This is a genomic window from Streptomyces rubellus, from assembly GCF_036323805.1.
In the GTDB taxonomy this organism is placed as follows: domain Bacteria; phylum Actinomycetota; class Actinomycetes; order Streptomycetales; family Streptomycetaceae; genus Streptomyces.
This window is the reverse complement of sequence record NZ_JAZDCX010000002.1, coordinates 57,672-171,503: the sequence shown is the minus strand read 5'-3', so window position 1 is coordinate 171,503 and position 113,832 is coordinate 57,672. Positions and strand designations below refer to the sequence as shown.

99 protein-coding genes and 1 pseudogene (2 of these 100 running past the window's edge) are annotated in these 113,832 nt (G+C 73.2%); 52 read left to right on the top strand and 48 right to left on the bottom strand.

All coding sequences use genetic code 11. From position 1 onward, the window contains the following. Together V1L54_RS03120 and V1L54_RS03115 are read left to right on the top strand one after the other, a co-directional pair. Positions 1-1,048 carry the 3' portion of an NsdA family TPR-like regulatory protein gene (locus tag V1L54_RS03120; RefSeq protein WP_330116268.1) on the top strand. 221 nt of this gene lie to the left of the window's left edge, so the window shows 1,048 of its 1,269 coding nt (coding positions 222-1,269); the start codon falls outside the window, past its left edge; the stop codon is at positions 1,046-1,048. 14 nt (positions 1,049-1,062) lie between these two features. Beyond that, entirely contained in the window at positions 1,063-1,377 is a 315-nt protein-coding gene (locus tag V1L54_RS03115; RefSeq protein ID WP_330116267.1) for a 4a-hydroxytetrahydrobiopterin dehydratase, read from the top strand. A gap of 144 nt (positions 1,378-1,521) precedes the next feature. Here V1L54_RS03115 and V1L54_RS03110 read toward each other — a convergent pair whose 3' ends face one another. From V1L54_RS03110 to V1L54_RS03075, 8 genes are all read right to left on the bottom strand, one after another. Further along, the gene (locus tag V1L54_RS03110) at positions 1,522-4,461 is read right to left on the bottom strand and encodes a type I restriction endonuclease subunit R (protein ID WP_330116266.1); all 2,940 of its coding nucleotides are present in this window, start codon (positions 4,459-4,461) and stop codon (positions 1,522-1,524) included. Beyond that, positions 4,458-5,636: a restriction endonuclease subunit S gene (locus V1L54_RS03105; protein ID WP_330116265.1), complete on the bottom strand. Its 1,179-nt coding sequence runs from the start codon at positions 5,634-5,636 to the stop codon at positions 4,458-4,460. The genes V1L54_RS03110 and V1L54_RS03105 overlap by 4 nt, the downstream gene beginning before the upstream one ends. Continuing rightward, positions 5,633-7,138: a type I restriction-modification system subunit M gene (locus tag V1L54_RS03100; protein ID WP_330116264.1), complete on the bottom strand. Its 1,506-nt coding sequence runs from the start codon at positions 7,136-7,138 to the stop codon at positions 5,633-5,635. The genes V1L54_RS03105 and V1L54_RS03100 overlap by 4 nt, the downstream gene beginning before the upstream one ends. After that, positions 7,135-8,628, bottom strand: a complete 1,494-nt coding sequence (locus V1L54_RS03095) for a type I restriction-modification system subunit M (RefSeq protein WP_330116263.1) — start codon at positions 8,626-8,628, stop codon at positions 7,135-7,137. The genes V1L54_RS03100 and V1L54_RS03095 overlap by 4 nt, the downstream gene beginning before the upstream one ends. 363 nt (positions 8,629-8,991) lie before the next feature. Next, a complete protein-coding gene (locus V1L54_RS03090) occupies positions 8,992-10,170 on the bottom strand; it encodes an XdhC family protein (protein ID WP_330116262.1) in 1,179 nt (392 codons plus the stop codon). Positions 10,171-10,224: 54 nt separating this feature from the next. After that, complete coding sequence (locus V1L54_RS03085) at positions 10,225-12,444, bottom strand: xanthine dehydrogenase family protein molybdopterin-binding subunit (protein WP_330116261.1); 2,220 nt, start codon at positions 12,442-12,444, stop codon at positions 10,225-10,227. Further along, the gene (locus V1L54_RS03080) at positions 12,441-13,424 is read right to left on the bottom strand and encodes an FAD binding domain-containing protein (protein ID WP_330116260.1); all 984 of its coding nucleotides are present in this window, start codon (positions 13,422-13,424) and stop codon (positions 12,441-12,443) included. Before V1L54_RS03080 ends, V1L54_RS03085 begins: the two co-directional genes overlap by 4 nt. Positions 13,425-13,436: 12 nt before the next feature. Further along, positions 13,437-14,060, bottom strand: coding sequence for a (2Fe-2S)-binding protein (locus V1L54_RS03075; protein ID WP_330116259.1), 624 nt, complete (start codon positions 14,058-14,060; stop codon positions 13,437-13,439). Between the two features lie 465 nt (positions 14,061-14,525). On the opposite strand from V1L54_RS03075, the gene V1L54_RS03070 reads away from it, so the two are divergent. From V1L54_RS03070 to V1L54_RS03050, 5 genes are all read left to right on the top strand, one after another. Beyond that, the gene (locus tag V1L54_RS03070; RefSeq protein WP_330116258.1) at positions 14,526-16,445 is read left to right on the top strand and encodes a pentapeptide repeat-containing protein; all 1,920 of its coding nucleotides are present in this window, start codon (positions 14,526-14,528) and stop codon (positions 16,443-16,445) included. A gap of 197 nt (positions 16,446-16,642) precedes the next feature. Next, positions 16,643-17,311 (top strand): methyltransferase domain-containing protein, encoded by a 669-nt coding sequence (locus V1L54_RS03065; protein ID WP_330116257.1) that lies wholly within the window; start codon positions 16,643-16,645, stop codon positions 17,309-17,311. A 256-nt stretch (positions 17,312-17,567) separates the two neighbouring features. Next, complete coding sequence (locus V1L54_RS03060; RefSeq protein ID WP_330116256.1) at positions 17,568-17,978, top strand: hypothetical protein; 411 nt, start codon at positions 17,568-17,570, stop codon at positions 17,976-17,978. A gap of 98 nt (positions 17,979-18,076) precedes the next feature. Then, positions 18,077-18,856: a CBS domain-containing protein gene (locus V1L54_RS03055; RefSeq protein ID WP_330116255.1), complete on the top strand. Its 780-nt coding sequence runs from the start codon at positions 18,077-18,079 to the stop codon at positions 18,854-18,856. Positions 18,857-19,228: 372 nt separating this feature from the next. After that, complete coding sequence (locus tag V1L54_RS03050) at positions 19,229-19,657, top strand: LAETG motif-containing sortase-dependent surface protein (RefSeq protein ID WP_330116254.1); 429 nt, start codon at positions 19,229-19,231, stop codon at positions 19,655-19,657. A 97-nt stretch (positions 19,658-19,754) separates the two neighbouring features. On the opposite strand, the gene V1L54_RS03045 is transcribed toward V1L54_RS03050, so the two are convergent. Further along, the gene (locus V1L54_RS03045) at positions 19,755-20,393 is read right to left on the bottom strand and encodes an HAD family hydrolase (protein WP_330116253.1); all 639 of its coding nucleotides are present in this window, start codon (positions 20,391-20,393) and stop codon (positions 19,755-19,757) included. A gap of 110 nt (positions 20,394-20,503) precedes the next feature. Here V1L54_RS03045 and V1L54_RS03040 point away from each other — a divergent pair, with 110 nt between their 5' ends. After that, positions 20,504-20,857 carry a hypothetical protein gene (locus V1L54_RS03040; RefSeq protein ID WP_330116252.1) on the top strand — a complete coding sequence of 118 codons (354 nt, stop codon included), beginning with the start codon at positions 20,504-20,506 and terminating at the stop codon, positions 20,855-20,857. 22 nt (positions 20,858-20,879) lie between these two features. On the opposite strand, the gene V1L54_RS03035 is transcribed toward V1L54_RS03040, so the two are convergent. Both V1L54_RS03035 and V1L54_RS03030 read right to left on the bottom strand, forming a co-directional pair. After that, the gene (locus tag V1L54_RS03035) at positions 20,880-21,755 is read right to left on the bottom strand and encodes an NAD(P)/FAD-dependent oxidoreductase (protein ID WP_330116251.1); all 876 of its coding nucleotides are present in this window, start codon (positions 21,753-21,755) and stop codon (positions 20,880-20,882) included. Positions 21,756-21,797: 42 nt separating this feature from the next. Further along, positions 21,798-23,780 (bottom strand): DNRLRE domain-containing protein, encoded by a 1,983-nt coding sequence (locus tag V1L54_RS03030; protein ID WP_330116250.1) that lies wholly within the window; start codon positions 23,778-23,780, stop codon positions 21,798-21,800. Between the two features lie 504 nt (positions 23,781-24,284). Here V1L54_RS03030 and V1L54_RS03025 point away from each other — a divergent pair. Together V1L54_RS03025 and V1L54_RS03020 are read left to right on the top strand one after the other, a co-directional pair. Further along, the gene (locus V1L54_RS03025; protein WP_330116249.1) at positions 24,285-24,707 is read left to right on the top strand and encodes a phage holin family protein; all 423 of its coding nucleotides are present in this window, start codon (positions 24,285-24,287) and stop codon (positions 24,705-24,707) included. Beyond that, positions 24,704-25,072: a DUF3618 domain-containing protein gene (locus tag V1L54_RS03020; RefSeq protein ID WP_330116248.1), complete on the top strand. Its 369-nt coding sequence runs from the start codon at positions 24,704-24,706 to the stop codon at positions 25,070-25,072. The genes V1L54_RS03025 and V1L54_RS03020 overlap by 4 nt, the downstream gene beginning before the upstream one ends. Here V1L54_RS03020 and V1L54_RS03015 read toward each other — a convergent pair. The 3 genes from V1L54_RS03015 to V1L54_RS03005 form a co-directional block, all read right to left on the bottom strand. Next, entirely contained in the window at positions 25,034-26,101 is a 1,068-nt protein-coding gene (locus tag V1L54_RS03015; RefSeq protein WP_443076456.1) for a YihY/virulence factor BrkB family protein, read from the bottom strand. The genes V1L54_RS03020 and V1L54_RS03015 overlap by 39 nt on opposite strands. Positions 26,102-26,140: 39 nt before the next feature. After that, on the bottom strand, positions 26,141-27,982 hold the full coding sequence (locus V1L54_RS03010) for a DUF8823 domain-containing protein (RefSeq protein WP_443076469.1): 1,842 nt from the start codon (positions 27,980-27,982) through the stop codon (positions 26,141-26,143). Between the two features lie 137 nt (positions 27,983-28,119). Further along, positions 28,120-30,348, bottom strand: coding sequence for a D-alanyl-D-alanine carboxypeptidase (locus V1L54_RS03005; RefSeq protein WP_330116246.1), 2,229 nt, complete (start codon positions 30,346-30,348; stop codon positions 28,120-28,122). A gap of 196 nt (positions 30,349-30,544) precedes the next feature. Between V1L54_RS03005 and V1L54_RS03000 the strand changes: the two genes are divergently transcribed. The 3 genes from V1L54_RS03000 (at position 30,545) to V1L54_RS02990 (ending at position 32,849) form a co-directional block, all read left to right on the top strand. Then, positions 30,545-31,324 (top strand): GOLPH3/VPS74 family protein, encoded by a 780-nt coding sequence (locus V1L54_RS03000; protein ID WP_330116245.1) that lies wholly within the window; start codon positions 30,545-30,547, stop codon positions 31,322-31,324. A 235-nt stretch (positions 31,325-31,559) separates the two neighbouring features. Next, complete coding sequence (locus tag V1L54_RS02995; RefSeq protein ID WP_330116244.1) at positions 31,560-32,420, top strand: helix-turn-helix domain-containing protein; 861 nt, start codon at positions 31,560-31,562, stop codon at positions 32,418-32,420. A gap of 219 nt (positions 32,421-32,639) precedes the next feature. Beyond that, positions 32,640-32,849 carry a DUF397 domain-containing protein gene (locus V1L54_RS02990; RefSeq protein ID WP_330116243.1) on the top strand — a complete coding sequence of 70 codons (210 nt, stop codon included), beginning with the start codon at positions 32,640-32,642 and terminating at the stop codon, positions 32,847-32,849. A 137-nt stretch (positions 32,850-32,986) separates the two neighbouring features. Here the strand turns inward: V1L54_RS02990 and V1L54_RS02985 are convergent, their stop codons facing one another. Together V1L54_RS02985 and V1L54_RS02980 are read right to left on the bottom strand one after the other, a co-directional pair. After that, entirely contained in the window at positions 32,987-34,108 is a 1,122-nt protein-coding gene (locus V1L54_RS02985; protein ID WP_330116242.1) for an ADP-ribosylglycohydrolase family protein, read from the bottom strand. Positions 34,109-34,321: 213 nt separating this feature from the next. After that, complete coding sequence (locus V1L54_RS02980) at positions 34,322-36,925, bottom strand: bifunctional FO biosynthesis protein CofGH (protein ID WP_330116241.1); 2,604 nt, start codon at positions 36,923-36,925, stop codon at positions 34,322-34,324. An 880-nt stretch (positions 36,926-37,805) separates the two neighbouring features. Here V1L54_RS02980 and afsR point away from each other — a divergent pair. The 3 genes from afsR (at position 37,806) to V1L54_RS02965 (ending at position 41,522) form a co-directional block, all read left to right on the top strand. Further along, complete coding sequence (gene afsR, locus V1L54_RS02975) at positions 37,806-40,751, top strand: SARP-family global regulator AfsR (protein WP_330116240.1); 2,946 nt, start codon at positions 37,806-37,808, stop codon at positions 40,749-40,751. Positions 40,752-41,004: 253 nt separating this feature from the next. Then, on the top strand, positions 41,005-41,163 hold the full coding sequence (locus tag V1L54_RS02970) for a hypothetical protein (protein WP_330116239.1): 159 nt from the start codon (positions 41,005-41,007) through the stop codon (positions 41,161-41,163). 233 nt (positions 41,164-41,396) lie between these two features. Further along, the gene (locus V1L54_RS02965; protein WP_330116238.1) at positions 41,397-41,522 is read left to right on the top strand and encodes a hypothetical protein; all 126 of its coding nucleotides are present in this window, start codon (positions 41,397-41,399) and stop codon (positions 41,520-41,522) included. A 101-nt stretch (positions 41,523-41,623) separates the two neighbouring features. Here the strand turns inward: V1L54_RS02965 and V1L54_RS02960 are convergent, their stop codons facing one another. The 4 genes from V1L54_RS02960 to V1L54_RS02945 form a co-directional block, all read right to left on the bottom strand. Further along, positions 41,624-42,097 carry a hypothetical protein gene (locus V1L54_RS02960; RefSeq protein ID WP_330116237.1) on the bottom strand — a complete coding sequence of 158 codons (474 nt, stop codon included), beginning with the start codon at positions 42,095-42,097 and terminating at the stop codon, positions 41,624-41,626. Positions 42,098-42,253: 156 nt separating this feature from the next. Further along, a complete protein-coding gene (locus V1L54_RS02955) occupies positions 42,254-42,751 on the bottom strand; it encodes a hypothetical protein (protein WP_330116236.1) in 498 nt (165 codons plus the stop codon). A 121-nt stretch (positions 42,752-42,872) separates the two neighbouring features. Then, positions 42,873-45,413, bottom strand: coding sequence for a protein serine/threonine kinase AfsK (afsK, locus tag V1L54_RS02950; RefSeq protein WP_330116235.1), 2,541 nt, complete (start codon positions 45,411-45,413; stop codon positions 42,873-42,875). A gap of 172 nt (positions 45,414-45,585) precedes the next feature. Then, positions 45,586-46,581, bottom strand: coding sequence for a VOC family protein (locus tag V1L54_RS02945; protein WP_330116234.1), 996 nt, complete (start codon positions 46,579-46,581; stop codon positions 45,586-45,588). 130 nt (positions 46,582-46,711) lie between these two features. Here V1L54_RS02945 and V1L54_RS02940 point away from each other — a divergent pair, with 130 nt between their 5' ends. Beyond that, positions 46,712-47,359, top strand: coding sequence for a TetR family transcriptional regulator (locus tag V1L54_RS02940; protein ID WP_330116233.1), 648 nt, complete (start codon positions 46,712-46,714; stop codon positions 47,357-47,359). 108 nt (positions 47,360-47,467) lie between these two features. On the opposite strand, the gene V1L54_RS02935 is transcribed toward V1L54_RS02940, so the two are convergent. Then, positions 47,468-48,700, bottom strand: a complete 1,233-nt coding sequence (locus tag V1L54_RS02935) for a S8 family peptidase (protein WP_330116232.1) — start codon at positions 48,698-48,700, stop codon at positions 47,468-47,470. A gap of 164 nt (positions 48,701-48,864) precedes the next feature. Next, entirely contained in the window at positions 48,865-49,899 is a 1,035-nt protein-coding gene (locus tag V1L54_RS02930; RefSeq protein ID WP_330116231.1) for a LuxR family transcriptional regulator, read from the bottom strand. Between the two features lie 608 nt (positions 49,900-50,507). Here V1L54_RS02930 and V1L54_RS02925 point away from each other — a divergent pair. After that, on the top strand, positions 50,508-51,650 hold the full coding sequence (locus V1L54_RS02925) for a flavin-containing monooxygenase (RefSeq protein WP_330116446.1): 1,143 nt from the start codon (positions 50,508-50,510) through the stop codon (positions 51,648-51,650). Between the two features lie 28 nt (positions 51,651-51,678). Here the strand turns inward: V1L54_RS02925 and V1L54_RS02920 are convergent, their stop codons facing one another. Further along, entirely contained in the window at positions 51,679-52,200 is a 522-nt protein-coding gene (locus V1L54_RS02920) for an ATP-binding protein (RefSeq protein WP_330116230.1), read from the bottom strand. Positions 52,201-52,427: 227 nt separating this feature from the next. On the opposite strand from V1L54_RS02920, the gene kilB (V1L54_RS02915) reads away from it, so the two are divergent. Then, entirely contained in the window at positions 52,428-52,670 is a 243-nt protein-coding gene (gene kilB, locus V1L54_RS02915; protein WP_330116229.1) for a plasmid transfer protein KilB, read from the top strand. Positions 52,671-52,682: 12 nt separating this feature from the next. On the opposite strand, the gene V1L54_RS02910 is transcribed toward kilB (V1L54_RS02915), so the two are convergent. Both V1L54_RS02910 and V1L54_RS02905 read right to left on the bottom strand, forming a co-directional pair. After that, on the bottom strand, positions 52,683-53,600 hold the full coding sequence (locus tag V1L54_RS02910; protein WP_330116228.1) for a recombinase family protein: 918 nt from the start codon (positions 53,598-53,600) through the stop codon (positions 52,683-52,685). 181 nt (positions 53,601-53,781) lie between these two features. After that, positions 53,782-54,156, bottom strand: coding sequence for a MerR family transcriptional regulator (locus V1L54_RS02905; protein ID WP_330116227.1), 375 nt, complete (start codon positions 54,154-54,156; stop codon positions 53,782-53,784). Positions 54,157-54,336: 180 nt separating this feature from the next. Here V1L54_RS02905 and V1L54_RS02900 point away from each other — a divergent pair, with 180 nt between their 5' ends. From V1L54_RS02900 to V1L54_RS02890, 3 genes are all read left to right on the top strand, one after another. Continuing rightward, a complete protein-coding gene (locus V1L54_RS02900; protein ID WP_330116226.1) occupies positions 54,337-54,873 on the top strand; it encodes an amidohydrolase family protein in 537 nt (178 codons plus the stop codon). Then, positions 54,870-55,265 (top strand): amidohydrolase family protein, encoded by a 396-nt coding sequence (locus tag V1L54_RS02895; protein WP_330116225.1) that lies wholly within the window; start codon positions 54,870-54,872, stop codon positions 55,263-55,265. The genes V1L54_RS02900 and V1L54_RS02895 overlap by 4 nt, the downstream gene beginning before the upstream one ends. Before the next feature lie 139 nt (positions 55,266-55,404). Next, a complete protein-coding gene (locus tag V1L54_RS02890; protein ID WP_330116224.1) occupies positions 55,405-56,343 on the top strand; it encodes an alpha/beta hydrolase family protein in 939 nt (312 codons plus the stop codon). A gap of 58 nt (positions 56,344-56,401) precedes the next feature. Here the strand turns inward: V1L54_RS02890 and V1L54_RS02885 are convergent, their stop codons facing one another. Both V1L54_RS02885 and V1L54_RS02880 read right to left on the bottom strand, forming a co-directional pair. Beyond that, the gene (locus V1L54_RS02885; RefSeq protein WP_443076468.1) at positions 56,402-56,815 is read right to left on the bottom strand and encodes a Tn3 family transposase; all 414 of its coding nucleotides are present in this window, start codon (positions 56,813-56,815) and stop codon (positions 56,402-56,404) included. After that, positions 56,815-57,489, bottom strand: a pseudogene (locus tag V1L54_RS02880) (DUF4158 domain-containing protein); the annotation flags it as partial. The pseudogene V1L54_RS02880 and the gene V1L54_RS02885, both read right to left, overlap by 1 nt. Positions 57,490-57,633: 144 nt before the next feature. Here V1L54_RS02880 and kilB (V1L54_RS02875) point away from each other — a divergent pair. Then, a complete protein-coding gene (gene kilB, locus V1L54_RS02875) occupies positions 57,634-57,927 on the top strand; it encodes a plasmid transfer protein KilB (protein WP_330116222.1) in 294 nt (97 codons plus the stop codon). A 40-nt stretch (positions 57,928-57,967) separates the two neighbouring features. On the opposite strand, the gene V1L54_RS02870 is transcribed toward kilB (V1L54_RS02875), so the two are convergent. After that, complete coding sequence (locus V1L54_RS02870; protein ID WP_330116221.1) at positions 57,968-58,342, bottom strand: STAS domain-containing protein; 375 nt, start codon at positions 58,340-58,342, stop codon at positions 57,968-57,970. Positions 58,343-58,692: 350 nt separating this feature from the next. Between V1L54_RS02870 and V1L54_RS02865 the strand changes: the two genes are divergently transcribed. Next, the gene (locus tag V1L54_RS02865; RefSeq protein WP_330116220.1) at positions 58,693-59,253 is read left to right on the top strand and encodes a sigma-70 family RNA polymerase sigma factor; all 561 of its coding nucleotides are present in this window, start codon (positions 58,693-58,695) and stop codon (positions 59,251-59,253) included. After that, complete coding sequence (locus V1L54_RS02860; RefSeq protein WP_330116219.1) at positions 59,250-60,482, top strand: zf-HC2 domain-containing protein; 1,233 nt, start codon at positions 59,250-59,252, stop codon at positions 60,480-60,482. The genes V1L54_RS02865 and V1L54_RS02860 overlap by 4 nt, the downstream gene beginning before the upstream one ends. A gap of 196 nt (positions 60,483-60,678) precedes the next feature. On the opposite strand, the gene purU is transcribed toward V1L54_RS02860, so the two are convergent. Together purU and V1L54_RS02850 are read right to left on the bottom strand one after the other, a co-directional pair. Beyond that, positions 60,679-61,581 carry a formyltetrahydrofolate deformylase gene (gene purU, locus V1L54_RS02855; protein ID WP_330116218.1) on the bottom strand — a complete coding sequence of 301 codons (903 nt, stop codon included), beginning with the start codon at positions 61,579-61,581 and terminating at the stop codon, positions 60,679-60,681. Between the two features lie 30 nt (positions 61,582-61,611). After that, positions 61,612-62,058: an SCO4402 family protein gene (locus V1L54_RS02850; RefSeq protein ID WP_330116445.1), complete on the bottom strand. Its 447-nt coding sequence runs from the start codon at positions 62,056-62,058 to the stop codon at positions 61,612-61,614. A gap of 172 nt (positions 62,059-62,230) precedes the next feature. Here V1L54_RS02850 and V1L54_RS02845 point away from each other — a divergent pair, with 172 nt between their 5' ends. Then, on the top strand, positions 62,231-63,523 hold the full coding sequence (locus tag V1L54_RS02845) for an ABC transporter substrate-binding protein (protein ID WP_443076455.1): 1,293 nt from the start codon (positions 62,231-62,233) through the stop codon (positions 63,521-63,523). Positions 63,524-63,532: 9 nt separating this feature from the next. Here the strand turns inward: V1L54_RS02845 and V1L54_RS02840 are convergent, their stop codons facing one another. Together V1L54_RS02840 and V1L54_RS02835 are read right to left on the bottom strand one after the other, a co-directional pair. Further along, on the bottom strand, positions 63,533-64,825 hold the full coding sequence (locus V1L54_RS02840) for a hypothetical protein (RefSeq protein WP_330116217.1): 1,293 nt from the start codon (positions 64,823-64,825) through the stop codon (positions 63,533-63,535). Positions 64,826-65,121: 296 nt separating this feature from the next. Next, positions 65,122-66,507, bottom strand: coding sequence for an NsdA family TPR-like regulatory protein (locus V1L54_RS02835; RefSeq protein ID WP_330116216.1), 1,386 nt, complete (start codon positions 66,505-66,507; stop codon positions 65,122-65,124). Between the two features lie 352 nt (positions 66,508-66,859). Between V1L54_RS02835 and V1L54_RS02830 the strand changes: the two genes are divergently transcribed. Next, positions 66,860-67,531: a bifunctional DNA primase/polymerase gene (locus V1L54_RS02830; protein WP_330116443.1), complete on the top strand. Its 672-nt coding sequence runs from the start codon at positions 66,860-66,862 to the stop codon at positions 67,529-67,531. Positions 67,532-67,672: 141 nt separating this feature from the next. On the opposite strand, the gene V1L54_RS02825 is transcribed toward V1L54_RS02830, so the two are convergent. Together V1L54_RS02825 and V1L54_RS02820 are read right to left on the bottom strand one after the other, a co-directional pair. After that, positions 67,673-68,542, bottom strand: coding sequence for an alpha/beta fold hydrolase (locus V1L54_RS02825; protein ID WP_330116215.1), 870 nt, complete (start codon positions 68,540-68,542; stop codon positions 67,673-67,675). A 547-nt stretch (positions 68,543-69,089) separates the two neighbouring features. Then, positions 69,090-69,785: an iron-dependent transcriptional repressor DtxR gene (locus V1L54_RS02820; RefSeq protein WP_330116214.1), complete on the bottom strand. Its 696-nt coding sequence runs from the start codon at positions 69,783-69,785 to the stop codon at positions 69,090-69,092. Between the two features lie 235 nt (positions 69,786-70,020). Here V1L54_RS02820 and V1L54_RS02815 point away from each other — a divergent pair, with 235 nt between their 5' ends. After that, positions 70,021-70,776 (top strand): SIS domain-containing protein, encoded by a 756-nt coding sequence (locus V1L54_RS02815; protein ID WP_330116213.1) that lies wholly within the window; start codon positions 70,021-70,023, stop codon positions 70,774-70,776. A gap of 46 nt (positions 70,777-70,822) precedes the next feature. Here V1L54_RS02815 and V1L54_RS02810 read toward each other — a convergent pair whose 3' ends face one another. Beyond that, complete coding sequence (locus tag V1L54_RS02810) at positions 70,823-72,295, bottom strand: PAS domain-containing protein (RefSeq protein ID WP_443076454.1); 1,473 nt, start codon at positions 72,293-72,295, stop codon at positions 70,823-70,825. 991 nt (positions 72,296-73,286) lie between these two features. Further along, on the bottom strand, positions 73,287-73,913 hold the full coding sequence (gene pdxH, locus V1L54_RS02805) for a pyridoxamine 5'-phosphate oxidase (protein ID WP_330116441.1): 627 nt from the start codon (positions 73,911-73,913) through the stop codon (positions 73,287-73,289). 433 nt (positions 73,914-74,346) lie between these two features. Here pdxH and V1L54_RS02800 point away from each other — a divergent pair, with 433 nt between their 5' ends. Further along, complete coding sequence (locus tag V1L54_RS02800) at positions 74,347-75,447, top strand: citrate synthase 2 (protein WP_330116212.1); 1,101 nt, start codon at positions 74,347-74,349, stop codon at positions 75,445-75,447. Positions 75,448-75,738: 291 nt separating this feature from the next. Here the strand turns inward: V1L54_RS02800 and V1L54_RS02795 are convergent, their stop codons facing one another. Continuing rightward, positions 75,739-78,675 (bottom strand): FAD-binding and (Fe-S)-binding domain-containing protein, encoded by a 2,937-nt coding sequence (locus tag V1L54_RS02795; RefSeq protein ID WP_443076453.1) that lies wholly within the window; start codon positions 78,673-78,675, stop codon positions 75,739-75,741. A gap of 120 nt (positions 78,676-78,795) precedes the next feature. On the opposite strand from V1L54_RS02795, the gene serC reads away from it, so the two are divergent. Both serC and V1L54_RS02785 read left to right on the top strand, forming a co-directional pair. Continuing rightward, positions 78,796-79,914, top strand: a complete 1,119-nt coding sequence (serC, locus tag V1L54_RS02790) for a phosphoserine transaminase (RefSeq protein ID WP_330116211.1) — start codon at positions 78,796-78,798, stop codon at positions 79,912-79,914. 104 nt (positions 79,915-80,018) lie between these two features. Continuing rightward, complete coding sequence (locus V1L54_RS02785) at positions 80,019-80,405, top strand: PNPOx family protein (protein ID WP_330116210.1); 387 nt, start codon at positions 80,019-80,021, stop codon at positions 80,403-80,405. 50 nt (positions 80,406-80,455) lie between these two features. Here V1L54_RS02785 and V1L54_RS02780 read toward each other — a convergent pair whose 3' ends face one another. The 3 genes from V1L54_RS02780 to V1L54_RS02770 form a co-directional block, all read right to left on the bottom strand. Then, entirely contained in the window at positions 80,456-81,472 is a 1,017-nt protein-coding gene (locus V1L54_RS02780; protein WP_330116209.1) for an SDR family oxidoreductase, read from the bottom strand. A 318-nt stretch (positions 81,473-81,790) separates the two neighbouring features. After that, positions 81,791-82,624, bottom strand: coding sequence for an ABC transporter permease (locus tag V1L54_RS02775; RefSeq protein WP_330116208.1), 834 nt, complete (start codon positions 82,622-82,624; stop codon positions 81,791-81,793). Then, entirely contained in the window at positions 82,621-83,658 is a 1,038-nt protein-coding gene (locus V1L54_RS02770; protein WP_330116207.1) for an ATP-binding cassette domain-containing protein, read from the bottom strand. Before V1L54_RS02770 ends, V1L54_RS02775 begins: the two co-directional genes overlap by 4 nt. 109 nt (positions 83,659-83,767) lie before the next feature. Here V1L54_RS02770 and V1L54_RS02765 point away from each other — a divergent pair, with 109 nt between their 5' ends. Continuing rightward, positions 83,768-84,613, top strand: a complete 846-nt coding sequence (locus V1L54_RS02765) for a TetR/AcrR family transcriptional regulator (protein ID WP_330116206.1) — start codon at positions 83,768-83,770, stop codon at positions 84,611-84,613. A gap of 108 nt (positions 84,614-84,721) precedes the next feature. Here the strand turns inward: V1L54_RS02765 and V1L54_RS02760 are convergent, their stop codons facing one another. The 3 genes from V1L54_RS02760 to V1L54_RS02750 all read right to left on the bottom strand — a co-directional run bounded on the left by V1L54_RS02760 (position 84,722) and on the right by V1L54_RS02750 (position 87,540). Then, complete coding sequence (locus V1L54_RS02760) at positions 84,722-85,759, bottom strand: hypothetical protein (RefSeq protein ID WP_330116205.1); 1,038 nt, start codon at positions 85,757-85,759, stop codon at positions 84,722-84,724. A gap of 66 nt (positions 85,760-85,825) precedes the next feature. Further along, on the bottom strand, positions 85,826-86,590 hold the full coding sequence (locus V1L54_RS02755; RefSeq protein ID WP_330116204.1) for an ABC transporter permease: 765 nt from the start codon (positions 86,588-86,590) through the stop codon (positions 85,826-85,828). Continuing rightward, positions 86,587-87,540 carry an ABC transporter ATP-binding protein gene (locus V1L54_RS02750; protein WP_330116203.1) on the bottom strand — a complete coding sequence of 318 codons (954 nt, stop codon included), beginning with the start codon at positions 87,538-87,540 and terminating at the stop codon, positions 86,587-86,589. Before V1L54_RS02750 ends, V1L54_RS02755 begins: the two co-directional genes overlap by 4 nt. 411 nt (positions 87,541-87,951) lie before the next feature. On the opposite strand from V1L54_RS02750, the gene V1L54_RS02745 reads away from it, so the two are divergent. From V1L54_RS02745 to V1L54_RS02680, 14 genes are all read left to right on the top strand, one after another. Further along, positions 87,952-88,419, top strand: a complete 468-nt coding sequence (locus V1L54_RS02745) for an RNA polymerase sigma factor (RefSeq protein WP_330116202.1) — start codon at positions 87,952-87,954, stop codon at positions 88,417-88,419. Positions 88,420-88,847: 428 nt separating this feature from the next. Beyond that, positions 88,848-89,048, top strand: a complete 201-nt coding sequence (locus V1L54_RS02740) for a hypothetical protein (RefSeq protein ID WP_330116201.1) — start codon at positions 88,848-88,850, stop codon at positions 89,046-89,048. A 174-nt stretch (positions 89,049-89,222) separates the two neighbouring features. After that, positions 89,223-89,405: a hypothetical protein gene (locus tag V1L54_RS02735; protein WP_330116200.1), complete on the top strand. Its 183-nt coding sequence runs from the start codon at positions 89,223-89,225 to the stop codon at positions 89,403-89,405. A 147-nt stretch (positions 89,406-89,552) separates the two neighbouring features. Continuing rightward, positions 89,553-90,389: an HTTM domain-containing protein gene (locus V1L54_RS02730; protein WP_330116199.1), complete on the top strand. Its 837-nt coding sequence runs from the start codon at positions 89,553-89,555 to the stop codon at positions 90,387-90,389. Then, positions 90,386-91,432, top strand: coding sequence for an alpha/beta fold hydrolase (locus V1L54_RS02725; RefSeq protein ID WP_330116198.1), 1,047 nt, complete (start codon positions 90,386-90,388; stop codon positions 91,430-91,432). Before V1L54_RS02730 ends, V1L54_RS02725 begins: the two co-directional genes overlap by 4 nt. Further along, the gene (locus V1L54_RS02720; RefSeq protein ID WP_330116197.1) at positions 91,429-91,971 is read left to right on the top strand and encodes a hypothetical protein; all 543 of its coding nucleotides are present in this window, start codon (positions 91,429-91,431) and stop codon (positions 91,969-91,971) included. Before V1L54_RS02725 ends, V1L54_RS02720 begins: the two co-directional genes overlap by 4 nt. Beyond that, positions 91,968-92,747 carry a class I SAM-dependent methyltransferase gene (locus V1L54_RS02715; protein WP_330116196.1) on the top strand — a complete coding sequence of 260 codons (780 nt, stop codon included), beginning with the start codon at positions 91,968-91,970 and terminating at the stop codon, positions 92,745-92,747. Before V1L54_RS02720 ends, V1L54_RS02715 begins: the two co-directional genes overlap by 4 nt. 37 nt (positions 92,748-92,784) lie before the next feature. Then, positions 92,785-92,961, top strand: coding sequence for a hypothetical protein (locus tag V1L54_RS02710; protein ID WP_330116195.1), 177 nt, complete (start codon positions 92,785-92,787; stop codon positions 92,959-92,961). 89 nt (positions 92,962-93,050) lie between these two features. After that, the gene (locus V1L54_RS02705; RefSeq protein ID WP_330116194.1) at positions 93,051-94,892 is read left to right on the top strand and encodes an ABC transporter ATP-binding protein; all 1,842 of its coding nucleotides are present in this window, start codon (positions 93,051-93,053) and stop codon (positions 94,890-94,892) included. Continuing rightward, positions 94,889-96,412: a phytoene desaturase family protein gene (locus V1L54_RS02700; RefSeq protein ID WP_330116193.1), complete on the top strand. Its 1,524-nt coding sequence runs from the start codon at positions 94,889-94,891 to the stop codon at positions 96,410-96,412. Before V1L54_RS02705 ends, V1L54_RS02700 begins: the two co-directional genes overlap by 4 nt. After that, positions 96,412-96,858 (top strand): hypothetical protein, encoded by a 447-nt coding sequence (locus tag V1L54_RS02695; protein WP_330116192.1) that lies wholly within the window; start codon positions 96,412-96,414, stop codon positions 96,856-96,858. The genes V1L54_RS02700 and V1L54_RS02695 overlap by 1 nt, the downstream gene beginning before the upstream one ends. A gap of 76 nt (positions 96,859-96,934) precedes the next feature. Beyond that, a complete protein-coding gene (locus V1L54_RS02690) occupies positions 96,935-97,102 on the top strand; it encodes a hypothetical protein (protein WP_330116191.1) in 168 nt (55 codons plus the stop codon). A 99-nt stretch (positions 97,103-97,201) separates the two neighbouring features. Then, positions 97,202-97,909, top strand: a complete 708-nt coding sequence (locus V1L54_RS02685; RefSeq protein ID WP_330116190.1) for a GDSL-type esterase/lipase family protein — start codon at positions 97,202-97,204, stop codon at positions 97,907-97,909. A gap of 86 nt (positions 97,910-97,995) precedes the next feature. Next, the gene (locus tag V1L54_RS02680) at positions 97,996-98,982 is read left to right on the top strand and encodes an aldo/keto reductase (protein WP_330116189.1); all 987 of its coding nucleotides are present in this window, start codon (positions 97,996-97,998) and stop codon (positions 98,980-98,982) included. 501 nt (positions 98,983-99,483) lie between these two features. On the opposite strand, the gene thpR is transcribed toward V1L54_RS02680, so the two are convergent. The 4 genes from thpR to V1L54_RS02660 all read right to left on the bottom strand — a co-directional run bounded on the left by thpR (position 99,484) and on the right by V1L54_RS02660 (position 103,918). Continuing rightward, on the bottom strand, positions 99,484-100,050 hold the full coding sequence (thpR, locus tag V1L54_RS02675) for an RNA 2',3'-cyclic phosphodiesterase (protein ID WP_330116188.1): 567 nt from the start codon (positions 100,048-100,050) through the stop codon (positions 99,484-99,486). Continuing rightward, on the bottom strand, positions 100,047-101,576 hold the full coding sequence (locus V1L54_RS02670; protein ID WP_330116187.1) for an MFS transporter: 1,530 nt from the start codon (positions 101,574-101,576) through the stop codon (positions 100,047-100,049). Before V1L54_RS02670 ends, thpR begins: the two co-directional genes overlap by 4 nt. A gap of 51 nt (positions 101,577-101,627) precedes the next feature. Further along, positions 101,628-102,065: a MarR family winged helix-turn-helix transcriptional regulator gene (locus V1L54_RS02665; protein WP_330116186.1), complete on the bottom strand. Its 438-nt coding sequence runs from the start codon at positions 102,063-102,065 to the stop codon at positions 101,628-101,630. A 371-nt stretch (positions 102,066-102,436) separates the two neighbouring features. Beyond that, positions 102,437-103,918: an NCS2 family permease gene (locus V1L54_RS02660; RefSeq protein ID WP_330116185.1), complete on the bottom strand. Its 1,482-nt coding sequence runs from the start codon at positions 103,916-103,918 to the stop codon at positions 102,437-102,439. A gap of 316 nt (positions 103,919-104,234) precedes the next feature. On the opposite strand from V1L54_RS02660, the gene V1L54_RS02655 reads away from it, so the two are divergent. The 6 genes from V1L54_RS02655 to V1L54_RS02630 all read left to right on the top strand — a co-directional run bounded on the left by V1L54_RS02655 (position 104,235) and on the right by V1L54_RS02630 (position 112,683). After that, positions 104,235-104,564 (top strand): DUF2530 domain-containing protein, encoded by a 330-nt coding sequence (locus V1L54_RS02655; protein WP_330116184.1) that lies wholly within the window; start codon positions 104,235-104,237, stop codon positions 104,562-104,564. Positions 104,565-104,737: 173 nt separating this feature from the next. Beyond that, positions 104,738-105,070: a hypothetical protein gene (locus tag V1L54_RS02650; RefSeq protein WP_330116183.1), complete on the top strand. Its 333-nt coding sequence runs from the start codon at positions 104,738-104,740 to the stop codon at positions 105,068-105,070. Positions 105,071-105,213: 143 nt separating this feature from the next. Then, complete coding sequence (locus V1L54_RS02645; RefSeq protein WP_330116182.1) at positions 105,214-107,718, top strand: HAD-IC family P-type ATPase; 2,505 nt, start codon at positions 105,214-105,216, stop codon at positions 107,716-107,718. A 254-nt stretch (positions 107,719-107,972) separates the two neighbouring features. Then, positions 107,973-108,512, top strand: a complete 540-nt coding sequence (locus tag V1L54_RS02640; protein ID WP_330116181.1) for an NUDIX domain-containing protein — start codon at positions 107,973-107,975, stop codon at positions 108,510-108,512. Positions 108,513-109,121: 609 nt separating this feature from the next. Then, entirely contained in the window at positions 109,122-110,765 is a 1,644-nt protein-coding gene (locus V1L54_RS02635; RefSeq protein ID WP_330116180.1) for a pyranose oxidase, read from the top strand. Between the two features lie 37 nt (positions 110,766-110,802). Continuing rightward, positions 110,803-112,683: a glycoside hydrolase family 15 protein gene (locus V1L54_RS02630; RefSeq protein WP_330116179.1), complete on the top strand. Its 1,881-nt coding sequence runs from the start codon at positions 110,803-110,805 to the stop codon at positions 112,681-112,683. Between the two features lie 220 nt (positions 112,684-112,903). Here the strand turns inward: V1L54_RS02630 and V1L54_RS02625 are convergent, their stop codons facing one another. Beyond that, a protein-coding gene (locus V1L54_RS02625; protein WP_330116178.1) for a sacsin N-terminal ATP-binding-like domain-containing protein crosses the window boundary here: on the bottom strand, positions 112,904-113,832 show its final stretch. Its footprint extends 2,227 nt past the window's final position; the window shows 929 of its 3,156 coding nt (coding positions 2,228-3,156); its start codon lies beyond the right edge, outside the window; the stop codon is at positions 112,904-112,906.

The window sequence follows — 113,832 nt, the reverse complement described above, 5'->3', positions numbered from 1 at the left end:
CGCGTTCGGACTGTGGCCCGAAGACCTCGGCTTCGAGGTGCCGCCGGGGTGGGTACGCCCCGAGTGCAACGAGAATACGACACCGGAGGCAGAGGTGAAACGGCGCGCTTTCGTATCGGCGACCACCGCCGCCCTGACCCTCGGTCCTGTCCCACCACGCCATGTCGACCCCGCCCTCGTCCCCTACTTCCAGAAGCAGTTGGAGGAGCACTACCGGGCGGACATGCTGCTGGGACCGCACGACCTGATCGGCACTGTCTCCGCCCAATACCAGTTGATCGACCGGCTTGTACGAGCCGCAAAGGGAGAGACCCGTCGAGGTCTGCTCCGGGTGGGAGCCGCCTATGCCGCGATGATCGGCTGGCTCTACCAGGACGCCGGAGACCTCAGTGCCGCCACGTTCTGGCGAGGCGTGGCACAGGAGATCGCCGTGCGATCCCGCGATCCCCATCTGATCGGCTACTCACTGGTGAACCAGGCACAGGTCCGCACCGACCTCGGTGACGGGCACGGTGTCATCGACCTGTGTAAGGCTGCCTTGGAGAACGCCGGGAAGCTGGCGCCGAAGGTGCGCGTGATGGCCATGCAACAGCAGGCTCACGGAGCCTCACTGACAGCGGACCGGCGGGAAGTGGACCTGCTCATCGACCAGGCAACTGACCTGCTCGCCCAGGTGGACGACGACCTACCGTGGGGAAACGCCTGCCGACGGACACCGAACTACCTGGAAGTACAGCGCGCCACCTGCTACGGACGGCTCGGCATGGGAGCAGAGGCCGGCAGGCTGTGGGAACAGGTCCTGGCGGACATGCCCACGACCGCACGACGCGACCGAGGTGTCTACCTGGCACGGCACGCAACCGCAGCCGCGACAGCGGGAGAGCCGGAACAGGCAGTGGAGATCGCCCGTCAAGCCGCGCAGATCACGGTGGAAACCGGCTCGATGCGTGCGCGACGGGAGTTGAAGACTCTGGAGCAGGCAATGCAGCCATGGCACGATGCCTCGGCAGGCCAAGCCCTGACCGACGTACTGGCATCAGTGGCATAGGAAAGGACGACGGCGTGACGCAGGCTCCCACACCCCTGACCGATGAGGAGATCACCGCCCGGCTGCACGACCTGCCCGGCTGGACCCGCGAGGGGAACGAAATCACCCGGAGCTTCGGCATCCGCTATCACGGCGGGGTGGCGATGATCGTGCACGTCGCAGACGTGGAACGGCTGATCGGCCACCACGCCGACATCGATCTGCGCTGGGACAGGCTACGTTTCGCGATCACCACACACGACGCCGGTCACCGCCTGTCCGACGCGGACTTCGACCTCGCCCGCCGTATCGACCAGATCGCCGCCGCCCACGGCGCCCAGCCCATCTGAGGCCCAGCCCGCCAACCGGCCTTCGGAGCCGTACGGTGAAGACGACGTACGCTGCAGCCCGATCCTCTGACGAGCTATCTGCCCCCAGACCTTAGCCCGACCGATCGGGAGAGATCCCTCCACCCTGATCAGAGCTAGAAATAGCTAGTAGTATTCCCGGATGTACCCCAGTGCCTTCCCAAAAACTTCCTGGTCGCGGATCTTGAACTTGATATAGAGCGCCTTGCGGAGCGCCTGCTGGACGAGACGATCGCCCTCGCTGGTGCCCTGCCAGCCGTCAAAGCGGACGGCACGGACGACGGAGTCGACCTCGTCGACGACCTTCTCGGCGATGATCGGGGTCTCCTCGCTCTTGAGCGACTCGAAGAGGTCGCTCAGGGCGGCCTTGCCGCGCTCCTCGCGGGGGACTTCGGCGGCGGCCTTCTCCGCCGCGACTGTGTCTCGCGCCAGCTCGAAGAGCTCCTTGAGGAACTCCAGTGACGCCTGCTGAGAGTGGGCATACTTCTCCCGCAGAGCATTCAGTCGCCGGCCGAGCTCGATGAAGGCCGGGTTGCCGACGTGCTTGGCGATGCGGGCGGTAATCCACTTCTCTACCTCGACGGGGTCGATGTCCTTGCGTTTGCCGGTCATCAGGTCCTCAATGACCGACGCGTCGAGGACGATGGTTTCCAGGTCGGCGCGGGGGACCTCGACGGTGACGTGCTCGTTTATGAGCTCAAGGGTCTTGGCGCCCAGCGTGTGCCAGACCAGCCGACCGGTGACGTCAGCGGGTTGCACGGACTGGTAGACGTCGGTCAGCCAGCGGTAATCCGACTCATAATCGGACAACACCGGGTCCGGGGAGAGGGTCTCCCACAGTTGAGCGACGACGCTATACGCCGCTCCGAAGGCGTCGCGAGACTCGTCGGAGTCAATCGCGGTCTGCGCCTGGACCAGACCCTCATAACCGCCGACGGTGCGGTCGACACCCGGGAAGAACGCCAGAGCAGACTCGATCGCGGGACCGATTTGCTCGCGGAGCACGGCGATGTTGGAGATGACCTGCTGGACGGACTTGTCGTCGAACTCGAACGCCTTGGAGACGTCGTCGAAGATGCCGAGGTAGTCCACTATCAGGCCGTGGGTCTTCGCGGGCGGGTAGACCCGATTGGTGCGGCAGATTGCCTGGAGCAGGGTGTGCTCGCGCAGGGGCTTGTCGATGTACTGGGCGTAGAGGATCGGGGCGTCGAAGCCCGTGAGCAGCTTCGCCGTCACAATGATGATCTTCAATGGGTCGGCTGGGTCGTTGAAGCGGGCGGTGATCCGCTCCAGCTCCCCCCGGCCGGGCGTCCACTGCTTCCACGCTTGCTTGTCACCGCGGCCGGTAGACATCACGATCGTGGACACATCCGGGCCGAGTAGCCGGTCGAGCTCTTCCTTGTACGCCACGCAGGTGGCCTTGTCGTAGACTACGACCTGCGCCTTGAAGCCCTGCGGCTCCACCTTGGCCGCAAAGTGCTCGGCAATGTCGGCGGCAATCTTACGGACCCGGACGGGGGCCTTGATCAGCGCCTCCAGAGAGGCGGCTCGCTTCGACAGGGTACTGCGCTCCTCCTCGCTGAGCCTGTGACGGTCGGCGAGCTCGGAGAAAGCCACGTCGATCGACTCTTCGTCCAGATGAATCTCCGAAAGGCGTGGCTCGAAGTGCAGCGGCAGGGTGGCGCCGTCGCGGATGGAGTCAGAGAAGGAGTAGCGCGAGAGATACCCGTGCTCGTCGTCCTCGGAACCGAACCACATGAATGTGTTGCGGTCACGCTTGTTGATCGGCGTCCCGGTTAGCCCGAACAGGAACGCGTTGGGCAGCGCCTCGCGCATCCTGCGGCCGTAGTCGCCCTCCTGAGAACGGTGGGCCTCGTCGACCATCACAATGATGTTGTCGCGCGCGTCCAGCACACCAGACGCCTCGCCGAACTTGTGGATCGTAGTGATGATGACCTTCCGCGCCTCCGCAGTCAGGAGATCCCGCAGCTCCTGGCGGGACTCGGTGGAGACCATGTTCGGCACGTCAGAGGCGTTGAAAGTCGCGGTGACCTGGGTGTCCAGGTCGATCCGGTCAACCACGATGATCACCGTCGGCGAGGCCAGCTTCGCCATCGCGCGCAGCTTCTGCGCGGTGAACACCATCAGCAGCGACTTCCCCGACCCCTGAAAGTGCCAGATCAGCCCCTGCTTGATCCGCCCGTGCAGTACCCGCTCCACGACCAGGTTGGTCGCCTGGAACTGTTGGAATCGCGCAATCACCTTGATCTTGCGGTGCTTCTTGTCAGTCGCGAACAGCGTGAAGAACCGCAGGAAGTCCAAGATCGCATCCGGATCCAGGCACCCCTCGACCGCCTCCTTGACCGCCGCGAGGCCCACCTTCACCGGCGTGTGATCGTCACCGGACTCCTCCACCCGCCACGGACCCCACAGCTCCACCGGCATCCCGACCGATCCGTAGCGAAAGTCCTTGCCCTCGGTCGCGAAGTTGAGCACGTTGGGCACGAAGAATGCCGGAACGTTGACCTCATAGTCCTCCTTGACCTGCGCGGCCGCATCGATCCAGGAGTACGCTGGCCGCACCGGCGACTTCGCCTCCCCCACCACCAGCGGGAAGCCATTGCACCAGATCACCAGGTCGAAGCGCCGCTCCAACCGTCCGACCCCGTAGGTCACCTCGGTGGAGACGATCCAGTTGTTCGCACCGTGTGCACCGGAGTGGTCGAAGTCGATCAACCGCACGGTCACATGCTCGCCATCGGGACCGAACGGCATCGTTTTCTGCCCAGTGAGCCATGCCGCGAACTCCTCGTTCGCCACCACAGGGTTCGGCGTGTTCCGAGCCGATATCAGGATCGCCCGGAGTTGGTAGAGCACCTCATCGGCCAGCCTCGGATCCGCCGCGATGGCCGGGTTGAGGCGGATTAAAGCCTCCCGCACCTGCTGCTCCAGCAGGACTTCGTCCGTACGCCGCGGCAGACGGCTCCCCAGTACGAACCGCACATCGACCGACTCCACCAGATCTCGGACGAAGTCGCGGACCGTGTTCGCCTCATTAAAGGTCACACGGCACCTCCAAAGACATTATTGAGCATCGCACCCCGCATGACTCGCAGACTGTCCAGCTCGTCTGCGAAACGGTCCGAGACTGACTGGATCTCCGCCGTCGCTCTCACGATCACCCGCTGCTCATCCAGAGGGAGATCCGGAATCTGGACCTTCTTGAGGGCGCCTACATTGAAGTGCTGCTGCGCAGTTCCAGCCGACCTGCGCGCGATTTGAGCACGCCCGTAGCTAGAGTTCAGGAACAACTCGACGAACTTCGAATCGACGCGTTGACCAGGTCTGACAATGATCAGATCGATGCAGTTGTACCCTGCAACCTCTGCCGGAACGACAGCCGCATCCCCGGGGCGGCCCGTTCGGATTACGACGATATCGCCTTCCCGCAGCGTAGACTTCTGAAGATCCGCAGCGCTTTCCGGGCGGAAGTATACGAGATCCGTCAGATCGAAGCCGCCAGGTAGGACGTTGAGACCTCGAAGGGCAGGAACGCCTGTGACATGATCATCGGTGTAATACTGGGCTGGCTTCACAACAATGCCCACTGTCATTTCATCAATGAGGTTCGGCGCAGGAACCAACTCGACAGCATGTCTGGACAGCATCTCGGAGAAGTACGCGTCCGCTGCGGCAGCAGCGCTTGCCTTCGACTCCACAACAGTCAGACGATGGCGCTCGACGGACCAGAGGAGGTCTGCTAGGCGCTGCTGTTCATCGAAGGGTGGGAGGTCGAATTCATAACGCGCGATGTCGGACCAGTTAACGTAAGGATTGACCGAACCCTTAGACTCTGAAATTGCGAAGGCGTGGAACGGCTCGGAAGACATGATGAAGGGTAGGAATTCCTGCAAGAGTACGTTCTCATCCTTGGTCTCCACGACGAACGTGGTGTTCGCGCAGACGCCTTCAAAATCCGCGACAGCGACCTTTCGTAGGTAGGTGCGTCGCGACCCGTAGAGCACTTGACCGGGGCGGAATCTGCGGTGGAATGCGGGACCCAGGTCAGCTTGGGAGACGTTGCCCCAGCGACGGATTCTAAGGTTGTCGGTGTCCATATGCTCACCGGCGACGTATCGCTCAACCTCACCGCTAGTGGGGTCAGTCTTCTCCTTCGAGGCCGCGGCTACCTGCCCTAGGGAGACGCGCTTCCAGGTGGCCTTGTCAAGGTTCAAGATCATGTCGAGGTCTCCGCTCGCATCAGGGACAGGACATCGACGACGGTCGTGTCAGAGCTCTGCGCAGCAGTACGCCAGGTAGCAAGGGCCTCGACGAGGTCGGTCTGTTCTCCCTCGCCGCCGTCCATGGCGCCCTCAACATACGTCGAAATGGCTAGGCTGAAGCCCTTAGCAGCAATCTCGTCGAGAGTAGCGACCGTCGCGAACTGCTTGACAACTGCGAAGCTGCGGTACGCATCGAGGATTTTCTGCTGATGAGTCTCGCGCAGGAATGCCTGTCCCTGTTCGCGAGAGACCTCATTGAGGGCGTTGATGAAGAGAACCTTGCCCTGACGCTCGGCGGGCTTGCGCGCCCGCAGGATAATGACGACGGCTGGCATCGGGGAGTTGTAAAACAGACCCTCACCGAGACCGAGCACACACTCGACTAGGTCGGACTTGACCAGACACTCGCGCATAGTGGCCTCGTCACGGCGGAACAGGACTCCGTGGGGAAACAGAATTGCGGAACGCCCAGTGTCAGGATTCAGACTTTTGGCGATGTGCTGGAAGAAGGCGTAATCGGCGCGCCCCTGAGGCGGTACACCCCACATGTTGCGGCCGTAGGGGTCCTTGGTGAAGGCGGCCCGGTTCCAGGTCTTGATGGAGTAGGGCGGGTTGGCCAGCACGACGTCGAAGGTCTGCAGCCGACCGTGGGCGTCAAGGAAGGCAGGACGGGCGAGGGTGTCGCCGTGGGTGATGTGGCCGCCGGTGATGCCGTGGAGGAAGAGGTTCATCTTCGCGATCGCCGAGGTGCCATAGTTGAGCTCCTGGCCGTACAGGCGCAGGTTGCGGCACTCCTTGCCCTGGCGTCTTAGCTCAGCGACGGTGGAGATGAGCATGCCACCGGTGCCGCAGGTGGGGTCGTATACCGACTCCCCCGGCTCGGGCTGGAGCATCATCGTCATCAGGTGCACCAGAGTGCGGTTGGTGTAGAACTCCTGAGCAGTGTGGCCGGAGTCATCGGCGAACTTCTTGATCAGATACTCGTAGCCCTGCCCGAGCTCGTCTTCGGGTAGATTCGCCACCGACAGTGTCTTGGTGGAGAAGTGTTCGATAAGGTCCGAGAGGGTCGCGTCGGGGAGCAGGTCCTTGTTGGTCCACTCCCCATCACCGAAAACGCCAGTGAGGGTGTCGGGGTTGGCGGACTCGATGGCCCGCATCGCGGCCTTGAGCGCGGTGCCGACGTTGCTGGTGACCTTGCGCAGGTCGCCCCAGTGGGCGCCGTCGGGGATGGCGAAGCGGTGGTTCTCCGGGAGGTCGGCGAGCTTCTCGTCGCTGTACACCTCCAGAGCAGCGGCGTGCTCCTCGTCGTAGACATCGGAGAGGCGCTTGAGGAAGACCAGCGGGAAGATGTACTGCTTGTAGTCGCCGGCGTCGATCAGGCCGCGCAGCAACACTGCAGCACCCCACAGGTAGGACTCTAGCTCCCGCTGGGTGATCCGCTTCGGGCTCATCGTGGTCATGCGCCCAGCCCCCACTTCGCCAGCTCCGCCTCCAGCGCTGAGCGGGTCTTGCGGGCCTTCGCGTACGCGGTCTCCAGGTCGGCCACTGCCTGCTCCAGGGTGATTTGCTCGTCGGCTTCGGCCGGCTCGACATACAGCGAGATGCTCAGACTCCAGCCATTTGCCTTGATGTCGTCCAGGGTCGCGATCGCGGCCAGGCCGGACTGGTCGGCGTACTGCCGATACGCCTTCAGGAGGGTCTCAACATGATCGAGCTCAAGGGAGTTCTGGTTGCGGCCGCGTTTGAAGAGCGACTCCCCATTGATGAAGAGCACCTTGTCCTGCTGCTCGGCGGGGCGCTGACGGCGCAAGATCAGCAAGCAGGCGGCCAGGGTAGTGCCGTAGAACAGGTTGGGGGCCAGGCCGATGACGGCCTCCACAAAGCCAGCTTTGAGGATGTGTTCGCGAACGCGGCGCTCGGCGCCCTGGCGGAACAGGGCGCCCCGTGGGAGGACGACCGCGACCCTTCCTCCGACGGGTGCAGCGGAGGTGAGCATGTGCTGGACCCAGGCCCAGTCGGCGTACTTTTTCGGCGGCACCCCGCCCAGCTCATTACGTCCCCACGGATCGGAGGCCCACTGTTCGTGACCCCACTTCTCCAACGAGAACGGCGGGTTGGCTATCACGCAGTCAAACCTGGCCAGTCGGCCGTGGTCGAAGTAGGCCGGGTCTCGCAGCGTGTCGCCGCGCTCGATGTGGAAGTCCTCCATGCCGTGCAGCAGCAGGTTCATCCGGGCGATCGCGGATGTGGTGAGCACCTTCTCTTGGCCGTACAGCTTGCCCAGCACGGTCTTCGGGTCACCACCGCGGGCCTTGATGTGCTGGATGACCTCGATCAGCATGCCGCCGGTGCCGCAGGCCGGGTCGTAGACCGTCTCGCCCTCTTGGGGGTCGAGGATGTTGACCAGCAGCGCGACCACCTCGCGCGGGGTGTAGTACTCACCGGCCTTCTTGTTGGACTGGTCGGCGAACCGCTTGATCAGGTACTCGTATGCCTGCCCCAGCACGTCGGGAGCGGCATGAGAGTTTGAAAGGGTCTTGGCTGAGAAGTGCTCGATCAGGTCAATCAGCTTGCGGTCGGGAAGCTTGTCCTTGTTGGTCCAGGTCGCGCCGCCGAAGATACCGTACAGCGTGCCCTGATTGGCCTGTTCGATCCCGCGAAAGGCGGCCTTGAGTGCCTCACCGACGTTCTCGGTGCGTTCGCGCACGTTTGCCCAGTGGCATCCTTCGGGGATGGTGAACCGGTGGTTCTCCTCGAACGCCGCATACGTGTGGTCGCCATCGGACTCGTCCAATGCGCGGGCGTACTCCTCGTCGTACACATCGCTGATTCGCTTGAAGAACATCAACGGGAAGATGTACGCCTTGAAGTCCGCCTGATCGATGCTGCCCCGCAGCAGATCAGCTGCCTTCGCCAGATACGACTCCAACTCCCCCAGCGTCAACGGCATCGGAAGCTCCTGCTCCCCCACACCGACCGCACTCGACCCCACTCGATCACTGCTCGTTTCCGCACTCGGTTTGCTCGGCTCGCCGTCCCGGCGAGCACGTGTCGGAGCCTAGCGAAACCCGCCAGGGTTGTATCAACACATGCCAAATTTTCAACATCGCATTCCAGAGCTACAGCTCTGTCGCAGGTCAGTGGCATGCGATGCCCAGGTGCACCGGGTGTCTTCTCTAAGCGTTCGGTCAATCGTAGCGAGCGGAGCGAAGGCTGGCTGACCTCACGACCTATTCGTAGGCGGAGCCGTCCCCTTCAGCCGCTCACCTCCTCTGAACAGCATTTTTACATAAGATGCAGGCTGGAGCGGTGGTCATGTGGGCTGCCGGATCGGACGTGGCTCCTCGGGCGTCGGGTGAGCGGCCGGGGCGGGCCGGTGGATCGGGCCGGAGGTGTGGGTGAGGGGACGGGCGGGGGCGTGGTGGGTGTGGGCGATGATCTCGGCGGTAATGGAGATCGCCGTCTCCTCGGGGGTGTGGGCGCCGAGGTCGAGGCCGATGGGTGAGTGCAGCAGGATGAGTTGGTCGTCCGGGACGCCGGCCTCCCGCAGCAGTTCCAGGCGGCGGGCGTGGGTACGGCGGGAGCCCATTGCGCCCACGTAGCCGACGGGCAGGCCCAGGGCCAGGCGCAGCAGGGGTACGTCGAACTTCGCGTCGTGGGTGAGGACGCAGATCGCGGTACGGGCGTCCACCTCGGTGGCGGCCAGGTAGCGGTGCGGCCAGTCGGTGACGACCTCGTCCGCCGCCGGGAAGCGGGCCGGGGTGGCGAAGACGGGACGGGCATCGCAGACGGTGACGCGGTAGCCGAGGAAGCGCCCGGCCCGGCTGAGGGCGGCGGTGAAGTCGACCGCGCCGAAGATCAGCAGGCGGGGCGGCGGGGCGTGGGTGTGGACCAGGAGCGTGAGGTTGTCGGGGCAGGGGGCGGTGGGCTCGGTGGTGTTGGTGATGTCGGTGCGGGCGGTGCTGCCGGCTCGTAGGAGGGCGCGGGTGCGGGCGGCTGCCGCCCGGTCCTGGCGTTCGTCGCCGCCCAGGGTTCCGTGGTGGGTGTCGTCGTCGCCGAGGACGGACAGGGTGCGGCCGAGGAGTTCCGGCGGTCCGTCCACGACCCGGGCCACGGCGGCGGGCCGGTCCGCTGCCACCGCGGCGAGGGCCGTGGTGAGGTGGGGTTCGGTGGTCGGGTTGATCCGCTGTACCAGGATCTCGAGTTCGCCGCCGCAGGTCAGGCCCATGGCGAAGGCGTCCTCGTCGGAGTAGCCGAACCGCTCCCGTACCGCCGGAGGCCCGTCCGCCTCCAGGGTGTGGCGGCACAGCTCGTAGACGGCGCCCTCCACGCAGCCGCCCGAGACGCTGCCGACCGCGTTCCCCTCCCCGTCCACGGCCAGCGAGGTGCCGACCGGCAGCGGCGCGCTGCCGCTGACCTGGACGACGGTGGCCAGGGCGAAGGGGCGCGCCGCGCGGCACCAGGCGTGCAGCTCGTCCGCGATGTTCAGCATGTGGGGTCTCCGGGAAGGGGGCGGCCCGGTGACGGGCCGCCCGGGTCAGAGGGGTCAGAGCAGGGCCTCGACGGTGATGGGCAGGTCGCGGACGCGGCGGCCGGTGGCGTGAAAGACGGCGTTGGCGATGGCGGGTGCCACGCCGACGGCGACGACCTCGCCCAGTCCCTTGACGCCGATGGGGTCGGCGTCGAAGTCCGCGCCGTTGTCGAGGTAGACCGCCCGCAGGTCGGGGACGTCGGCGTTGACGGGGACGAGGTAGTCGGCCAGGTTCGCGTTGACGATCCGGCCGTCGCGGTGGTCGGTGACCGTGTGCTCCAGCAGCGCCTGACCGATGCCGCCCACCATGGCCCCGAGCGCCTGGCTCTCGGCGAGCTTGGGGCTGATGATGCGGCCCGCGTCGTAGACGCCGAGCATCCGCCGCACCCGCACCATGCCCAGCCGGGCGTCGACGGCGACCTCGGCGAACGTCGCGCCGAAGGCGTACATCGACGACCGTGCCGGTCCCGAGGGCGGGGTGAAGGAGCCGAGCACTTCGAGGTGGGTGCGGTCGTGGCGGGCCAGCAGCCGCCGGTAGGTGTCCGCGCGCGCCGGGTCGCCGGGCAAGTGCAGCCGGCCGGCGCGGACGACGACCTCGTCGGCGTCAGCGCCGTACAGGGGCGAATCCTCGTCCCCGACGGCCAGTTCGACCGCCTGCCGCCGCAGCCCGTCGCAGCCGTCCTGGACGGCGGAGCCGACGCTGGCCATGGTGAGGGAGCCGGAGTGGGGCGGGGCCGACGGCATGTGGGAGTCGCCGAGCCGGAAGGTCACCTTGCGCAGGGGCAGGCCGAGGGCGTCCGCGGCGAGCTGCGTCATCGAGGTGTACGTGCCGGGCCCCATGTCGCTGGACGCGCACTCGACCAGGGCCGTGCCGTCGGCGTCCAGCCGGACGCGGGCCTGCGCCCCGAACCGCAGGGTGTGGTAGCAACCGGCGGCCACACCGGTGCCGACGAGCCGGTCGCCGTCACGGGTGGCGCGCGGCCGGGGGGCGCGCCGGTCCCAGCCGAAGGCGTCGGCGCCCACGCGGAGGCATTCGCGCAGCCGCCGGGTGGAGAACGGCAGCCCGGTGGAGGGGTCCTCGGCCGGTTCGTTGCGCAGCCGCAGCTCGATGGGGTCGACGCCCAGTTCGTGGGCGAGTTCGTCCAGGGCCGACTCGACGGCGAACGCGGCGGTCGCGTAGCCGGGGCCGCGCATGTAGGTGGGGGTGTTCACGTCCAGCGGCACGGTCCGGTACGTCTGGCGGACGTGGGGGGTGGCGTAGAGCATCTGGCCGGGGCTGAGGGCGCTCTCCAGGAAGTTCTCGTACGCGGAGGTCTCGGCCCGCAGCTCGTGGACCATCGCGGTCAGCCGTCCGCCGCGGCTGCTGCCCAGGCGCAGCGTGTACGCGTAGGCGGGCCGGTAGCCGACGCCGTGGTAGAGCTGTTCGCGGGTCAGGACGAGTTTCACCGGGCGCCCGGTGACGCGGGCGGCGAGGGCCGCGACGGCGGAGTGCGGCCAGACCCGCGCGGCGTTGCCGAACGCGCCGCCGACGAAGGGCGAGACGACGCGCACCGACTCCGGCGGGATGCCGAAGACGGCGGCGAGTTCGTGCTGCGTCCCCTGCACCCACTGGGTCTTGTCCCAGACGGTGAGCTCGTCGCCGTCCCAGCGGGCGAGGGTGGCGTGCGGCTCCATGGCGTTGTGGTGCATGCGGGCGAGCCGGTAGGTGGGCTCCAGGCGTACCGGCGCGGCGGCCAGCGCCTCGTCCGGGGTGCCGCGGACGTAGTCCTGCGGGGGCAGGGGGTCGTTGACGGGGCGGCCGGGGGCGGCCAGGTCGGTGGCGGGCCGCTCCGCCCGGTACGAGACGCGTACCAGTTCGGCGGCGTGCCGTGCGGCCTCCAGGGTCCGGGCCACGACCACGGCGACGGGCTGGCCGAAGAAGCGGACCCGGTCGTCCTGGAAGACGTGCAGCCGCTCGCCGACCGGCGGGTCCGTGATCGCCCGGGGGTTGTCGCGGTACGCCAGCTTCGGTGCGTTCAGGTGGCCGATCACGGCGAGGACGCCGGGTTGGGCGAGGGCGGCGCGGGTGTCGACGGCAGTGACGCGGCCGAGGGCGATGCTGCTGCCGACGAGGACCGCGTGCGCCGCGCCCCTGACGTCGTGGTCGGCAGCGTACTCGGCCCGGCCGGTGACCTTCAGCCGCCCGTCCACCCGGGAGAGCGGCGCCCCGACGGCTGCCTGCGGCTGGGGGCTCACCTGGTACCTCCCACGGTGCGGAGTTGGCGTTCGACGGTGCGCTGGAGCAGGGCGGTCTTGAAGCGGTTGTGTTTCAGCGGGCGGGCGCCCTCGGCGGCGTGTTCGGCGGCCTCGGCCCACAGGGCGTCGGAGGGGCGCCGGCCGACGAGGTGCCGTTCGACGGCGGCCAGCCGCCACGGGACGGTGCCGACGCCGCCGGCGGCGACCCGCGCCTCGCGGATCGTCCCGCCGCTCAGGTGCAGGGCGACGGCGGCGGAGGTGAGGGCGAACTCGTACGACTGCCGGTCACGCACCTTCAGGTAGCCGGAGCGGAGCGGGCGCGGGTGGGGCGGTATCTCCACTGCCGTGATCAACTCGCCTGGTCGGAGGGCCTGTTCGCGGTGGGGGGTGCTGCCGGGGCGGAGGAGGAAGTCGGTGAGGGGGACGGCGCGTTCGCCGCCGTCCGGGGCCAGGAGGTGGACGGTCGCGTCCAGCGCCGTGAGGGCCACGGCGGCGTCGGAGGGGTGGGTGGCCACGCAGTGGGCGGAGGTGCCGAGGATGGCGTGGGTGCGGTTGTAGCCGTCGCGGGCCGCGCAGCCCGAGCCGGGGTCGCGTTTGTTGCAGTCGGCGGTCACGTCGCGGAAGTACGTGCAGCGGGTGCGCTGCATGAGGTTGCCGCCGATGGTGGCCATGTTGCGGAGCTGCGGGGAGGCGCTGAGCTCCAGGGCCTGGGAGAGCACGGGGTAGGCGGTGCGTACGGCGGGGTGGGCGGCGGTGTCGGCCATCCGTGCCAGGGCGCCGATGCGCAGGCCGCCGCGTGCGGTGGCGGTGATCCGGCGCAGTGGCAGGGCGGTGATGTCGACCAGGGTGCGGGGGCGTTCGACGGTCTCGCGCATCAGGTCGACCAGGGTGGTGCCGCCGGCGAGGTACCGGCCGCCGCGCCGCCCGGCGGCCAGCGCGGCCCGGGTGTCGGAGGGCTTGGTGTAGGTGAAGGGGTACATGGTGGCCGCGCCTCATTTCCGGTGCGCGGCGGCCTGGTCGACCGCCTTGACGATGTTGGTGTAGCAGCCGCAGCGGCAGAGGTTGCCGCTCATCCATTCGCGGATCTCGGCCGCGGAGCCGGTGTGGCCCTCCCGGATGCAGGCGGCGGCGGACATGAGCTGGCCGGGGGTGCAGAAGCCGCACTGGAAGGCGTCGTGCTCGATGAACGCGCGCTGGAGTGGGTGCAGTTCGCCGTCGTCGGCGTCGTGCCCGTCCGGGGCCAGGCCCTCGATGGTGGTGACCTCGGTGCCTTCCAGGCGTATGGCGAGAGTGAGGCACGTGTTGACGCGGCGGCCGTCGAGCAGGACGGTGCAGGCCCCGCAGGCACCGGCGTCGCAGCCCTTCTTGGTGCCGGTCAGGGCGAGGTGCTCGCGCAGCAGGTCCAGGAGCGAGGTGCGGTTGTCGACGGTGAGGGTGTGCCGCTCGCCGTTGACGGTCAGCGAGACGCGGCCGGCGGGCGGACGGGCGCCGGCGGCCGGTGCGGCGGAGGCCGCGGGTGTGCCGCCGACGGCGACGGCACCGCCGATCGCGGCGGTCGTCGCCACGAACGCGCGCCGGGAGGGCGCGGGAGGGGGCTCGGCGGGTTCAGGGGGCATGTGTGCACCTTCGGCTCGGTGGCGAGTTGGCGGACGGTCGTACGCGTCGGCAGTGCCTTGCGGCCGGTCCTGGCGGAGTCGGGCACGGGTGCCGTCTCGGCGGCGCTCTCCCGGCGCGGCCGTTCCTGGCCCGCTTGACGGAAGGGGCCGAGGGCGGCGGACCGGCGGACGAATCCGGTGCCGGGGCCCATGCCGACTCCGGTGACCGGCGTGGTCCGTCCCCGGTGGTCGACGGCTGCCACGGCGCTCCTCTTTCAGTCGCTGCCTGAGTGACAGTTAATGACAGCTAGGCATCTGCTGTCCAGTGCTGGCGGCCTGACATTCTTGACGGCCCTGCGGGATCGCTCACGGCAGACCGCCACCCGGGTGATCCGGAATACGGCGGTCCGCCTGTTCGCCGAGCGAAGTTGGAGCGGTCGCGGCCCGGCTCGGCAACTGTCGGCCGGATTCGGGCGTCCACCGGGCATGACCCAACCGCCCCTTCAGCCGTTCCCGGAGCCACCGGGCCGGCCGCACTGCGGCCACGGCGCCACCCCGGCCGATCCGGTTGGCTGCCGCGGCGTCCACGTCGGTGAGCACACCGCCTGCCTGGCCCACTTGGACGAGCCCGACCGCGTCGCCTACATCGCCACCCTGACCCCCGGTGCCGACATCGACCACTGCGGCACCCCCTTCACTCCCGAGCTGCTGGACCAGTTACTCAACGCCCTACGCGACCCCACCACCGGGTGCCCCCACTTCGGCGACGCCTGGTTCGACGAGGCGTCCTTCTCCGGCGACGCCCAATTCGACGAGGCGTCCTTCTCCGGCAACGCTCGGTTCGGCGGGACGTCCTTCTCCGGCAACGCTCGGTTCGACGGGGCATCCTTCTCCGGCAACGCCCAGTTCAGCGAGGCATCCTTCTCCGACGGCGCTTGGTTCGTCGGAACGTCCTTCTCCAGCGGCACCCGGTTCGACGGGGCGTCCTTCTCCGACAACGCCCGGTTCCTCGGGGCGTCCTTCTCCGGCAGCGTCCGGTTCGACAGGGCGTCCTTCTCCCGCGACGCCCAATTCGACAGGGCATCCTTCTCCAGCGGCGCTTGGTTCCTCGAGACGTCCTTCTCCAGCGACGCCCGGTTCGACGGGGTGTCCTTCTCCGGCAACGCCCGGTTCGACAGGGCGTCCTTCTCCCGCGACGCCCAATTCGACGAGGCATCCTTCTCCAGCGGCGCTTGGTTCCTCGGGACATCCTTCTTCGGCAACGCCCGGTTCGGCAGGGCGCGCTTCGAAAGGGCGCCGCACCTGGGGCCGCTGGTGTGCAACGGGTGGGTGGTGCTGGACCGCGCGGTGTTCGAGGCGCCGGTGACGCTGGAGATCGCCGCCCGTCAGGTGAGCTGCGCACGCACCCGGTGGGCGTCGACCGCCACCCTGCATCTGCGCTACGCCGAGCTGAACCTGCGAGACGCGGTTCTGGAGTATCCGGTGCTGGTCGCCGCCCGCCCCGACCTCTTCTCCCGCCCCTGGCCGGACAGTCCGCTGCCGGAGACGCTGCTGTCCGGCCAGGACCCCGGCGTGCGCCTGACGTCGCTGGGCGGGGTGGACTCCGCGCACCTGGCGCTGCACGACGTCGACCTGAGCGGGTGCCGGTTCGCCGGCGCGATCCACCTCGACCAGTTGCGGGTGGACGGCTGGTGCACCTTCGCCACCACCCCCACCGGCTGGAACCGGCGCTTCCCCTGGCGGTGGAGCCGCCGCAACACCCTGGCCGAGGAACACCACTGGCGGTCGCGCACCGCCCGCCGCCCCGCCCTCGCCCGCGGCTGGACCGCCCCACCGCAGGACGCCCCCAAGCTGAAGCCGGCCGCGGTGGCCGCGCTGTACCGGCAGTTGCGCAAGTCGCTGGAGGACGGCAAGAACGAGCCGGACGCCGCCGACTTCTACTACGGCGAGTGCGAGATGCGCCGCCACGACACCGGCCGGCCCTGGGGCGAGCGGGTACTGCTGACCGCCTACTGGGCCCTGTCCGGGTACGGGCTGCGCGCCGCCCGTGCACTGGCCTGGCTGGGGGCGGCGATGGCCGCCACGATCGCGGTGATGGTGCTGTGGGGTCTGCCCGCCGAGGATCCGAGGCCGACCACCACCGGCCGCCAGGTCGCCGCCGGGCAGCAGGTCACGCTGACCACCGACACCCCCAAACCGGCCAACCCGACCGGGCCGTGGTCCGAACGCGTCACCGCCGAGCGAGGGGAGAAGGCCCTGCGGGTGGTGATCAACTCGGTGGTCTTCCGTTCCTCCGGCCAGGACCTGACCACCACCGGCACCTACACCGAGATGGCCTCCCGCTTCGCCGAACCCGTCCTCCTCGGCCTGGCGGTCCTGGCCGTCCGCAGCCGCGTCAAACGCTGACGCACCGCCTCGGCGGCCGGGGCCGCTCGTGGCATGCCGCAGCCACCGGGCACCGGAGCACCCGGTGCGCTCGCGCGGTCACGAGCCACCACACGGAAGGCTCCGGTACGGAGGTCACGGCCCCGCCTACCGAAATCCCCTGTCTGGCCCGGCAGTCGGGCCTACGCTCTCCAGGGCCACCGCCCTATTGTTGGCCGATGCCCACACCCCGCATCGACCGCCCGGCCGATCTCGACGTGGTCCGTGAGTCCTATGACCGGGTGGCTGACAACTACGCCCACATGGTGGTGACGACGGGAGTCGGCGACATCCGCCGCCATCCGTGGCTCAAGGCGTCGATCGACGCCTTCGCCGACACGGTGAGCGGGCTCGGTCCTGTCCTCGACGTCGGCTGCGGGCCCGGAACGGTGACCGCCTACCTCGCCGAACGCGGACTCGACGTGTCCGGGGTCGATCTCTCGCCCCGCATGATCGAGAACGCGCGCCGTCTTCATCCGCAGTGCCGCTTCAGCGTCGCCTCCGCCACCGACCTCGACCTGGCGGAAGCGTCCCTCGGGGGCGTACTCGGGTGGTGGTCGCTGTTCAACCTCCCCCGCGACGTCCTTCCCCAGGTCCTCGCCCTGTTCGCGCGCGCCCTGAAGCCGGGCGGCCACTTCATCACCGGGACACACGTCGGCGACGAGGACGCGGTGCGCACCGAGGCCTACGGAGGTGTGCGCGTTCGCTGGACGACGCACAAGTGGCGGCCGGAACAGTTCGTGGACCTGATCGAGCAGGCCGGACTGCGTCCGGTCGCCGAACTCCGGCTCCCCGCGGACGAGCACAGCGGGCCGAGCGTGGTCGTCATGGCCGAGTGCCCCACCTGAGGGCCAGGTGCCGGAGGCCGCACAGGGGCTCGGTACCGAGCCCCTGTGCCTGGCGCCTACCGCTGTTTTCCCTTCGGACGCTCCAAGGGATCGCCCCTGGGAGGGCCGGGGGAAGGAAACGGCCGCGGCCGCCGCGGTCACCGACCAGGCCCCGACGCGGCACGCCGGAGGACGCGCCCTTCCGGCCACGGCACCCCCTGTTCCGTTTCCGGCATTCCGGGAGCAATATGGGCGTAATAGATGCAAGGAGCAGAGAATGAGCAGGCTCCGCCCCTCCCGGCACAACCAGTCGTCCTCACAGTCCCGGCCTCCGGCCGGTTCCGGCGCTTCCGTCCCGCCCGCTCAGCCGCCCCCGTGGAACGGACCGCCTCCCGGATACGCGCCGACGCGCCCGGCACGGAAGCGGCACCGCGTCTTCTTCTGGTTCTTCCTGGCCGTCCAGGCGCTGTTCCTGATCTGGGTCATCACGGGGATCGCCGGGAACAGCGGCATCCCGGCCGAATGTGCCGGGCTCACCGGCGACGAACTGGAGCTCTGCGAGAGCGCCGGGGACGTCGGCACCGCGATCGGCGTCGGGCTGATCATCGGCTTGTGGGTGGCCGTGGACGTCATCCTCGGCCTGACGTACCTCGTCTACCGGCTCGCCCGCAGGCAGCCCGCCGCATAGCGCGGGCCACCCCCCTGCCGCTCACCGTGAGTGAGCTGGTGAGCTGGTGGTCTGAGTGCGGCTGCGCGACCACACTCAGGCAGGAGAGCGAGGACAGCATGACGAAGCCACCCACGGACACCCGCGCCGCCGAGGCGGCCCGGACCGGCGACGGCGGTGAGCCCAGAGCGAGGCTCACCGTGGACAGTCTCCCTGCCGCGCTCTCCGGAGTCGTCAGCGTGACGCCGAACGCCACGTACGAGCAGGCCATCACCATCATGGCCATCAACGGCTACTCGCAGCTTCCCGTGCTCAGCGGGCGGTCCCAGTACGGCGCCGTCACTTGGAGGTCCATCGCCCGCGCCCGGCATGCCAGGCCGGAGGCCCCCTTCTCCGACGCGATCACCCAGGCGCAGGAGGTCTCCTGCGGCGACGACCTCATCGATGTCCTCCCGAAGCTGGTGGAGTCCGATTTCGTCCTCGTCAGGAACCGGCGACAGGAGATCAGCGGAATCCTCACGGTCAGCGATCTCGCCATGGCCTACGGCTCACTGGCCGGTCCGTTCCTGCTGATCGGTGAACTCGACCAGCGGCTGCGCCGGATCATCACACGGCACTTCGATCTCGCCGACGTCACGTCCCTGTGCGATCCGGAAGGGTCGAGGAAGGTCGTGTCGTTCCATGATCTGTCCATGGGCGACTACCAACGCGTCCTGGAGAAGCAGGAGCTGTGGGACCGGCTGGGCTGGCCGCTGGACAGGAAGGTGTTCGTCAAGCACCTGGACGAAATCAGGAGGGTCAGGAACGACGTCATGCACTTCAATCCCGATCCGCTCCCGGCGGACGCGGTCCAGAAGGTCCGAAACATGATCGTCCTACTGCGCGAGTACGGAGGCTGACCGCGAAGCGGGCCGTCCTGCCGTCGACTGCCCGGGCCGGCCGGCCCGGGCCTCGGTGACGCGGAGCCGGCGCACACGACTTCACCGCCCGGGCGGTGAAGTCCACGTCCCGTGCCGCCCACACGGTCTCGGTGGCGGTACGTCCGCGGCTGCGGTCAACCCGGCATCCGTTCCGTCGTTCACCCGGTGTGGTTCCGTCACTGCGCCAGGGAGCGACGCCGACACCGTCGCCTTTCCCGCGCGTGGCCTGTTCGGCGCGCCTGACGGATGGTCACGTTCTCATCACCGTGCGCAAGTTCTCCTGACGGAGAGAGATGGAGTGGATACGTTCGGCGACGCAAGTTCGTTTCCGGTTCAACAAGGGGCACCATCGTGAAGCTCATCAAGCCCGCCGCCGTCGCCGTCAGCGCCGTGGCGCTGGCCGTCCTGCCGTCCGTCACCGCCGCCGCCCACGGCGGGGGAAACCCGTTCAAGAACTGCACCGCGGCCTACGACGCCGGTCACTCCAACATCCCGGCGAGCAGCCCGCACTACGGCACCCACCTGGACCGCGACGGGGACGGCATCGGCTGCGACAAGCCGCCGGCCGACTTCGTCCCGGCCCCGGAGGAGGAGAAGAGCAAGGGCGGCGAGGAGTCCTCCGGCGCCGAGGAGAGCACCGGCCAGGAGCAGGGCGGCACGGAGTTGGCCGAGACCGGCGGCGACGACACCACGCCCTACATCGCCGGGGCAGGTGTGGCCGTGCTGCTGGCCGGGGTCGGGCTGGTCGCGGCCCGCAGGCGCCGCGCCACCACCGACTGACCGGCCGCGGCAACGGCCTGCGGAGGCACGCGGAGGCGGCCTCCCGGGACATCCCGGGAGGCCGCCTCCGTGTGTGGTGGGCGGTGGCGGGTGCGGGTCAGGGCGTGAGGAGGTCCCGCAGTTCGTGCAGGGAGTCGATGTGCCAGTCGGCCGGTTCCGCCTCGGGGGTGCCCGCCCACAGGTGGCCCCAGGGCCCGCGCCGCAGATGGGCGACGCGCAGGCCGTACGCCTTGGCCGGGGCCACGTCGTTGACCGGGTGGTCGCCGACGTACACGATCTCGTGCGGGGCCGCGCCGGCGAGTTCGGTGACACGGGCGTAGAAGCCGGCCGACGGCTTGGCCACGCCCCACTCGTCCGAGGTGGCGACGGCGTCGGCCGGGAGGTCGAGGGCGCGCAGGAGCTGTCCGGCACGGGCGGTCTGGTTCCCGGCGACGACGACGCGGTACCCGGCCTCGCGCAGCGCCGCCAGGGCGGGGCGGACGTCGGGGTGGAGGTCGCCCTCGTCCAGGTGCTCACCGCGCCCGGCGGCCTCCCGGGCGCGGTACTCGGCGCCGATGTCGATTCCCGGCCGCAGCAGCCGCAGGGCGTCGCCGCTGTCCCGGCCCTGCCCGACGACGGCGCCGACCAGGGCGGCCATGGTGTGCCGGGGCACACCGAGCCAGTCGGCCCAGCCTCCCCAGTACCGGTCGTCGCGGACGAGGGTCTCGCCGATGTCGAAGGCGACGGCTCTGATCACCCGCACCAGCCTACGGCGGAACGGCGCCCGGGGCAGGGGTGCGGCGGGGCCCGGCGAGAAACACGCAGGTGGGCAGGAACTTCCGGGCCGGGAGCCCGCGTCCTTTCCGTGTGGAGAGACGGACCGTACTACCGGCCGAGGCCGGATACCTGATGGGACTCGGCGCGGGCACGGGGCTGGTCGCGTGGACGATCGGCGCCGAGCGCCATCTCAAGGGCGGCTTCGAGGGCGAGGGCCGGGATCTGAGCGTGCTCTACGTCGAGTTGCCGCTGCTGGTGCTCGGCGTGCCCGCCGCCGCGGTCGCCGCCCTGCTGCTGATGCACGGCGTGCTGGACGGCCGGGTGGAACGCGCCGCGGTGCGGCGGGCGCTGTCGGCCGGTACGGCGCTGGCCGTGGCGGCGGCGCTGGTGTGGGGCGGGCTGGCCTGGCTGGGGGCCACCGAGCCGCCGGTGTACCAGGAGTAGTGCGGGGGCGAGCCGGGAGCGGTCAGCCTCCGGCCGTCCCGGGGGCGGCGGCCCGGCGCGCGGCGCGCAGCGCCCGCAGCATCCGGCCGGGGGCCGGGAGCGCGGTGGGCGGCTCGACCATGTGGACGACCCGCAGGACGACCGCGAAGCGGTCTCCCTCCACCGTGATCACGGCTCCGCTGCGCGGCTGCCCGGGGCAGCCCACGATCGCCGCGGCCTTCCGGCCGTCGAGGTGGTGGGGCTCGCGCCGGAAGTGGCGGGTGACGTAGACGATGTCGGCGCGCACCTCCGTCTTCGCGGGCAGCGGGTGCCCCAGCTCGGCCAGCCGGTGCAGGGCGCGGGAACCGCGGCCGGAGGCGTCGACGACGAGGCCGGCGTCGGTGCCGCCGGTGCGCGGGCGCGTCCGCACGCCCGTGATCCGGGCGCGGTCGGGTGTGGTGACCGGGCCGAGCACCTCGGTCGACGGCAGGAGCGTGACGTTGCCGAGGTCGGCGACGCGTTCGCGCACCCGGTGCTCCAGCAGGGGGCGGCTGACGCCGTACGACATCAGTCCGGAGGGCGCCCGGCGGACGCGGTGGCCGTCGAGGTACCAGTGGGCGTCGCCCTGGGTGTCGGCGCGTACGGCCCCGGCCTCGGCCAGCTCGGCCAGGAAGCCGGGGAACAGTTCGTCGAGGGCCTGGGCGCCGCGCGCGAGCAGCACGTGCAGGTGGCGGCTCTGCGGGGTGCCCCGGCGGGGTGCCGGGACGGCGGGCAGGACATCGCGGTCGAGCACGGTGACCCGGTCGCAGGTGTCGGCGAGCGCGCGGGCCGCCGTCAGGCCCGCGATGCCGGCGCCGATCACCACGGCGTGCGGCAGGGCCGGAGCGGAGTCCCCGGCACCGGGGCGGCGGGCGGCCACGGCTCCGCCCCGGCCCGCCCCGGTGCCGGGGAGGTCACCGGTTCACCGGTCCCCGTCCGGCGGGTCGCCGCCGTCACCGGGCGGCGGTTCGCAGCCGTCGTCCGGGGGCGGGTCCTCGCCGTCGTCCGGGGGCGGTTCGCAGTCGTCCGGGGGCTCCTCGGACGGCAGGACGACGGTGAACGGCACCTCGGCGGACCAGTCGGGGTGGTAGTGCGTCCCGTCGTGGCTCTGGGTCCGGAACGTGTACGTGCCGCCGTCCGCCAGCCGTCCCGGCGGCACCACGACGTCGACGGTCTGCCCGGACTCCCGCGGTCCGGTCTCCAGGACGGCGATCAGCCGGCCGGTCCGGGTGTCGTAGACCTCGAAGGCCGTGTCCACCCGGTCGCCGTCGGCGTCGAAGACGGTGGCCCGCAGGGTCGGGGTCAGGGTGTCCACCGGCCACACCCCGTCGCCGTCCTGCGTGAACGGCGGCCCGGCCATCCGGCCGAAGGCGGTCGCCGGCGGGGTGTTGTAGGTGACGGTCAGTCTGGGCTGGTTCTCGGGGTGCTCGGAGGAGTTGACGCGCTTCCAGCCCCCGACGTCGTCGGTGTTGGACTGGATGCCCAGGTAACCGCGGCTGGTCCGCCGGTAGGCCCAGGACTGCACCAGGTCGGTGGCGTCGGCGGTGATCCAGCCGGGCTCGCCGCAGGCCGGGTTGCCCCTGGTCGCGGCGGAGGAGGCGTACAGCTCCGTCCAGTCGGGCTGCCGGTCCCACCGCGAGGAGCGGGACGGGGCGCCGGTGGACCACAGGCTCCAGTGGTACGGCTCGCAGTCGGTGTTGCCGGAGTGGAAGTTCCACAGCGCCAGTTCGGCCGAGAAGACGTTGGCGCCCGCGAGGCCGCCGGAGTCCCACTGGATGAACGACCGGGCGGTCCGGGGGGTGCCGTCGGCGTTGACCGTGCCCGGGTTGCCGAAGTCGAGTTCGGTGTCGCCGGACCAGTCGGCCGTCTCGCCCTGCTGCACGTAGGTGTCGAAGGCCGCGCCCAGCTCCGCGGCGCCGGGGTCGACGGTGACGGGGTAGCGGGTGGCGGGGTCGGCGAGGAAGTCCGCGTCGGGGGTGAGGACCAGGTCGACCGCGCCCGGGCCGCGCTCGATCACCGCCATGTCCACCGGCGCGCGGCGGGTGTGCTCGCCGGAGACCGGGTCCACGGCCGCGTCCCACATCACCGGCGCGGGCAGCACCGCCCGCTGCCGTCCGGTGACGGCGTCGGTGAACAGCACCGAGCCGTCCGCCTGCGCCGCGGCCCGCAGGCCCTCGGTCCGGACGGGCAGGGTGTAGGAGTAGCGGCCGGTGTCCGGGCGGCGCCTGATCTCCACGAACTGCTCGAAGCCGGTGCGGGTGGCCTCCACCAGCACGTCCGCGCCGGGTACGGCGTCCGGGTAGCGGGCGGTGGTGCCCGCCAGCACCGGCACGGGCAGGCCGCCCCGCCACTGGAGGGTGATCTCGTCCTCGCCCGTGCCGAGGGTGACCAGGTCGCGCGGGGCGGCCTCGCCGGCCGCCGCGAGGGAGCGGGGGCGCTCGCCGCCGCCCGCGTCCAGGGTGAGGTTCCCGGGGTGGCTGCGGGCCTCGACGCGTCCGCCGCGCCGGACGAGGGTCGCGTCCACCGGCCGCCACCGCCCGTCGCGCCGGACGCGTTCGGGCCCGGGCGTCAGGGTGGTGGTGTGGGTGCCGTCGGGGTTGACGACGGTGCGGGCGGTCTCCGTGGTGCGCGAGGGCAGCTCGACGGGCTTCCCGGTGCGGCGGGCCTCGGCCCGCGCCCGGGCCGTCTCGGCGGCCTGGGCGGACCCGTCGGCCGCCGGTGCGGAGGCCGCGGCGGTGGGCGGCGGGCCCGGCGGTCCGGCGGTGCGGGCGTCCGCCGGGACGGCGAGGGTGCCCGGCACCGCCACGGCCAGGGCCGCCCCCACGGCCAGCCGGGGCAGCGCGCGTCTTCGCGGCCGCTTCCGCCGCCGGTCCCGTAATCGGTCCCGCCCCCACAGTCCTGACATGTCTCAGCTCCTCTCCGCCCGCTCGCCCGCCGGGGGGAGCGGAGCCGGTCGCACGGCCGGAGGACACGTCCGGCGGCACCTGCGCCCGCCCGCGTCGCCAGTCTTCCTAGGGGGGCCGGTGCCCCCGGGCAAGAGGACCTGCGGGGGCGACCGGCGCCAACCGGCCATCGCCGTACCGCCCCGGGTACCGCGCTCGCCCCGGTATGGGCCGTCTCGTACCGCGCCCGCACCGCCGGTTGGCGGTACGGACGGGACCGGCGGGACGGCCGGGACGGCCCGCGGGTACGGGGAAACACGGGGAAGCGCGGGGAGGCGCGGGGAGGCGCGCCATTCCCGTTCCCGCCCGGCCGGGCGGGAACGGGAATGGCCTGTTGCGCACGCCCCCGGACCGCCGGTCCGGCCGCGCCCGCACGGCGGCCCGGACTGACGATCGGGTGACACATGATTAGCCGACCGTGAGCGGAGGTACTCGCAGCGGTGACCCACGAGGGGAGCGCAACGACGATGAGCACGATGCATCGGATGGACGGACACCGGAACGGGAGCGAACACTCCGTCGGTGAGCTGGTGGCACGCGCCACCGCGCAGATGTCGCAGCTCGTACGGGAGGAGATGCAGCTCGCCCGGACGGAGATGACCGAGAAGGGCAAACGGGCCGGACTGGGCGGCGGGATGCTGGGCGCCGCCGCGGTGGTCGCCTTCCTCGGGGTGCAGGCGGGGATCGCGTGCGCGATCGCCGGGCTGTCCGTGGTGTGGCCGGTGTGGCTGTCGGCCCTGGTCGTGATGGTGGTGCTGTTCCTGGTCGCCGGGCTGCTGGCGCTGCTGGGCAGGCAGGAGGTGCGCAAGGCCGCGCCGGTGAAGCCGGAGGGCGCGATCCGGGGCATGCACGAGGACTTCGACGAGATCAGGGGGAGGGTGCGGCGATGAGCGCTCCGAGCGATCCCGGTGCTTCCGGCGTCCCCGGCATCCCCGCCGACCCGGACACCCCGGCGGAGCTGCGCGCCCGTATCGAGCGGACCCGCCGGGAGCTCGGCGACACCCTCGAGGAGCTGGCCGCCCGGACCGACGTCAAGAAGCACGCGCGGCGCAAGGCCGCGCAGGCGGCGCAGGCCGGGCGGCGCGGGGCCCGGCCGCTGGCCGCGGGCGGCGGTCTCGTGCTGGCCCTCGCCCTGGCGGCCCTGGCGCTGCGCCACCGGCACCGGTGGCAGCGGCCCCGGCCGTATCTGGCGCGGCACAACGGGGAGGTGCCGGGCTCAGTCCGCCGGCTGGTCGCGTTTCTTCCCCACCGCTGAGCCGACGGGCGACCCGTCGTCCCCGCCGCCCCCGGCGCCGTCCGCGGTCTTGTCCGCGGCGTGGCGCCGCTCCCGGCGGCGGCGCTTGAATTCCAGCCGGAGCGCGCGCGGCCACTTGGCGGTGTCGCGCGGCTCCACGTACGGCTCCTCCCCGCGCGGCAGCCCGTTGGCGTACGCCCGCCGACGGGCCAGCTCCGCGTCCAGCTCCAGACCGAGCAGGATGGCCAGGTTCGACAGCCACAGCCACACCAGGAAGATGACGGCCCCGGCGAGCGTGCCGTAGGTCTTGTTGTACGAGCCGAAGTTCGCGGTGTAGAGCGCGAAGCCCGCCGAGGCGACCAGCCACAGCAGCACGGCGAGCACGCTGCCGGGCGCCATCCGCAGCCCCCGCAGCCGGGCGTTGGGCGCCGACCAGTACAGCGTGCTGATGATCGCCGCCACCAGCAGCACCAGCACCGGCCACTTGGCGATCGACCACACCAGCAGCGCCTGGTCGCCCAGGCCGACGACCTTCCCGACCTTCTCCGCGATCCCGCCCGTGAACACCACGATCACCGCGCTCAGCGCGAGCAGCACCATCAGCACCAGCGTGACGCCGATCCGCAGCGGGGTGAGCTTCCACACCGGGCGGCCCTCGGGGATGTCGTAGACGTGGTTGGCGGTGCGGATGAACGCGGCCACGTAGCTGGAGGCCGCCCAGATCGCGGTCAGCAGGCTGATGATCGCCAGGACGCCGCCGCCGGTGCCGCGCTGCAGCTCGTCCACGGCGTCGAACAGGATCTCGCGGGCCGGGCCGGGGGCGAGCTGCTCCAGGTTCTCCAGGATGGTCTCGGTCGCCCGCTCGCCGACCGTGCCCAGCAGCGAGACCAGCAGCAGCAGTGCCGGGAAGATCGACAGCACACCGTAGTAGGTGAGCGTCGCCGCCCGGTCGGGGATCTCGTCGTCCAGGAACTCCTTGACCGTGCCGCGCAGCAGGGCCCACCACGTGTTCGCCATGGACTTACGGATTACCGGTGCGGGCCGGGTCATGTGCGGTCCCGCGCCGCGCCGGGCCTCACCGGGCCGGGCTCAGTCCGCCCCGCGCTCCTCCGCCGCCGGGCACGGGGTGCCGCGCGGCAGCCGGTAGGGGGCGGCGATCCGGTAGGTGCCGGGGGCGGGCGCCTCCAGCACCGTCCACTCGTCGGCCGGCGGCTCGTCCTCGCCGTCGCCGACGTTGCCGCCGTCCTGCCGGCCCTCGGTCACCGGCTCGGCCGCCCGCAGGCAGCCCGCCGTGTTCGGTTCGCCCTCCCCCGGCGGCGCGACCGGCTTCCCCTCCTCGTCCACCAGCCCCAGCCACGGTGACCAGGGGATGCGGACCCGCACCTCCCCCGGCTCGGGCACGGACACCTCCACCCCCTCCGCGGCGGCCCGTACGACCTCGGCGGGCGGATCGGCCATCGGCACCGGGTCGACGACCTGGTACAGCCGCCAGTTGGCGTCCGACCAGATCTCCTCCAGGTACGGCAGCCCGCCGCGCACCAGCTCGGCCTCCGCCTCGCCCGCGCCGTCCGGGTCGTCGCTGGGCAGCACCACGTAGCGCACCGCCCAGCGGTCCAGCCAGCGGCGGTAGGAGTCCGCGGTGAGCGGGACGTCGTCGTCGTAGAAGAGGGGGTTGCGCTCGGTGTCGGCCTGCCGGTTCCAGCCGCGGGCGAGGTTGACGTACGGCACCAGGGCGGACGCCTCGCGGTGGCTGCGCACGGGGACGACCTCGACCCGGCCGCGCTCGGCGTCCACCCGCTGGAGCCGGTCCACCAGCGGGGCCAGCTCGCGCGCCCAGGCGGCGTCCGGGGTGGTGCGCACCACGTCCCACACCGGTTTGAAGAGCTGCCAGCCCAGGATCGTGGTGAAGACCAGCAGCAGCGCGGTGCAGCGGCGCGTGTGCCACCAGGGGCGCCCGGCCGCGGGGGCGACCACCCGCTCGGTCAGCAGCGCCAGCAGCACCACGTTGCCGAAGATCAGCGCCAGCCGCTCCACGTTGGAGCCGACCTGCGAGGGGATCGCCCAGGTGGCGACCACGCCCAGCCCGTACACCGCCGCCCCGAGCCGGGCCGTGCGCCAGTCGCGCGGCGCCAGCGCCCACACCGCCGCCGAGCAGAGCACCGGGAAGATCAGCGAGGCCGGCGGCATCGGCTGCTCGCCGTGGAAGGGGAAGAGGAGCGCGGAGGTGACGACCACCACGGGCGGCGGGAGCGCCAGCGCGACCGTCACCCGCCACCGGCCCTGGAGCAGCAGCCCGGCGGCCACCACCATCAGGAACAGCCCGGCCACCGGACTGCCCGCCGTCGCCAGGCCGGACAGCACCGCGGCCGTCACCACCCGGGCCCAGCGGCGGTGCCGCCACCGCGGCGGCCAGGCCCAGATCGCCGCCACCGCGCCCAGCGCGAACAGCGTTCCCAGCCCGAAGGTGACCCGCCCCGAGACGGCGTTGCAGGTCAGGGCGAAGGCGCCGAACAGCGCGACCGGCAGCGGCCGGCGCAGCGGGGAGCGGACCAGGATCAGCGCCAGCAGCCCCGCGGAGAGCGTCCCGGCGACGATCATGGTGGCCCGCACCCCGAGGACCGCCATCAGATACGGCGAGAGGACGCTGTAGGAGACCGGGTGCATCCCCCCGTACCAGGCCAGGTTGTACGCGGAGCGCGGATACCGGCCGACGAACTCCGCCCAGGCGTCCTGCGCGGCCAGGTCGCCGCCGCTGTTGGCGAACAGCAGGAACCACAGCAGATGCAGTACGGCGGCGAACAGCAGCGTGCCGACGACCGTCGCCGTACCGGCCGGGCCCGCGACGCGCGCGGTACGGAGGGCCCGGCCGGCGGCCTCGGCGAGGAACCGCCGAAGGGTGCGGTACGGGCGCAGGGGCCCCGCTTCGCTCACCACGTCCCGTAACTCCTGTCTCGGTCTCCCCCCGCCGGCGGCGGCCGGCCGGGATCCGGGGCCGGACCCGGCCCCGGACCACAGCGTCCCTCTCGCCCCGGGCGCACCGTGCGCGCCGGGCGCATCGCGTACGCGCCCTACAGGACGCGGGTGAGGCGCGCCCCGGTGCCCGGTTCGGCCAGCTCCTCCCGGAGCGCCACCGGCACCTTCACCTGGCCCGGCCCGCTGCCCACGGTCAGGACGCCGACGGTCTCGCCCGGTGCCGCCTCGCCCGGCACGGCCTTGCCGCCGTCGGTCAGGCCGAGCTCGACCTCCAGACCGGGCCAGCCGACCGCCGTGACGTCCTCGGTGGCGACCACCTCGGTACGGCCGCCGAGGCCGTCGTCCACGTAGCCGACCACATCGCCCTTCGCGACGATCTTCTCCGCCTCCAGGACCCCCTGCACGGAGACCAGCAGCTCCCGGCTCTCGCTGACGACGGTGTCGATGATCGGCGGCTTGTGCTGCCCGAAGACGGCGCCGATGATCAGCTGGGTGGTGCCGCCGATCTCCTTCTCACCGGCGAAGAGCAGGTTGCCGCCGGCCGCGGTGGTGGTGCCGGTCTTGATGCCCACGGCGTTGTTGTACGGGACGAGGCGGTTCCAGTTGCTGTGCGCGGTGCCGTTGCGGTCGGTGTAGGACGGCTGCTTGACGACCTCCCGGAAGAGCTCGAAGTCCATCACCTTCTTGCCCAGCTTCACCTGGTCGGCGGCCGTGCTGACGGTGTCCTTGCGCAGCCCGCTGGCGTCGGTGTAGGTGGTGTTGGTCATCCCGAGTTCCTTCGCGGTGTCGTTCATCTTCTCGACGAACGCCTTCTCGGAACCCGCGTCCCAGCGGGCCACCAGCCGCGCCACGTTGTTGGCGGAGGCCAGCATCAGGGCGTTGAGCGCCTCCTTGGCGGAGATCTCCTCGCCCGCCTCGACCTCCACGGTGGACTCGCCCTCGGCGCTGAGCCCCGCCTCCTCCTCGGCCTTCTCGTCCACGGGGATCATGGGGCCCTCCGTCCCCTCCTCGAAGGGGTGGTCGCGCAGGAGGATGTACGCGGTCATCACCTTCGCCACGCTCGCTATCGGCACCGGCTTCTCCTCGCCGTAGGAGCCGAGCGAGCCGAGCCCCTCGACCTCCACCACGGCCTGCCCCTCCGGGGGCCAGGCCAGGGAGGGCTCGTCGCCCTCGAAGGAGTAGGTGGGGTCGGCGGTGAGGACCAGTTCCGGCGCGGGCAGCGGACGCAGCAGCTGCGCCACGCAGAAGGCGATCGCCAGCAGCACGGCGAGCGGCGACCAGATCTTGAGGCGCCGCAGGGCGGTACGGAGCGGGGTCGGCGGCGGGGCGGGCTTGTTCGTCAGCTCGGCCAGCAGTTCCAGGGGGCGGTGCGGGGGCAGCGGCTGCTGCCTCGTCCGCTCGGCCTCCGGCAGCCCGGTGTCCGAGGGCTCCCCGGACTTCCCGGGTTCCCCGGATGTCACCGCGGCGGGCCCGGACGTCCGGGGTCCGTCGGCGGACTTCAGCGGTACGAACCGGCTCGTCCGCTCCGCCCCGGTCTCCGCCTTCCCCTCCTTATCCGGTTCCGCGGACGGTCCGGCGTCGGTTGCGGTGCCGGTTGCGGGAGGCACTGCCCGGAAGACCGCGGTGGGCTGGTCGACCGTTCCGGTGTCCGCGGGGGCGGCCTCCGGCACGTCCTCGGTCCCGCCGGTGTCCCCGGCGGCACCGTCCTCGGTGGCGGCGCCCCCGTCCGGGTCCTCGCCGTCCACCTCCGAACGGTCCCGCGGCACCCGGAAGACCGCCGTCCTCTGGTCCACCACCGGTTCCGAACCCTCCGGACCGGACTCTTCGTCCCCGGTCCCGCCGGTGTCCCCGGCGACGCCCTCTGCACCCTCGGACGCGTCGCGGTCCGCGGCATCCGCCGCCCCCACGTCCTCACCGGCTCCGTCGGAGACGGCACCGTCGTCGGTGCCGCTCCCGCTCCCGGTGTCCCCGGCCCCCTCGCCGGGAGTCTCCTCGGGCGCCTCTCCCCCGGCGGCCTCCTCAGCCGTCTCCCCGGCCGTCTCCTCGTCCGGCCCGCCGGCGGTCCTCGTGGACACCGCGCCGTTCGGCGCCGGCCTCTCGCCCTCGTCGTCACCGGCACCGGCACCGGCGCTCCCGGCTCTTCCGGCGTCCGGGCCGGTCTCCCCCGCGTCCGGAGAGGGCTGACTCAACGCGATGCGAGGATCACGCGCCGGTTTGGGAACCGTTCCCACCCTCTCCGTCGTCTTCTCCCCCGACGACATCTGCTGCTCCGACCTGTCGGGGGACTTGCCCGCCACCGAGACCTCCTGCTTGCCGTTGGCCACTCGTCATATCAGTAAACAGTGTCCTGAGCGCCGTTCCTCCCCCGGCACTCGGGCACCGTTTCGCGGCTCCGGAGGGCCGCTAAATTGCCAGACGGTAACGACATACCTACCGGTTCCATGACAAACCACTCAGGCACTCTCGACAGACCTCTGTGAGAGGGGTCACCCTGTCATGCATCCACGCGGGGAGGCATGGATGGGCAGGAGCCGCAGAACACTTCCGGAGGAGCTTCTGCTGCTGGCCTTGGACCCGACCACGGGTACCACGGCGCAGCCGCAGTCGCTCGACCTCGGCCTGGCCGGGGCCCAGCTCGTCGAGCTGGCTCTCGCAGGACGGATAGCCCCTGACGGGGATCGCATCGCCGTGGTGCTGCCACGGCCGACCGGAGATCCGACACTGGACTCCGCGCTGGAGTTGCTGCGCAGGCGCGGCAGCCCCGTACGCGCGGTCCACTGGATCGGCGGGCCCAGGCTCGGGCTGCGCCAAACCTATCTCACACACCTGGAGCGCTGCGGCATGGTGCATGCCGTTTCGAGCCAGATGTGCGGGGTGTTGCCCACGACTCGTTACCAGGCGACGGACAACGTGGTCAGCCGGGAGATAAAGGCCCGGCTCGACAGCGCGATCCGCACCGGCGTTCCGCCGGACCCGCGGACCGCGGCGCTCGCCGCCCTGGCTCACGCGGTCGGTCTCGGCAAGCACCTGTATCCCGGCAACGAGGGGCGGTCCTCCCGTTCCAGGCTGCGGGATCTGATCAGGCACGACCCGATGGGCGGCCTTGTCGCGCACGCCGTGATGGACGTGCAGAACGGAGTGGCGGCGCAGCCGCGCCGCACCGCTCCGGGCAGGGCCGGCGCGGGTGCTCCGGGCGGCGCGGGTGGTCCGGGCGGCCGGTCGGTCGCGAGGGCGTCCGCGCCACCGCAGCTGCCCGGGCAGGCACGTCGTGGCGGAATGGCCCGCGCGGGCGTCCGCTGACCCGACGTCCGTCACCGGTGCGACGCGCCGGATTCCCTCCGTGGATTCCGGCCGGGCCCGATGGCGGGAGCGACGAGCGCGGGGTGGCGGTCCACGGCCGTTTCCGGCCGGTGGACCGCCACCCCGCGCTCGTGTGCACGTACCCTCTGTGGCCATTTCCCGGCGGAACCGTCATCGTTGGTGGCAACCTGCTTGAGAAACAGTCCTGTTGAGGATCAGCGGAGGTGCGCGCACTGTGGCGTCCAACGTCAACCCCACCGTCAGACGTCGCCGGCTCGGCCAGGAGCTGCGCCGGCTCCGCGAGCTCAAGGGCATGACGGCGGAGGAGGTCGCCGAGCGGCTGCTGGTCTCCCAGTCCAAGATCAGCAGGCTGGAGAACGGCCGCCGCAGCATCAGCCAGCGGGACGTCCGGGATCTGTGCGGGGTCTACGAGGTCGAGGACCGGCGCATAGTCGAGTCGCTGATGCAGATGGCCAAGGAGTCCAGACAGCAGGGCTGGTGGCATGCGTTCGGCGACATCCCGTACAGCGTCTACATCGGTCTGGAGACCGACGCGGCCTCCCTGCGGGTGTACGAACCGCAGGTGGTGCCGGGCCTGCTGCAGACCCGGGCGTACGCGGAGGCCGTCGTCGCGGGCGCGCTGCCGGAGGCCTCGGCGGCGGACGTCGAGAAGCGGGTGAAGGTGCGGATACGCCGCCAGGAGCGCATCCACGACACCAGGAACCCGCTGCGGCTGTGGGCGGTGATCGACGAGGCCGCGCTCCGCCGGCGGGTCGGCGGACGGCAGATCATGCGGGAACAGCTGGAGCAGCTGATCGACTTCTCCCGACTGCCGCATGTGACGGTGCAGGTGATGCCCTTCGACGTGGGGGCGCACCCGGGGGTCAACGGCCAGTACGCGATCCTGGAGTTCCCGGACGCGGCGGACTCCACGGTGGTCTATCTGGAAGGGGTCACCAGCGACCTCTATCTGGAGAAGGCCGGGGACGTGCACAGTTACAGCGTGATGTACGAACACCTGCGGGCGCAGGCGCTCAGCGCCGACCGGACACGGGAGTTCGTCGAGGGCATCGCCAAGGAGTACACCCGGGGCTGAGCCCGGGGTCCCGTACGGCCGCACGACGGTACACGGCGAGCGCGGCGCGTAAACGTACACCGCGCCACAGCCGGTGTGAAGAGCCCTCTGGAATATGCCATTCGGACGAGTGAACAGCGCGCTGGACAGGCGTGGTTGACGGGTAGCGTCAGCCGCACGTCGGGGGTTTGCCCGACACTTTCCACCGTTTTCACCTTCTGGCAGAGATCCGGAGCAGAAATGGCGATCCGACAGGGCATGACCGACCGCTGGACCAAGTCCAGCCACTCGACGGGGAACGGCGCGTGCGTGGAGGTGAGGTCCCCGGCACCGCTGGCGGTCGCCGTACGCGACTCCAAGGCGCCGCAGGGGCCGTCGCTGGCCTTCGTCCCGCGGTCGTGGACGGCGTTCGTGGGAGCCGTCGGCCGGGGCGCGTTCACCCGGGACTGAGCCTTCCGCCCACCGCGTGGCCGCGCGGCACGGCGCACCGCCGCCCGCCGATCGGAGCCCTCTCGTCTGGTCCGCCGTCCCGGCCGAGGGGGCTCGGCCCTGTCCGGGACCGCGTCCGTGCCCGGGTGCGTGAGACGTCAGGCCCGCGGGTAGCGGGTCAGCCAGCCCGGTGAGCCGGCCGGGACCGAGGGGTTGTGGAGGGCGGGCCCCTGGGTCATCTCCATGGCGAAGTCGTCGGCCAGCTCCAGGATCGTGGCCCGGCCCTCCAGCTCGGCCACCCAGTTCGGCGGCAGGGCGGTCTCCCCGTGCATGGCGCCCAGCAGGTTGCCGCAGACCGAGCCGGTGGAGTCGGAGTCGCCGCCGTGGTTCACGGCGAGCAGCAGACCGTGCCGCACGTCCTCGGCGACCAGCGCGCAGTACACCCCGATGGCCAGTGCCTCCTCCGCCGTCCAGCCCTCCCCCAGCGACTCGACGCGCTCCGCGGTCGGCAGCCCCTGGCGTACGGTGCCGAGCGCCTTCTTGAGGGCGTCGGTGGTCTCCTCGTGGCCGGGCCTGGTGGCCAGGTGGACCAGCGCGCGCTGCACCCCGGCGTCCAGGCTGTCGCCCCGGGCGACGGTGTGGACGATGACGGCGAAGGCGCCCGCCGCGAGGCAGCCGGTGGGATGGCCGTGGGTCTGGGCGGCGCACTCGACGGCGAGCTGGAAGACCAGTTGCGGCTCCCAGCCGACCAGCAGCCCGAAGGGCGCGGAGCGCATCACGGTGCCGCAGCCCTTGGAGTCGGGGTTCTTCGGCGCCGCCGGCGTGCCCATCCGGTCGTCGGCGAGCCCCATCAGACAGGCGCGGCCGGGGGCGCGCCGGGAGTACAGCCACTCCTGGCGGGCCAGCCAGCCGTCCTCCTTGCGGCGCTCGTCCGGCCCCCAGTCGCGCTGGGTGGCGGCCCAGCGGCGGTACGCGGCGTGCACGTCGGTCGGCGGGTGCCAGGCGCCGGTGTCGCGCCGCACATGGGCGCGGATGAGCCCGTCGACGGTGAACAGGGTCAGCTGGGTGTCGTCGGTGACGGCGCCGCGCCGCCCGTAGGCGGGCACGTAGTCGGTCACCCCGTCGGGGCCGTGCGCGCCGCGGATGGCCTCCAGCGAGTCGAACTCGATGCCCGCGCCGAGCGCGTCGCCGATGGCCCCGCCCAGCAGGCAGCCCCGTACCCGGCTGCGGAAGTCCTGCTGCTCGGCGCGGCCCCACACACCGCCCGCCGTCGCGGTCACTGTCCTGCCCCCTCCCGTACCGCCGGGTGTCCGCCGGTGCGCCCGCGCCGTCCCCGTCCGCACCGTCCGGCACTGTAATCGACCGCCCGCGGGACGGGGGAACGTCGTCCGACGGGAGCCGGGAGATCCCGTGGAGACGGCCGAAAGACATCGGTGTCCGGCCGGGACCGGGTACGGTTCCCGGTTTCCCGTCCCCGGCAGGTCATCGGTCTGTCATCGGTCGCCGAGCACCGGCAGCAGCTCCGGGAGGCGGCCGTCGTGGGCCAGGGCGGTCCGGGTCCGCTCCTCGGGCACCGTGCCGTAGGTGGTGGTGCGGGGCCGGGCGGGACGGCCGGCGGCCTCGGCGATGGCGGTGAGCTCCCGCACCGAGCGGTGGGAGCCGTAAGAGGAGCCCGCCATCCGGGAGATGGTCTCCTCCATCAGGGTGCCGCCCAGGTCGTTGGCGCCCGAGCGCAGCATCTCGGCGGCCCCCTCGGCACCCAGTTTCACCCAGCTCGTCTGGATGTTGGTGATGTGCGGGTGCAGCAGGAGGCGGGCCATGGCCGTCACCGCGCGGTTGTCGCGTGCCGTCGGCCCGGGGCGGGCGATGCCCGCGAGGTAGACCGGGGCGTTGGTGTGGACGAACGGCAGGGTGACGAACTCGGTGAAGCCGCCGGTCTCCTGCTGGATCCGTGCCAGCAGCCGCAGATGGCCGAGCCAGTGGCGCGGCTGGTCCACATGCCCGTACATCATCGTGGACGAGGAGCGGATGCCCAGTTCGTGGGCGGTGGTTACCACCTCGGCCCAGGTGGCGGCGGGCAGTTTGCCCTTGGTGAGGACCCAGCGCACCTCGTCGTCGAGGATCTCGGCGGCCGTCCCCGGAATGGTGTCGAGCCCGGCCTCCTTCGCGGCCGTCAGCCAGTCGCGGATCGACAGGCCGGTGCGGGTGGCGCCGTTGACGACCTCCATCGGGGAGAAGGCGTGCACGTGGATGCCCGGCACGCGCTCCTTCACCGCGCGGACGAGGTCGAAGTAGGCGGTGCCCGGCAGGTCCGGGTGAATGCCGCCCTGCATGCACACCTCGACCGCGCCGACCTCCCAGGCCTGCCGCGCGCGGTCGGCGACCTGCTCCAGGGAGAGGGTGTAGGCGTCGGCGTCGGTGCGGCGCTGGGCGAAGGCGCAGAAGCGGCAGCCGGTGTAGCAGACGTTGGTGAAGTTGATGTTGCGCGTGACGATGTACGTCACCTCGTCGCCGACGACCTCGCGGCGCAGGTCGTCGGCGACGCGGCACAGGGCGTCCAGCGCCGGGCCGTCGGCGTGCAGCAGGGCGAGGGCCTGCTCGTCGGAGAGGCGGGTGGGGTCGTCGGCGGCGGTGCCGAGCGCGGCGCGCACGTCGCCCGCCAGGCGTTCGGGACCGGGGCGCATGCCGGGCGCGGCACTCTCGCGCAGCGCCTCCCAGTCGCCGTACACCTCGTCGAAGTCGGCGCGGCGGTCGCCGGTGCGGCCGTCGGTGTCGACGGTGCGGTGCAACTCGGTGCGGCCGGTGGCGGTCAGCGGCTCGTCGGGCTCCTGCCAGGGCAGGCCCCGGGGGACGGCGTCCGCGCGGGCCAGGCCGGTGTCCGGGTCGGCCAGCGCGGTGACGTGCGGCAGCACCCGGGGGTCGAGCCAGGGCTCGCCGCGCCGGACGAACTCCGGGTAGACGCAGAGACGTTCCGCCAGCCGGAAGCCGGCCTCGGCGGACCGCTCGGCGAGCACGTCGATCTGCGGCCAGGGGCGTTCGGGGTTGACGTGGTCGATGGTCAGCGGCGAGACGCCGCCCCAGTCGTCGATCCCGGCGCCGATGAGCCGCCCGTACTCCCCGTCCACCAGGTTCGGCGGCGCCTGGAGGCAGGCGGTGGGCCCCATGACCAGCCGGGCGACGGCGACGGCGGCCACCAGGTCGTCGAGCTCGGCGTCCGGCATGCCGCGCATCGCCGTGTCCGGCTTGGCGCGGAAGTTCTGGATGATCAGCTCCTGGATTCCGTGGTAGGCGCGGGCGACGCGGCGCAGCGCGAACAGCGACTCGGCGCGCTCGGTGTACGTCTCCCCGATCCCGACGAGCAGCCCGCTGGTGAACGGCACCGAGGAGCGGCCCGCGTCCTCCAGGACGCGCAGCCGTACGGCCGGCTCCTTGTCGGGGGAGCCGTGGTGGGGGCCGCCGGGCTCGCTCCACAGCCGGGTGGCGGTGGTCTCCAGCATCATCCCCATGGACGGGGCGACGGGCTTGAGGCGCTGGAAGTCCGTCCAGGACAGCACCCCGGGATTGAGGTGCGGCAGCAGCCCGGTCTCCTCCAGAATCCGGATCGCCACGGCCCGCACGTACGCGAGGGTGTCGTCGTAGCCGTGCGCGTCCAGCCACTCGCGGGCCTCGGGCCAGCGGTCCTCGGGCTTGTCGCCGAGGGTGATCAGGGCCTCCTTGCAGCCCAGTTCGGCGCCGCGCCGCGCGATGTCCAGCACCTCGTCCGGGGACAGGAAGGCGCCGTGCCCCGCCCGGCGCAGCTTTCCGGGCACGGTGGCGAAGGTGCAGTAGTGGCACCTGTCGCGGCACAGCCGGGTCAGCGGGACGAACACGCTCTTCGAGTAGGTGATGGTCCCGGGGCGGCCCGCCGCGGCCAGTCCGGCGTCCCGCACCCGGGCGGCCGAGGCCGTCAGATCGGCGAGGTCCGCGCCGCGCGCCTGGAGCAGCACGGCGGCCTCGGCCACGTCCAGCGCGACCCCGTCGCGGGCCCTGCGCAGGGCCCGTCGCATGGCGTTGGGGGTGGGGGCTGCCTGCCGGGCCGGGGTGTCGGACGAAGTCATGGAGCGAGCATACGAGCGGCCCCCGGCGGGTGCCGGGACCGCCGCCGGAGAGCGTTCTCACACCGTCCGGCGCCCATGGGCGCCGGACGGGCGGAGTCCGGGGGCCGCACCGCTCCGTTTCCGGTCCGGGTGGCCGGAACAGGCGGTCCCGCCGGTTCCCCCGGTTTCCCCGGCGCCCTCGCCCGGCATCCCGCGTCCCGCGTGTCCCCGAGCCGGGTCTCCGCACCCCGGTGACCGTGTTCCGCCGTCGTGTTACGCCGTCGTGTTCCGGACTTTCCCCGGGCGTGATTCGGCCTTTCCCCGGGCGTTCCGTTCCGGTGCCGCCGCCCTTCCGCTCATGCCGGGCCGGCCGACCGCCGGAGCGGAGCCGCGCGGATCGCGGCCGTTCCCGCCCTGCCGCGTCCGGCGCACCGGCGGGCGGCCGGGCCGGGCGGTGGGCGGGCCGTGGCCCCGCACCGGTCCTCCGGCGGCCCGGGCATGCGCGGGAGCAGCGGCGGAAGCCGCGGCCCCGGCAGCGGGTCCCCGGCGGGGCGGCACCGTTCCTCCGGCAGCGGCACGGCGGGAACCCCGGCGGTCCAGACGGCTCCTCCGGCAAGGAGGGCCGAGTACACCGTTCCCAGCCCACGAGGACCGGTGCCCCGCCCCACCGCTCCCGGTGCGGAGGACGGGCGGGGACTGGCACCATCGGCGGGCAACACCGGTACCGTGGCCGGTGCATGTCGAAGCATCAGATGGCGGGGCGCCCTCCGCGGGCGCCGGTCATCGGGGTTGTGTCGCGGCTTTGCGGTGACCGTGGGGAGAGGACGGGTGCACGGCTGACGTACCCGCCCTCCCCGGGGCACACTGGCCGCTGCGGGTCGAACACTTCGCAGGGGGCACCATGGACGCCGAGGGGCACACTGCACGCGCGGGACTGCAGCCGGACGGCCGCCGGCACCGGCTGCGTTTCGCCGTGCTCGGGCCGGTGCGTGCCTGGCGCGACGGTGAGCAGACCGGCGCCGGCTCCCCCCAGCAGCGGGCCCTGCTCGCCGCCCTGCTGCTGCGCCGCGGGCAGACCGCCACCGCGCAGGAGCTGGTGGACGCGCTGTGGGGCGAGGAGCCGCCGCAGCGGGCGCTGGCCGCGCTGCGCACCTACGCCTCCCGGCTGCGCAAGGCCCTGGGCGCCGAGGCCCTGATCAGCGAGTCCGGCGGCTACGCGATCCGGCTGGGCCCGGGCACCGAACTGGACGCGGACACCGCCGCCGCCCGCGCCGCCGAGGCGGAGAAGGCCACCGCGGCCGGGGACCGCGCCCGGGCCCGGGAGCTGTACGACGCGGCGCTGGCCTGCTGGGACGGCGAGACGCTCGCCTCGGTGCCGGGCCCGTACGCGGAGAACCAGCGCACCCGGCTGGAGGAGTGGCGGCTGTCCCTGCTGGAACACCGCCTCGGCCTCGACCTCCAACTGGGCTCCCACGCCGAGGCGGTCAGCGAGCTGACCGCGCTGACCGCCGCGCACCCGCTGCGCGAACGGCTGCGCGAGCTGCTGATGCTGGCGCTGTACCGCGCCGGCCGGCAGGCCGAGGCGCTGGCCGTCTACGCCGACACCCGCCGGCTGCTGGCCGAGGAACTGGGCGTGGACCCCCGCCCGGAACTGGCCGAACTCCAGCAGCGCATCCTGCGGGCCGACGAGGAACTGGCCCGGCCCGCCGAGGAGACCGCCCCGGCGCACGCGGCCGCCTTCGTACGGCCCGCCCAGCTCCCGGCCACCGTGCCGGACTTCACCGGCCGGGCCGCCTTCGTCGCCGAGCTGAGCGCCCAGCTCCTCACCGCCGAGAGCCGGATCATGGCCGTCTCGGCGGTCGCGGGCATCGGCGGGGTGGGCAAGACCACCCTGGCCATCCACGTGGCCCACACCGCCCGCGACCGGTTCCCCGACGGCCAGCTCTACGCCGACCTGCAGGGCGCGGGCCACCGCCCGGCCGAGCCGAAGGCCGTGCTGGGCGCGTTCCTGCGGGCACTGGGCACCCCGGACCCGGCGATCCCCGACGGGGTGGAGGAGCGGGCCGCGCTGTACCGTTCGCTGCTGGCCGGCCGCCGGGTCCTGCTCCTGCTGGACAACGCCCGCGACGCCGCCCAGATCCGCCCCCTGCTCCCGGGTACCGAGGGCTGCGCCGCGCTGATCACCAGCCGGGTGCGGATGGTGGACCTGGCCGGCGCGCACCTGGTGGACCTGGACGTCATGAGCCCGGAGGAGGCCATGACGCTGTTCACCAGGATCGTCGGCGCCGAACGGGTCGGGGTGGAGCGCGAGGCCGCGATGGACGTGGTGGCCGCCTGCGGCTTCCTGCCGCTGGCCATCCGCATCGCCGCCGCCCGGCTGGCCGCCCGCCGCACCTGGACGGTCTCCACCCTGGCCCGCAAGCTCGCCGACGAACGCCGCCGCCTGGACGAACTCCAGGCCGGGGACCTGGCCGTCAAGGCCACCTTCGAACTCGGCTACAGCCAGCTGGAGGACGGGCAGGCCCGCGCCTTCCGGCTGCTGGGCCTGGCCGACGGCCCCGACGTCTCCGTCCACGCCGCCGCCGCGCTGCTGGACCGGGACCCGGAACAGACCGAGGACCTGCTGGAGTCCCTGGTGGACATCTCCCTGCTGGAGTCCGCCGCCCCGGGCCGCTACCGCTTCCACGACCTGGTAAGGCTCTACGCGCGTGCCTGCGCCGAACGCGACGAGCCCGCCGCCGAACGGACTGCGGCGCTGTCGAGGCTGCTGGACTTCTACCTGGCCACCGCGGCCGGGGTGTTCGCCCTGGCCCGTCCCGGCGACCGGACCGTGGCCCATCTGGCCGCCACCGAGTACCCCGGGCTGGCCTTCGAGGACCGCGCCGCCGCGCTGGACTGGCTGTTCTCCGAGGCCGACTGCCTGCTGGCCGGTGTGGAGCAGTCCGCGAAGGGCGACGGCCTGCGCCGCGCGGCCGATCTGCTGATCACCGCCAAGGACCTGGCCGACTCCGGCATCCACTCGCTGCGCTACGAGCGGGCCGCCACCGCCGTCCGGAAAGCCGCGCAGGCCGCCGGGGACGCCCGGGCCGAGAGCCGCGCCCGGATCATGCTCACTCATGCGCAGAGCGTGAGCGGCGACCTGGAGGCGGCGGAGAGGAACGCGGAGCGCGCGCTTGAGCTGACCCGGTCCACCGAAGACCCGATGGTGCGCGGCTACGCTCTCAACGACCGCAGTATCATCGCGCTCTTCCGCCAGCATTACGCGGAGGGCGAGCGGTACTGCAAACAAGCCCTGGAGGCGTTCCGCGCGGACGGCAACCGTCCCTGTGAGGCCAGTGTGCTGTGCAACCTCTCCCGGGCCCGGCTGGCCCTGGGACAGACCGAGGACGCGATCCGGCTCGCCGAACAGGGAGTAGCCATCTACGAGGAGATGGGCCGGACCATGCGACTGGCCAACGCCCGCTACGCCCTGGCGATGGCCCTCACCGGGGCCGGGCGCACCGACGAGGCACTGGACCAGCTCACCCAGGCCCTCGCCATCTTCCACGACAGCCGCCAGCCGATGTGGGAGGGGGCCACCCATCTGCGGATGGCCGAGGCCCATCTGACCGCGCACCGTCCCGCGCAGGCCGCCACCCATGCCGAACACGCCCTCACCCTGCGGGTGACCGGTGGGGACTGGCGGCGCGGAAACGTGCTCATGGTGCTGGGTCGCGCGCTGGACGCGCTGGACCAGACGGACCGGGCCCGAGCCTGCTGGCAGGACGCGCTGAGGATCTTCGAGGCCCGGAAATCGCCCGAGGCCGCCGAGGCGCGCAGCCTGCTGGCACCCCCCACCGCCGCGTAAGGCCCCTTCCGGGCTGGTCAGAGCCCGATGGGGAGGGAACCTCGCCCCCCGGCAGCGGACGTTCATCGATTGTTTATCGCTCTCCGGGATGCTTATGCATGTCGATCCGTCGCGTCGGGGGGCAGGCGGATCGGCGGGCCCCGCATCCCGCGACCCGGGATGAGCGGCCCAAGGCGCGTCCGGCGGTGTTCGGGGGAGCCGCCGGGCGTGCCGGGACCACCCCGGCCACCAGTGGTATTTAGGAGTTGGCCCGATGAGCGAGATTTCCAGGAACATTCACAAGGACGGCCCGCAGCTGGAGAACCACCTGCCGGCTCCCGGTGAGGACAAGCCGAAGCCGAAGACCGACGGTACTCAAGGTGCCGAGCTCCCTGCCCAGGAGCCCCGGCTCCCCGAGGGCGACAGGCAGTGAGCGCCAGGCAGTGAGCGTCAGACCGTGAGTGACGAACCGTGACTTACGGGGGACACACCGGGGACCGGTCTCGGCGGCGAGGAGGGGGAGTCGCCGCGACCGGTCCCTGGTACGTACACCGAAGCGATTACCGGACGGTCACCTGCGGAAGAACACAGACACCCAGGAGTATCGCTTCTTCGCTTCCGCGAAGCTCCGAACACTTCCCTTCCGGTTCTCGACGAGGAGTTGGCATGACCCGCGTGAAGAAGTTCCTCACCGTCCTGGCGGTGGCGGTGGCGGTGGTGGGCGCCGGTACGGCCCCAGCGCTGGCCGACAGTCATCTGCCCGGCCCGCTTCCGGTGCACCTCGGAGACTGACGCGGACCACCGGGAAGTCCGTACGACCCGCCGGGGGCGGGACCGGGAGACCGGTCCCGCCCCCGTTCGCGTGTTCGCGTACGGAGTGCCGTGCCGTGCCGTCAGAGGGTGGTCCGGCTCGCCCCGGTGACCGAGCAGCGCGGCCGCTCCGTGCCGTCCACGGTGTCCGAGTGCGTCCCCGTCGCCTCGGTGGTGAAGCTCTCCCCGGCGGGCACCTCGACGCCGGAGACCGTGGCCGTGCCGTGGTCCCGGGTCCCTGTCCGGAAGGCGACGGTGGCGTCGTAGGCGGCGTCCAGGCCCTTGCGGTTGGTGATCCGCAGCCGGGCCGTCATCCGCCCGCCGGAGTCCACCTCGCAGCTCAGGACGGTGATGTCCTTCCTGACGCCCTTGCCGCCGCTGCTGCCGGTGGCGGAGCCGCCGGACGAGCCCCCGCCGTCGGTACCGCCCGAGACGGACGAGGAGCGGTCGTTGTCGTCGTCACCGGAGCAGCCGCCGCCATCGGACTTCCGGGCGCCCGTCAGCGCGACCAGGACGGCAGCGGTGACGGCGACCGTCCGGACATGGCGAAGCTTCACGTCTCATCCCCCCGTGAGAAGAGTGCCGTCGGGCACGGAACCGGGTGTGTCACGCCCCTGCCCGCCCGGCGGCCGGACGGCCGCCGGGCGGCAGCGGGACACACCCCGCAATCACGCGCCGGACCCCGGCGCGGTTCCCTGTCCGGCCCGGCAGTCTCAGAAGACGGACCTGAGGTCGCACTCCTCCGCCCGGCCCGTCGCCGCCGGGTCCTCCGGCCGCAGCTCGACGCGCTTGGTCTGCCCGGCCTTCAGCCTCGTCTGCGTCCGCACGCTCTCGACGAGGCCGCCGGTCCCGTCGCGGAAGTCGACGTAGACGATGAACGTGTCGGTGCGGCCCCTGGACCTCAGCTCGACCACGGTCTTCCCGTCCTTGCCGAGGCAGCTGACGACCCGGGCGTCCGGCTTGCGGGAGGACGACGCCGACGAGGAGCCGCCGCTGCCGCCGCTCGACGAGGACCCGCCGTCGCTGTCGTAGCCGCCCCGGTAGCGCGAGGAGGAGTTGGAGCTGCTGCTGTCCTTGCCGCAGCCTCCCCCGCCGCCACCGCTGCTGCGGCTGCCGCCGCCCTTGCCCCCCGAACTGCGGGCCTGGCTGAAGCCGGACAGGGCCAGCACCACGACGGTGACGACCGCTGTCAGTCTCAGATGGCGTCTCATCCCACTCTCCCCCGGTACGCATGGTGTGCGCCCGCAACTCCCTGCGGGCGCGCGCCATTTCTACCAGGGGCCGGGGTGCCCCCGCACCGCCGGGTGCGCCGGGGCGCCCGCCGGCGCACCTTCAGGAGCGCGCCTGGCCGGTGCCCTTGGCCGCGTCCAGCGCGTAGACGCAGCGGTCCCGGCTGCACGCGAAGACCACACCGTCGGCCACCACCGGCGAACCGGTGATCTCGCCCTCCGTGGCGAGCTTCCAGCGCAGCTGCCCGCCGACCGCGTCCAGCGTGTACAGGCAGTGGTCGGCCGAACCGAAGTGCACCCGGCCGTCCGCCACCACCGGGGCTCCGGTGATCTCGCCGCCGGTCGCGAAGCGCCAGCGCGGGGTGCCGCTGACCGCGTCCAGGGTGTAGAGCGCCCCGCCGCTGCCCAGGTGGACCAGTCCGTCGGCCACCACCGGCGGTTCGGCGGACTGGCGGGACTCCGTGGCGATCCGCCAGCGGTCGTGACCGTTGACCGCGTCCAGCGCGTACACCGTGCCCAGGTAGTCCGCCAGATAGACGCCACCGCCCGCGATCGCCGCGCCCGGCACGAACACCGGCGGGCACAGGAACGCGGCGGGCGCGTCGAAGCGCCAGCGCTCCGCGCCGCTCGCCGCGTCGAGCGCGAAGACCCGCGAGCCCGCGCTCACGTACACCGCGCCGTCGCCGGCGGGCAGCGGCCGCACCGGGACGCCGCCGGTCACCGAGGTGTCCCCGACCGGGTACGACCACCGCTCGGCGCCGGTGCGCGCGTCCATCGCGTACAGCCGCCCGTCGGCCCACACGTACACCGTGCCCGCCGCGAGCACCGGGGCCGCGTCGGAGGTCTCGAAGTCGCTCTGCGCGCCGGTCAGCTCCCACAGCCGTTCCCCGGTCGCCGCCTCCCAGGACTGGACGCCGCCGCCCCGGGTGGCCGTGACGACGGTGCCCCGGTCGGCCCGGAGGGCGTACACCCAGCCGTCCGTCCCCGCCCGCCAGTGCTCGGTGCCGTCCCGGGCGCCCAGGGCGTACAGGCCGGGGCCGTCGGAGGCGTGCACCCGGCCGCCGTCGACGGCCATCGACCACGCCACCTCGCGGGTCTTGAACTGCCGCCGCCCGGTCGCCACGTCCAGCGCGTGGACCTCGAAGGAGGTGACGTACAGCAGGCCGTCGGCGACGACCGGGGTGCCCCACACGTCGTTGGACATCCGGAAGCGCCAGGGCCGCCAGCGCGGCGGCGCGGCGCCGTCCTCCCGGGCCGGGGCGGGAGAGGCGGCGGTGGACGGCGTGGGAGAGGGCGTGTGGGCCACCGTGGCGGCGGCCGTACCGCCCGCGCCGCCCGCGCCGGCCGGCGGGCGCAGCACCCAGGAGGTGCCGCCGCCGATCTCCGGATCGCGGCCCCGGGCGCGCCGCGGCCCCGGCCCGATCGGCAGCTGGGCGCCCGGCAGCCGGACGGCCCCGTCCTGGCCGGCCCGCGGCGGAGCCGGCGGGGGCGGCGGTACGGACGGCGGGGGCGGGACCACCGGCGCGTTCCGGGGCGCCGCCCCGGGCGCGGCGGGCACGCCCCCGCCGCGCGGATCGGCGGCCGGGGGCCGCCAGTCGGCGCCGGGACCGCCGCCCGCCGCGGCCGCGGCGGGCTCCGGCGCCCGGTGCCGGGCCGCGGAGCGGTGCCCGGGCCCCGGCGGTTCGGGCACGGGGGCCTGCCCCGGCTCGGGCCGCGGCTCGCGCTCGGGCGGCCGTACGGGGCGCGACCGGCCGCCCCGGTGCCGCTCGATCAGCGCCACCGCGCCGGCCGGCAGCCAGGCCGAGGCCGTGCCGCTGTCGTCCCCGCCGGAGGCGAACAGGTGGGGGGCGAGCTGCGCCTGGAGGTCGGCCGGAGTGGGCCGCTGCTCGGGCTCCGGCCGCATGCAGGACTCGATGAGCGGTCTCAGCTCGCCGGGCAGCCCCTCCAGGTCCGGGCTCTCGCGCAGCAGCATGAAGACCGTCTCGACCGGGTTCGCGCCGTGGAAGGGCGGGTGGCCGGTGGCGGCGAAGACCAGGGTGGAGCCGAGGGAGAAGACGTCGCTGGCGCCCGTGACGCTGCGTGAGTCGCGGGCCTGCTCGGGCGACATGTAGGAGGGGGTGCCGACGGCCACGTTGGTCATGGTCAGCCGGGTGTTGGACACCCCGGAGGCGATACCGAAGTCGATCACCCGCGGCCCGTCCTCCACCACCAGCACGTTGGACGGCTTCAGGTCCCGGTGGACCAGGCCCGCCCCGTGGATGGACTGGAGGGCCTCGGCGACCCCGGCGGCCAGCCAGCGCACGGCCTGCGCCGGGAGCGGCCCGCACTCCTTGACTATCTCCTCCAGGGACGGCGCGGGCACGTACGCGGTGGCCAGCCACGGCACCGCGGCACGCGGGTCGGCGTCCACGACGGCGGCCGTGTAGAAGCCGCTGACCGCGCGGGCCGCCTCGACCTCGCGGGTGAAGCGGACGCGGAACAGCTGGTCCTCGGCGAGCTCGGTGCGCACCGTCTTGATCGCCACCCGCCGCCCGGAGGCCGAGCGGGCCAGGTAGACCAGCCCCATGCCTCCGGCGCCGAGCCGGCCGAGCACCTCGAACGGGCCGATGCGTCTCGGATCGTGCTGCGTCAGCTGCTCCACCACTTGCCTGCCACCTCCCCGTAGGGCCCACAACGAATGCGGCCCCGTGCAGCTTCCCACCGCCGTACCGGTCCCGCGGTCCGACTGCGATTCTTCCTGGCGAAGCCCGCGGTTGCGAACCCGGGGCCGGTGAGTCGCCCGATCCGGGTGCGGGCCCGCGCCGCCGACCGCCCCGTCAGGCGGCCGGTTCCGCCGCCGCGGGCTCCGTAGCGGCATCGGTCACGGCATCGGTCACGGCATCGGCGGCGGGCTCCGCGACGGGTTCCGCAGGAGCGAGGACGCCGAAGCGCGCGCCCTGGTTGTCCACGAGAACGGCATGGCGCCCGAAGGGGGTGTCCCGGGGCTCCTCCACCACCCGGCCGCCCAGCCGGACGGTCGTACGGGCCGCGGCGTCGCAGTCGGCGACCGCGAAGTAGACGAGGAAGTGGGCGGGCATCTCCACCGGATACGTGTCGTCGATCATCGTGCGGTCGCCGACGGCGTGTTCGTCGTCGGCCGGTTCCCCGGCCGGGACCCAGACCATGAGCTCCGGGGCCTCTCCGCCGGTCTCCGCGCCGGTCTCCGGGCCACCGTCGCCGGACCCGCCGTCAGCGGCCCCGTCGCCGTTCCCGGCCGTCCCCTCACCGGCGGTCCGGGTGGTCCCGGCGCCGCCGGCCGGGTACATCCCGTATCCGAAGACCGCCGTGTAGAAGGCGTCCACCGTCTCCCTCTCCCGGGTGAACAGCTCGGTCCACACGTACGCGCCCGGCCTGCGCGTCGCCAGGAAGCCGGTCAGGGCACCGGCCTGCCACAGTCCGAAGGCCGCGCCACCCGGGTCGACGGCCGTGGCCATCGTCCCGGCCCGGCCGACCGGCACCGGCTCGGTGACCAGCTGTCCGCCCGCCGCGCGGACCCGTCCGGCGGCCGCCGCGGCGTCGGACGTGGCGAAGTAGACCGTCCAGGCCGTCGGCAGCCGGCCGTCCGGCTTGTGCGCGAGCGCGGCGACCCGTTCGCCGTCCAGGTACGCCACGGTGTAGGAGTCCCGCGCGGGCGGTGCCGGATCGCCGTACGTCCAGCCGAACAGCGCGCCGTAGAAGCGCTTGCCGGCCTCCAGGTCGGGGAGCATCGCATCGGTCCAGCAGGGCACTCCCTCGGCGAAGGCCGTTCGGGGAATCGCTTCGGCAGAGCCCATCATCCGGTTCCTTCCGCGGTGTCCTGTCCCGATACGGGAACGCTATCCGCGGATCACCTCGTGTGCAGGGGATCACCCCATTTGGGGTCGGTCGAATCGCGGGCCGATCATCCCTCGGTAAGCTGACGACATGACAGGACAAGTACGAACTGTTGACGGTCGGGTGGCCGGGCACCGCGGCCAGGCGACACGGCAGAAACTGCTCACCTGCCTGGACGAGATGCTCAGCTCCTCGCCGTACCGCGACGTCCGGGTGATCGATGTCGCACGGCGCGCGGGGACCTCTCCCGCCACCTTCTACCAGTACTTCCCGGACGTGGAGGGCGCCGTCCTGGAGCTCGCCGAGACGATGGCGAAGGAGGGCTCGGACCTCGCCGACCTGGCCACCGGCCGCACCTGGACCGGGAAGGCCGGCTGGCAGACGGCCGAGGAGCTGGTGGACGGCTTCCTCTCCTTCTGGCAGCGCAACGACGCGATCCTGCGGGTGGTGGACCTGGGCGCCGCCGAGGGGGACAAACGTTTCTCCAAGATCCGCACGAGGGTCCTGAGCAATGTCATCGGCCCGCTGGCCGAGTCCATCGAGAAGCTCCAGGCCAAGGGCCGGGCCGACCAGGGCGTCAGTCCGGCCGCCGTCGCCGGCTCCCTGGTGTCGATGCTCGCCTCGGTGGCCGGGCAGCAGAAGAGCGTCCAGAGCTGGGGCGCCAAGCGGGCCGAGCTGAAGCCGAACCTCGCCTTCCTCCTGTATCTGGGCGTGACGGGCCGCAAACCCAGCCGGTAGCCCGCCGCCCCGCGCCCGGACGGCCGGCTCCTGTCACCGGCCGTCCGGGCGATCGGGTCCGCCGGACGGCGCCGTCCGGACCAGTGCTTCCGGATCAGTGCTTCCGGATCACTCGCCGCTGTGCAGCAGCAGGTTCGGCGAGCCCGCGCCGGCCCCCGTCACCCGGTCACCGGTCGCCCCGGTCAGCAGCGCCCGGCTCACCTGGTCGGGGGTGGCCCCCGGGTTCTCCGCGACGTACAGCGCCGCGACACCCGTCGCGTACGGCGCCGACATCGACGTGCCGCTCATCGTCCTCACCGCCGTGTCCGAGTCGATCCCCAGGGACGGGACGGACGCGCCCGGCGCGAAGACGTCCACGCAGGAGCCGTGGTTCGACCAGCTCGGCTTCGAGTCGTCCCGGGCCGTCGCGGCGACCGTGATCACGGACTCCTCCAGGGCGGGCGACTGCGCGCACGCGTCCGTGCCCTTGTTGCCCGCCGAGGCCGTGATGGTGAGCCCCGCGTCGACCAGCTTCCGGATCATCGCGCTCTTGGCGTCGCTCGGGCTGCCGCCGATGCTGACGTTGACGACGGCGGGCTTGACGGCGTTCTCGGCCACCCAGTCGTAGCCGGCCAGCAGGGCCGCCGTGGTGCCCAAGTTGTTGCAGTTGAGCACCTTCACCGCGACCAGCTTCACCCCCTTGGCCACCCCGTACGTCCCGCTGCCCAGGATGCCCGCCACATGGGTGCCGTGCCCGTGGCAGTCCTCGGCCGTCCGGTTGCCGTCCACGAAGTTGTAGCCGTACGAGGCCCGGCCGCCGAAGTCCTCGTGGGAGATGTTGATGCCGGAGTCCACCACGTACGCGGTGACGTTCGACGCCGTGCCGCGGTAGGTGTAGCTCGCGTCCAGCGGCAGGTCGCGCTGGTCGATCCGGTCCAGGCCCCAGGACGGGTCGGTCTGGACGTCGTCGCCCCGCTCGACGCGGTTGGCCTCGACGTACGCGACCGCGGGGTCGGCCGCCAGCCGCCGCGCCTGCTTCTCGGTGGCCTTCAGCGAGAAGCCCTTGAGCGCCGAGTCGAACGTGCGGTCCGGCCGGCCGCCGAAGGTGTCGGTCAGCTCCTCCGCCTTGTCCCGCACGCCCTCGGCCGCCCGGAGCTGCCGGGCCCGGGAGCCGGAGTCCTTCAGCACCACGATGTACTCGCCGTCCACCGTGTCCGGGGCCTCGGCGCCCCGGACCGTGCCCAGCGGCGCGGAGCCGGGATCGGGAGCGGCGGCTCCCGCGGTGGCGGCGGTGGCACCCGTGAGGACGAGCGCCGCCACGGCGGCGCCCAGGGCTATGCGGGGTCTCTTCGGTTTCTTCACGCGTGAGTCTTTCTGCTGTCTCTTACTGCCCGGTCGGTTCCGCATGGAGAGTACTCAGGGATCGGGGCGGCGGCGGCCCTCCCGTCGCATCCGTCCGCACCCGGAAAACCACTGCCCGGCGGGCCGCCTGACCGTCCGTCACCGGCGCGGCACCGGCGGTGCCGTCACAGCCAGCCCCGCCGCTGCGCCTGCAGGGCGAGCTGGAAGCGGCTGGCCGCACCGGCCTGTGCCATCAACAGCTCCATGCGGCGGAAGAACGTGCGGCGGCTGATGCCCAGTTCGCGGATGATCTGGCTGTCCGGCACTCCCGCGACGAGCATCGCCAGGATGCGGCGCTCGGCCGGTCCCGGCCGCCCCCCGCCCGTCACCGCGGTGTTCCCGTTGCGGGAGTGGATGGGCAGCGCCCGGTCCCAGTAGGCCTCGAACAGCGCCCGCAGCGCGGCCAGCAGCGCGCCCGGCCGCACCACCAGCGTGCCGCGGTTCATGTCGACGTCCACGATGGACATGGACACGAAGCCGATCCGGTCGTCCACCAGCATCAGCTTCACCGGCAGCTCCGGTACGACGCGCGCCTCCTCGCCCGCGTCCAGACACGGCTGGACGTTCTCGGTGATGTAGCGGGGATGGGCGAGGGAGGCCCGGGTGTACACCGCCCGGTAGCGCAGGCCCCGGCGCAGCTGCGCCACCTCCTCCTTGGCGCCGCGCTCGCTGTCCCAGAAGTACGGCGGCGAGTCGAACCGCAGCACCTCCCGCCGCGCCCCGCCCACCGCCTCGCCCAGCACCCGCTCCATCTCGCCGCCGGCCAGTTCCTCGGCGACCCGGTCGCCCACGGCCGACGGCGTACGGCGCCGGTACCGCTCGTACGCCCGGCTGACCGCCGAGCGGGCCTCCTCCAGCCGGAGCGCCTCCCGCCGGGCGAGCAGCTCCAGCGCGGACGCGGGCGGTACGGCCACCAGGGAGGCGCCGTCCGCGCCCACCGCCCCGTCCGGCACCTCGGCCGCCAGCCCGAGGCCGAGCAGCGTCCGCCGCGCCTCCCCCGCCCGCGGGGACCCGGGCGGCCGCCGGGCCGCCTCGTCGCCCGACAGCAGCGCCACGTACAGGGCGACGGCCTGCTCGTCCACTCCCAGTGCCGTCAGATGGGCCGCTAAGTCACCGGGACCCGGCTCCTGCGAGGCCCCCTCACCTCCGTCACGCCTCATGCCCTGGCACCTTAGTGCCGCTGTCCTCCGGGTGCCACCGGCCGCCCCGGGCCTCGGGTAGAACTGAGGTCATGCGCGTTCGCCGGGCGGTTCGCAACCCCGGCCGGTGAACAGCACGTCGTCCTTCCCCGTGGTGCGACCACGGCCCGGCATTCGGCCGGTCTCACCGAATGCCGCGTACCGCCGGGGCCCGGGCGACGACGATCCCGGTGCTCGGGCCCCAGAGCGCAGGTCCCGCGCTCAGGGCACCGAGCGTCCGGGGGAGGAAGATGCGAAAAGGCACAAGGGGTGTGAAACAAGCGAGCGGCGATGCCTCCCCGCACAACGGATGAGGGCCACCGGGGTTCCCGTACCCGGCGGCCCTCATCCGCGCCGCTCGCTTCCCCACCCGGGCCTCTCCCCCTCCCAGGCCCCGGCCCCGCCCGGCTCCGGTCCTGACTCCCCGTGTGATCTGTGACCCCGGACGTGGTTCCCGGCGTGAATCCGGGGTAGCGGAAGGACGCCCGGCCGTCCCGCCGACCGCCCCCGACGAGGCGGGTCCCCGGGATCCCCGGGGGGAACCGGACGCCACGGGGGAGGAAGCGGGGCATACACTCATCGGCATGCACATGTCCGACGACAGCAGACCCGTGCACATCATCGGAGCGGGGCCCGGAGGGCTGGCCGTCGCCGCCGCCCTGCGCGAACGCGGCATCCGCTCCGTCGTGCTGGAGCGGTCCGAGGCGGTCGGCGCCTCCTGGCGCGGCCACTACGACCGGCTCCGGCTGCACACCACCCGCCGCCGCTCGGCGCTCCCCGGCCTGCGCATCCCGCGCTCGTACGGCCGCTGGGTGCGCCGGGACGACCTGGTGCGCTACCTGGAGGAGTACGCCCGGCACCACCGGCTGGAACTGGCCACCGGGGTGCAGGTCAACCGGATCGACCGGGCCGACGACGGGAGCTGGGTACTGCGCGCCAACGGCGGCCGGGTGCTGAACGCCCCGGTGGTCGTGGTGGCCACCGGCTACAGCCACACCCCGTACGTCCCCGACTGGCCGGGCCGCGACTCCTTCGCGGGCGAGCTGCTCCACGCCCGCGACTACCGCGCCCCCGGGCCGTACGCGGGCAAGGACGTCCTGGTCGTCGGCACCGGCAACACCGGCGCCGAGATAGCCCTGGACCTCGCCGAGGGCGGCGCGTCCCGGGTGCGGCTCGCCGTCCGCACCCCGCCGCACATCGTGCGCCGCTCCACCCTGGGCTGGCCCGCCCAGGCCACCGGCATCGCGGTACGGCACCTGCCGGTGCGGCTGGTGGACGTCATGGCCCGGGGGCTGGCGAAGGTGTCCCTGCCGGACCTGTCGAAGCACGGCCTGCCGCGCCCGGAGACCGGCCTCTACACCCGGGTGCGCCAGGGCGCGATCCCCGTCCAGGACACCGGTTTCGTCAAGGCGGTCCGCCGGGGCCGGATAGAGCCGGTGGCGGCCGTGGAGTCCCTCGACGGACCCAAGGTCGTCCTGGCCGACGGCAGCACCATCGCCCCGGACACCGTCATAGCCGCCACCGGCTACCGCCGCGGGCTGGAGGAGCTGGTCGGCCACCTCGGCGTGCTGGACGAGCGCGGCCGGCCCCGCGCGCGGGGCCACCGCACCCTGCCCACCGCCGCGGGCCTGTACTTCACCGGCTACACCAATCCCATCAGCGGCATGCTCCGCGAACTGGGCATCGAGGCACGGAAGACGGCCCGGGCCGTCGCCCGCACGACGAGCGACTGACGCCCGGCGGCCGGGAAGTGGCCGGGCGTCAGCCGCCGGGTGTCCGGACGCCCGGCCGGCTCCGCGTCCTCGCCAGAACCGTTTCACCGGATACGGTCCCCGCCGGGGCGCCGCCATCGCCCGCCGGGTCCGTGCCCGGCGCCGCGGCGTCCCGGTCCAGCTCGCACCAGATGCGCTTGCCGGTGTCCTCCGGCCGCCAGCCCCAGCGGTCGGCGAGCGCGCCGACCAGTTCCAGACCGCGGCCGCCGGTGTCGTCGTCCCCGGCCCGGCGCCGCAGCGGCGGACAGGCGCAGGTGTCGGCGACCTCGATCCGCACGGTGCCCCGGCCCGCGGCGAGGCGGCCGGAGAGCAGCATGCGGAGCCGGGCGGGGCGGCCGGTGTGGACCACGGCGTTGGTGACCAGTTCGGAGACCAGCAGGACCAGTGTCTCCACCAGGGGCTCGTCCGCCGCGAGCCCCGACCGGGCCAGCCGCGACCGGGCCCAGCCGCGGGCTCTGCCCACCTCCCTGGGATCGGTTCCGACCTCCAGCTGCATCTGACGCATCCGCACCCTTCACCATCCCTGACCGGGAGCATCCGGTCGCGTGCCCGTACGGGCACGCGACCGCTGTCCTTTCCCCCGGTGCGGCACAGCCTGCTGGACGCCGGGGCCCGGCAACAAGCGCTTCAGGCATATTCCGGCGCAAAGGAGTAGGCGTAGCGCATACTGTGCGATGCCCGGCCCCGGGAGTCGAACACCCGCCCCGGAAAGGCGACTTGTGTGATCGACTGGATGCCGTGGAAGCAGTAGCCGCGCTCATCGCCGTCCTCGGCACCTGCTGGGTTCCGGGATCACCCATGTCCTCCAGCGCCGCACCACCGCCTACGGCGAGGAACCGGCCCGCCGCGTACTGCACGTACGCGGGGGCGCTGCACGACTACCGGCGCATGCTGGTGCACCGGTGGTTCGCGGAGCACGAGCGGCCCGGCGAGGAGGACATGCCCGGCCTCGGGGAACATCGGTACAGCGGTTGGCGCTGAGAACGATCATGGTCAGGGCGTGAGAACGCTGACCCGGTTCTCGTACTCACGGCGGGCCTTGCGCTGGGCCGGGACTGCGGGGACGCTTTGGCCACCGTCGAGCGGCTGGCAGCGGGCGAGGAGCTGGCGGTGCACGGCGGGGACGGTGCTGACGCGCAGGGTGTAGCCCTGGCCGCGCCGTACGGTCGCCCCTTGATCGAGCGCGGCGCGCTCGGCGGGCTCCAGCTCGGTGGTGCGGAGGAAGTCGGCGACCTTGCCCGGCATGTCGAGGGTGACCGGCAGCTCCGGGGCGGCGGCGTCCTCCTCGATGGCGGTGTGGTCGGGCAGGAGGTCGGCGACGGCCGTGCGGATGGCGCCGCGGCTGACGCCGTGGTCGCGTGCGAGAGCGGCGATGGAGCGGCCCTCCAGGTACGCGGCGCGCACGGCGTCGGTCTTCGAGGCTGCCACGGCCGGGCGGCGCCCGCCCTTGCTGCCCTTGGCCTCGGCGGCGCGCAGTCCGTCGTAGGTCAGCTCGCGCTGGAGGTCGCGTTGGAGTTCGCCGGCAGCGGCGAGGGTCTGCACCGTGAACTTCCCGGTGGACAGCAGCTCGCCGGTGCGCGGGTGGCGGGCGGTGAGGTCCATCGCGGAGAACGCGCCGTCGTGGATGCGCAAGGCGAGGCGGTCGCGGTGCAGGACGTCGAGCGCGTCGAGGATGTGCTGGTTGCCGCGAACGAGGCGGAACATCTCGGAGATGTGGACGGTGTCGCCCGGCCGCGCGTAGGTGAGCAGTTCGCGGAACTTCGCGCGCTGGAGGGGGTGGAGGCGGCTGGAGGTGCCCGGGTCCTCCTCGAAGGCGACCGGGTCTTCGATCCCGGCCTCGTCCAGGACGAGGTCCTGCCGGGCGGTGGACTGCTGATCGGTCGGGACCCGCTTGTAGACCAGGTTCGCCACCGAGGGCCCCTTCCGTACGGAGGATCGGCCCCTGTCTGCCGTCAAACCCTGTCAGCAATCACCATCGGATCTGATTGGATTCGGACCGCCGCGAACCCCCGGATTGCACGGGTTCATTGGACGCGCCGCCTGCCTGTCGTCAAACGATCCTTTTCCGACAGGAGTCGATGCAGCTCTATGCTTACGCGTCCCGCTGGCAGGGGGCACCGGTGTGCATGTTGGACGAGGCACCGTCGATGACGGAGCTGAGTCGGTCGCGGGCGTGGGCGAGGTCTGCGATGCGCCGGTCGAGGTGCTCGCGTTCCGCGGCTAGGCGTTGGAGGAGCTCGGGGGTGGCCTTGCCGTCGATGACGCAGGGCGTCAGTTCGGCGATGGCCTTGCTGCTCAGTCCGGCGGCGTACAGCTGGCGGATGAGGTGGACCCGGTCGACGGCGCTCTCCGTGTAGTGGCGCTGGCCGCTGCCGCTGCGCTCGGCGGTGAGCAGGCTCTGTTCCTCGTAGTACCGCAGGGCCCGGGTGGTGACGCCCGTGCGGCGGGCGAGTTCCCCGATCCGCATTCCCGCCCCCTCTCCTTCATGTGTTGCGGCTCACACGCACTTGCCTTTTACGTCAACGTCAAGTTTTACGGTAGCTCATGTGCCCACCAGTGGGCGAACAGTCCGATTGGACCCCGTATTGGGGTGAGCTGAACGACGAACGGAGTGTCTATGAGTGAGGACACTGCACCGGCCCGGCGGGTGATCGGCGTCGAGGAACACGCCTGGACCCCGGAACTGCGTGCCGCCCTTCTCCGGTGGGGCGGTGACGCGACCGTCAACAGGATGAGCAGTCGGGGGGAGGTCAACCTGCGCCTGCTCGACGTCGGCGAGGAACGGCTGGCCCGGATGGATGCCAGTGGCGTGGACATGGAGGTCCTGTCGGTCACGACTCCTGGGACCCAGCCTCTGCCGCCGCAGGTCGCCGTACCGCTCGCCCGGGAGGCCAACGAGGTACTGGCCGATGCGGTACGCCGCCACCCCGATCGCTTCGCAGCTTTCGCGACGCTGCCCATGTCCGATCCGCAGGCCGCCGCCGCGGAACTTGAGCGCGCGGTCACCGGTCTGGGGCATGTCGGCGCGATGCTTTTCCCCCGGACCGGCGAGATGTTCCTCGACCACGTCAGCTTCCGCCCTGTGTTCGAGGCGGCCGCTCACCTCGGTGTGCCGCTGTACATCCACCCGGCCATGCCGCCCGAAAGCTCATCGACGCCGCCTACAGCGGTTTCGACGAGATGACGGGCCTGCTGCTGTCCACCGGAGGGTGGGGATGGCACTCGGAAGCCGGCCTGGCGACTCTGCGGCTGATCCTCGCCGGAACTCTGGACCGACACCCGGACCTGCAGATCATCCTCGGGCACCGGGGCGAGATGCTGGTGCCCTTCACCGACCGCGCCGATCTGCTCAGTACCGCAGCCCCGCACCTGCAGCGCCGCGTCCTGGACTACATCACCGGCAACCTGGCCGTCACCGCCGGCAGCCTCTACAGCCACCGCATGCTCAGCGCGGCCGTGGACGTCCTGGGCCCCGACCGGGTCATGTTCGGCGCGGACTCCCCTTACGGCGCCCCCACCGCCGGCGACGGCCAGGACGACCGGGGCCTCGGCGGCGTCGACTCCCGCGGCACGTAACGGCGGGGCGGGCGGCGCCCGCACCTTCGTCGACCACGCCCATCTCACCGAACCGGACCGGGACAAGCTCGGCCACTTCAACGCCGAAGGCATTCTCGGCCTCCCCCGAACCGCCTCCCGCTGAAAGGCAGACACACGCATGACCACGCATCCCACGACCGGCCTCGTCGGCCCTGCCCTCACCACCACCGTGTCCGTCAAGCCGCTCGTGCTGAGCGCCCCACAGCGCGGTGAGGACCTGCACGTCCGCATCACCGCCCCCACCACCGGTACCAGCCTGCCCGTTGTGCTCTTCGCCCACGGCTTCGGCTCCAACCTGGACGGCTACGCGCCCCTGGTCGACCACTGGGCATCCGGCGGCTTCGTCGTCATCCAGGCCACCCACCTGGACTCCAAGCGGCTCGCCCTGGCCGCCGATGACCCCCGCTGGCCCCAGATGTGGCGCTACCGAGTACAGGACATGCGGCGCATCCTCGACGAGCTCACCACCCTGGAGGCGGCCGTGCCGGGCCTGTCAGGCCGCATGGACCCCAGCCGCATCGTCGCGGCCGGGCACTCCTTCGGCGGCCAGACCGCCGGCATCCTGGTGGGCCTGCGCGTCACCGACCCGCGCACCGGCGCCGCCGAGGACCTCTCCGATGCCCGAGTCATGGCCAGCATCCAGCTGGCCACCGCCGGCAAGGGCGGCGACGAGCTGACCCCCTTCGCCCACGACAACCTCCCCTGGCTGCGCGACCAGGACTTCTCCCACATCACAGCCCCCGGCCTCGTCGTCGCCGGAGACAAGGACGACCTCCCGCTCTCCACTCGGGGCCCGGCCTGGACAACCGACCCCTACAGCCTTAGCCACGGCAACAAGAGCCTCCTGACTGTCCACGACGGAGAGCACTTCCTCGGCGGCATCTCCGGCTACCAGGCAGCGGAGACCACCGACGAGAACCCCGACCGTGTCGCCCTCGTCCAGCAGGTCACCCTCGCCTACCTGCGCCACATCACCGGAACCGACCACACCGACTGGAAGAACGCCCAAACGGTCCTCGCGTGCGGCCACCCGCTGGGACACCTCGAATCCAAGTGACCCCGCCACCCTCGGACGCGCGTCCTACCGCCCCTGATGATGACCGGAATACGACTGCTCATCTCTCGCCGTCGTCGTCCTCGTCGAGCTCGGGTGCGTCCGGGTCGCGCAGCGGGCGCATGCCCTGGGGCGGGGTGGAGGGAGTGAAGCTGTAGCGGCCCAGGACGTTGAGGTTCTTGAACTTCAGCGGGGACAGGCGGGCGACATCCTCATCGCTGATCTCGTGGCCCTCGGCACACAGTTGGGCGACCGCGGCGTCGATGTACTTCGTCGTCCAGAGCACGACGGCGTTCAAGGCCAGCCCCAGTGACCCGAGTTGTTCTTCCGTCCCGTCCCGGTATGCCTGGTGGATGGTGCCCCGCTTGCCGTGGCAGATGTCCCGGGCGAGGGTGGGGCGGGACTCCTGGACGGACAGCTGCTTGCCCATCTGCCGCCGGTAGGTGTCGTCGACCGGGTCGACGACCTGGAGCAGGTGCAGGGTCTTGGCGATGCGCCCGTACTCGGCGACCGCCTGCCCTCCGGCGTCTCCAGCAACGCCACCAAGTCGGCGGGCAGCGACCGGTCCGCCCGCCAGGCCGCCCTGGCGACCGTGGTGTGCCATCGCTTGTCCGCGATCTCGCGGACCTCGGACACCTGCCGCGCCAGCACTGACACCCCGGGCAGCAGCACCCGGTGCTTCCGCAGCCAGCCCACCGCGTAGTCGAACAGAGCCTTCGGCCCCTCCGAATGCGCGGTCCACGCCCGCCCGTGCATGAACGTCCGGAACTTCCGACCCCGCTCCGGGTCGTCGTACTCGTGATACTCGTACGCGTCCCGGATCTCCCACGCGTGCTCGTACGCGGTCTTCGGACGCTCGGTGTACCGCTTCACGACCGAGACGTCCTCGATGCCGAGCTGCTCGGCCAGGTGCTCAACCACCGGCCACGGCACACCCAGCGGATCGTCGGGGAGGAACCTGCCGATGTAGCGCACCGTGCACATCTGCAGAGCGAAGCCCAACTGGTGGTACCGCGTACGCCGCAGCGCGATCAGATCGCGGTCCACGTCGTCCAGGAAGAAGAAGCGCTCCAACTCCGGACGCGTCGGCTCCTCGACGAACTTCCCGTACGCCTCGGCCTGGTCATCCGTCAGAAATTCCACCGGCATGCGACGGAGACAACCACCAGTCACTACAGACCGTGGATCTTTGGCCGAAGGACCCCACGAGGCAGACCACCCGTGCCAGGAGTTCACCGCTCACTGCATGATCGTTCTCAGCGCCAACCGCTGTACCGATGTTCCCCAAGCCCGATGCCGGACCTGCTGCGGGAGATCCACCGGCTGCGCTCGGAGGCGCACGAGGCGCTGTTCCGGATGCGGCTGCTCACCCGCGACCCGGCGCTGGAGGAGGCCGCGCGGTCCGCGCTGGAGGCGGTGACCGGACTGCACGACGAGGGACTGGACCGCGCGGGGCCGGACGCCCGGCGGACGTCCTCGAAGCAGGCCGTCGAGGACTTCGTCACCGCGGCGGCCCGGTACGCGGGCGAGCCGCGGGACACGGCCGGCGCCCGCCCGCGGGCCCTCGGCCGGCGGCCGGCACGCTGACGCGTGTCCTCCGGGGCCCCGGGCCCGGAGCCGTGTGCCGTCAGGCGCTCAGCGGGTCGGCGGCGTCGTCCGTGGCGGCGTCGAGGTCCGGGTAGCAGTCGAACAGCCGCCGGACACCGAGCGCGGTGAGGACCCGGTTGACGTGCGAGCCGTCCACCGCCCCCTGGGCCGGGAGGATCAGCCGCAGCCGGCCCGCGCACGAGCGCATCAGCCGGCGCGAGGCTATGAGGACGCCGACACCGCTGGAGTCGCAGAACAGCACCCGGGACAGATCGAGCACCAGGTCCCGGCGGCCGTCGGCCACGGCGTCGTGCACGTGCTGGCGGACCAGTGCGGAGGTGACGAGGTCCAGTTCACCCGACACCAGCAGGACGGCCCACTCTCCCCGGTCCTCCTCGATCACCTTCAACGACACCTGTCCGAAGTCCCTTCGTCTCGTCCGCCGGTGTCCGCCGGAACGGCCCCGTTCCCCCGCTCCCTCTCCTCCGCGCCGGCCGCCCCCTCCGGACCACCCGGAGTCACCGCGGACCACGACCCTATGCCGCCCGAGGTCTCCGCCTCCCCCCACTTCCGGTCACACCCCCATAACGCACCCCCAGATCCGGACAGGATCGAACCGTCCTTCACCGAGGGTCGCCGTGATGTGACGGATCCGCGGCCACACGTGATCACACTCGGTCACTTCAAGCCGGACATCGTCCAAAGACGGGCATGTTGTCAGTTCCTGCCACTACATTCGGGATGAACGGAGGGCCGGGGGTGGGAATGACGGCGCAGGCACCGAACAGCACACAGCCCCACTGGGACCACGGGCTGCGGGGACGGCTGGCGCGGGGCGAGGAGTCCGCCCTGGCCGAGCTGTACGACCTGTACGCGCCGCTGGTGCACGCCCTGGCCCACCGGTTCCTGGCCGACGAGAAGGACGCGGGCCACGTCATGACCGAGGTCTTCGCCGAGCTGTGGCAGGCCCCGGAGGCGTACGCGCCGGAGCGCGGCCCGCTCCGCCCGTGGCTCCGGGAGCTCACCCACCGGCACGCCGTGCGGCGGCTGCGCGAGCACGCCCGTACGGACACCCGCGCGGAGTCCCGCGCACGGGCCGGGGAGCGGCTCCGCGCCGCCGAGGCGGCCGTCCGCGCGGACCGCGCGGTCACCGCCCTGCCCGCCGGGCTGCGCACGGTGCTGGAGCTGGCGTACGTCCGGCACCGGGACTACCGCCAGGCCGCCGCCGAGCTGGGCATGAGCGAGGCCGAGGCGCGCCGGCGGCTGCGGCTCGGGCTGCGGCTGCTGTCCGCCGCCGCGGGGCCCGGGGCCGGGAGTGCCCCGTGAGCCGTCCCACGGGCCGGCCGCCCGGCGGAGACGGTGCCGAGGGCCCCGGAGCCGGCAGGCCCCGCATACCGGCACCGCGCCCGCCCGCCGACGACCTGCCGGCCCCGGGCGGCGGCACGCCGGACGGCCCGGGCGGCTCCGACGACCACGACCACCCCACCCTCGGATCGCTGCTCGGCGCGTGGGCGCTGGCGGTCTGCTCGCCCGAGGAGGCCGCCGCCGTCGAGGCGCACCTGCCCCACTGCCCGCCCTGCGCCGACGAGGCGCGGCGGCTCCGGGACGCCGTGGGCCTGATACGGCGTGAGGACGCGCTGGACCCCGGCCCGGAGCTGCGCTCCGGGACGATGGAGGAATGCCTGCGCCGCCGTCCGGCGGCCGTGCCCCTGCCGCGGTGGGCGGCCCCGTACGACGCGGAGACCGCCCGGCTGGACGCGCTGCTGCGCGACATGGGCGACACGGAGTGGGACACCCCGGTACGGCTGCGCTGGACGGGCGGCGAGCGCGTCCTGACCCTGTGCGGGGTGCTCGCCCATCTCGGCTGCGCGGACGGCCTGGTGGCCGTCCGGCTCGGGCTGGCGGACCCGCTCGGCCCCGGTGCCCCGCGCACCGTGGCGGACCGCACGGAGGCGGCGATCGAGCACTGCCTGCGGCACGAGGCGCCGTTCGTGCGGGACAGATGGCGCGCCCAGACCCGGAGCATCGTGCGCACGGCGGCCCGGGAGGCGGCGGCCGTGGCCGACCTGCCGGTGGACTTCGCCGAGTTCCGGCGGCCGGTGCGCGACGCGCTGGTCGGCCGGGCGTTCGCGTGCTGGATCCACGCCGACGACATCGCGGCGGCGGTCGACTACCCCTACGAGCCGCCCGCGCCCGGGCATCTGGCCGGCATGGTCGAGCTGGCCGTGCGGCGCGTCCCCGCGGCCCTCGCGGACCGCCGCCGCGCCGGACTGGCCGCACCGGCCCGCTCCCTGACGGCGGCGGGCACCCCGGGCCGTACCCTCCTCCTGGAGATCGAGGGCCGCGGCGGCGGCGAGTGGTACCTGCCGCTGGACTCCCCGGCCGCCCTCGCCACCCCGGAGCGGACGGTCGCCCGGCTGGTGCTGGAGGACGTGGAGTTCTGCCGGCTGGCGGCGGGCCACGTACCGCCCCGGGACGCGGCGGCGGGCCAGGAGGGCGACCGCGAGGCGACCGGCGACACCCTGCGGGCCGTGGCCTCCCTCTCCCGGCTGTAGGGCCCGCCCCGGCCGGGTGCACCCGGCCCGAACCCGAACCCGCCCCCGTCCCGGGACGTGTCCCCTCCCGGAGGACGACCGCCACCGGGCCACACCCACCCGGCAGAGGCGCCCGCGGCCGCCCGGCGGCCGGCCCCGGGCACGGGCCCGTGTCCCTCGTCCCACGGCCGGGCGTTCCTCAGCCGCGGCGGCGCCGTCAGGCGAAGACCACCGTGCGGCGGCCGTTGAGCAGGACGCGGTGCTCGCTGTGCCACTTCACCGCGCGGGCCAGCGCCTGGCACTCCACGTCGCGGCCGACCGCCACGAGCTGCTCGGGCGTGACCTCGTGCCCCACCCGTTCCACCTCCTGCTCGATGATCGGGCCCTCGTCCAGCTCGGCGGTGACGTAGTGGGCCGTGGCGCCGATCAGCTTCACACCGCGGGCGTGGGCCTGGTGGTACGGCCGGGCGCCCTTGAAGCTGGGCAGGAAGGAGTGGTGGATGTTGATGATCCGGCCCGACAGCTCCTTGCACAGGTCGTCGGAGAGGACCTGCATGTAGCGGGCCAGCACCACCAGTTCCACGCCCTCGTCCCGGACGAGCTCCAGCAGCCGCGCCTCCGCCTGCGGCTTGGTGTCCTTCGTCACCGGGATGTGGTGGAAGGGGATGCCGTAGGAGCCGACCAGCTCCTCGAAGTCCGTGTGGTTGGAGACCACGGCCACGATGTCGACGGGCAGCGCGCCGATACGGGTGCGGAACAGCAGGTCGTTCAGGCAGTGGCCGAACCTGCTGACCATCAGGATCACGCGCATCCGCTCGCCCATGCGGTGGATCCGCCAGTCCATCCGGAAGGAGTCGCCCACCGCCGCGAAGCTCGCCCGCAGCTTCTCCAGGGTCACCGGCGCACCGGCGCTGAAGTGCACCCGCATGAAGAACAGCCCGGTGTCGTGGTCACCGAACTGCTGGCTGTCCTCGATGTTGCAGCCGGTCATGAACAGATAGCTGGAGACGGCGTGCACGATGCCCTGCTTGTCCGGGCACGACAGCGTCAGGACGTACTGGTCGCGCTCCTCGGGCCGGTCGGACTGCGGGGCTGCGGAGGCGGGCTGCGGCTGGCTCATGGGCCAAGACTGGCACATCCCGCGGACCGCTCAGGCGGCCTTCAGCATGACCGACAGCACATCCAGCGAGCAGGGCGGCCCGTCCGGGTCCTCGCCGTCGTTCCCGGACAGCAGGACATGGGCGTCGCGGGCCGCGCGGACGGCCTCCGGCCAGCCGTGGTGCGCCAGGTACGCCGCCACCGGGGCGTCCGCTCCGACCTGGTGCATGATCCGCAGGACGCGCAGCACCGCGACGTCGACGAGCGCGGCCTCCTGGGCGTCCCGGAAGATCGTGCCGATGTACTTGTCCGCGGACCAGTTGTCCAGCCAGGTGTCCTCGACCAGGCGGTAGACGGCGTCCGTGACGTCGCCGTATCCCGGGCGGCCCGGCAGCCAGCACTCCTGCTGGAAGACGGGATCGGAGAGCATGTGCAGCGCCGAGCGCACATTGGTGCGCCAGCGCCACCACGGCATGTCTTTGCACGGCATGCCGTCCATGGTGCTGGAACGACCGCCGTGGCGGGAAGACCTCTCCGACTGGTGCACGGTCAACGATCGTACGTCCCATCCCGGCGGTGATCACCCGGACCCCCGGTGTTCACTTCCCGGTCACCCGGCGTTGCCCGTTCATCACTCACACGTTACAGCCGGGGCGGGAGGGTGTCGGACCATGACCGCATGGCGCCGCAAACATTCCGCAAGGACTCTGACCACCCTTGCCGCCACCATGGGAGTCTGCGCGTCGCTCCTCACCGGCTGTGGTGTGCTGCCCGGTGACGCCAGAGCCGACGAGGGGGACGAGGGCACCGTCACCGTGATGACATGGGCCCCGCAGGACACGCAGGCAACCAACATGCCGGGCATGCCGGGTATGGCGGAGGCATATGCACGCTGGGTCGACGCGACCGGAGGGATCAACGGGAGGAAACTCCGGGTTCTCACCTGCAACGACGAGAACACCGCCGAGGGCGTCGGCCGCTGCGCCGACCGGGCCCGCGCCGAGAACGCGGTGGCGGTGGTCGGCTCGTACAGTCAGCACGGCAGTACGTTCATGACGGCCCTGGAGTCGGCGGGCATCCCCTACATCGGCGGATACGGCCTCACGGACGAGGAGTTCACCAGTCCGTTCTCGTACCCCGTCAACGGCGGCCAGGCCACCCTGATCGCCGGGAACGGCCGCCAGCTCGCCGACCGCTGCGAGCGGGTCTCCCTCGTCCGCCTCGACACCGTCGCCGGCGACCAGCTGCCCCGGCTGCTGAACGCCGGGCTGGCCGTGGGCGACCGCGGGCCGGCCACCGACATCCGCGCCCCGGAGGACGCCTCCGACTACACCCCGCACGCCCGGCAGGCGCTGGCCGGCGTGACCGGGAAGAACGGCGGGAAGCCCGGGAGCGCCTGCGTCACGGCCGTGCTCGGCGGCCGTACGGGCACCTTCTTCGACTCCTTCCGGCGGCTGAGCCAGGACGGCGGGCCGGTGCGGATCGCCTCGGTGCTCGGCAGCGTGCAGCAGTCGCTGGTGGACGCCACGGGCGGGCCGGACAGCCAGTGGGAGGGCGCGTACGCCACCGGCTGGTACCCGGTCGCCACCGACCCGCGCTGGGGCTCGATGCGGGACGTCATCCGCGAGCACGCCTTCGGCGACAACCGGATCGACCCGGCCGACCCGGGCGTGCAGACCACCTGGATCGCCTACACGGTGCTGCGGGCCGCGCTGGAGCACGCGGACGGCCCGGTCACCGCGCGGTCCGTGCAGCGCGCCCTGGAGGACATGCCCCCGGTGGAGACCGACGGGCTGACACCGGAGCTGAGCTGGGGCTACGACGACCTGCTGGCCGTCCGCGACCATCCCCGGCTGGTCAACTCGATGGTGACCTTCCAGCAGGTGAAGAACGGCAGGCTGGTCGCGGTCAGCGAGGAGTTCGCCGACATGCGGGAGATCATGGAGGCCGCGCCGATCGGCTGACCCGCCCGGCTACAGCTCACTGAACTGACGCTCGGGCAGTCCGTACTTCCGGGCGGTCGGATTCCACAGTCCGGCCGCCTCCTTCTTGGCGGCGGTCGCCTCACCGCTGGCCCGGTTGCCCTGGGCGGTCCGGCCGGTGTCGCGGGCCCTGCCCTTGCGACAGCCCTTCTTGCCCGCGACCTGGTCGGCCCACGCCGCGTAGTGGTCGTCCGCCTCGGCCGACGCCCGCCACGCCTCGGTGAGCGAGTCGGCCAGCGCCCGGTGGTCGGGCAGTTCGTCGATCTCCAGCTCGCCCAGCCTGGTCACCAGGTCGTTGCGCTGGCGGGCGGCGTCGCGCAGATCGGCGGCGGCCTGCTTCAGCTTCTCGCACTTGCGGATGTTCTCGACCGACCGGATGACCGCGCTGCGGCTGGCGCCGCTGTCCGCGAGCAGCTTGTCCAGCGCCTCCGCCTGGGCCTCGGCCGGATCGGCGGTGGGGGACGCGGGCGCCGACTCCGCCCCCTCGGCGGGGGCCGACGCCTTCGTCTGCGGCCGTGCCTCGGCGGCGTTGTCGTCACCGCCGCCCAGCGCCGCCCCGGCGGCCAGCCCGGCCGCCACCAGCCCCGCGACGGCGAGCCCGACGAGCGCGGCACGCGGCAGCCCGCGCCGCCCGCCACCGGGGACGGCGCTCCCGAGGGGGCCGTGCCCGCCGTAACCGCCGGGCGGACCCGGCGGAACCGTCCGGGCCGCCTGCGGCGGCGCGGCCTGGGGGAAGGGCGGCAGCACCTGGGTGGCGTCGGCCGACTGCTCCCCCGGCTGCGGACCGGACCGGAACAGCCCCTCGAAGTCCGCGGGAGTGGGACGCTCCCCGGAGGGGCGTATCCCCTGCGGGGCCCCGGCAGACTGCCGAGCACCACCGGGCGCCCGCAGCCTGCGGAGCACCGTGGTGCTCTCGACGTCCCGCTCGGCGTGCCGCCCGACAGCCCGGATGCGCCGGGTGTCGTCGGCCCCCCCGCTCCCCCCGGCCGGGTCCCCGGCGGGGAACGGCGGCAGGACCTGGGTCTCGTCGGCGGGCCCGGCGCCCGCGGCCGGCGGCCGCGGAGGAACCTCCGGTGGCGGGGGCGGCTGCTGGAATCCCGGCTGCGAGGGCTGCCCGGTCTGTGCCTGCGGCCCCCACGGCCGGTCCCAGGGCTGCCCCGCCGACGGACCCGGCTGCCGGCCCTCCCGGGGCTCGTCGCGGCCGGGGAACCACGGCTCACCACCGTTCGACGGCAGGACAACACCCTCACGCGGCTCGTCGCCCTGTCGGCTGTGCCTCGTCACCGGGACTCCTCGTTCGCCTGACTGCCACAATCGTCGGCTCACGCTACCGGTTGGCACACGCACTCGACCACGCACCCGGAAGAGCCGCGCATTCTCCCCGCTCCCGCCCCTGGCGAAACCCCGGTCGACCGCCACGCGAGAACCACGTCCCCGGCCGGAATCGGCGGCAGGACCTGAGCCTCTTCGGCGGGCCCGGGCACGGTGCCCGCGTCGGGACGTCCGGCGGCGAGGACCACCGCGGACACGACGGCGGTGCACCCGGCCCCGATCCCAGCACCCACCGCACCCACCCCCCGCTACGCCGCCGCCCCCAGCTGCTCGCCGAACTCCCTGACCACGCGCTCCTCCCGGTACGGCTCGAGCCGCCCCCGGAAGTCGTCCAGGTACTCCGAACCCCGGTCCGAGCGAAGGCCGTTCAGCAGCTCGGCCGCCTGCGCGGCCGTGTGGCAGGCGTGTTCCAGCTCACGCTGCTGCAACCGCGCCGTGGCGAGCAGCAGCAGATCGATGGCGCGCCGCCGCGCCCGCCGCTCCGGAAGTCCCTCCAGCGCCTCCTCGGCACGGCGCTGGGCGGGGGTGGGCTGGTTCAGGTCCCGGTGGCAGTGGGCGAGTTCGTCGGCCAGATAGGCCGCGTCGAAGTGTGCGATCCACTCCGGGTCGTCGCCCGCGTCCGTCGCCGCCCGGGCCCGGTCGAACGCCGCCAGCGCCCGCCCGGCGGCGAGCTGGCAGGCGCGGGCGTCGCCCAGCAGCGCGTGGCCGCGCGCCTCCGCCGCGTGGAACATCGCCTGCACCCTGGGGGTCACCCGTCCCCGGGTGCCCTCCTGGGCGGCGCGGGCGAGCTGGGCTATCTCCCGCGGGGTGCCGAGCGTGGCGGCGAGGTGGCTCATGCCCGCGGCCAGCACATAGCCCCCGTACGCCCGGTCGTCGGCGGCCTGGGCCAGCCGGAGCGCCTGGATGTAGTACCGCTGCGCCAGGCCGGGCTGCCCGGTGTCCACGGCCATGTAGCCGGCCAGCTCGGTGAGCCGGGCGACCGCGCCGAACAGCTCGCGTCCCACCGCCTCGGCGTAGGAGCCCGTCAGCAGCCCGGAGACCACGCTGTTGAGGTAGTGGACCACCACCGGCCGCACATGGCCGCTGCCGTAGCGGTGGTCCAGCTCCGCCAGGGCCGCCGTGGTGTCCCGCACGGCCGCCACGTCCGAGGCGCCCACCCGCGGCCCGGAGGACCGCGCCACCTGCGGGTCCGGGCCGGTGATGAGCCAGTCCCGGCTGGGCTCGACCAGCGCCGAGAACGCCGCCGGCTGGGCGGTGAGCAGATCGCGGCGCCCCACGTCGCTGCGCCACAGCTCGCACACCTGCTCCACCGCGCCGGACACGGTGGCGGCGAACTGGAGCCCGACCCCGGCGGCCATGTGCCGGCCGCCGCCCATGCCGATCTCCTCGGCCGTGACGGTCCGGCCGAGCTTGCGGCCGAGCGCCTCGGCGATGACGGCCGGGGCCCGGCCGCGCGGCTGCTGGCCGCGCAGCCAGCGGGCCACCGAGGTCTTGTCGTAGCGCAGGTCGAGCCCCTGCTCGGCACCGCACATGTTGACGCGGCGGGCCAGTCCGGCGTTGGAGCAGCCCGCCTCCTGGATGAGCGCCTGCAGCCGCTCGTTCGGCTGCCGTGCGACCAACGGCCTCGCGGCCATACGGTCCCCCTCCCGGTGTGGCCGGCCGGGCCGGGCACCGGGCGGCGCCCGGCGCGGCCGGGATCCTTGGACGACCGGACGGCCGGGGCACCCCCGCACGCCCCTGCCGGTCCGGTCGGGCGCATATGCCAAGAATTCCGGCAGTGCGCCGCACAGGGAACTACCCACCCGAAGCCGCCGGTTCGTGCACGCGCCCCCACAAGTGCACCCATGCGCCCTGCGTGCCGGAACAATGCTTCTCCGTGAATCCATGACCAAGCCGTAACCCTTGGTCACTACAGAAGTTGTGATGATCGTGGAAGAGGAGGCCATGGACATCACGACACCGACACCCATGACGACAACGACGCCGATGCCGCCCGCCGGTACCGGCCCGACGGCCGGGACGGCCGTGAAGGGCGAAGTCACCGACCTGACCGAGCACGCGGCGCGCTACGCGGGAGAACGGCACTGGGACGTGTTCCCGGGCACCTGGCTGGAGATCGACAAGGGCGTACCGCGCTGCTCCTGCGGAGCGGCGGGCTGCGACGCGCCCGGCGCGCACCCCGTGCGCCCCGGCTGGGCGGCGGAGGCGACGGGCAGCGCGACGGCGGCACGCCGCATGTGGGCGGAACGGCCGCAGGCGTCCGTGCTGCTGCCGACCGGACGCACCTTCGACGCCGTCGAGGTGTCCGAGACCGCCGGCTGCCTGGCACTGGCCCGGATGGAGCGCCAGGGGCTGCGGCCCGGCCCGGTCATCGGCGCACCGGGCGGGCGGATGACGTTCCTCGTGCTGCCGGGGGCCGCCGCCAGGATCCCGGACCTGGTGCGGAGACTGGGTCTGCCGCCGGCCGCCATCGGCCTGACCGCGCTGGGCGAGGGCTCCTGGGTGGCCGCCCCGCCGACCCGGCTGGGCACCCGCGGCCCGGTGCTGTGGGTGCGGGAACCCACGGACGCCAACCGCTGGCTCCCCGACGCCGAGGAGATCGTCCCCGCGCTGGCGTACGCCTGCGGCCGGGACCTCGCCGCGGCCACCGGGCGCTGATCCCCGCCCGCCGGAACACCGGGCACCGGACGACCGGCAACCCGGTCACGCCGGTCACGCCGGTCACGTCCACCGGACCGGAAACCACCGGCCCCGGGAAAGCGGCGGCTCCCGGCCCGGGCGCCCCCGCTCCCGGGGCGCTCAGGCCGGGAGCGCGTCCCGCAGGAAGGGCTCGATGACCTCCTGCCACCGCTCCGGCTGGTCGTAGTGGACCAGATGCCCCGCGTCCTCCACCTCCGCGTAGGAGCCCCGGGGCAGGACGCGGACCATCTCCTGCGCCTCCGCCCGGCCCAGCTCGCCGTCGAGGCCGCGGACCACCAGGGCCGGGCACTCCACCTGCGTCAGCTCCTCCCAGTGCGCGTCATGGACCCAGGTCTCACGGATCATCAGCATCTGACGGCGCGAGAACACCGGCCGCCAGCCGTCCATCCGCTCGGCCATCACCTCGGCGAAGAACTCGCCGCGCGCCGGGTTGGGCCGCTCCAGGACCGGGTCCTCCTCGCCGAACCACCTGCGGACGTCCGCCAGGGTGGCGAACGGCACCGGCCAGGTCGCGAACCACTGCTCCCACTCGCGCTGGGAGCGGGCGCCCAGCGCCGAGGCCCGCATGTCGCAGATCACCAGGGCACGGACCAGATCGGGGCGCTTGGCGGCCAGCTGCCAGGCGGTGAGGGCGCCCATGGCGTGACCGACCACCGCCACGGGGGCGAGGCCGAGCTGCTCGATCGCGGCCTCGGCGTCGGCGACGTAGGTGTCGCGGTCGAACGGTCCGTCGGTGGGCTTGTCACTGCGGCCGTGGCCGCGCTGGTCCAGCCCGACGGCACGGTAGCGCCCGGAGAGTCGGCGGGCGGTGGCCGCCCAGTGCGAGGCACGGCCCATAAGGCCGTGCAGCAACAGCACGCCCGGCGCCTGCCCCTCGGCTCCCGGCGGCCCGCCCTTGGGCGGGTCGGCGAACTCCCAGGCCGCGAGCCGCAGACCACCCGCTCCCGTGACGTTGATACGTCGAACCATGCGTCCTGGCACCCCCATTCCTCCTGTCCGCTCCGTCCGCTTGCCGCTGCCACGCTATCGAACTTCTATTCGAACAAGCCCATCTGACGTGCAATACCCCTCTTTTGAGTGACGGTCAGCGAGTGTCGTCCGGCCGGAGCGAGGGGAGACAGCTACCGGGAGGCGGGCCACTCGGGGACTACGGCCCGCGGGGAGCGACCCCGGGAGTTCGGGGCTCGGGGTCGCACCAGGGGGAAGCGGGCGGGGGGACCACGGGGAGGCGGGGCCCCGGCGGACGGCAGCGCCGGGACCCCGACGGTCCGACAGTCCCATGGACGGCTCCCCTTCCGCCTCGGTGTTCAAGTGCGGCGTTCCGCTCCGGCCCTCACCTCGTGTCAGACGCGTCCCGGCCTCGTGCGCGCGACCCCGAAAGACTGCCATGCCACCGCGTCCACCGCTCGCGTTCCGGCCAACTCCGGCCGCCCCGGCGACCCCGGCGGGTTCCGGCGATCCGCCGGATCCCCGCGGCCACGGGCGGGACGGCCGGCGGGACGGCCGTCCGGCCCGCTCAGCGCCTGGCGACGAACACGTGCGCGGCCACGTCGGGGGTCAGCTCGGCGGCCTCCCCGCTGCTGCCGACCTGCACACCGCCCCCCGCCCCGGCCGTCACACTGACCACCGCGCCCGGCTGCACACCGGCCCTGCGCAGCGTGTACATCAGCTGGGCGTCCGTCTGGATGGGCTCACCGATCCGGCGCACGACGACCGTCTTGCCGTCGGAGCCCGCGTCCAGCTCCGACAGGCTCACCATGTCGTCGCTCAGGAACGGCGCCGCCTCGGCCTTCTCGCCCAGCTCCGCCAGCCCCGGGATGGGGTTGCCGTACGGCGACTCCGTGGGGTGCCGCAGCAGTTCGAGCACCCGGCGCTCGACCGCCTCGCTCATCACGTGCTCCCAGCGGCACGCCTCCGCGTGCACCTGCTCCCACTCCAGCCCGATCACGTCGACGAGCAGGCACTCGGCCAGCCGGTGCTTGCGCATCACCCGGGTGGCCAGCCGCCGGCCCTCCTCGGTCAGCTCCAGATGCCGGTCACCGGCCACCGTGAGCAGCCCGTCACGCTCCATGCGCGCCACCGTCTGGCTGACCGTCGGGCCGCTCTGGTCGAGCCGCTCGGCGATCCGGGCACGCATGGGCACCACACCTTCCTCCTCCAGCTCGAGGACGGTGCGGAGATACATCTCCGTGGTGTCGATGAGTCCGGACATGCATGCCCCTCGTCGGTCGTGCGGTGCTCCGGACTCAATTCTGACGCATGAGGGCGGCAACCGTGCCCGGCCGGGCGGACACCACCGGCGGCCGCATTGACAGCGCAGTGGTCCAGACCTCACCGTGAGCCGGTGCGCCCGGACCGGCGACGGCGCGCGGACCGTGTCCGGCGGGTGCCCGGACAGCGCCCGGGGAGCGCCGGGGAGCGCCGGAGAGCGAGGAGAGAGACCGGAGATGAGCGAGGACACCCTGGCCGAGCGGTTCTTCGACGCGGCCGCCGGCCTGCTGGCGCGGGTACGGGCGGAGGAGGCGGACACCATCGCGGCGGCCGGGAGGCTGATCGCCGACGCCTTCACCGCCGGCGGCCGGATCTTCGCCTTCGGCGCGGGGCACTCCTCGCTGCCCGCCCAGGACGTGGTCTACCGGGCCGGCGGCCTGGCCGTGCTGAACCTCCTGCCCGTCCCCGGCGCCACCGGCGTCGACGTGGTGCCCGCCACCCTGGGCAGCGCGCTGGAGCGGGTGTCCGGGCTGGCGTCCGCCGTGCTGGACACCGGGCCGGTGCGGGCCGGGGACGTCCTGGTGGTGATCTCCCTGTCCGGCCGCAACGCCCTGCCCGTGGAGATGGCCTCCCACGCCCGGGAGCTCGGTCTGCGGGTGATCGGGGTCACCTCGGTCGCGTACGCGGCGGCCACCACGCCGCGCAACGCCTCGGGCACCTTCCTGAAGGACCACTGCGACGTCGTCGTGGACAGCAAGATCGCGGTGGGGGACGCGGAGCTGACCGCGGACGGGATCGACGCCCCCTTCGCCCCGGCCTCGACGGTGGTGACGAGCGCGATCATGCAGGCGGTCACCGCCTCGGCGGCGGGCGAGCTGGCCGCCCGCGGCACCGTACCGCCCCTGCTGCGGTCCGGGAACGTGGACGGCGGCCACGAGTGGAACGACCGGGTGATGACCGAGTACGCGGACCGCATCCTCTACCGGCGCTGACCGCCCGGCACCGGGCCCGTCCGGCCCGCTCGGGTCCCGGACCGGCTCAGGCCAGGGCGCGGGCCAGGTCGACCGCGGCGGCGACGCGGTCCGCGACGCTCTCCGCGTAGGCGGCGTCCGAGCGGTCGAAGCCGCGCCGGCTCGCCCCCCGCAGGAACGTGAGCACCCCCAGCGACCGGCCGCGGCTGCGCAGCACCACGCACAGGCCGTGCACCGTGCCCTCCGGCCACCTGCGGGCCCGCGCCCAGCCCTCCACCGCCGGGCCGCCCACGCTCGTGCGGACCGGGCCGCAGCGCTCGTACGCCTGGAGCGCCGGGTGACCCTCCGGATAGCGGACCGGGACGCCCGTCGCCGCCGAGCCGAGGGCCGGCGCCTCGGCGGTGCGGACCAGCCGGACCGGGGCGCCGTCGGCACCGCCCGGCCCGTCCGGCCCGCCCGCCACCAGGTCGAGCAGGGCGTGGTCGGCGAAGCCCGCCAGGGCGAAGTCCAGATGGACCGCCGCCGACTCCATCGGGTCCTCGCACTCGGCCGCCGCCCGGGCCGCCCGGTGCAGCTGGTTGCCGCGGAAGCGGAACCGGGCCGCGTCCTGCTCGGTCCGTCTGGTGTCGGTGACGTCCAGGAAGAACCACGCCACGCCCAGCGGCACCGGCGTCTCCTCCGCCATCGGCGACACCAGCCGCAGGAAGCCGCTGCGCCAGCAGCGGCGCAGGTCACGGCCCGGGTCGCCGCCGGGCTCACGGCCCGTCCGGCCTCCCCCGTCCGCCGCGTCCGCCTCGCCCCCCGCGCGGGGGTTCGCGCGCAGCGTCACCCACAGCTCCGCCGGGCCGGGCTGCGGACCCTCCGCCAGCACCTGCTGCAGCGCGCTCTCCAGTTCCTCCACACCCTGGTCCACCAGCTCGCCCAGCGGCCGGCCGAGCAGCGCCGTACGGCCGACGCGCAGCGCGCGGGCGGCGTGGGCGTTGGCGACGGCCGGCCGCAGATCGGCGTCGACCAGCACCACCCCCCAGCCGGCGTCCTCGAACAGCGCCTCGCTCAGGGCGATCGACCGCTCCAGGTCGATCTGGGTGCGCACCTCGCTGAACGCGCAGTACACCCCGGCCGGCCGGCCGTCCGGACCGCGCACGCCGGAGGACTGCATGCGCACCAGCACCCGCCCGCCGTCCTTGCGCAGCAGCGCGAACTCGTGGACCTGGCGGCCGGGCGCCTTCATCGCGCCGAGCAGCCGCGCCCGGACGCCATCGGCGTCGGCCGCGCGGACCGCCCAGCCGGTCAGCCACCGGCGGCCGACGGCCTCCTCCTGGGTCCAGCCCAGGATGCGCTCGGCCTCGCGGTTCCAGTGGGTCACGGTGCCGTCCGCGTCGAGCGCGAACAGCGCCGCGTCCATGCCGTCCAGCAGCGCGGCGAGGAGCTGCTCGTCCCCGGAGTCGGCGAGCTGCGGCGGAACGGCCCCGGCGGCGCCGCCGAGCTCTCCTCCGTCACCGGCGCCGTGTTCGAAGTGGGTCTCGGACTGAGCGGTCACCTGGCACCCCCGGCTGGACGCTGCGCGCAACTGCACTCCCGATCATTCAACTCGAACGTGACCGGGCACACACGGAGTTCCGGAAAATCGTTGTTCCCCTGAAATTCGCTTGCCCGTCCGGCGGTGCGGCGCATAACGTGCGAGGTACACGAGAAGGGAGGTGGTTCGGACTAATGAGTGAATACCGGACGCGTGAGGTGGCTGCGGCCTAGGGGCCGATGTCACAAGCGTGATGCCGGCACCGCCGGCCAATCCCAAGCAGTCACCCGACCCGCGGGCTGTCGGTACGTCCGACCGACCCCCTTCGCGTCTCACGCGACCGGGGCCAGGCCCGCGGGTCGCCTGCGTCTCCGGCCCGCGGGGCCGGGTTCCACGGGCGGCACCGCGAGCACCCGGCACCGTACCGGTGCCGCCGGGACACCGCGGCCCCGCCCCGCGGACGCCGCGGGGACGACCGGCGCTCCCCGCCCGGCACGGACGCCGCGCGGACCCCCGCGTCGGGCCCGCACACCGCCCTCGGGACCTGCGTCCCGAGGGGCGCGGCCGACGGCCCGGCCCTTCACCGCCGCCCCCCCCGGCCCGGCGGCACACGATCCCCGCCGACGGGACCGCCCGCCGCCACCAGGGCGTCCGCCCTCTCCGGGGAACGCGGCCGGCGACCACCGGGGTCACCGGAGTACCGGCCGCACCCGGCACCGGGCGAAAAGCGGCGGGCGACCTCGCGGAACCCCCGCAGCCCCGCCTCCCAGGGACGCGGACGCCGGCCTCCGGAGCCGAGGGCCCGGTCGCCCGGCACCGGTCACCCGTCCCGGCCCCGGCCCGGTTCCCGCAACGCACGAGCCCTCACCGCGGCGGGATCGGCGAACGCCCCGCGACGCCGGCCGCCCTTCCCGAGGGCACGGGCCGCCCACGCTCGTGCGGACCGGGCCGCACCCGGACCGGGCAGCCCACCGGCCCGGAGCCCACCGCCGTGCCCCCGGCGGGACCACTCTCAGGGGCAGAGACGCTCGACCGTCCAGGACGACGGGCCCGTCCTGACGTAGCGCAGCCGGTCGTGGAGACGGTTGAGACGGCCCTGCCAGAACTCCACCGTCTCCGGCCGCACCCGGTAGCCGCCCCAGCGCGGCGGCACGGGGACGCCCTCGGTCTCGGGGTAGCGGGCCGCCAGGTCCGCGTAGGTGCGGTCCAGCTCCTCGCGCGAGGCCACCGCCGCGGACTGCTCGCTGGCCCACGCACCGAGCTGCGAGCCGTGCGGCCGGGTACGGAAGTAGGCCGCCGTCTCGTCCCGGCCGGTGCGCTCGGCCGTACCGCCGATGATCACCTGGCGGGCGACGGCGTGCCAGGGGAAGAGCAGCGAGACGTACGGGTTCGCCTCGATGTCGCGCCCCTTGCGGGATCCGTAGTTGGTGTAGAAGACGAAGCCGCGCTGGTCGAACTGCTTGAGCAGCACCGTGCGGGAACTGGGCCGCCCCCGCCCGTCCGCCGTCGACAGCACCATCGCGTTCGGCTCGTGCAGACCGCCGGTCACCGCGTCCTCGAACCAGCGCAGGAACTGCTCGTACGGGTCGGCGGCGAGGTCGGTCTCCTCCAGGCCCTCCGCCCGGTACTGGGCCCGCATGTCGGCGGGGTCGAGATGCGGGCGGTGGGCGAGGGCCGCACGGGCTGCGTCGTCGGTTTCGGGCACATGTTCATCTTGCCGCACGACCGCCGCCCACCCGGGATCGCGGTGGCCCATTCTGCCCTTTCCCCGCTTTCCTCACACCTGCAGTCGGCGGAATGCGGAGTGTGCCGCATCTCACCCTTCCCCGCATCTGCTGAACCCGACAGAATCGCTGGCTGGACGACTGTGGCCACCGCACACCGCGGGCTATCGTGTCCGACCAGTCGCTGTCGGTGACCACCGGCAGCGGGGCATGACCCGGGTACCGGCCCGGACCGCCGGCCTCCCCCCGGGCGGCGGAACCGCTCCGGTACACCCGCCGAGAGCCGACCCGGCCCTTACGGGCACCCGTCGTCGCCCTCCCGCCGAACCACATACGAGGAGCCGCCTCATGTCCGACTTCGTACCCGGCCTCGAAGGTGTCGTCGCGTTCGAGACGGAGATCGCCGAGCCCGACAAGGAGGGCGGCGCGCTCCGCTATCGGGGCGTGGACATCGAGGACCTGGTGGGCCATGTCTCCTTCGAGAACGTGTGGGGCCTGCTGGTGGACGGCGGCTTCACCCCCGGCCTGCCCCCGGCCGAGCCCTTCCCCATTCCGGTGCACTCCGGTGACATCCGGGTGGACGTGCAGTCCGCGCTGGCGATGCTCGCACCCGTGTGGGGCCTGAAACCGCTGCTGGACATCGACGAGAAGCAGGCCCGCGAGGACCTGGCGCGGGCCGCCGTGATGGCGCTGTCCTACGTCGCCCAGTCGGCGCGCGGCCAGGGCCTGCCGATGGTCCCGCAGAAGGAGATCGACAAGGCCGAGACCGTCGTGGAGCGCTTCATGCGCCGCTGGCGGGGCGAGCCCGATCCCAAGCACGTCGCGGCCGTGGACGCCTACTGGACGTCGGCCGCCGAGCACGGCATGAACGCCTCCACCTTCACCGCCCGGGTCATCGCCTCCACCGGGGCCGACGTGGCGGCGGCGCTGTCGGGCGCGGTCGGCGCGATGTCCGGTCCGCTGCACGGCGGCGCGCCCTCCCGGGTGCTGGGCATGATCGAGGAGATCGAGCGGACCGGGGACGCCGAGGCGTACGTCAGGCAGGCCCTGGACCGGGGCGAGCGTCTGATGGGCTTCGGCCACCGCGTCTACCGCGCCGAGGACCCGCGGGCGAGGGTGCTGCGCCGTACCGCCAGGGAGCTGGGCGCGCCGCGCTTCGAGATCGCCGAGGCGCTGGAGAAGGCGGCGCTGGAGGAACTGCACAACCGGCGCCCGGACCGGGTGCTGGCCACCAACGTGGAGTTCTGGGCGGCCATCGTGCTGGACTTCGCCGAGGTCCCGGCGCACATGTTCACCTCGATGTTCACCTGCGCCCGCACCGCCGGCTGGTCGGCGCACATCCTGGAGCAGAAGCGCACCGGGCGGCTGGTGCGGCCCTCCGCGCGCTACATCGGCCCGGGGCCGCGCAGCCCGCGCGAGATCGAGGGCTACACCGAGATCGCCCGCTGACCCCGGCGCACCGCGCGCCCCGACACACCGCGACCACCGCGCGTACGGCCCCGGGAACGGACCCCGTCCGTTCCCGGGGCCGTACGCCGTCCGGGACACGGCGGGACCGGCCCCGGTCCGGACAGCGCGAACGCCGGGCTCCCCGCCTCCGCCGGGTGGTCCCGGCGCCGCTGCCGGGCCCCGGGGGACCTGGCACGTCCGGTACGCGCCGCTCCGCCGCAGCGGCCGGTGACAGCCGCCGCTGTCGCCTTCAGGCGTGACGTGGGCGCACACGCTTCCGGCCCCGCCGCCTCACCCCCGGCCGTCGGCCGCCCGCCCCTCCGCCCCGTCGTCCGCCAGCGCCTCGGCCAGCACCTCCGCCAGATGGCGGGCGCGGTATCCGCCGAGCTGGGCGAGCTGGGTGCGGCAGGAGTAGCCGTCGGCCAGCAGCACAGTGCCCGGGGCGGCGGCGCGCACCGCGGGCAGCAGTTTCTCCTCGGCGCAGGCGGCGGACACCTCGTAGTGCCCCTTCTCGAACCCGAAGTTGCCCGCCAGCCCGCAGCAGCCGTCGCTCAGCGCCCCGGTCAGCCCGGCCCGCTCGCGCAGCCGCCGTTCGGCCGCGTCGCCCAGGACGGCGTGCTGGTGGCAGTGGGTCTGGCCGGCCACCGGGCGGTCGACGCGCGGCGGGGTCCAGTCGGGGGCGTACTCCTCCAGCGTCTGCGCGAAGGTGCGGACGGCGGCGGCCAGCCGCCTCGCGCGCGGGTCGTCCGGCAGCAGCTCGGGCACGTCGGTGCGCAGCGCCGCCGCGCACGGCGGCTCCAGGACCACCACCGGCAGCCCGGCGTCCAGCACCGGCTCCAGCCGGTCCAGGGTGCGGCGCAGCATCCGGCGGGCGCCGTCGAGCTGCCCGGTGGAGATCCACGTCAGGCCGCAGCAGACCCGCCCCGCGCCCGGCGGCGGTACGGCCGCCAGTCCCGCGTCCGCCAGCACCCGGACGGCCGCGGTGCCCGCCTCGGGCGAGAGGTGGTTGGTGAAGGTGTCCGGCCACAGCACGACCTTCCGCCCGCCGCGCGCCCCGTTCCCGCGCGGTTCCCGGCGCCGGCGGCGCAGGAACGGGGCGCGCGGCAGCGGCGGGATCTCCCGCTCCGGGGCGATGCCGCCCAGCCGTTTGGCCACCGCCGCCAACGGGGTGCGGGCCAGCAGGTTCAGCAGTGGTGCGGTGCGGGTGGCGGAGACGGCCCGCAGCCACAGCGGCAGCAGGCCCATCGAGTAGTGCGCCATCGGGCGGCGGCGGCCCGCGTAGTGGTGGTGCAGGAACTCCGCCTTGTAGGTGGCCATGTCCACCTCCACCGGGCAGTCCCGGCGGCAGCCCTTGCAGGACAGGCACAGGTCCAGCGCGTCGAGGACCTCCGCCGAGCGCCAGCCGTCGGTGATCACCTCGCCCGCCAGCATCTCGTGCAGCAGCCGCGCCCGGCCCCGGGTGGAGTGCTTCTCCTCGCCCGTCGCCCGGTAGGAGGGGCACATCACGCCCGGACTCCCGGCCGGGTTGCGGCACTTGGCGACGCCGACGCAGCGCCGCACCGCGGCCGGGAAGTCCCCGCCGTCGCCGGGGTAGCCGTAGACGACGGGCAGCGGCTCGCGCGGCAGCGGCGCGAAGCGCAGGTTCTCGTCCAGCCGGTGCGGGCGGACCAGCATGCCGGGGTTGAGTCCGCCGTCGGGGTCCCACAGGTCCTTGAAGCGGGCGAAGAGCTCCACCAGTTCCGGCCCGTACATCCTCGGCAGCAGCTCGGCGCGCGCCTGGCCGTCGCCGTGCTCGCCCGACAGCGAGCCGCCGTGCGCGGCCACCAGCGCGGCCAGCTCGGTGGAGAAGCGGCGGAAGCGGGCGATGCCCGCCTCGTGGACCAGGTCGAAGTCGATGCGGACGTGGACGCAGCCGTCCCCGAAGTGCCCGTACGGCAGCCCGCGCAGCCCGTGCTCGGCCAGCAGCGCGCGGAAGTCCCGCAGATAGGCGCCCAGCCGCTCGGGCGGCACCGCGCAGTCCTCCCAGCCGGGCCACGCCTCGCTGCCGTCCGGCATGCGGGTGGCGGTGCCGGAGGCGTCCTCGCGGACCCGCCACAGGGCGCGCTGCCCGGCCGGGTCGGTGACCAGGACGTGGTCGACGGCGGTGGCGGCGTCGCCGGTCGCGGCCCGGCACAGCCGCTCGGCCGCCGCCCGCGCCCCGGCCGTGTCCGCGCCGCCGACCTCCGTGAACAGCCAGGCGCCGCCCCGGGGCAGGAGGGCCCGCTGGGCCTCGGGCACCAGATCGCTCGCCATGCCCTCCACCGTCAGCGGGCCGTACGGGAGCAGCGTCACCGCCGCCTCGGCCGCCGCGGACTCGTCCGGGTAGCCCAGCACCGCCAGCACCCGCGCGCCGGGCCGCTCGACCAGCTTCACGGTGGCGGAGGTGAGCACCCCCAGGGTGCCCTCGCTGCCGATGAAGGCCCGCGCCCAGTCGCGGCCGTGCTCGGGCAGCAGCGCGTCCAGGGCGTAGCCGGAGATGCGGCGCGGCAGTTCGGGGAAGCCGGTGCGCAGCAGGGCGAGTTCGCCGTCCACCAGCGCCCGCGCCCCGGCGCGCAGCCGCTCGGGCACGCCGTCGCCGCCGGGGGCGAGCCGGGCCCGCTCGCCGCCGTAGGTCAGCACGTCCAGGGCTTCGACGTTGTCGGCGGTGGTGCCCCAGGCCACCGAGTGGGAGCCGCAGGAGTTGTTGCCGATCATCCCGCCGAGCGTGCAGCGGCTGTGGGTGGAGGGATCGGGGCCGAACGTCAGGCCGTGGGCGCCGGCCGCCCGGCACAGGTCGTCCAGGACCACGCCCGGCTGGACGACGGCCGTACGGGTGGCGGGGTCGACCGACTCGACCGCGGTCATGTGCCGGGTGAAGTCCAGCACCACCCCCGTCCCGGTGGCCTGCCCGGCGATGGAGGTGCCCCCGCCGCGCGGCACCACCGGCAGCCCGTGCTCCCGGCACACCGCCAGCGCCGCGGCCACGTCCTCGGCGTCGCGCGGCGCCACGACGGCGACCGGGACGCGCCGGTAGTTGGAGGCGTCCATCGTCACCAGCGCGCGGCTCGCGGCGTCGTCGGCCGCCCCGCCCCGTACGGCGGCGCGCAGTGCCCGTACCGCCGAGCGCGTCCGTTCCCACTCGGCGGCCCGCTCGGCCGTCGTCAGCGCCGCCCGTGCCTGCGTCTGTGCGTCCCGTGCCGTGTCACCCATGGCACCAGCCTGCCCCCGGTGCCCGCGCCGCCACCCGCACCGGCCGCATGTTTCCGGGATGTGTCTCGCGGGATGGACGGCGCACGGGGAACACGACGGGGAAGGGCTACCCTTCGCAGCGTGGCCGATCTCCAGATTCCCGCAGACATCAAGCCCGCCGACGGACGCTTCGGGTCGGGCCCGTCCAAGGTGCGTCCGGAGGCGCTGAGCGCCCTGGCCGCCACCGGCACCTCCCTGATGGGCACCTCGCACCGCCAGGCTCCGGTCAAGAACCTGGTCGGACGGGTGCGCGAGGGTGTGCGGCAGCTCTTCGGGCTCCCGGAGGGCTACGAGGTGATCCTGGGCAACGGCGGCTCCACCGCCTTCTGGGACATCGCGACCCACGGTCTGATCGAGAGCAGGTCCCAGCACCTGTCCTTCGGCGAGTTCTCCTCGAAGTTCGCCAAGGCCGCCAAGCTGGCGCCGTGGCTGGCCGAGCCGACCGTCATCTCCGCCGACCCCGGCTCGCACCCGCAGCCCGAGGCCGAGGCGGGCGTGGACGTGTACGCCTTCACCCACAACGAGACCTCCACCGGTGTCGCCATGCCGATCAACCGGGTGCCCGGTGCGGACGAGGGTGCGCTGGTCCTGGTGGACGCCACCTCGGGCGCGGCCGGTCTGCCGGTGGACATCACCCAGAGCGACGTCTACTACTTCGCCCCGCAGAAGTCGTTCGCCGCGGACGGCGGGCTGTGGATCGGCGTGTTCTCCCCGGCCGCCCTGGAGCGGGCCGAGCGGATCGCGGCGGGCGACCGGCACATCCCGGCGTTCTTCGACCTGCCGACCGCGATCGACAACTCCCGCAAGAACCAGACGTACAACACCCCGGCGCTGGCGACCCTCTTCCTGCTGGCCGACCAGCTCGAGTGGATCAACGGGCAGGGCGGGCTGGACTGGGCGGTCTCCCGTACCGCCGACTCCTCCTCACGGCTGTACGGCTGGGCGGACAAGTCCTCCTTCGCCACCCCCTTCGTGGCCGACCCGGCCAAGCGCTCGCAGGTCGTCGGCACGATCGACTTCGCCGAGGGCGTGGACGCGGCGGCGATCGCGAAGGTGCTGCGCGCCAACGGCATCGTGGACACCGAGCCGTACCGCAAGCTGGGCCGCAACCAGCTCCGGGTGGCGATGTTCCCGGCCGTCGACCCGGCGGACGTGGAGGCCCTGACGGCCTGCGTGGACTACGTCGCCGAGCGCCTCTGAGCACCCCTCCCGAGCACACCGCCCGGAGCCCTGCTCCGGCCCGGAGGCACCGGTGGCCCGGATCCGTCGTTTCCCGTGCCGCCGCCCGTGGTACCCGGCGGCGCATGACCACTCCCAGCACCGGACTGCGGCTTTTCGCCGGCGAACCGCGCGTCTGGCTGGCCACCTACGAGCGGGACGGCTCCCCGACGGGGACGGCCACCGCGCTGGCCGTGGACGGGGACCGGGCGTACGTACGGGTGCCCGCCCGGTCGGGGACGGCCGAGAGGCTGCGCCGCCGGCCGGAGGCGGAGGTCTCCCCCGCCACCCTCGGCGGCACACCGGCGGGCGCCCCGCTGAAGGTGGACGTGCGGCGGCTGCGGGGCCGGGAGGCCCGGCACGCCGCCGCCGTCCTGGCCAGGCGGCACCCGCTGCGCGGGGTGCTGGTGCCGCTGGGGCACCGGCTGTCCCGCGGGTCGGCGCTGTACGAGCTGCGGGAGGTGGGCCGGTAGGCCCGGCACGGCGGCCGCGCCGGGCCGGGCGGCCGATCGACGGCGGGCGGTCAGCGGCGGGCGGCGCGTACGGCCACCGCGCCCGCGGCGGCGGCCGCGGTGCCCGCCGCGGTCAGCAGCCCGCGGTGCCGGACGGCCCACAGCTGAGGGCTGCGGTCGGCGGACCGGTCGTCGAAGGAACCGTGGGTGCCGAAGTCCCGTCCCCCCGGACCGTCGGCGGGCTCCCAGAGGTTGACCGGCCGGTCCGGGTCGCGGGGCTCGTCGGTCTGCTGGGAGTCGTAGCCGGTGCGGGCCAGATAGCGGTCGAGCAGGCCGGGGAAGAGCCGGTTGGCGACGAGGGTGGCCACCGTGGGCCCGCCCAGCCAGTACTCGCGCCGCCGCGGGTGGTCGGCGGCGTGCAGCACCGCCCGGGCGGCCGGCTCGGGCTGGTAGATCGGCGGGACCGGCTGGGCGCGGCGCGGCAGCCGGGAGAGCAGCCAGTCGAACTGCGGGGTGTTGACCGCGGGCAGCTGCACCATGGTGATCCGTACGTTGCTGCGGTCGTGCAGCAGTTCGCAGCGCACCGACTCGGTGAAGCCCTGGATGGCGTGCTTGGCCCCGCAGTACGCCGCCTGCAGCGGGATGCCCCGGTAGGCCAGGGCCGAGCCGACCTGCACGATCGTGCCCCGGTCGCGCGGCAGCATCCGGTCCAGGGCCGCCCTGGTGCCGTTGACGTACCCCAGGTAGGTGACGTCGGTGGTCCGCTCGAACTCCTCCGGACCGGTCTCGGTGAACGGGGCGAACACCGAGGAGAAGGCGTTGTTCACCCATACGTCGACCGGCCCGAGCTCCTCCTCGGCGCGGGTCGCGGCGGCGTCCACGGCCGCGTGGTCGGCGACGTCCACCGGGACCGGCAGGGCGGTGCCGCCCGCCTCGCGCACCTCCCCGGCCGCGGCCTCCAGCCCCTTCTCGCCCCGGGCCAGCAGCGCCACCTTCGCGCCCCGCGCGCCGAAGGCCCGCGCCACCGCCCGGCCGACTCCGGCGCTCGCTCCGGTGACCACCACCACCTGCTGGTTCCGGTCCGGCATCGACGGCTCCTTCCCTTTCCCTGTCGTCCCGCGTTCCGTTGTTCCCCGTGCGTTCCGTGAGCTCTGTCCGGGTGCGCGTTTCCGGACGAAGAGAGCGGTGTGTCCCGTCCGTGGTACCCGCCGGACGGTGTGTCACACGGGGTGGCACGGCCGGCACCGCGGCCGGGAGGGCCTGCCGGGGAGCGCGCGTCGGCCGCCGGTTCCTCCCCGCCGGGCGGCAGGGAGGAACCGCGGGAGGGGCGGGCCGTCCGCGCACCGCACGGGCGTGCCCGGGGGCTCCGGCGGCGCGGCGCGGAACGCCCCCGGCGGCCCGTGCGGTCAGCGCGTCAGGCGCTGGAAGCGGCGGACCGCCAGGGGCAGGAAGACCGCCGTGAGGACCAGCGGCCAGACCACCGCCATCAGCAGGGCGTGCTCCTCGATCCAGCTGCCGCCGCCGGGCACCGGGTTGCCGAACAGCTCCCGTACGGCGTTCGCGGTGGAGGAGACCGGGTTCCACATCGCGACGGCGCCCAGCCAGTCGGGCATCAGCGAGGGCGGGGTGAAGACGCTGGAGACCATCCCGAAGGGGAAGGCGAGGGCGAACAGGTTGCCCGCCGCCTCCTGGTTGGGGACGAGCAGCCCGAGGAGCACCCCGACCCAGATCAGCGCGAAGCGCAGCAGGAGCAGCAGCCCGAAGGCGGCGAGCGTGGCGAGTGCCCCGCCGTCCGAGCGCCAGCCGACCACCAGCGCGATCAGGGCGAGGATCAGCAGGTCCAGCCCGGCGTGCAGCACGTCGGAGACGCCGCGGCCGGTGACCACCGCCGAGGGGGCCATCGGCATGGAGCGGAAGCGGTCGGTGATGCCGCGCTCCTTGTCGACGGTGACGGCCATGGCGGTGTTCATGAAGCCGAAGGCCATGGTCATGGTGAACATGCCGGGCAGCGCGTACGCCTCGTAGTCCGCCGCGCCCACCTCCATCGCGCTGCCGAAGACGTAGACGAACAGCAGCACCGACACGATCGGGAAGCCGAGCTGCCAGGCGACGATGGAGGGCTGCCGGGCGAGGTGCAGCAGGTCGCGGCGGACGATCGTCCAGCAGTCGGCCAGCGCCCAGTACAGGCGGCGTTCCGGTCCGGCCGGGGTGGTGGGGGGCGGGGCGGTGGGGGTGTTCATGCCGGCTGGGGCTCCTTCCGGGTGCCGTCGGCGCCGTCGGCGCTGTGGGCGGGGCGGCCGGTGAGGTGCAGGAACACGTCGTCGAGGGTGGGGCGGCGCAGTCCGAGGTCCTCGACGTCGAGCCCGTCGTCGCGCAGGGTGCGGGCCACCTCGGTGAGCGCGGCCACCCGGTCCGCCACCGGCGCGTGCACCCGGCGCCGCTCGGTGTCGCGCTCCACCGCGCCGCCGACCGCGGCGCGGGCGACGATCCGCTCGGCGGCGGCCAGATCGGCGGTGTCGCGCACCACGACCTCGATCCGGTCCCCGCCGACGGCCCGCTTGAGTCCGTCCGGGGTGTCCTCGACGATGTCCCGTCCCCGGTCGACCACGGTGATCCGGTCCGAGAGCCGGTCGGCCTCGTCCAGGTAGTGCGTGGTCAGCAGCACCGTGGTGCCGGTCGCCGCCAGTGAGCGCACCGCCTCCCAGACCTCACTGCGGCCGCGCGGGTCCAGTCCGGTGGTGGGCTCGTCGAGGAAGAGCACCCGGGGGGCGAGGATCATGGAGGCGGCCAGGTCGAGGCGGCGCCGCATGCCGCCGCTGTAGTCCTTGAGGGACCGGTCGGCGGCCTCCGCCAGTCCGAAGCGCTCCAGCAGTTCCCCGGCCCGCAGCCGGGCGCGCCGGGCGCCCAGGTGGAACAGCCGGCCGAACATCTCCAGGTTCTGGCGGCCGGTGAGGATCTCGTCGACCGCCGTGTCCTGCCCGGCCAGCCCGATGGCACGGCGCACCCGGGCGGGCTCGCGTGCCACGTCGTGGCCCGCCACGGTGGCGCGGCCGCCGTCCGCTCGGGCGAGGGTGGCCAGGATGCGTACGGCGGTGGTCTTGCCCGCCCCGTTCGGGCCGAGCAGGCCGTGGACGGTGCCGGGGCGGACGGCGAGGCCGAAGCCGTCCAGGGCGCGCTTGTCGCCGTACCGCCTGGTCAGCCCCTCCGCCAGCACGGCGTGCTCCGGCGGTTGGGGCGGGGTGGTGCGTCCGGTGCTGTCCCGGGGTGCCGGCATGGCGCGTTCCTCCTCGGTGGGTACGGCGTACTCGATTACGCGTACACCGTACCCGACAGCGCGTACGCCGTACCCGGTTTTTTCGGTCCCCCCTAGGATGGGCACCACGATGACGAGCGAACAGAGCGACAGCGGATACCTCAGGCGCAGCCTGGACCTCATGTGGGGCCGGAACGGGCGCCCCGCGCGCGGCCCGAAGCCGGGCCTGACCCTGGAACGCATCGTCACCGCGGGCATCGAGGTCGCCGACGCCGGCGGGATCGACGCGCTCTCCATGCGCCGCGTCGCCGCCGAGCTGGGCGTCGGCACGATGTCGCTCTACCGCTACGTGCCGGGCAAGGCCGAGCTGCTGGAGCTGATGATCGACCAGGTCTACGGCATGACGACCGGCACCGACGGCCCCCGGGACGGCGGCTGGCGCGCGGTGCTGGAGTACGTGGCCCGCGGCACCTGGGAGATGCACCTGGCCCACCCCTGGCTGCTCCAGGTCAACGTGGCCCGGCCGGTGCTCGGGCCGAACGCGGTGGCCGGCCTGGACTACGCCCTGGCCGCCCTCGCCGGTCTGGATCTCACCGACCGCGAGAGGCTGGGGTTCATCACCGCCCTCGACGGCTATGTCACCGGCTGCGCCCGCACCCATGTCAACGCCGCCCAGGCCGCGCGGCACACCGGCATCAGCGACGAGGAGTTCTGGTCCGCCCAGGCGCCCACCCTGGAGAAGGCGATGTACAGCGGCGCGTACCCGCATGTCGCCGCCCTCGCGGAGGACACCTTCGCGGTCCCCGGCGAGCGGCTCTTCGCGTTCGGGCTGGCGCGGCTGCTGGACGGGCTGGAGGAGTTCCTCGCCGCGCGCACCGCCGGGCGCGCCGGCCGGGAGCTGGAGGACGACGGGGCGGAGGACGGGCCCGGAGGCGTCACCCGCGGGGAGTGCGTCCCCGGGGAGACGGACGGCTGAGCGCGCCGCCCCGCCGGTGGCGCCCCGTCGGCGGCTCCCGCACGGTCCCGCGGCCGGGGCCGGCTGCGGGACGGCCGTGACAGGCGAGCCCGGCGGGCGGCCGGCCCGTCAGGCCCGGCGCCGGACCAGCAGCCGGCGCAGCACGAGGAAGACGGCGGCGCCCGCGGCGAGGGTGAGGCCCGTCCGTACGGTGTTCCCGCCGTCCCCGTCGTCGCCGGACGCCGTGTCCCCGCCGGACGCCGTGCCCTCGGCCCCGTCCCCGCCGGAGGCGGCTTCCCGCTCCTTGCCGCCGGGCTCCTCCTGCCGGGCCTTCTCGGGCAGCTGGTCGTCCGTCAGCCCCATCGGCCGCACCTCGCTGCGCCCGCCCTCGGTGCCGTAGAGCAGGGTCCGGCCGTCCGGGGCGAAGGTCACCGACTCGCCCTGCCGCTGCACCGGCACGCTCAGCCGTCCCAGCTCGCGCGGCTTCCCGTCCTCCCAGGCGTACATCCTCCCGCCGAAGTAGCCGCGCACCGCCAGCCGGGTGCCGTCCGGGGAGAAGGCGGCGTCGGTGGCCCACAGGTCGATGCCGGCGGTCCGGGTGAAGGTGTTGGCGCCGGAGGCCGAGAGCTCCTCGGGGCCGGCGTAGAGCCCGCCGCCGTCCTCGTTCTTGCTGACGATGTACACCCGCCCGGTGCCGGGGTGGACGGCCAGGGACTCGGCGTCGCGCGGGCCGTCGGCGTAGCGCACGGTGAAGCGGGTGGTCTCCACCTCGGTGTCGGCCAGCTCCGCCGGCTCGGCGAAGCGGTAGATCCACACCTCGGGCCAGGTGCCGCCGAGGTTGTCACCGATGTCGCCCACGTAGACGTTGCCGTCCGGACCGACCGAGACGGCCTCGACGTCCCGCGGATCGACACCGGTCAGGGTGACCGTGGCGACCGTGCGGCCGGTGGCGCCGTCCACCGCGTAGACGTACGGGCCGTCGTCGCTGTCGTTGTGCGTCCAGTACACCCCGGGGTGGGCGCGGCTGGCGGCCAGTCCGCTGGACTCCGTGATCCGTTCGTCCTCGATGGTGAAGCCCTCCGCGGCCGGCCCCTCGGCCCCCGCCGAACAGGCCGTCCCCAGCACGATCCCCACCGCCGCGCCCAGGGCGCACACAAGCCTCCGCATGGCTCCAAGACTGCCATCCCGGACAGGACCGGCCCGCCCGCCCCGCCCCACCGGGGCCGGGCCGGTTCAGACGCGGGGCTCCCAGCGGAACCGCCGGGCGGCGATCCACGCGAACAGGGCCGTCCAGCCGACCGCCAGCGCGCACCGGCCCAGCGCGCCGGCCGCGCCCAGCTCGGCCGTCCATCCCGAGCGGACCAGGTCGACCGTCGAGGACAGCGGCACGTACAGCAGTACGTCGCCGAGCACGTCCGGCAGCACCTCGCGGGGGATGTAGATCCCCGAGGCCATCGGCAGGACGAAGACCGCCGGGAGCGTGGCGACCATCACCGACTCGACGGAGCGGCACAGCGCCGCCGTGGCGGCCGCCATCGCGGTCATCAGCGCGATGCCGGTGAGCAGCCCGGCCAGGGCGGAGAGCGGCTGGCGCGGGGCCGCGTCGAACATCACCGACAGCACCGCGGCCACCACGGCGATCTGCGCCACGGTGACGGCGACGTACATGGACGCGCCGCCGGCGAGGATCACCGGGTCGGACACCTCTCCGGTGCGCAGCCGCTTGAGGACGAGTTCCTCCCGGCGGGCCACGTACAGGCCGGTGACGGAGGAGTAGAGGGAGAAGATGAGCAGGATGCCGACCGAGGTGGCCACCATCAGCGGGCCCGGGTTGAGGCCGTACCGGTCGAGGTCGAGCTGCTCCTGCACGGAGCGCATCGCCACCAGGATCATCAGCGGGACGAACACCACGAAGAAGTAGTTGGCCCTGATCCGGTTGAACAGCTTCCACTCGATGCGGAACAGGGTCCTCATGTGCTGTGCGGCCAGGCCGTTCACTGATCCTCCTCCCCCGCCCCGGGGGCCTCGTCACGTCCGGCGATCCTGATGAACGCCTCCTCCAGGGACGCGGGCCGGGCGGTGAACCGCTCCAGCACCACGTCGTGCTCCTCGGCCCAGGTCAGCAGCCGGGTGGCGTCCTTCTGGAGCTGCCCGGTGGTGATCGTCACCCGGCCGCCGTGCTCCTCCGCCTCCGTGCCGGCCACGGGCAGGTCGCGCGCCGTCCACCGGTCGTCCAGGGTGAACGAGAGGGTCGAGGGGTGGTCGGCGACGATCCGGGCGACGGTGCCGGCCGCGGCGATCGTGCCCCGGTGCATGATCGCCAGGTGGTCGGCGAGGGACTCGGCCTCCTCCAGGTAGTGCGTGGTGAGCAGGATCGTCGAGCCCCGCTCCCGCAGCCGCCGGATCAGCTCCCAGGTGGCACGCCGCCCCTCGGCGTCCATGCCGGCGGTGGGCTCGTCCAGGAACAGCAGGTCGGGCCGGGAGAGGGTGGCGACCGCCAGGTCCAGGCGCCGCTTCTCCCCGCCGGAGAGGTTCTGCACCATCACGTCGTGGCGGTGGGCGAGCCCGGCCAGCTCCAGTGCCTGGTCGACGGGGCGGGCCCGGGAGGTGAGCTCGGCCCACATCTGCACGCTCTCCCGCACCGTCAGATGGGAGATGAAGCCGCCCTCCTGGAGCATCGTGCCGGTGCGGGGGCGGATGCGGGGACGGTCGGCCACCGGGTCCAGGCCGCCGAACAGGCGGATGCTTCCGCGGTGCGGGGCGGCGAGCCCCTCCAGCAGTTCGACGGTGGAGGTCTTGCCCGCGCCGTTGGTGCCCAGGAGCGCGAACAGCTCTCCGGGGCGGACGGTGAAGCTGACCCCGCGTACGGCGTCGAAGGTCTTCCTCCCGCTGCCGTAACGGCGCCAGACGTCCTGGGCGTGAATGTGGCTGCTTTCCGCTGCTGCCATGGGTCCTTCCTCGGACTGGAACGGCCGGAGGCAATTCCGGCGCGGGCCGGTTCGACGATTCCAAACGCCCGGTCAATCATTCCCCGAAACACTCTCCGTTTCAACACCGCGGCAATCGGTCGGTTTCTCCCTACCCATCCGCCGGGAGATCCGGAAAAGCGAATCACCCGGGCGTGGTACGGCAATCGGGACACCCCTCCGGAGAGTACGGACGGTAACCCTCAAATCTTCCTCAGATGCTGAACCCGGAAGGCCGGGATCCAGTCGGCTGTGCCTACAGTGACCGGGCCGCTCGCGCTTGACCGGCGCGCGACAAGCGGCACCAATGCAGCCGTTCTTTCCGAAGGGTCGCCATCGGGGGGTACTTCCATGCCGAACCATGCCCATGCCCACGCTCGGGGCGAAAGAGACATGGAGGCATTGATCCATGATCTGCTGCCGCTGCTGCGCCGCCAGGCGTCCCGCATTCTCGGCCAGGACGCCGAGGACGCCGTGCAGACGGCGTGCCTCAAACTGCTGAGGACCTCCGAGTCCTGGCTCTCCCATCCCAACCCGGTCGCGTACGCGGTCCGCACGGTCACCACCGCCGCCTACGACATGTCACGACGCCAGACGAGGGACACGCCCGTGGGCGAGGTCCCCGACCGCGCCCACCCCGGCGACGCGCTGGCCCAGCGGGAGGCCGGCTGGGAGGTCCGCCGGCTGCTGTCCGCCGTACCGCGCAAGCAGGCCGCCGCGATATTCCTCGTCGACGTGCAGGACTACACCATCGACAGGGCCGCCGCGGTGCTCGGGGTCCACCGCGGGACGGTCTCCCGGGCCCGGACGCACGGTCTGCGCGCCATGCGGGAGATGGTCGGGCCGGTCCGGACCGGATGAAAATTTTCCCGCCGTCCGGTCATACACGGACGGGGTCCGCGGAGTTGTCAGTACAGGAGAGCGACGAAGGGTCCCGGAGCCGGAACGGTGCACAGTCCGGCTGCCGCGGCCGGGCCCGCTCCTTCACCGCTCTCCGTGTCGGATCCGCACCGGACATATGCGAGGGCTTTACCGGTACCGGCCGTCCCGCCGGCCACCGGCCGACAGCCCGGAAAATATCGCGCAGCACGGGAATCGGTGAGACGCCGACCGCCACAAGCGCGTCGGCCCGCCGGTGAGAAGAGGTTTCCCCGCTGCCGGGAAAATCGCCCGGGATTCCCTTTTCCGGAATTCCGGGGACAGTGAGACTTCCCACCGTCCACCTATGGAGAACGGGTGGTGGGATGCCCCTGCCCACAATCACTTCCCTGAAAGGAGAAACGGAAACAGTGCTGACGCAGAAGGTGAACGCCAACACGTCCCTGGCGGGTGCCCTGGAACCCGGCACCCCCCTCGGTGGCGCGGCCCCCGTCATGGCCACCCCGGCCCTGATCGCGACCCCCGCGATCGCCAAGGCCGCCGGCGCGGTGGTCGGCGCCGGTGCCGTGACCGGTGCCGCCTACGCGGCGTACCGGGCCGTCATCAACTGATCCGCGCCAGGCCGGCGCCCAGGAGCCCGGCACCGGGATCCCGCACGCCCGGGACCGCCCGGGACCTCGCCGGCCGGCTCTCCGGAGACGGAGACCCACGGGTTCCGGCAGACACCTCGACTGCCTGCCGGAACCGGACACTGTCCGATGTGCCAGAACAGTGGAGAAAACATCATGTCTGTGCTCGTTGAGAAGGTCAACTCCGGTGCCGGTCAGTGCACCGAGGACCCCGTCGCCCCGGTGATGGCCACCCCGGCCGCGTTCGTGGCCGGCGTCGTGGCGGGCGCCAAGGCCGCCGGCGCGCTCGTCGCCGCCGCCGGTGTGGGCGCCGCCGTGGGTGCGGCCGTCAAGAAGTAACGCGCCCGGAAGCAACCGGGTGAGCGGGGAGCCCCGGCACGGCTCCGGGGCTCCCCGCCTCCCTCCCCGGCCCTTACGCCCGCCCCCTCCTCCGCCAGCCCGATCCGCCCCACCACCACCCGTGGGACGCCCGCCCAGGAGCAGATCATGCTGTCACGTCTCCGCAAGGCCGTAGACACGGCGTGCGCCAGACCGCTCTCCACCGCCGAGCGGCTCTCCGCCGCCACCCACCTGCTGTCCAGCCTCGAGTACATGGTCCGCAAGGTCGACCGGGAGCCGGGCGGCCTGAACGACTGGACCCACACCCGGGCCCAGGTCCCGGCCAAGACCAGGGTGATGGGCAAGGTCAGGGACTTCATCGCCCGGGAGGCGGTCACCCAGACCATCCACGGCACCCGCGCCGTGGCCGCCGCGGTGCTCATCTCCCCGGTGCGCAACAACACGGTGCGGATGGCCGCCAACGCCTACCTGTCCGCCAGCCAGGTCCTGGTCTACCCCCGCCACCTGTTCGGCACCGACGGCTCCGACCAGGTGTCGTTCCTGGTGCAGACCGCCGCCGCGCTGGGCCGCGCCGGCGGCACCGACGCCAGCCGCCGGGCGGCGGTGCAGTTCATCGGCGCCCAGACCGTCCTGTCCTACGGGGCCTCCGGCTGGGCCAAGCTCCCCGGTGACGCCTGGCGCTCCGGCGACGCCCTGGTGAAGATCATGCGCACCCAGACCTACGGCGACGAGTGGTTCTTCAAGCAGCTCAGCCGGTACCCGGCCGCCTCCCGCGCGCTCTGCCACGCCGTCCTCGCCCTGGAGTGCGGCTTCCCGCTGCTGCTGCTGGGGCGGGGCAGGTACATCGACGCCGGGCTGGCCGCGATGGGCTCCTTCCACCTGGCCAACGCCCGCTTCATGGGCCTGTCCCGCTTCGTGTGGGCGTTCGTCTCCACCTACCCGTCCGTGCGGGCGCTGGCCAGAGGCACCGGGGAGGCGGCGTGAACGAGCCGACCTTCCCCCGGCTGACCGTCGCCGGCCTGGCGGCCTGTCTGGCGGCCGGACTCGTCCACCAGAAGTACGCCGCCGTGCGGACGCTCGCCGGCCACACCGGTTTCGAGCAGCACCGGCTCCGCTGCGCCAGCGGGAACATCGTCACCTACCACGTGCGGCGCGGCGCGGCGGACGGCCCGACCCTGGTGTGCGAGGCGGGCCTGATGAACACCTCCTCGGCCTGGCTGCTGATCGCCGACCACCTCGACCCCTCGGTCTCGGTGGTGCTGTACGACCGGGCCGGGTACCGCAGATCGCTGCGGCGCTGCCCGGAGGACTACTCCTTCCGCGAGTCCGTCTGCGACCTGGCCGAGGTCGTCGCCGGCGCCGTCGGCGACGGCACGCCCTGCGTACTGGCCGGGCACTCCCTGGGCGGCTACCTCGCCCACCGTACGGCCGCCGCGCTGCCCGGCCGGGTGCACGGACTGGTCCTGGTCGACCCCACCCACCCCCGTGAACTGCTGCACTCCCGCAAGCAGCGCGAGGGCTCGCGCGGGGTGAACCTGACGATGAAGCTCGGCCCGCTGGCGGCGACGCTCGGCTCCGGCCTGCTGATGGACAAGAAGGGCCTGTTCGCCTACGCCGAGGGCAGCCCCCACTACCGCAAGCTCCGGCTGGAGAGCTCCGTCCCCGGCGTGTGGCGCACCGCGCTGCGCGAGTGGAACTACTCCTACGCGTTCATGCTCGACGGCGGCCGGCCCCTGGACCGGCTGGGCGTCCCCGTCTCGGTGGTGGCCGCCGAGTCGACCATGACGGGCACCCCCGAGCACAACGACCTGTACGAGGAGTACCTCGCCTCCGGCACCGGCGGCCGGATCTCCACCGTCCCCGGCTCCAGCCATCTGTCGGTGCTCGGCAGCCCCGACCACGCGCCCCTGACGGCGAAGCTGATCCAGGAGGTCCTCCAGGAGGCCGTCCACGGCGCCGCCGTACGGGCCGTACCCGACGGGTCCGACGAGCCCGCCGAATCCACCGGGCGGAAGGAGGCGGCGTGATGGTGCGCACGGCGCTGAGCCGGTCGGTCCCCGCGGTCCTCGCCGGGTGGTTCGTGGCGACGGTGCTCAGCCAGTACCCCGACCGCAGCTACGACAAGCTGCGCAACATGGACAAGACGGGTGCGGGCATCCTCATCCCCAACTGGCGGTTCTTCGCGCCCACTCCGGCCACGGACGACCAGCACTTCCTGTACCGGCTGGCCAGCGAGGACCGCACGGAGCACACCGAGTGGCGCGAGGTGTACCCCGTCACCCCGCGCAGGCTGGTCCACGCCGTCTGGTTCCCCGGCCGGCGGATCGAGAAGGCCATCTTCGACGTGGCCTCCACCCTGGTGCACAACACCGCCGCGATGACCCCGCTGCACAAGGAGGCCAAGCAGGCCGCCTACCGGCTGGTCAACGACTTCGTCCGCAAGCGCATCACCCCCGAGCCCGGCTACCCGCTCTTCCAGGTGATGCTCGTGCGCTACTCCGGCTACGACCACAGCGAGGACCCCAAGTACGACCTGGTCCTGGACTACGAGAAGGTGACCCCTTGAGCCAGCACACCATCCCGGCCGCGGACCCGGCGGCGGATCGGACGGCGGACCCGACGGCGGACCGGGCGGCGCAGTACGGCGCGGCCGTCGCCTCCGTGTACGACTCCATGATCGCGTCCGCCATGCCCACCGGCGCGGACGTGGAACGCCTGCGCCCGTACGTCACCGGCGCGCGCGTACTGGAGGTCGGCGTGGGCACCGGCCGGGTCGCCGTCCCCGTCGCCGCGCTGGCCGCCGAACTGGTCGGCGTGGACAACTCCGGGCCGATGCTGGAGCGGTTCCGCGCCAAGGGCGTGCCCGCCAACGTGACACTGGTGCAGGCCGACTTCCGCCGCCCCCTGCCGCTCACCGGCCGCTTCGGCGCCGCGTACGCCACCATGGGCTCGCTGGCCTGCGTCGAGTCCTGCGAGGAGCTCACCGCGGCCCTCGCCCACGTCCGGGAGGTGCTGGAGCCCGGCGCCACCCTGTCCATGGAGTACTACGCCACCGCCGCCTACCGGCCGCTGGCCCAGGCCGGCCCGGTGACGATGCCCACCCCGAACGGCACCGGCACCGCAACCTTCACCACCACCCTCGACGACGCGGACCTGCTCACCATGGCGACCCGGGTCGAGGAGGAGGACCGGCCGCCGGTGGAGTTCGCCGAGCGGATCCTCCTCGTCGGGCGCGAGGAGGTGACCGGCTGCCTGCGGCGGGCCGGGTTCGAGGTCGAGCGGGTGACCCCGGCCGAGGGGCCGGCGCCCTACGACTGGTACGTCGCACGCGCCGCGGCGTGACCGCGCAGCCGCGCAACCGCACGGAAAGGGGCCGACAGTGCCGACCGCACACCGCGTGGCGTGCTTCACCACCGCGCTCGCCATCGCCACACCGCTCGCCCTGGTGATGTTCAAGGACGGTCCCCTCACCCGGGAGACCTGGGCGAAGGGACTCGGCTCCGCCGCGAGCCTCGCCCTGCTCGCCGCGGTCCTCTTCGGCGAGGACGGTCCCTGACCCCCTTCCCCGCCCGCGGGCGGGGGACTCCAGCCGCCGCCCGCCGGGTTTCCCGCTCCACCGCCGACCGCCCCGTCCGGAGGACTCCGATGAACATATCCGCCATCGTCCGCCGCCACCGGCTGCTGCTGGCCGTCGGCACGCTCCTCGGCCTGGCGGGCACCGCCGCCACCCTGCTGCAGCCCCTGCTGATCGGCGACCTGATCGAGGCCGTCGCCCTGGACGAGCCGGTGACCCGGCCGATCGTGCTGATCGCCGCGCTGTTCGCCGCCGACGCGCTGCTGGCCGCCACGCACTTCTACCTGATCGGCCGCGCGGGGGAGAACATCGTCCTCGACATGCGCACCACCCTGACCGGCCGTCTTCTCCACTCCCGGATCCGGGCGTTCAACCGGCTCGAGCACGGTGACGTGTTCACCCGCACCGTCGCGGACACCGCCATCGCCCGGATCGCGCTGTCCTCCTCCGTGGCGCAGATGATCACCGCCGGGTTCACCACCGTCGGCTGCGTCGCCGTCATGGCGTGGCTCGACTGGCGAATGCTGCTGGTCACCGTCGGCTGCCTGGGCACCGCCTCGGCCGTCGCGCTGGCCCTGGCCCGCGCGGTCCGCCGGGCGGCGGTGACCAACCGGGAGGACACCAGCGCCTACGGCTCCGGGCTGCTGCGGGTGCTGGGCGCGCTGACCACCGTGAAGGCCTCCCGCGCCGAGACCCGCGAGGCCGAGCGGCTGCGGGAGCTCGCCGACGCCGCGCGGGGCAGCGGCATCCGGGTGACCCGGCTGTCGGCGATGCTCATGCCCGCCATGAACGTCGGCACCCAGGTGTCGCTGGCCGTGGTGATCGCCTGGGGCATGGCCCGCACCGCCACCGGGAGCCTGTCCCTGGAGGACCTCACCGCGTTCATCATGTACCTGTTCTACCTGGTCTCCCCGCTGGTGATGCTGTTCATGGCGCTCGGGGAGTTCCAGCAGGGCCGGGCGGCCATCGACCGGGTCCGGGAACTGGCCGCCGTCGAGCAGGAGACCACCGACGGCGGCGAGGGCACCGGCGGGGACACCCCCGGCCGTCCCGCCGGAAGCGCCGCCGCGGCCACCGCCCCGGGTACCGCGGCCGTCGAGTTCGACGACGTCACCTTCGGCTACCCCGACACCTCCGCCCCCGCGGTGGCCGGAGTGTCCTTCTCGCTGCCCGCCACCGGGGTGACCGCGATCGTCGGCCCGTCCGGCGCCGGGAAGACCACCCTGTTCCAGCTCATCGAGCGCTTCCAGGACCCCGACCGGGGCACCGTCCGCGTCCTGGGCGCCGATGTCACCGCCCTGCCGCTGGACGAGCTGCGGGCCCGGGTCGCGCTGGTCGAGCAGGAGGCGCCGCTGATGCGCGGCACCGTACGGGAGAACCTCACCTACGCCCGCCCCGACGCCACCGCCGGGGAGATCCGGGAAGCCGTCGAGGCGGCGCACTTCGCCGAGGTCGTCGACGCCCTGCCGGGCGGCCTGGACACCGAACTCGGCGAGAACGGCATCGGGCTGTCCGGCGGGCAGCGGCAGCGGCTGGCCATCGCCCGCGCCCTGCTGGCCCGGCCCGACGTGCTCCTGCTGGACGAGGCCACCTCCAACCTCGACTCCGACTCCGAGACGGCGCTGCGCGCCGCCATCGCCACCGTGGGCGCCCGCTGCCAGGTCCTCACCATCGCGCACCGCATCTCCACCGTGGTGGACGCCGACCGCATCCTCGTCCTGGAGGACGGACGGCTGCGCGCCGCCGGCACGCACGCCGACCTGATGGCCTCCGACGACACCTACCGCCGGCTGGCCGGGCAGCAGCTCGCCCCCGTGGCGGCGAACCCGGAGACGGAACCGCGGCCGGAGACGAGGCCGGAGCCGGAGGAGGGCGCCGGGCAGCGGCTCGCGCCGGCGGAGGCCGCACGGTGACCGATGCCGCGATCGTGGGCACCGGGCCCAACGGGCTGGCCGCCGCGGTGACCCTGGCCCGGGCCGGGCTGCGGGTGGCGCTGTTCGAGAAGGCGGACACCCCCGGCGGCGGCCTGCGCACCGCGCCGCTGTTCGACCGCGACGTGACGCACGACCTGTGTTCGGCCGTCCACCCGATGGCCGCCGCCTCGCGCTTCTTCCGCCGCTTCGACCTGCCCGCCCGGGGGGTGCGGCTGCTCCAGCCCGCCGTCCCCTACGCCCACCCGCTGCCCGGCGGGCGGGCCGCCGCGGCCTGGCGCGGTCTCGCCCGTACCGCCGGACACCTGGGCGCCGACGGGCCCCGCTGGCGGCAGCTGATGGAACCGCTGGCCGACCGCAGCGAGGGCGTGGTGGACCTGCTGCTGTCCGGTCAGCGCACCGTACCCCGGGACCCGCTCGCAGCACTGCGGCTCGCGCTGCGGGTCCCGGCCCAGGCCACCGGCCGGAGCCGGTTCGCCACCGAGGAGGCCGAGGCACTGCTGACCGGGGTGGCCGCCCACGCGGTCGGCCGGCTGCCCTCCCTGCCCGCGGCGGCGATCGCGCTGCTCCTGGGCCATCTCGCCCACAGCACCGGCTGGCCGCTGCCCCAGGGCGGCAGCGGCCGCATCGCCGAGGTGATGATCGCCGACATCACCGCGCACGGCGGCACCCTCCACACCGGCCACCACGTCCGCGACCTGGCCGAACTCGGTGACATCCCGCTGGTCCTGCTGGACGTCGGCCCTCGCGAGTTCCTCGCCCTGGCCGGCCACCGGCTGCCCGCCCGCTACCGCCGCGCCCTGGAGCGCTACCGCTACGGGCCCGGCGCCGCCAAGGCCGACTTCCTGGTCTCCGCGCCGATCCCCTGGCGGAACCCGCTGGTGGGCCGGGCCGGCACCGTCCACCTGGGCGGCACCCGGGCCGACATCCTGCGGCAGGAGAACGCCACCGCCGCCGGCAGGCCCGTGCCGGACCCCTTCGTACTGGTCGTCGACCCCGCCGTCACCGACCCCTCCCGCGAGGCGGGCGGACGGCGGCCGGTGTGGGCCTACGCCCACGTCCCCAACGGCGACACCCGCGACCCGGTGGAACTGGTCCGCCGCCGCATCGAGGAGTACGCGCCCGGCTTCACCGACACCGTCGTCGCCGCCCGCGGCATCCCCGCCGCCGCGTACGAGACCTACAACCCCAACTACACCGGCGGCGACATCGGGGCCGGCGCCCTGACCCTGCGCCAGTCCCTGGCCCGCCCCGCCGCCCGCTGGAACCCGTACCGCACCCCGCTGCCCGGGGTGTACCTGTGCTCGGCCGCCACCCCGCCCGGGCCGTCCGTGCACGGCATGTGCGGCCATCTCGCCGCCCTGTCCGCCCTCCGCCACCACCACGGCCTGCGGCGGTCCCCCGACCTGTCGCCGGGGAGCGGGCGGGCCGGTGGCCGGACCGACGGGGGAGCCGGCGGGACGGAGACCGGGAAGAAGAGAAAAGAGGAGGAGACCATCTGATGCGCAGACCTGTCCGCGCCGCCCTCGCGGCGGCCACCGGCGCCCTGCTGGCCGCCGCGGCGGTGCCCGCGAGCGCCGCGGAGACCACGGCCGCGGGACCGGCCGCCGTGGAGTGGTCGGCCCGGCACGGCACGGCCACGGCGGCCGGGGAACGCTGGACCGAGTCGACCGGCACCGGCTTCTTCCGCGTCCTGGTGCTCGACGGGGAGTTGATCAACACCGGCGGCGAGTGCTACTCCGTGTGGACCCGGTTCGTGTACGACCTCGCCCCCGCGCCGGCCCGCAAGCAGGCGGAGATCTGCGGGCCCGGCACCACCGGGGTCGAGGTGCGGCAGTCCTACCTGCCCACCACCACGGGCTCGCTCGCCGTGTGCCGGGGGACCACGGGCACGGCGGACTGCGGCGCCTGGCAGAGCATCACGTGGTGGCCCGTCAGCCGGGACTGACCGGGCTGACCGGACCGGCCGGGAAGAAGAGAGAAGAAGCACGGGAAGACCAGAGAAAAGAGAAAGGAGAGCCGGTATGAGCGGTGTGAACGGTGTCGACCCGAACGAGCTGGACGAGACCATCGCCAAGGCGTTCAAGGAGGTCAGGACCGCGATCGACACCCACAGCGAGAAGAGCGTGCAGATGTACAGCAACGCCCTGCGGGCGCTGGTGGAGCTGCGCCGGGAGGCCGGGGCCCAGTGACCCGGGCGGGGGCCGCCGGCGTGCCGGCGGCCCCCGTCCCGGCTCCCCGTGACAGGCATCACACCGCAGGTCACACCCGCCTTCCGGCAGGATGTGCCGATGCGCGTTCTGTTCGTCGGCGACTCCATGACCATCGGCGGCGCCGGTGAGCACACCTGGCGCCACCGCATGTGGCGCCATCTGGAGCGGACGCACGGCCCCCTCGGCGAGGCGTACGAGGTCGTCGGCCCGCGCGACACGCTGTACGACGCGGCGGCCGGCGCGCCCGTCTCGCACGACTACGCCGACCCGGACTTCCCCGCGCCCGCCCGCCGCCACCTGGCGGGCTGGGGCGAGGGCTGGCTGCACATGGCGCCGCTGGTCGGCGACGTGGTGCGCGAGCACCGCGCCGACACCCTGCTGGTCTCCCTGGGCCTGATCGACCTCGGCTTCTACACCGGCGCCGACGGCACCCTGGAGAACGTCCGCCGCTTCCTGGCCGCCGCCCGCCGTGCCGAGCCGCGGCTGCGGGCGGTACTGCTGCCGGTGATCCCCAACATACGTGCCCGGCACGACGCCTTCTTCGCCGCCGAGTGCGAGCGCTTCAACGAACTGCTGGTCAAGACGGCGGCCGAGCTGTCCACGTCCGCCTCTCCCCTGCTGCCGGCCCCACCGCCCGACTGGGACCCCGACCGCGACACCCACGACGGCACCCACCCCACCGCCTCCGGCGAGCACCGTCTCGCCGCCGCCTTCGCCGCCGTCCTGCACCGGGCCTGGGGCGTCGGCGGCCCGTACGCCCCGGGTCCGGTGCCGGACGGCGCGTGACGACCGCCGGGCAACCGGGCGAAGCCCGGGCCCCGCCGCCGGGCGCCTCTTGCTTCGAGCGCACTCGAACACGTTGGCTGTAGGACATGAAGTACACGCAGCTCGGACGCACCGGTCTCCAGGTCAGCCGACTGGTCCTCGGCACGATGAACTTCGGTCCGCAGACCGAGGAGGCCGAGAGCCACGCCATCATGGACGCCGCACTCGACGCGGAAATCAATCTCTTCGACACCGCCAACGTCTACGGCTGGGGCGAGAACAAGGGCCGCACCGAGGAGATCATCGGCAACTGGTTCGCCAAGGGCGGCGGCCGCCGGGACAAGGTGGTGCTCGCCACCAAGGTGTACGGCAACATGGCCGCCACCGACGACGCCGTCTGGCCCAACCACCACAAGCTGTCGGCGCTGAACATCCGCCGGGCCGTCGAGGCCAGTCTGCGGCGGCTGAAGACCGACCACATCGACCTCTACCAGTTCCACCACGTGGACCGGAACACCCCCTGGGAAGAGATCTGGCAGGCCATGGACGTGCTGGTGCAGCAGGGCAAGGTGCTGTACGTCGGCTCGTCCAACTTCGCCGGCTGGCACATCGCGCAGGCCAACGAGACCGCCGCCCGCACGGGCCGGCTCGGGCTGGTCAGCGAGCAGTGCAAGTACAACCTGATCGAGCGCCGCGCCGAGATGGAGGTCATCCCGGCCGCGCGGGGCTACGGCCTGGGCGTCATCCCCTGGTCCCCGCTGAACTCGGGCCTGCTGGGCGGGGTGCTCCGCAAGGAGCGCGAGAACCCCGGCCGCCGCTCCTCGGCGGCGCTGGCCAACAGCCCGGAGCTGCGCGAACGGATCCAGGCGTACGAGGACCTGCTCGACAAGCGCGGTCTGGAGCCCGGCGAGGTGGCGCTGGCCTGGCTGCTCGCCCAGCCGGGCGTCACCGGCCCGATCATCGGGCCGCGCACCGCCGACCAGCTCGACTCCGCGCTGCGCGCGGTGGAGCTGGAGCTCGGCGAGGAGCTGCTGACCGCGCTGGACGAGATCTTCCCGGGGCCGGGCCCGGCCCCGGAGGCGTTCGCCTGGTGACGGGCCGGGGGCCGCGGGGCGCGTGACGGACGGCGGCCGTACGGGTTCCCGTACGGCCGCCGTGCCGCCCGGGTGCGGGCACCGGTCCCGTGTCCCGGCGCACCGGTCGCCGTCCGCCCCGGCTCCGGGGCGTCGGCACCGTATGCGCGCAGCCGCGTCGCGCGGACCTGCCGCCGCCGGGCGGCCCGGCCCCGCGCCGGGCCACTCCTCGGCGGCCGGCCGGTGCTCTCGGCCCGGCGGCACCGCCCCGGGCCACGGGATCGGCGGGAGGGGCGGCGGTCGTGCCGGGCCCAAGGTCCGCGGGCCCCTTTCCGGGACCGCGGAGAAGGCGGCACGGCGCTCCCCGGGCGCGCGGCCGGGCGGCCCGCCGCCGGCCGTGGCCGGTCACCGGCTCAGCCGAGCACGGCCGCCAGGATCACCACGGCGAGCAGCAGCGCCAGTGCGCCGCTCACGATGCGGCTGCGGGTCTTCGGGTCCACGCCCCCACCGTAGCCCGCCCGGTCAGCCGCCCAGCGGCCAGGCCCGGAGCGTCTCGTAGCGGGGCTGTTCCCCGGGCACCCCGGAGCCGGGCAGCCGGCTGCGCACCAGGGTCAGTTCACCCGCCCGCCAGTCGCGGCCGGTGAAACCGGCCAGGGCCGCCGCGTACGGGCGCAGGTCCACCCGGGCCGTACGGCCGGCCCGGGCGAGGGTCAGATGCGGCTTGTAGGGGCGCTCCTCCACCGGCACCCCGGCCCGGCGGGCCCCGGCCGCGACGGAGGCCGCCAGCCGGGTCAGGGCGGTGCGGTCGCCCTCGACCCCGGTCCACAGGACCCGGTCGCCGAACCGGCCGCCGCCGGACAGCCGCAGCCCGTGGGCGGGATGGCGGCGCGCGGCGCGGCCCAGGCGCTCGGTCAGCTCCGGCAGGAGGTCCTCGTCCACCTCGCCCAGGAAGGCGAGGGTGAGGTGCCGGCCCTCGGGCCGGGTCCAGCGCAGCCGGCCGGCGCCGGGCAGCGCCGTCAGCCGGTCCACCTGCGCCCCCAGTTCCGCCAGGGCGGCCGGGGGCGGCAGGACGGCCGTGAACAGTCTCATACCGGCATTTTCCCGCGGTGCTCCCGCTCCCGCTGCGGCGCGCGGGCGGGGGCGTGAGCGCTCCCCATACCGGCGGGGGCGTTCTGCGCACCGGCGGGGGACGGGCCGGGGGCGGCCGTCCCGCCCGCTATGTCCTCCGGCTCCTTCTCCCCCTCCGGCACGGCTCCTCCGCCAGGCTTGCCGGGCCCCGCCACCACCGGCACGAACACCATCCGGCGGCGGCCGCGCCGCAGCTCGATCCGGGGCCGCAGCCCGCTGATCCGGGCCAGCACCAGGCCGGTGGCGGCGGCGGCCAGCGCGGAGACCAGGCCGCCGGACAGCAGGCCGACCCGCGCCCCGTAGGCGTCGGTGATCCAGCCCACGACCGGTGCGCCGATCGGGGTGCCGCCCAGGAACACCATCATGTACAGGCTCATCACCCGGCCGCGCATGGCCGGATCGGAGGCGAGCTGGATGCTGGAGTTCGCGGTGACGATGAAGGTCATGCTGACCACGCCGAGCGGCACCATCAGGGCGGCGAAGAGCCAGAACGACGGGGAGAGCGCCACCGTCGCCTCCAGCACGCCGAACAGCAGCGCGGCACCGACCATGATCCGCATCCGGCTCGTGCCGCGGCGGGCGGCGAGCAGCGCGCCGGTCACCGAGCCGACCGCCATCAGGGTGTTGAGCATGCCGTAGGTCCCCGCGCCCTCCTCGAAGACCTTGTCGGTGAAGGCGGAGAGCCAGATCGGAAAGTTGAAGCCGAAGGTCCCGACGAAGCCCACGAGCGTGATCGGCCAGATCAGCTCCGGCCGGCTCCTGACGTAGCGCAGGCCCTCCCGCAGCTGCCCCTTGGTGCGCGGCGCGCGCTCGATGACGTGCAGCTCGGCGGAGCGCATCAGCAGCAGTCCGGTGATCGGCGCGAGGAAGGACAGCCCGTTGAGCAGGAACGCCCAGCCGCTGCCCACCGCCGTGATCAGCACACCGGCGACGGCCGGGCCGATCAGCCGGGCGGACTGGAAGTTGGCGCTGTTGAGCGAGACCGCGTTGGGCAGCTGCTCGGGGCCGACCATCTCGGACACGAAGGTCTGCCGGGCGGGGTTGTCGACGACGGTCGCCAGGCCCAGGACGAGCGCGAGCGCGTAGACGTGCCAGACCTGGACGTGGCCGCTGAGGGTCAGCGCGGCGAGCGCGAGTCCGGTCAGGCCCATCGCCGACTGTGTGATCAGCAGCAGCCGGCGCTTGGCGTAGCGGTCGGCGATGACCCCGCCGTACAGGCCGAGGAGCAGCATGGGGAGGAACTGCAGCGCGGTGGTGATGCCGACGGCCGTGGCCGAACCGGTGATGCTGAGCACCAGCCAGTCCTGTGCGATCCGCTGCATCCAGGTGCCGGTGTTGGAGACGAGCTGCCCCATCGCGAACAACCGGTAGTTGCGGACGCGCAGCGAGCTGAACATCGAGGGCCTGGCGGGGTCCTCGGCGGTGGTGCGGGTCCTGCCGTTCTCGTCAGACGCGGGTGCGGAGTGTGCTCCGGTTCCCGGACTCAAGTCGGTTTCGCCTCCTCGTGTGCGACTCCCTCTGCTTCTGCCGTGGCCGCGCTACAACTGCGCGAGCTTGTCCAGGACGGGTGCCGCCGCGCGCAGCAGCGCCCACTCGTCCTCGTCCAGACCGTCGGCGAGCCCGGCCAGCCAAGCGTTCCGCTTCCGGCGGCTGGCGGCCAGCACCTCCTCGGCCAGCTCGGTCTGGGTGACCACCTTCTGCCGGCGGTCGTCCCGGTGCGGTTCCAGCCGGACCAGGCCCTTGGCCTCCAGCATCGCCACGATGCGGGTCATCGACGGCGGCTGGACGTGCTCCCTGCGCGCCAGCTCGCCCGGGGTGGCCGAGCCGCAGCGGGCGAGGGTGCCGAGCACCGACATCTCGGTCGGGCTCAGCGACTCGTCCACGCGCTGGTGCTTGATGCGGCGGGCGAGCCGCATGGTGGCGGCGCGCAGGGCGTTGACGGCCTCGGCGTCCTCGTCCCTGGACAGATCCGGCATGTTCATTAGCCTAACTCATTACTCCGCCTAAGGACTGGCTCGGGGAAGGAATGAGCGGGTGGCGTCCGTCACCGGCACGGATCCGTGCGGGACACCGCGCGGACCGGTACCGGACGCGCGGTGTCCCGCCGGGCCCGCGGACCCCGTGGAGGGGGCCTCGCGGGAGGGACGGCGCGCACCGCTCCCGCCTTCCCCGCGAGCACGCCCCCATGCGGCCGACGGGTGGAGGGCGTCCAGCCTACGGACGGGCCGCGCGCCGCCGAACGGGGCTCTTCCGCCATTCCGCCGCCGCGACGGGGCAGGGGTGCCCGGACCCCGTACGGTCCGGGCACCCCTGCCCCGCTGCCTGCCCCGTTCGTACCGCGGAGCGGTCAGCCGATCCCCAGCAGCTGCTCGACCGGGTCGAGCAGGAAGTAGACCAGGAAGCAGGCGCCGACGGCGTTCAGCAGCCACGGGATCCCGCGGAAGCGCCCGGTCGCGGCGCGCAGCAGGATGTAGGAGAGCACCCCGATGCCGATGCCGTTGGTGATGCTGTAGGTGAACGGCATCGAGATCAGCGTCAGGAACGCCGGGACCGCGATGGTGTGGTCGCTCCAGTCGATCTCCTTCACGTTCGACGCCATGATCATGAAGCCGACGACGACCAGCGCCGGGGTGGCGGCGTGCGAGGGCACCACGGTGGCCAGCGGGGTGAAGACCAGGGCCAGCAGGAAGAGAGCGCCGGTGGCGATGTTGGCCAGTCCGGTGCGGGCGCCCTCGCCGACGCCGGCGGTGGACTCCACGAAGCAGGTGTTGGCCGAGCAGGACCCGAAACCGCCGCCCGCGACGGCGACGCCGTCCACCATCAGGATGCGGCCCATGCGGGGCATCCGGCCCTGCTCGTCGGTCAGCCGCGCCTCGTGGCCGACGCCGATGATCGTGCCCATCGCGTCGAAGAAGCCGGACAGCAGCACGGTGAAGACGAACAGCGAGCCGGTCAGCACGCCGACCTCCGCGAAGCCGCCGAAGAGGCTCACCTCGCCCAGCAGCCCGAAGTCGGGGGTGCTGACGACCTCCTCGGGCAGGTTCGGCACGGCCAGGCCCCAGGCCGCGTCGGGGATCTCCGCGATGGTGTTGATCACCACGGCCACCACGGTCATCGTCACGATGCTGATCAGGATCGCGCCCCTGACCCCCCGGGTGATCAGCACGAACGTCAGCGCCAGGCCGAGCACGAAGACGAGCACCGGCCAGCCCGTCAGCTGACCGCCCTGGCCGAGGCCGAGCGGGACGGTGGTGTGCGCGTCGTCCGGGTTGCGGGTGACGAAACCGGAGTCCACCAGGCCGATGAGGGTGATGAACAGACCGATGCCGATGGCGATGGCCCGCCGCAGCCCGCCGGGGATGACGTTCATGATGCGTTCCCGCAGCCCGGAGGCGACCAGGACCATCAGCACCAGGCCCGCCAGGACCACCATGCCCATCGCGTCGGGCCAGCTCATCTGGGGCGCGAGCTGGAGGGAGACCACGGCGTTGATGCCCAGGCCGGCGGCCAGGGCGATGGGGACGTTGCCGATGACGCCCATCAGGATGGTGGTGAGTCCGGCGATCAGCGCGGTGGCGGTGACGAGCTGGGCGTTGTCGAGCTGCTGGCCGAACTTGTCGGTACCCGCACCGAGGATGATCGGGTTCAGCACGATGATGTAGGCCATCGCGAAGAAGGTGGCGAGTCCGCCGCGCAGCTCGCGGCCCACCGTCGAGCCGCGCTCGGAGAACCTGAAGAACCGGTCGAGGCCGCTGCCGGGCGGCGGGTTTCCGGAGTCCTTGCCGGGTGCGGCGGGGTTTTCCGGAGTGGCGGGGGCCGAAGCGGGCATGCGTGACCTTCGGTGAGCGGTACGGAGATCGTTCCTGGGCGTTCCTGCGAGGGGGCGGCCCGCCCCAGGTGCTTTCAGTATGAACGCGCCATGGACGGGGAAGGACATCTGCGCGCGTAGACATTCCGTCCTCCCCCCGTGACCCTCCCCACACGCCCCACCCCTCTTGCCGGCCGTCCCCCGGCCTCCCGTCCGGCCACCGGTTGGGCCGTCCGGCCCACCCCGGGCGGCACCGTCACACCGCGTGGTTACGCTGGTCCCAGCCGCCGCGGGGACACGGCGGACCACGGGCTGACCGGGACCGAAGGGGCCGACGATGGGCTTGAGCAGGTGGACGGACGGGAAGCGGGAGGCACCCGAGCCACTGGAGGGCAACATCGTCGCCGTCGTCGTGGGCGGCACGGTCATCTGGTTCACGATGTTCCTGGTCCAGCTCCCCTTCTACGGCTGGTTCGCCGACCGCGACCGCACCTGGTGGCTGTGGACCTGCCTGGCGGGCGGCGTCCTGGGCCTGTACGGCATCTGGTTCGTCCGCCGCCGCGAGGCGGCGATCCGGCGCGCCCGGCGTACGGCGGACGACGGCCCGGGCAGCGCCGGGGACGCCGGGGAGACCCCGGCACCGGGCGACGGCACCGCCGCGGACTGACCGCGGTCTCCACCGGCCCCGGGGAAGGACCCGTACCCCGGCACGGGCGGAGCCTCCAACTCCGGATCCCCCGCCCCCCGCGACCGCGCACCCGCGTGGTCACCGGGCACGGCCACCGTCCGGGACATCCGATCCGGCCGACCACCGGACGGTTCACCCAGCAAGGAGCAGATATGCGCATGCGACGCATGGCCGCCGTCGCGGCCCTGACGGCCGGCCTCCTCACCGCCCTGGCCGCCCCGGCCGTGGCCGACACCTCCGCGGCCGGCGGTGGGCTGGCCCTCTGCAACGAGCGTGCCCAGAGCATCCACGGGGAGTTCCCGCAGCGGGGCGGCCTGACCACGACCCTGATCCCGCCCCGCACCTGCTGGAAGAGCCCTCTCATCAGCGGCCGGTCCAACGAGCAGGTCGTGGTCTACGCCCACTACGACGGCGGCCACATGCTCGCCGTGGAGCACTTCTTCTTTGACAGCACCGCCGGGTGGTACGCCCGCACCGTCCACTGACCCGCCGCTGCCGGTCCCGCGCCACGGCGCACCGTGGCGCGGGACCGGCAGGGCATAAAACCTTTCCCCTTTCCCCCCGAGAAACCCCCATTTTCCTCCAGCCGCCGCGCGCCGGACCACCGCCACCTCGTACTGTCTGGAGCATGACGGAACGGGTCGACACCTCTCACGGCGCCGCGGCGCCGCCCGACGGCACCGCGCTCGCCGTGCCGCACCCTCGCACGAAAGCCGGCGCCGCGCACGGCACCGCGGACACCGACCCGACGACGGCCGCCCCGGCGGCCACCGGCCTGACCACCACCCAGGTCGCCGAGCGCGTCGCCCGCGGCGAGGTCAACGACGTCCCGGTGCGGTCCTCCCGCTCCACCGCCGACATCGTCCGCGCCAACGTCTTCACCCGCTTCAACGCCATCATCGGCGTTCTGTTCGCGATCATCCTGGTCGTCGGCCCCATCCAGGACGGCCTGTTCGGCTTCGTCATCATCGCCAACACCCTCATCGGCATCGTCCAGGAGCTGCGCGCCAAGCGGACCCTGGACAACCTGGCCGTCATCGGCGAGGCCAGGCCCACCGTCCGCCGCGACGGGGCGGCCACCGAGGTCCGCACCAACGAGATCGTCCTGGGCGACGTGGTGGAGCTGAGCCCCGGCGAGAAGGTCGTCGTGGACGGCACCGTCGTCGAGTCCGACGGGCTGGAGGTGGACGAGTCCCTCCTCACCGGCGAGGCCGACCCGGTGCACAAGCAGCCCGGCGACACCGTGATGTCCGGCAGCTTCGTCGTGGCCGGCGGCGGTGCCTTCACCACCACCCGGGTCGGCCGCGAGGCGTACGCCGCCCAGCTCGCCGAGGAGGCGTCCCGCTTCACGCTCGTCCACTCCGAGCTGCGCAGCGGCATCAGCCAGATCCTCAAGTACATCACCTGGATGATCGTTCCGGCCGCGATCGGCCTGGTGCTCAGCCAGATGTTCGTCGAGGGCCAGAGCGCCGACGAGGCGATCCGCCGCATGGTCGGCGGCATCGTGCCGATGGTGCCCGAGGGCCTGGTGCTGCTGACCTCCATCGCCTTCGCCATCGGCGTCATCCGGCTCGGCAGGCAGCAGTGCCTGGTGCAGGAGCTGCCCGCCATCGAGGGCCTGGCCCGCGTCGACACCGTCTGCCTGGACAAGACCGGCACCCTCACCGAGGGCGGCATGGACGTGGCCGAGGTGCGCCCGCTGAACGGCACCGACCCGGCGTACGTACAGCGGGTCCTCGCCGCCTTCGGCGGCAGCGACCCGCGCCCCAACGCCAGCCTCAAGGCGATCGTCGACGCACACCCCGCCGAGCGCGCCGCGGGCTGGCGGTGCGCCGGCGCCCTGCCGTTCTCCTCCGCCCGCAAGTACAGCGGCGCCCGGCTCACCGAACCGGACGGCACCGAGCACACCTGGCTGCTGGGCGCCCCGGACGTGCTGCTCGACTCCGGCGATCCCGGGCAGGCCGCCACCCTCGCCGAGACCGACCGGCTCAACGAGGAGGGCCTGCGGGTGCTGCTGCTGGCCCGCACCTCCCGCCCGCTGGACGCCCCCGGGCTCGCCGCCGACGCGACCTCCGCCACCGAGCCCGTCGCCCTGGTCGTCCTGGAGCAGCGGCTGCGCCCCGAGGCCCCCGCCACGCTGCGCTACTTCGCCGACCAGGACGTCTCGGCGAAGGTGATCTCCGGCGACAACGCCGTCTCCGTCGGCGCCGTCGCCGCCAAGCTCGGTCTGCCCGGTGCCGAGTCCACCGTCGACGCCCGCACCCTCCCCGCCGACCGCGAGGAACTGGCGGCGGCCCTGGAGGACGGCGCGGTCTTCGGCCGCGTCACCCCGCAGCAGAAGCGCGACATGGTCGGCGCCCTCCAGTCCCGCGGCCACACCGTCGCCATGACCGGCGACGGCGTCAACGACGTACTGGCCCTGAAGGACGCCGACATCGGCGTCTCCATGGGCTCGGGCTCGGAGGCCACCAAGGCCGTCGCCCAGATCGTGCTGCTCAACAACTCCTTCGCCACCCTGCCCTCGGTCGTCGCCGAGGGCCGCCGCGTCATCGGCAACATCGAGCGCGTCGCCAACCTCTTCCTCACCAAGACCGTCTACTCGGTGCTGCTGGCACTGCTGGTCATCTGCACCCAGGTGCCCTACCCGTTCCTGCCCCGCCATCTGACCCTGCTGGGCGGCCTGACCATCGGCATCCCCGCCTTCTTCCTGGCCCTGGCCCCCAACAAGGAGCGCGCCCGCCCGCACTTCGTGCGCCGGGTGATGCGGTACGCGATCCCCTCCGGCGTCATCGCCGCGACGGCCACCTTCTCCGTCTACCTGCTGGCCCGCTCCCACTACACCGGCCCCGACGCGCTGGCCGCCGAGACCAGCGCGGCGACGCTGACGCTGTTCCTGGTCGCGCTGTGGGTGCTGGCGATCGTCGCCCGCCCCTACACCTGGTGGCGGATCGGTCTGGTGCTCACCATGGCGTCGGCGTTCGCGGTCGTCCTGGTCACCCCGTTCCTCCAGGAGTTCTTCGCGCTGCGTCTGGTGGGCACGGTGCTGCCGTGGACGGCGGTCGCCGTCGCGGCGGCCTCCGCGGTGGCGCTGGAGCTGGCCTGGCGCTGGGTGGGCCGCCGCTTCCCGGACTGACGCTCAGCAGACGTACAGCGCCGTGGTGTCGAGGACCGTGCCGATCGGCTCACCGACCGGCACCGGCTCCCCGAAGTCGCCCTCACGCACGGCCCGGTAGCGCTCGCCCACCGGCTCCGCGTGCAGCAGACAGGTGCCCTTGAGCGGATTGAACCGGCCCCGCCCGCTGCCGCACCACGGCAACGTACGGCGCGCGACGGGGCGCCCGGGAGCGGAGCGTGCACACCCGGCGGCCGACGGGATAGAACCGTTCCATGACCGCCGCGAGTGAGAAGTACGCCGGAATCCCGTTCCCCATGGCCCAGGCCGACTATCTGGCGACCCTGCCCAAGGCCACCGTCTACGCCTGCCTGTACGTCACCGACACCCGCGGCCGGCCGGTGCAGCTCCGCTCGGTCTTCCGGAACCGGCCGTGGCAGCTCCCGGGCGGCAACCTGGACCCGGGCGAGGACCCGCACCAGGCGGCCGTGCGCGAGGCGTACGAGGAGACCGGACTGCGCCTGGCAGGACCCCACCCCCTCCTGCTGGTGCACTACGTGCGCGCCGACCCGGCCACCGCGCCACTTGCCAAGATCGGCTTCTGTTTCGACGGCGGCACCCTGGACGACGAGCAGTTGGCGGCCCTCCGTCTCGACCCGGCCGAGCACGACCGCTGGGCGGCGGAGGACTGGCCCGTCTGGGAGCGGCTGATGGGCCCGGAGGGCTACCGGCGGCTGACGGCCCTGGACGAGGCCCGCCGCACCGGCCGCGCGGGGCTGCTGGTGAGCGAACCGATCCCCGTGGAGGGTGCCTGACGGCACGGGGGTGCGGGGGTGCGGGTTCTGTGGGTGCGGGGGTCGGGGCCGCCCTCGCCGGAACGCACACGGTGGCGCGCCGCCTGACCGGCCGCGGGGGCGGTGAGACCCGTTCCGGCCTGCGGACGGGCGACCGGAGGGTGGGTCCTGGCCGTTCCCCGCGTGCGCGGACGGGCGTGGCGGGCCGCAGGCGCGACGGGGTGCACTCGGCGACGGCGGGGAGGGGACGGGGAGGGGCGACCGTTCCGGACACTCAAGTGCGATTTGCGGCCGATGAGCGAGCAACAGAACGTGGGGCGGCAACGGCCGTAAATCGTACCGTCCGGAACGGTCGCCCCGGACCGGCCCCGACCCCCGCACCCACAGAACCCGCGCCCCCGCGCCCCGTGCCGTCAGGCACTCGCCTCGACGTGCGACCGCCGTCCGGGCGGTGCAGACTGAGAAACGAGCGACCCTTCTGTCGGGTTTCGTCGCTTCGTTTCTCCATCGCGCGCGGCACCGCCTCCGGTGCCCCGAACCCCCCACACGCACACGCGCGCCGCGCACCCGGGAGGTACCGTCCCCGGCCGCATCCCGGTCGTGCGCCCTTCTCCGGGAAGGAAATCCCAGATGCCATCCAAGACCCTCCGTGCGGACACGCTCGTCGTCGGATCGGGCCCCGTGGGCTGCGCGTTCGCCCGGACCCTGGTCCAGGCCGGACAGGACGTGATCATGATCGACGCGGGTCCGCTGATGTCGCCCCGGCCCGGCGCCCACCTGAAGAACAGCTACCAGTACCAGCGCAACGTGGACCTGTTCACCTCGGTGATCCAGGGCCATCTGCACCTGCTGTCGGTCCCCCCGAACGACCGCCCCGAGGTGACGCTCGACCCGTCCGCGTACCGCTTCGACCGGTCCCGCTTCAAGGGCTTCGTGACCGACGGGCAGAACCCCGAGCAGGACCCGCAGCGGAACCTCGACGCGGAGGCCGTCACCTACGGCGTCGGCGGCATGGCCACCCACTGGACCTGCGCCACCCCGCGCCACCACCCGGTGCTGGAGCGCAGCGACCTGCTCACCGCCGTGGAGTGGAACGAGCTGTACCAGGAGGGCGAGAAGCTGCTGAACACGCGGACGGACGCCTACGACATGTCGATCCGTCACCGCGTGGTCCACGAGGCCCTCAGCGAGGAGTTCACCGAGCTGCGCGACCCCTACCAGGTGCGCAACCTGCCGCTCGCGGTGGAGCGGCGCACCGACGATCCCTCCATGGTCCACTGGAGCGGGGCCGACACCGTGCTGGGCCCGCTCGCGATCATGAACCTGGAGGAGGACTGCAGCCTGCTGGTCCGGGACGAGGCGTCCGGCGGCTCCCTCACCCTCTACCCCGAGCACCTGTGCCGCCGCCTGGCCCTCACCCCGGACGGGGAACGCGTCGAGTACGCGGAGGTCGTCGACCTGACCCGGTCGGCGCCGATCCGGGTGGAGGCCGGGAACTTCGTGGTCGCCGGCGGTGCCGTCCTCACCCCCCAGCTGCTGTCCGCCTCCCGCGTGGACCGCCCCGCACTGGGCCGCTACCTGCACGAGCAGCCGGTCTCGTTCTGCCAGATCGTGTTCCACCAGGCTCTGGTCGACTCGATCACCACCGACGAGCGCTTCACCGACCGGGTGAACGAGCACCACAAGCGCAGCCCGGAGGACCCGGTGCCGATCCCCGAGGACGACCCGGAGCCCAACGTGTGGATCCCGGTCGGCGAGCAGCGGCCCTGGCACTGCCAGATCCACCGCGACGCCTTCCACTACGGCGGTGTCCCGCCCAACGTGGACTCCCGGCTCATCGTCGACCTGCGCTGGTTCGGGATGGTCGAGCCGCGTGCCGAGAACCGCATGACGTTCTCCGGGTGCTGCCACGACACCTTCGGGATGCCGCAGGTGACGTTCGACTTCACCCTGACCCCCGAGGACCGCGCCACCCAGCACCGGATGATGCGGGACATGCTCCGCGCCGCGAGCGTGCTCGGCGGCTTCCTGCCCGGTTCCGAGCCCCGCTTCGTCGCGCCCGGCCTGCCGCTGCACATCACCGGGACGACCCGGATGGGCACGGACTCCCAGACCAGCGTCGTGGACACCGACTCCCGGGTGTGGGGCGTGGACAACCTCTACCTGGGCGGCAACAACGTCATCCCGGGCAGCAACGCCAGCAACCCCACGCTGACCAGCGTCGCGCTGGCCGTGAAGTCCGCCCGGCGCATCCTCTCCACCTCTCCGGCCTGAGCTCCGCCGCACAAGCGGCGTAAAGAGGCGAAACCCCATGGTGAACACCCCCATCGAGGATTACGCGCTGCTGTCCGACCGCCATTCGGCGGCGCTGGTCAGCCGCTCCGGCATGGTCGACTGGCTGTGCTTCCCCCGGTTCGACAGCCCGTCCGTCCTCGCCGCCCTGCTGGACGACCAGGCCGGCACCTGGTGCCTGCGTCCCACCCACGAGGGCCCGGTCAGCCGCCACTACCTCGACGACACCCTGGTGCTGTGCACGGAGTTCTCCACCCCCACCGGCACCGTGGCCGTCACCGACGCCCTGTCCACCGGGCGGTGCGACAACCCCCACCGGCTGGGCTCGGGCTCCCCGCACCTGCTGGTCCGGTCGGTCACCTGCACCGAGGGCACCGCCGAGGTGACGACCGACTTCCGGCCCCGCCCCGAGTACGGCCGGGTCGTCCCGCTGCTGAGCGAGTGCGACGGTGGCATGATCGCCCGCGGCGGGCCCTCGGTGCTCGCCCTGTCCAGCCCGGTTCCGCTGATCCTGGACGAGCACTCCGACGCCGCCCACGGCACCGCGCACCTGCGGGCCGGCGAGACGCTCCGCTTCGGCCTGCACTGGGGCCCGATGACCGGGCCCGCGCCGCGCGTGTGGAGCCAGGACGAGCTGGCCGAGCAGCTGGAGTGCACCGTCGACGCCTGGCGGGACTGGTCCCGGGAGCACCAGGACTACCGGGGCGAGTGGGAGAAGGAGATCAACCTCAGCGGCCGGATCCTGCAGGGCCTGGGTTACCAGCCCTCCGGGGCCATCGTCGCCGCGCCGACCACCTCGCTGCCCGAGGAGGTGGGCGGGGAGCGCAACTGGGACTACCGCTACGCCTGGGTGCGGGACGCCGCCTTCACCATGGACGCCCTGTGGGTGGCCGGCTGCCCCGACGAGGCCGAGGAGTTCCTGAAGTTCATGACCGACGCGGCGGCCACCGGCTGGACCCGCTCCCATCTGCAGATCATGTACGGCATCGGCGGTGAGCACGATCTGACGGAGCGGCGGCTGGACCACCTGGAGGGCTGGCGCGGCAGTCGGCCCGTCCGGGTCGGCAACGGCGCCTGGGACCAGCCGCAGACGGACGTCTACGGCGAGTTCCTGGACACCGCCTACCGCTACGCCCACGAGTTCGACGACGCCGGGCCCGAGCTGCGGGACTTCGCCGTCAGTCTGGCCGACGCCGCCGCCGAGCTGTGGGACGTCCCCGACCACGGCCTGTGGGAGATGCGGGGCGAGCCCCGGCACTTCCTGTACTCCAAGCTGATGTGCTGGGTGGCCCTGGACCGGGCGCTGAAGCTCAGCGACCGGCTGGGCTCGGCCGCGCGCATCGACACCTGGCGGCAGGTCCGCGAGGAGATCCGCGCCGCGATCCTCACCCGGGGCTGGAGCGAGGAGGCGGGCGCCTACACGCAGGCGTTCGGCTATCCGGAGCTGGACGCGTCCAGTCTCCAGCTGGCGATCACCGGCTTCCTGCCGGCCGACGACCCGCGCATGCTGGCGACGATCGACGCCATCGGCGAACGGCTCACCGACGAGCGCGGCATGGTCTACCGCTACCACACCACCACCGGGGTGGACGGGCTCTCCGGCGACGAGGGCACCTTCCTGCTGTGCACGTTCTGGCTGGCCCAGACGCAGGCGCTGGCCGGACGCACCGGGCAGGCCCGCGAGACCTTCGCGCGGGCCGCCTCGCACGCCAACGACCTGGGGCTGCTGGCGGAGGAGGCCGATCCGCACACCGGGCGCATGCTCGGCAACTTCCCGCAGGCGTTCAGCCACATCGGGCTGGTCAACGCCGCCTGGACCATCGTGCGGGCCGAGCAGGGCGTACGGGGTGCGGACCCGGCCCTCAGCCCGGTCCCGGACCACCGGCACGTCCCGGCCTGAGAACCGCTACAGGCACGACGGGGTGCACCCGGCGACGGCGGGGAGGGGACGGGGAGGGGCGACCGTTCCGGACACTCAGGCGTTATTTGCGGCCAATGGACGGGCAAGGAAACGTGGCACGTCCACGGCCGTAAATAATGCCGTCCGGAACGGTCGCCCCGGACCGGCCCCGACCCCAGCACCCACCGCACCCGCACCCGCACCCACGGGCGGAGCACCGTCAGTCGAACCAGCGGTCCCGGGCCAGTTCCGCCGCCCGGGACGGGTCCTCCAGCAGCGCCGCCGCCTCGAAGCGGCGCGGCCACTGGCCCGCCGCCCAGGCCAGCCCGGCGGCGAGGCCCTCGACGGTGGCGGCGTGCAGGGTGCCGTCGGGGGTGAGCCGCCAGTCCAGCTCCACCCCGTCCACCACCAGCTCCTCGTGCTCGACGTAGGTCGCGGGGGCGCCCGGCAGCAGGACGCGCACCTCCCCGGGCACCTCGCGCTCCGCGCCGTCCCCGGCCACCGGGGCGGGGAGCACCTCGCTCAGCCGCCGTACGTCCAGCACCGCCGCCAGCCGGGCCGCACGGTCCGGGGGCACCGGCAGCAGCGGGCGGGAGGCGGCCAGCGGCAGCAGGTCGGGGGCGTCGGCGACCAGCGCGGTGTCGGCCTCCACCACCCGCACCCGCCCGTCCACCACGGCCCGCAGCTCGTCGGGGAGCGTGACCTCCTCCGGGTCCAGCTCCGCCAGCAGCCCGTACAGGCCGTGGAGCTGGGCGGCGCCGACGGGCAGCTCCGGGTCGGCGAGGCGGCCCAGCAGCTCGGCCGCGCCGCCGGGCTCGTCCAGCAGGGCGGCGGCGGAGGTGCGGATGCCCAGGGCGCGCAGCACCTGCTCGTCCAGGTCGGCGGTGGACGCCGAGGCCTCCTCGTACAGTCCGGCCAGCAGCGGATCGCCGTGCGCGGCGCGCAGCCCGGCCGGGCTGCGGCCGTCCAGGACGGGGTGGCCGCGCAGCCACCAGGCGGTGTACGGGCGGGCGGTCTCCACCGTGCCGTCCGGCAGCAGGACGCGCACCGGGGTGGTGAGCGCGTCGCGCAGCGGGGGCCGGGAAAGCATGGCCAGGGCCTGCGGCCAGCGGTCGTCGTCCACCAGGTCCAGGTCGCGGACGGCGACCA

What these genes read in the sequence shown, in the direction of transcription:
- V1L54_RS03105 (WP_330116265.1), bottom strand. Translation starts at nt 5,636, where the DNA reads ATGATCTTGAACCTTGACAAGGCCACCTGGAAGCGCGTCTCCCTAGGG.
- V1L54_RS03100 (WP_330116264.1), bottom strand. Translation starts at nt 7,138, where the DNA reads ATGACCACGATGAGCCCGAAGCGGATCACCCAGCGGGAGCTAGAGTCC.
- V1L54_RS03095 (WP_330116263.1), bottom strand. Translation starts at nt 8,628, where the DNA reads ATGCCGTTGACGCTGGGGGAGTTGGAGTCGTATCTGGCGAAGGCAGCT.
- V1L54_RS03090 (WP_330116262.1), bottom strand. Translation starts at nt 10,170, where the DNA reads ATGCTGAACATCGCGGACGAGCTGCACGCCTGGTGCCGCGCGGCGCGC.
- V1L54_RS03080 (WP_330116260.1), bottom strand. Translation starts at nt 13,424, where the DNA reads ATGTACCCCTTCACCTACACCAAGCCCTCCGACACCCGGGCCGCGCTG.
- V1L54_RS03075 (WP_330116259.1), bottom strand. Translation starts at nt 14,060, where the DNA reads ATGCCCCCTGAACCCGCCGAGCCCCCTCCCGCGCCCTCCCGGCGCGCG.
- V1L54_RS03070 (WP_330116258.1), top strand. Translation starts at nt 14,526, where the DNA reads ATGACCCAACCGCCCCTTCAGCCGTTCCCGGAGCCACCGGGCCGGCCG.
- V1L54_RS03065 (WP_330116257.1), top strand. Translation starts at nt 16,643, where the DNA reads ATGCCCACACCCCGCATCGACCGCCCGGCCGATCTCGACGTGGTCCGT.
- V1L54_RS03060 (WP_330116256.1), top strand. Translation starts at nt 17,568, where the DNA reads ATGAGCAGGCTCCGCCCCTCCCGGCACAACCAGTCGTCCTCACAGTCC.
- V1L54_RS03055 (WP_330116255.1), top strand. Translation starts at nt 18,077, where the DNA reads ATGACGAAGCCACCCACGGACACCCGCGCCGCCGAGGCGGCCCGGACC.
- V1L54_RS03030 (WP_330116250.1), bottom strand. Translation starts at nt 23,780, where the DNA reads ATGTCAGGACTGTGGGGGCGGGACCGATTACGGGACCGGCGGCGGAAG.
- V1L54_RS03025 (WP_330116249.1), top strand. Translation starts at nt 24,285, where the DNA reads ATGAGCACGATGCATCGGATGGACGGACACCGGAACGGGAGCGAACAC.
- V1L54_RS03020 (WP_330116248.1), top strand. Translation starts at nt 24,704, where the DNA reads ATGAGCGCTCCGAGCGATCCCGGTGCTTCCGGCGTCCCCGGCATCCCC.
- V1L54_RS03015 (WP_443076456.1), bottom strand. Translation starts at nt 26,101, where the DNA reads ATGACCCGGCCCGCACCGGTAATCCGTAAGTCCATGGCGAACACGTGG.
- V1L54_RS03000 (WP_330116245.1), top strand. Translation starts at nt 30,545, where the DNA reads ATGGGCAGGAGCCGCAGAACACTTCCGGAGGAGCTTCTGCTGCTGGCC.
- V1L54_RS02990 (WP_330116243.1), top strand. Translation starts at nt 32,640, where the DNA reads ATGGCGATCCGACAGGGCATGACCGACCGCTGGACCAAGTCCAGCCAC.
- V1L54_RS02980 (WP_330116241.1), bottom strand. Translation starts at nt 36,925, where the DNA reads ATGACTTCGTCCGACACCCCGGCCCGGCAGGCAGCCCCCACCCCCAAC.
- afsR (WP_330116240.1), top strand. Translation starts at nt 37,806, where the DNA reads ATGGACGCCGAGGGGCACACTGCACGCGCGGGACTGCAGCCGGACGGC.
- V1L54_RS02970 (WP_330116239.1), top strand. Translation starts at nt 41,005, where the DNA reads ATGAGCGAGATTTCCAGGAACATTCACAAGGACGGCCCGCAGCTGGAG.
- V1L54_RS02965 (WP_330116238.1), top strand. Translation starts at nt 41,397, where the DNA reads ATGACCCGCGTGAAGAAGTTCCTCACCGTCCTGGCGGTGGCGGTGGCG.
- V1L54_RS02955 (WP_330116236.1), bottom strand. Translation starts at nt 42,751, where the DNA reads ATGAGACGCCATCTGAGACTGACAGCGGTCGTCACCGTCGTGGTGCTG.
- V1L54_RS02945 (WP_330116234.1), bottom strand. Translation starts at nt 46,581, where the DNA reads ATGGGCTCTGCCGAAGCGATTCCCCGAACGGCCTTCGCCGAGGGAGTG.
- V1L54_RS02940 (WP_330116233.1), top strand. Translation starts at nt 46,712, where the DNA reads ATGACAGGACAAGTACGAACTGTTGACGGTCGGGTGGCCGGGCACCGC.
- V1L54_RS02930 (WP_330116231.1), bottom strand. Translation starts at nt 49,899, where the DNA reads ATGAGGCGTGACGGAGGTGAGGGGGCCTCGCAGGAGCCGGGTCCCGGT.
- V1L54_RS02925 (WP_330116446.1), top strand. Translation starts at nt 50,508, where the DNA reads ATGTCCGACGACAGCAGACCCGTGCACATCATCGGAGCGGGGCCCGGA.
- V1L54_RS02905 (WP_330116227.1), bottom strand. Translation starts at nt 54,156, where the DNA reads ATGCGGATCGGGGAACTCGCCCGCCGCACGGGCGTCACCACCCGGGCC.
- V1L54_RS02895 (WP_330116225.1), top strand. Translation starts at nt 54,870, where the DNA reads ATGACGGGCCTGCTGCTGTCCACCGGAGGGTGGGGATGGCACTCGGAA.
- V1L54_RS02890 (WP_330116224.1), top strand. Translation starts at nt 55,405, where the DNA reads ATGACCACGCATCCCACGACCGGCCTCGTCGGCCCTGCCCTCACCACC.
- kilB (WP_330116222.1), top strand. Translation starts at nt 57,634, where the DNA reads ATGCCGGACCTGCTGCGGGAGATCCACCGGCTGCGCTCGGAGGCGCAC.
- V1L54_RS02865 (WP_330116220.1), top strand. Translation starts at nt 58,693, where the DNA reads ATGACGGCGCAGGCACCGAACAGCACACAGCCCCACTGGGACCACGGG.
- purU (WP_330116218.1), bottom strand. Translation starts at nt 61,581, where the DNA reads ATGAGCCAGCCGCAGCCCGCCTCCGCAGCCCCGCAGTCCGACCGGCCC.
- V1L54_RS02850 (WP_330116445.1), bottom strand. Translation starts at nt 62,058, where the DNA reads ATGGACGGCATGCCGTGCAAAGACATGCCGTGGTGGCGCTGGCGCACC.
- V1L54_RS02845 (WP_443076455.1), top strand. Translation starts at nt 62,231, where the DNA reads ATGACCGCATGGCGCCGCAAACATTCCGCAAGGACTCTGACCACCCTT.
- V1L54_RS02835 (WP_330116216.1), bottom strand. Translation starts at nt 66,507, where the DNA reads ATGGCCGCGAGGCCGTTGGTCGCACGGCAGCCGAACGAGCGGCTGCAG.
- V1L54_RS02830 (WP_330116443.1), top strand. Translation starts at nt 66,860, where the DNA reads ATGCCGCCCGCCGGTACCGGCCCGACGGCCGGGACGGCCGTGAAGGGC.
- V1L54_RS02825 (WP_330116215.1), bottom strand. Translation starts at nt 68,542, where the DNA reads ATGGTTCGACGTATCAACGTCACGGGAGCGGGTGGTCTGCGGCTCGCG.
- V1L54_RS02820 (WP_330116214.1), bottom strand. Translation starts at nt 69,785, where the DNA reads ATGTCCGGACTCATCGACACCACGGAGATGTATCTCCGCACCGTCCTC.
- V1L54_RS02815 (WP_330116213.1), top strand. Translation starts at nt 70,021, where the DNA reads ATGAGCGAGGACACCCTGGCCGAGCGGTTCTTCGACGCGGCCGCCGGC.
- pdxH (WP_330116441.1), bottom strand. Translation starts at nt 73,913, where the DNA reads ATGCGGGCCCAGTACCGGGCGGAGGGCCTGGAGGAGACCGACCTCGCC.
- V1L54_RS02800 (WP_330116212.1), top strand. Translation starts at nt 74,347, where the DNA reads ATGTCCGACTTCGTACCCGGCCTCGAAGGTGTCGTCGCGTTCGAGACG.
- V1L54_RS02795 (WP_443076453.1), bottom strand. Translation starts at nt 78,675, where the DNA reads ATGGGTGACACGGCACGGGACGCACAGACGCAGGCACGGGCGGCGCTG.
- V1L54_RS02785 (WP_330116210.1), top strand. Translation starts at nt 80,019, where the DNA reads ATGACCACTCCCAGCACCGGACTGCGGCTTTTCGCCGGCGAACCGCGC.
- V1L54_RS02780 (WP_330116209.1), bottom strand. Translation starts at nt 81,472, where the DNA reads ATGCCGGACCGGAACCAGCAGGTGGTGGTGGTCACCGGAGCGAGCGCC.
- V1L54_RS02775 (WP_330116208.1), bottom strand. Translation starts at nt 82,624, where the DNA reads ATGAACACCCCCACCGCCCCGCCCCCCACCACCCCGGCCGGACCGGAA.
- V1L54_RS02770 (WP_330116207.1), bottom strand. Translation starts at nt 83,658, where the DNA reads ATGCCGGCACCCCGGGACAGCACCGGACGCACCACCCCGCCCCAACCG.
- V1L54_RS02765 (WP_330116206.1), top strand. Translation starts at nt 83,768, where the DNA reads ATGACGAGCGAACAGAGCGACAGCGGATACCTCAGGCGCAGCCTGGAC.
- V1L54_RS02760 (WP_330116205.1), bottom strand. Translation starts at nt 85,759, where the DNA reads ATGCGGAGGCTTGTGTGCGCCCTGGGCGCGGCGGTGGGGATCGTGCTG.
- V1L54_RS02750 (WP_330116203.1), bottom strand. Translation starts at nt 87,540, where the DNA reads ATGGCAGCAGCGGAAAGCAGCCACATTCACGCCCAGGACGTCTGGCGC.
- V1L54_RS02745 (WP_330116202.1), top strand. Translation starts at nt 87,952, where the DNA reads ATGGAGGCATTGATCCATGATCTGCTGCCGCTGCTGCGCCGCCAGGCG.
- V1L54_RS02735 (WP_330116200.1), top strand. Translation starts at nt 89,223, where the DNA reads ATGTCTGTGCTCGTTGAGAAGGTCAACTCCGGTGCCGGTCAGTGCACC.
- V1L54_RS02730 (WP_330116199.1), top strand. Translation starts at nt 89,553, where the DNA reads ATGCTGTCACGTCTCCGCAAGGCCGTAGACACGGCGTGCGCCAGACCG.
- V1L54_RS02705 (WP_330116194.1), top strand. Translation starts at nt 93,051, where the DNA reads ATGAACATATCCGCCATCGTCCGCCGCCACCGGCTGCTGCTGGCCGTC.
- V1L54_RS02695 (WP_330116192.1), top strand. Translation starts at nt 96,412, where the DNA reads ATGCGCAGACCTGTCCGCGCCGCCCTCGCGGCGGCCACCGGCGCCCTG.
- V1L54_RS02690 (WP_330116191.1), top strand. Translation starts at nt 96,935, where the DNA reads ATGAGCGGTGTGAACGGTGTCGACCCGAACGAGCTGGACGAGACCATC.
- V1L54_RS02685 (WP_330116190.1), top strand. Translation starts at nt 97,202, where the DNA reads ATGCGCGTTCTGTTCGTCGGCGACTCCATGACCATCGGCGGCGCCGGT.
- V1L54_RS02680 (WP_330116189.1), top strand. Translation starts at nt 97,996, where the DNA reads ATGAAGTACACGCAGCTCGGACGCACCGGTCTCCAGGTCAGCCGACTG.
- thpR (WP_330116188.1), bottom strand. Translation starts at nt 100,050, where the DNA reads ATGAGACTGTTCACGGCCGTCCTGCCGCCCCCGGCCGCCCTGGCGGAA.
- V1L54_RS02665 (WP_330116186.1), bottom strand. Translation starts at nt 102,065, where the DNA reads ATGCCGGATCTGTCCAGGGACGAGGACGCCGAGGCCGTCAACGCCCTG.
- V1L54_RS02660 (WP_330116185.1), bottom strand. Translation starts at nt 103,918, where the DNA reads ATGCCCGCTTCGGCCCCCGCCACTCCGGAAAACCCCGCCGCACCCGGC.
- V1L54_RS02655 (WP_330116184.1), top strand. Translation starts at nt 104,235, where the DNA reads ATGGGCTTGAGCAGGTGGACGGACGGGAAGCGGGAGGCACCCGAGCCA.
- V1L54_RS02650 (WP_330116183.1), top strand. Translation starts at nt 104,738, where the DNA reads ATGCGCATGCGACGCATGGCCGCCGTCGCGGCCCTGACGGCCGGCCTC.
- V1L54_RS02645 (WP_330116182.1), top strand. Translation starts at nt 105,214, where the DNA reads ATGACGGAACGGGTCGACACCTCTCACGGCGCCGCGGCGCCGCCCGAC.
- V1L54_RS02640 (WP_330116181.1), top strand. Translation starts at nt 107,973, where the DNA reads ATGACCGCCGCGAGTGAGAAGTACGCCGGAATCCCGTTCCCCATGGCC.
- V1L54_RS02635 (WP_330116180.1), top strand. Translation starts at nt 109,122, where the DNA reads ATGCCATCCAAGACCCTCCGTGCGGACACGCTCGTCGTCGGATCGGGC.
- V1L54_RS02630 (WP_330116179.1), top strand. Translation starts at nt 110,803, where the DNA reads ATGGTGAACACCCCCATCGAGGATTACGCGCTGCTGTCCGACCGCCAT.